This window comes from Shewanella sp. Shew256, from assembly GCF_002196695.1.
GTDB classification, from domain to species: domain Bacteria; phylum Pseudomonadota; class Gammaproteobacteria; order Enterobacterales; family Shewanellaceae; genus Shewanella; species Shewanella mangrovisoli.
In genome coordinates this window covers 230,687-346,029 of the sequence record NZ_NAJR01000006.1, presented here as the reverse complement: position 1 = coordinate 346,029, position 115,343 = coordinate 230,687, and the positions used below count along the sequence as shown (strand labels likewise).

Below are 115,343 nucleotides of genomic sequence, written 5' to 3'. Positions count from 1 at the left end.
TTAGAGTTAGGCGGCCATATTTCGAGTTTCGCGTCGAGCGCAACCATTTATGACGTGTGCTTCAACCACTTCTTCCGCGCGCCAAACGAGAAAGACGGCGGCGACTTAGTGTATTTCCAAGGCCATATCGCTCCAGGTATCTACGCCCGTTCATTCTTGGAAGGTCGTTTAACTGAAGACCAACTGGCTAACTTCCGTCAAGAAGTGGATGGCAAAGGTTTATCTTCTTATCCGCACCCTAAGTTGATGCCTGACTACTGGCAATTCCCAACTGTTTCTATGGGTCTGGGTCCAATCCAAGCGATTTACCAAGCTCGCTTTTTAAAATACCTGACTGACCGTGGTCTGAAAGATTGTTCTGATCAAACCGTTTACTGCTTCTTAGGTGACGGTGAGTGTGACGAGCCAGAAGCCTTAGGTGCTATCGGTTTAGCTGCCCGTGAAGAATTAGACAATTTAGTCTTCATCATCAACTGTAACCTGCAACGTCTGGACGGCCCAGTACGCGGCAACGGTAAGATCATCCAAGAACTGGAAGGCGAATTCCGCGGCGCTGGCTGGGAAGTGGTGAAAGTGATTTGGGGTCGTTACTGGGATCCATTATTAGCCCGCGATACCAGCGGTAAGTTACTGCAGTTAATGGAAGAAACCGTTGACGGTGAATACCAAAACTGTAAAGCCAAAGGTGGCGCTTATACTCGCGAACACTTCTTCGGCAAATACCCAGAAACCGCCGAAATGGTGGCGAACATGTCAGATGATGACATTTGGCGCTTAAACCGTGGTGGTCATGACCCAGTTAAAGTGTACGCGGCATTAGACCATGCGCGTAAGACTAAAGGTCGTCCAACTGTGATCCTAGCGAAAACCGTTAAAGGTTACGGCCTAGGTGATGCGGGTGAAGGTAAGAACATTGCCCACAACGTGAAGAAAATGGGTATCGAGTCTATCCGTTACTTCCGCGATCGTTTCAATATCCCAATTCCAGACGATCAATTAGAAGATCTGCCGTTCTACCACCCAGGTCCGGATTCGGAAGAAGTGAAGTACATGATGAGCCGTCGTGCCGAGCTGCATGGCAGCGTGCCACAACGTCGCGAGAAGTTCAGCGAAGAGCTGGAAGTGCCATCACTGAAGATTTTCGACTCGATTCTGCAGGGTTCTAACGGCCGTGAAATTTCGTCAACGATGGCGTTTGTTCGCGTACTGACAGCACTGTTAAAAGACAAGAAGATTGGCAAAAACATCGTGCCAATTATTCCTGACGAAGCGCGTACCTTCGGTATGGAAGGTCTGTTCCGTCAAGTGGGTATTTATGCTCACGAAGGCCAAAAATACGTTCCGCAAGATTCTGACCAAGTGGCTTACTACCGTGAAGATAAGTCAGGCCAAGTACTGCAGGAAGGTATTAACGAATTAGGTGCTATGTCATCTTGGGTATCGGCTGCAACCAGCTACTCAGTAAACGATGTGCCAATGATCCCATTCTACATCTACTACTCAATGTTCGGTTTCCAACGTATTGGTGACATGGCTTGGGCTGCGGGTGATATGCGTGCTCGTGGCTTCTTAGTCGGTGGTACTTCTGGCCGTACAACCCTGAACGGTGAAGGTCTACAGCATCAGGACGGTCACAGCCACGTACTGGCTAACACTATTCCTAACTGTATTACCTACGATCCAACTTACGGTTATGAAATTGCCGTTGTGGTACAAGATGGTATTCGTCGTATGTACGGCGAGAATCAAGAAGATATCTTCTACTACCTGACCACAATGAACGAAAACTACGAGCAACCAGCCATGCCAGAAGGCGCGGAAGTTGGCATCGTTAAAGGTATCTACAAGTTAGAAACCGTTGCCGGCTCGGGTAAAGGCAAAGTTCAATTAATGAGCTGTGGCACCATTCTTGAGCAAACCCGCAAAGCGGCTCAAGCACTGGCAAAAGACTTCGGTATCACTGCCGACGTATTCAGCGTAACCAGCTTCAACGAACTGACTCGCGATGGTCAAGCGGTTGAGCGTTGGAACATGCTGCACCCAACTGAAACGCCAAAACAAGCGTATATCAGCCAAGTGATCTCCAGTGATGCGCCTGCAATCGCAGCGACTGACTACATGAAGATCTACGGCGAGCAGTTACGTGCTTACATGCCAACCGATTACAAAGTGTTAGGTACTGACGGTTTCGGTCGTTCAGACAGCCGTGACAACCTGCGTCACCACTTCGAAGTGGACGCTAAGTTCATCGTTATCGCGGCACTGAAGTCACTGGTTGATCGTAAAGAGCTGCCTGTTGATGTGTTAGCGAATGCCATCAAGGAATACGGCATCGACGCTGACAAGATCAATCCACAGTACGCGTAAGAGGCAATGAAAATGGCTGAATTAAAAGAAGTTTTTGTTCCTGATATCGGCGGCGATGAAGTACAGGTTATCGAAATCTGTGCTTCTGTGGGCGATACCTTAGCAGCGGAAGAGTCGATTCTGACCGTTGAAAGCGACAAGGCGACCATGGACATTCCTGCGCCGTTCGCGGGTGTGTTAGCCGAATTGAAAGTGGCCGTCGGTGACAAAGTAAGCGAAGGTACCTTAATTGCGATGATGCAAGCAGCGGGCACGGCTAATGTTCAAGCTGCGCCAGTTGCTCAAGCTGCCGCTCCTGCGCCAGCAGCACCTGCTCCAGTACAAGCGGCTCCAGCCCCTGTGGCTGCTGCGCCTGCGACGGGCGCAACCCAAGTGGTTGAAGTCACTGTGCCGGATATCGGTGGTGACACCGATGTGTCTGTTATCGAAGTCTTAGTCGCCGCTGGCGATAAGATTGAGATTGACGCTGGCCTTATCACGCTAGAAACCGACAAAGCGACCATGGACGTACCATCGCCATTCGCGGGTGTGGTGAAAGAAGTGAAAGTGGCTGTGGGTGACAAGGTTTCTCAAGGCTCATTAGTGATCATGCTCGAAGTGGGCGGCGCGGCACCTGCCGCAGCGCCACAAGCGAGCGCACCAGCAGCCTCTGCACCAGTTGCTCAAGCGGCATCTTCCGTCACACAAGCAGCAGCGCCAGTTGCTCCAGTCGCCGCTGCGGCACCAGTGGTTGCGGTTAAAGAAATCCAAGTGCCAGATATTGGTGATGCGAGCAATGTCGATGTGATCGAAGTGCTCGTGTCTGTGGGAGATGACATCACTGTTGATCAAGGCTTGATTACCCTTGAAACCGACAAAGCGACCATGGAAGTACCAGCGCCATTCGCCGGTAAACTGTTGTCGTTAACCGTTAAAGTGGGTGACAAGGTTTCTCAAGGTAGCGTGATCGCGACGATTGAGACTACTTCCGTTGCAACAGCAAGTGCAGGTGCAGCTCCTGCACCTCAAGCAGCAGCGCCAGCGCCTGCACCAGTTGCCCAAGAAGCGGCACCAGCACCTGTTGCTGCCGCTCCTAGCCGTCCACCAGTTCCACATCACCCAAGTGCGGGTGCGCCAGTGGCAACTGGTGTGGTGCATGCGTCTCCTGCGGTTCGCCGTTTGGCCCGTGAATTTGGTGTGGATCTCACTCAAGTGACGGGTTCTGGCCGTAAAGGTCGCATCATGAAGGAAGACGTACAGGCGTATGTGAAGTACGAACTGTCTCGTCCTAAGGCGACAGCAGCAACCTCAGTTGCAGCGGGTAACGGTGGTGGTCTGCAAGTGATTGCTGCACCAAAAGTGGATTTCAGCAAGTTTGGTGAAGTGGAAGAAATTCCATTAAGCCGTATCCAGAAGATCTCTGGTCCAAACCTGCACCGTAACTGGGTAACCATTCCTCACGTGACTCAGTTCGATGAGGCTGATATCACCGAGATGGAAGAGTTCCGTAAGCAGCAGAACGACGCGGCAGCGAAGAAGAAAGCCGATTATAAGATCACTCCGCTGGTCTTTATGATGAAAGCTGTGGCGAAAACGCTGCAACAGTTCCCAGTGTTCAACTCAAGCTTAAGCAGCGACGGTGAATCACTGATCCAGAAGAAGTACTACCACATCGGTGTGGCGGTTGATACGCCAAACGGTCTAGTGGTACCTGTGGTACGTGATGTGGATAAGAAAGGCATTATCGAGTTATCTCGTGAGCTAGCCGATATTTCTATCCGTGCCCGTGACGGTAAGCTGAAGTCTGCCGATATGCAGGGTAGCTGCTTCACTATTTCAAGCCTAGGTGGCATTGGTGGTACTGCATTTACCCCAATCGTTAACTACCCAGACGTGGCGATTTTAGGTGTGTCTAAATCTGAAATTAAGCCTAAGTGGAATGGTAAAGAATTCGAGCCTAAATTGATGCTTCCGCTGTCGCTATCATACGATCACCGCGTGATCGATGGTGCTATGGCTGCACGCTTTAGCGTGACCCTGTCAGGAATTCTGTCCGATATTCGTACTTTGATTCTGTAAACAAATAAGGCTGCTCATCTTGAGTGGCCTTTTGTTTATTGTGATCAGTATCAAACACAGGTTAAAATGCGCCCACCTTACGCGCTGGCGCATTTTCGGTTGGCAGGATTACTCTCCTCCAACGGATTGAATGAGAATTAGAGGAAAACATGAGTAACGAAATCAAAACTCAGGTAGTGGTATTAGGTGCAGGTCCTGCTGGATATTCTGCGGCCTTCCGTGCGGCTGACTTAGGTCTGGAAACCGTTATCGTTGAACGTTTTAGCACTTTAGGTGGCGTGTGTCTGAACGTGGGTTGTATCCCATCTAAAGCCCTGTTACACGTTGCTAAAGTCATCGAAGAAGCCAAAGCCGTTGCTGCACACGGTGTAGTGTTCGGCGAGCCAACAATCGATTTAGACAAGTTACGCAGCTTCAAGCAAAAAGTGATCAGCCAGTTGACTGGTGGCTTAGGCGGCATGTCTAAAATGCGTAAAGTAAACGTTGTTAATGGCTTCGGTAAATTTACTGGCCCTAACAGCTTAGAAGTGACCGCTGAAGACGGTACTGTGACCGTTGTTAAGTTTGACCAAGCGATCATCGCTGCGGGTTCTCGCCCAATCAAACTGCCATTCATTCCCCATGAAGACCCACGTATTTGGGATTCGACCGACGCATTAGAACTGAAAGAAGTGCCTGGCAAACTGCTGGTTATGGGCGGCGGTATCATCGGTTTAGAAATGGGTACGGTTTACTCTTCTCTGGGCAGTGAAATCGACGTGGTTGAAATGTTCGACCAAGTGATCCCTGCGGCTGACAAAGACGTTGTTCGCGTATTCACTAAGCAAATCAAGAAGAAATTCAACCTGATCCTCGAAACCAAAGTGACTGCGGTTGAAGCCCGTGAAGACGGTATCTACGTTTCGATGGAAGGTAAGAGCGCGCCAACTGAGCCAGTACGTTACGATGCAGTGTTAGTGGCTATCGGCCGTACGCCAAATGGCAAGCTGATCGACGCTGAAAAAGCAGGCGTTAAGATCGATGAGCGTGGTTTCATCAACGTAGACAAGCAATTACGTACTAACGTACCGCACATCTACGCTATCGGTGACATCGTTGGTCAACCAATGTTGGCTCACAAAGGCGTGCATGAAGGCCACGTAGCGGCCGAAGTGATCGCGGGTATGAAGCACTACTTCGATCCAAAAGTGATCCCATCAATCGCTTACACAGACCCTGAAGTGGCCTGGGTTGGTCTAACTGAGAAAGAAGCGAAAGAGCAAGGTATTGCTTACGAAACAGCGACTTTCCCATGGGCTGCCTCTGGCCGTGCAATCGCTTCTGATTGCAGCGAAGGTATGACTAAGCTGATTTTCGATAAAGACACTCACCGTGTAATCGGTGGTGCTATCGTGGGTGTTAACGGTGGCGAACTGTTAGGCGAAATCGGCCTAGCAATCGAAATGGGTTGTGATGCTGAAGATTTAGCATTAACTATCCACGCTCACCCAACGCTGCACGAGTCAGTGGGTCTAGCGGCTGAAATCTACGAAGGTTCTATTACTGACCTGCCAAACCCAAAGGCAAAGAAAAAGTAAGCTGATACCTTTCTTAAAAAAGCGTCCAATAGGGCGCTTTTTTATTGCATTGATAAAATTGTAACTTTAATGTGAACAAGCGGGTGAATTGAGGCTTTTGAACTGCTACAGTACAACTATGGTATGAAGTAAGTCATCAAATGCAAACAAGAATAACTAAAACACTTCTGGCATGTTTCATCCTTTTTATCTCTGGTCTGAACATGGTTTGGGCTGGTGGATTTGTGCAACGTGTATTCACCGATAGAGATGGATTAGCCGCCACCAGTATCCGCGGCTTGACCTTAGATGACCATGGTTTTGTCTGGGCGGCGACCGAGCAGGGCTTATATCGTGTGAGCAATTCTAAGGTCAGACGTATCGATAAAACGGGTACTGAGTCGCGCATTGCTGATGATTTCCTCAACTCAGTAGTCAATGTTGGGCAAGATAAGCTGTTGGTGAGCACTAACGCAGCACTGTATCTCTACGATATCAGTCATAACCAATTTATTCTGTTTGGCTCCCCCGATTTATTTCCACACTTTCCCGGTGGTGCTCTCGTCTCTGCGGCGCGGATGAACGCACAAAACTGGTTATTACTGATCGATAATGGCCAGATTTATCAATACTCGCCTGTTAAAGCTGAACTCACTCTAGTCACTCAACTGCCGGTGAATCGTGATCTGCCTTGGCGCAAGCTGCTGGCCCTGCCTAATGGACAGATGCTGTTGGCAGGACAGTTTGAGTTACAGCTGCTCGATAATGCGGGCAAGACAGTGCATCGATACACTTGGACTGAGTCTATGGGCAGTATTCTCGATATGCTTGAGGATTCTAAAAATCGAGTTTGGCTAGCGACGAGTCGCGGGGTGTATCGACTCGACACTAACTCGCAGCAACTTGAGCCCGTGCCTGAATTGCCCGATTGGAGCACAGTGATCGTCGAAGGTCCTAAGGGCGCACTGTGGTTTGCCAGTCGTTTTGGCTTATTAAAATGGACGCCAGAGACACACCAGATAGAAAACTATCAAGAAGAGCTGAAAAAACAGGCCAATATGGAAATCCTCAAGGCCATGCTTTTCGATGAGTCAGGTCTGATGTGGGTGGGCGGCTCGGGTGATGGTTTGGCGTTGCTGGCATCCCAGCCCGATTTTATCTTAGAGACCTATACCGCAGACAAACCCTACGCACTAAGCGATGCCATGATTTGGTCTGTGCTTGCCACACCGGAGGGGTTATGGCTTGGTTCTTCGAGTGTGATGTTTATTGCCAAGGACACCCAGCAAGCCATAGATATCCAGATTGAAGGCTTGTTATCGCACGAGAGCATTTACGATATCAGTGAGTTTGCCGATCATTCATTACTGGTTTCAAGCACCAGTGGTTTGTTTGTGGTCGATAGGCAAACACTAAAAGGCGAAAGTTTTGCAAAGTGGATCAATGGCCAAGATGAATTTAAAAACAAATTGGTTTACCGCACCTATGCCGATCCTCAATTGAAGGGGCGAGTGTGGATAGCGAGTTCTACAGGGCTGTATTTCTGGGAGCCGGGGTTATTAACGCCGCAAGCCTTTAATATCGATAAGCCCGTGAAAGGGGATGCAGAGCCTAAGCGCCCAGCGATTAGAACCTTGTATCGTGCCTCCGATGGTAAGCTGTGGGTCGGTGGCAAGCGGGTCTTCGGCTATATCGACGAGGCGAATGAGTTCCATGATCAACGAAACTTATTCAATGGCCTAAGTGCCATGCCGACAGTGAGCCATATTGAAGAAATGTCACCCGGGGTGATGTGGTTTGGCTCCTACGAAAAGGGATTATTCGAGTATCACCTGAATAGCAGTGAGCTGGTCTCGCTCACAGCCCTGTGGCAAGTGAATTGCAGCTCAGTGTTTTTTATCCAAAAGACGCCTAAAGCTAATCTAGTCGCCTGCGCCGATTCATTGATCCGCCAAGATATCGCGACTGGCCACATCGCTATGTTCGATCAGCTCGATGGCTTGATTTCCAATGAGTTGAACGAGGGGGCTTACTTTTATTCGCCCGAGTTTGGTTTGTATCTCGGCACCCCGGAAGGGGTGATGCACCTCGATGTGGACAAGTTAGTCAACCGTATTACCGACGATCATGTGATGCTCGAGTCTGTGTCTGTCTATTACGATAACAGCACGGAAGTTTCGCTACTGCCAAAACCTATGATGGTCGTCAAACCCGATGCCAATATGGTGAGTTTGCAGATCACTAACCTCGATTATCTCGATGATTCGCCGATCCAATTTAAATACCGACTGCGTTACCAAGGGGAAGAGGATAACTATGTGCTGCTGCAAGGCGAGTCGCAGATAAACCTCGCAGGACTGGCGGCGGGCGAGTATGAGTTGGAAATCTTAAGCCAAGTGAATGGCATCTGGTCGGATAAACCCTTCGCTTATCCCTTCTATGTTGAGCAGCATTGGTGGCTGACTCAGGGTTTTAAAGGCGTATTACTGCTAACGTTTTCGATCATCGCCTTGAGCCTCGCTTGGTATCGTCAGCGCCAGGTGCGGACTTTTATGACGATGAACCAAGCACTGACCGAGAGTGATGACCGTTTGCGCCAGTCGCTGCGTGGCAGTGATTCCGATCTTTGGGAGTGGCATAGAGATACCCAAAGCTTTTACCTCGATAACCGAGGCGCGGTGCTGGGCACTCATGCCAATGAGATAGTCGTTTCCCTCGAGACACTCCCCGTTCACCCAGAGGATAGGGATAAGGCCCTCGCGCAGTGGAACAGTATGTTGGCTGGCGAGATTGACAGATTTGAGGCCGAGTATCGCTATCAACGTCGAGACGGTAACTGGGGCTGGCTAAGGGTGAGAGGTCGCCCAGTGTCGCGCAATCGCCATACCCAAGTGATTGAGCGGGTGGCGGGGATCTACAGTGATATTACCCTGCAGCGTCAGCTAGAGGATGAAATCAATCTCCTCGCCCAAGCCTTTGAGAATACCTCAGAGGGCGTGCTGATCTTAGATGTGGATGAAAACATTCGAGTCGCAAACCATGCGGCGCAGCAGATTATTGGTTCAGAGCAGCATGATCTCGTCGGGCAATCTTTCTCCCAATTTGTGCAAATGAAGGATGGTCTCTCGACCGAAGTGCATCAGTTGCTCGGCCAAGACAGTTCGTGGACGGGTGAGCGCGAGTTAGTGGGGCAGAATGGACTGATTTGCCCCGTGTGGCTTAACGTCTCTGTGATGCAATCGGCTAACGATAGCTCACTGCATTATGTGATTGTCTTTTCGGATATCACCGAGCGGAAGCGTACCGAGGCGGACCTGAGGCGACTGGCGAATTATGATGTGCTAACTGGGCTGCCAAACCGCTCGCTGTTTTCCAGCCGTTTATTGCAATCGATTCAGACTGCGCAGCAGAGTGGCGAAAAGCTGGCGCTGTTATTCCTCGACCTCGACCGCTTTAAGCATGTAAACGACTCCTATGGCCACAGCATGGGTGATGCCTTGCTGGTGGAAGCCTCCAACCGCTTGCAGTCTTGTATTGGTAGTGAGCATTTGCTCTGTCGTTTCGGTGGCGATGAATTTGTGATCCTGCTAAGAAACGCCAATAACTTAAACGAGATAAACCACATTGCCGAGCGGTTACTGGCACAAATTGTGGCGCCATTTAAGTTGTTTGGTCGGGAGTTTTATATCTCTACCAGTATCGGGATCAGTATTTGGCCCGACGATGCGGTGCAGCCTGAAGCCTTTATTAAAAATGCCGACCTTGCCATGTACCACGCCAAGGAAGAGGGGCGCGGCAACTTTAAATATTATTCGTCGGAACGTAATGCCCAAGCGCTTTATCATTTACGCTTGGAGGCGGATTTACGTAAGGCCATCGAGCGCGAAGAGTTTGAGCTTTATTATCAGCCGCAGATCGATATCTTGCGGGGCGATAAGTTTATTGGGATGGAGGCCTTAATCCGTTGGCGCCATCCGAAGGAAGGTTATATCCGTCCCGATATTTTTATTAAGGTCGCCGAAGCCTGTGGTTTAGTGGTTGAAATCGACCGCTGGGTATTCCGCCGCGCCTGTTTGGATGGTGCTAAGTGGGTAAAACGTTGTGCGGCCCCCTTTAAATTGTCGGTGAATATTTCGGCGGTGCATTTCCGCCAGCCGGATTTTGTCGAAGGCTTGAAAAAAATCTTAGCCGATACCCAAATGCCGACCTCATCCCTCGGGTTAGAAATTACCGAAGGCGTGTTGATGAAGGAAGTGCAAGCGGCGAAAAGCCATCTGACTCAGCTTAAAGAATTGGGAATCGAAGTGGCTATTGACGACTTCGGCACTGGCTATTCTTCTTTGGCTTACTTACGTCATTTTGATGTGAATACCTTGAAGATTGATCGCTCCTTCTTAATCGATATCGCGACTAACTCTGCGGATCAGGCGATTGTTAGCAGTATTATCGAGCTGGCCCGCAACTTGAAATTAACCGTGGTGGCCGAAGGGGTCGAAACGGTCGAACAGTTGGAACAGGTCTTTAGCCGCGGCTGTTATATAGTGCAGGGCTATTATTTTGCTAAGCCTATGTCGGTGACAGAGTTCGAACGATATTTACTGCAAAAAACGACTCTTGGATCTTAAGTTTAGGGTTATTTCCAAGTCATGCTGATGCGGGTTACTTGTGAAATATTGGTCGTTATTTTGAGCGTTTGTCTATTGCATTCACTTCGCTATTTCGTTGCGGAATAGCGAACTGTGTTTATCTTGTATTGCTTAATCACTCATCGGTTCAGATAAAATATCGCTGACGGTTAAATCAATAAATTTGTTAAGATAAGTTGAATTTTTTATCCAATAAAAAGTAGCCCATTATGATGCGTCGAATACTCGCTTCTGTCTTTTTATGTTTTTTGCTAACGCCCTTGTATGCGGCGGAACGACCTAAGGTTGGGCTGGTACTCAGTGGTGGCGGCGCTAAAGGTGCTGCGCACGTGGGCGTGCTTAAAATCCTAGAAGAACATCATATTCCCGTGGACTACATCGCAGGTACCAGTATCGGTGCCTATGTTGCTGGCATGTACTCTTTGGGCTACAGCGCGAGTGAAGTCGAAGCCATTATGATGGGGGTCGATTGGGACAGCGGTTATTCGGATACCATTCCGCGTAACGTCTTGAGTTATCGAGATAAGCAGTTACGTGATCGTTACAATATTCCGCTCAACATAGGTTACAACGAAGGAGAGGTTAGGGCTCCTAGCGGCTTGTTGCGTGGGCAAACCATGTCGCAGCTATTACGCCAATCAACCGATCTGGTACAGCAATTTGGCGATTTTGATGCCTTAGCGATTCCCTATCGTGCGGTCGCGACGGATTTAGAAACCAGTTTACCCGTCGTCATCGACCGCGGCAGTTTAGTCAAAGCCATGCAGGCATCTGCGACTGTGCCGGGTGCACTGCAACCGACTCAGATCGATGGCAAGTTGTTAGTCGATGGTGGGATTGCCAACAATATGCCCGTCGATGTGGTTAAGGCTATGGGCGCGGATATCATCATTGCCGTGGATATCGGCTCGCCGCTGGTGAAAAAAGACAAACTGGATAGCACGATTGCGGTGCTCGACCAGTTATCTAACTTCCTGACCAATGCCAGTACCGAAAAGCAAAAACAATTACTAACAGATAAAGACGTATTGATCCGTCCCGCTATCGATGCCTTAAGCACCACAGACTTTACCATCATGCCTTTGGCCCTGACGTTAGGGAAAGAAGCTGCTAATGGTCAACTGGATAAATTGCAGGGCATGAGTGTCAGCACCGAAGAATATGCCGCCTATGTGGATGCGAAGAAAACCAAGGGCAAGTTATTAATGGCGGATGTGGCGCATCCCATTAAAGAAATCGTATTTGATAACCAGTCTAAGGTTAGTCTGAACCTATTGAAGGAAACCTTAGATCTGAAAGCCGGCCAAGCCGTGACTAAAGATGAGCTAAACGAGGCGTTAAAACGGATTTATGCCTTAAACAAATTTGAGCGTGTGGATGCTGAGTTTGTGGAAGGCGAAGAAGGCCGAGTGCTGACTGTGACTACCCGTGCGAAATCCTGGGGGCCAAATTACTTCCAACTCGGCTTTAACTGGGAAGATGACTTTAGTACCGATTCGGCCATCAGTTTCGACATGGCTTATACCATGACCGACTTAACATTTAACGGCGGCGAGTGGCGTAACGAAGTCAAATTAGGCTTTGAAAAACTATTTGCGACTGAGTTTTATCAACCCTTGGACAGGGACCAAGAGTTTTATAGTCGAGCCCGTTATCAATACGATATCCATAATTGGGACTTGTACGATAACAACAACCGCGCCCTTATCTTCGACAAGAAGACCCACACCGTTGAACTGGGTATTGGCTATAACTATGTTTTACAAGGGTTTATTGAGTTTGGCCTAGTGGCGGAAAAGGGCGTTATCGTCAACGATGCCTGGCTGATTAAGGATTTCGATTTTAAATCCTACGGCGCCTACTTAAGAGCGGGTTATGACAGCTTAGACAGTATCAGCTTCCCAACATCGGGTAACCGAATCACCTTAAATGTGTATGTGCGCAATGAGGATTTTGACGATCTCGTCGACAACAATGAGAACGAATATAGCGTGCAGGTTGAGGCCGATTGGAAAGGGGCGCTGAGTGTTGGCAATCATGCCTTTGTGGGTAAAGCCTCGATAGCGACCAACAATAACGATGGGCTCAATACCTTGCACTTGTCGGATTTAGGTGGTTTCTTAAATCTTTCTGGTTATCACAAGGACTCGTTAACAGGCGCCCATAAGCTCTTCGGTGCCTTTGTCTATCAGTATGATTTAGGTCGCGATGCCCTCGGAATGACGGATTATCCGCTCTATTTAGGCTTAAGTTTAGAGGCGGGTAACGTATGGTTTGAACGGGATGAAGTCTCACTCTCAGATCTTATCTATGCTTCTAGCCTTTACATAGGTACAGATACTTCCATGGGGCCGGCTGCACTTGGCTTTGGTGTGACCGATATGGGTGATAAATCCCTGTATTTATTCGTCGGTAAAGCCTTCTAAATTGAGCGAAGGGCATAACTGAGGTTGTGCCCTTCGTCTTTTTATCGGCACATTATTCCCGCATGACCTGAAAATCCTGTTTATACTCGTTTGCGCAAATATCACTAAGTGTCATAACCTTTTACAAAATCTTGCTACAGCCAAACTAGGCAAAATGCTAAGGTTTTGCAGGAAAAAATAACAACACTCTCAACGGAAGCTGGGGAAAACAATGAAGAAGATTAGCACACTGGCGCTGGGGATTGCCCTGAGCCTAGGTTTAGCCGCTTGCAGCAGCGAGCCTAAAACTGAAGTCGCCGCGGTTTCTGGCATTGAATTACAAAACTTTGATGCCTCAGTTCGCCATCAAGACGATTTTTATTACAGCGTGAACGGTAAATGGTTAGCGAATACGCCTATCCCTGCCGACAAGTCTAACTACGGTGCATTCTCTGTGCTGTACGATCAAAGCCAGGATGCGTTGAAAAAAATCATCGATGCCGCCGCAGCGCAAAAAGATGCTGCTCCTGGCTCTAATAATCAAAAAATCGGTGACTTTAACGCCAGCTTTATGAATACCGATTTGCTCGAAACCTTAGGCGTGACCCCGCTTAATCCTCTGCTTGCGGATATCGCGGCGGTGAAAACCCACGGCGAATTACCCGCTGTGATGGGCAAATTACTGACCAGCGGCTCAGGCATTCCCTTTGGTTTCTACGTCAATAACGACGCGAAAAACTCTACCCAATATGCTGTGTATATCAGTCAGTCGGGCTTAACCCTGCCAGACCGTGATTACTATCTGAAAGATGATGCTAAGTTTGCCGCAACCCGCGAAGCGATGGCGAAATATGTGACCGATATTTTGACCGAAGCTGGCTACAAGAATGCCAAACGCGCAGCGAAAAACGTGGCCGACATCGAGATGATGATCGCGAAGAGCCAGTGGAGCCGTGTTGAATCTCGCGATGCTAACAAGTCTTACAACAAGCTGAGCCGTGCTGAGCTGCAAAAGCTGACCGGCAAGTTTGACATCAATGCCTTTGCGGCTAGCGCAGGCCTTGGTGATAAAGTGACTGAAGTCATCGTGCGTCAGCCATCATACTTAGAAAAGTTAGGCGCTAATTTTGATGCCTTCCCCGTTTCTGCTTGGCAGGATTATCTGACTTTCCACTTAGTGGATAGCTATGCTGAGCTGTTAAGCAAAAACTTCGTTGACCTTAACTTTGCCTTCAAAGGTAAAACCTTAATGGGTATTGAAGAGCAACAACCACGTTGGAAAAAGGCTGTAGATGGCGCCGATCAAGTGATTGGTGAGTTAGTGGGTGAGGAGTATGTGAAGCAATACTTCAAGCCAGAAGCGAAAGCCCGCATGGAAACCATGATCAAAAACCTGATCAAGGGCTTCGAAGTCAGCATCAATGAACTCGAGTGGATGACGCCAGAAACGAAAGTCGCTGCTCAAGAAAAACTGTCTAAGTTTACCTACAAGATTGGTTATCCAGACAAGTGGAAAGACTACACAGCGTTAGAGATCAAGCCTGATGAGTTGGTGGGTAACTATATGCGTTACGCCAACTTCGAATATCAAGACATGATCAACAAGTTAGGTAAGCCAATCGATCGTACCGAGTGGCATATGACACCACAAACGGTCAACGCTTATTACAGCCCTGTAGGCAATGAAATCGTATTCCCAGCAGCGATTCTGCAACCGCCATTCTTCAATATGGAAGCCGATGATGCGGTCAACTACGGTGGTATCGGTGCGGTAATTGGCCACGAAATCAGCCATGGTTTCGACGACCAAGGTGCTAAATACGATGGCGACGGCAACCTGCGTGACTGGTGGTCGGATAAAGACCGTGAAGAGTTCCAAAAACGCGGTAAGCAACTGTCGGCGCAGTATTCTGGCTATGAAGCCTTGCCCGGTAAGTTTGTGAACGGTGATTTAACACTAGGCGAAAACATCGGTGACTTAGGTGGTTTAACTGTGGCTGCGCGTGCCTATGCGATGAGCTTAAACGGTAAACCTGCACCAGTGCTCGATGGCTTAACGGGCGAGCAGCGTTTCTTCGTCGGTTGGTCACAGGTATGGCGCCGTAACTACCGTGATGAAGAGTTGGGTCGTCGTTTGCTGACGGATCCACATTCACCTAGCCACTACCGTGCTATGGGTACGCCTCGCAATATCGAAGCCTTCTACAAAGCCTTCGAGATGAAAGAGAGCGACAAGATGTACTTAAAACCTGAAGAGCGCGTGAAAATCTGGTAATCCATAGGATGAAAATGAAAAAGCCAGACGGATGTCTGGCTTTTTGCTTTTCGCAATTTGGTGCTGTGATTAGCCCAAGATCGCCGGTAAATCTAACAGGCTGTCGGCTTGGTGGTGGGCGACAATCCATTTCGCCTCACCGCGTTGCTCTGGTGCGGGAATGGCAACGGTTTGCATATTGGCGGCGCGGGCGGCGATCAGACCATTAAAAGAGTCTTCAATCGCGAGGCAATAACGCGGGTCGACTCCTAAGGCGGCCGCACAATTTAAGTAAACCTCGGGATGCGGCTTGCCATAGGTGAGTCCTTCGGCGGATTGTACCGCCATAAACTTATCGCTGAGGCCGAGTTTACTGAGTACGGCTTCGATAATGGTGTAAAAAGAGGAGGTCGCTAAGCCTATCTTTAAGCCTTTGGCTTGGCAGTATTCCATCGCCTGCTGAACCCCTTGCATGGCTTCGCCCGTTATCAGGATCTCCTCTGCGACTTTATTGACGATGGCTTTGCTGACCTTAGCATTGTCGTAATTGGCCCAAGGGGCTTTGTGATACCAATAGTCGACACATTGGTCGATGCGTAAACCCGTGGTTTGTTGAATCGTTTCGATAGTAACAGGCACGCCAAGCGCCGATAACACTTCATATTCAACCCGCTGCCAAAGGGGTTCTGAATCGATTAACACACCATCCATATCAAAAATAACAGCTTGAATACTAAGGGATGTCATTACTACTCCAAGGGATGGGAAGGATTACTAAGCGCTATGCTCTGGGAACTTGAGTGTATGTTTAAGCTTGGCATCTTCAAAGCCTAAAAAGACATAGTTTAAAAATATTTACGCTTACCTGACGGTTGTGAGCAAAAAAATAATCGTTCGATTTTAAATTGATTAACTTATGTTAACTATTTGTCGCTTATGGTTTTTTGTCTGTTTTCAAACTATTGTCTAATTTCCCTTGTTTTATTCTTGCCGTAAGTTGAGCTGCACCTCCGGATTTAGCCCTTATTTCGTCTTTCGCCGAGTGTGACCTGATTCATACTTTTGCAAAGCTGTAGTATACTGCTGGCCGGAAATACGGGTCGATCATGTCGGACTGTCAGCTTCAATTGAGAAGACGTGCAGTTTCGTTGTTAGAGCGCCAAACAAAGAGGAATGTTGCCGTGCTAGAAGCATATCGTAAACACGTCGCAGAACGTGCTGCAGAGGGCGTAGTCCCTAAGCCATTAGATGCACATCAAGTGGCTGAACTGGTTAAATTGGTTCAAAATCCCCCCGCTGGTGAAGAAGCCGTTATTCTTGACCTGCTAGAAAATCGAATTCCCCCAGGTGTTGACGAAGCCGCTTACGTAAAAGCCGCTTTCTTAGATGCGGTAGCTAAAGGCACTGCAACTTCACCTATCCTGTCTGCCGAACGTGCGACTGAGTTGTTAGGCACTATGCAAGGTGGCTATAACATCGAGCCGCTGATCGCTCAGCTAGATAACCCAGCTCTGGCGCCTTTAGCCGCTAAAGCCTTGTCTCACACTCTGCTGATGTTTGATTCTTTCCACGATGTGGTTGAGAAAATGGAAGCGGGTAATGCCTATGCTAAACAAGTGGTTGAAGCTTGGGCAAATGCAGACTGGTACTTAAGCCGTCCAAAGTTAGCGGACAAAGTCACCCTGACCGTATTCAAAGTCTCTGGTGAAACCAACACCGACGACCTGTCACCAGCGCCTGATGCTTGGTCACGTCCAGATATCCCATTGCACGCCTTAGCTATGCTGAAAAACGCGCGTGATGGTATCGAGCCTGATGTACCTGGCAGCGTGGGTCCAATCAAGAAATTAGAAGAACTGAAAACCCAAGGTTTCCCATTAGTTTACGTGGGTGACGTTGTTGGTACTGGTTCATCACGTAAGTCAGCGACTAACTCAGTACTGTGGTTCATGGGCGATGATATCCCATTCGTTCCTAACAAACGTGCTGGTGGTTTCTGCTTAGGTGGCAAAATTGCCCCGATTTTCTTCAACACTATGGAAGATGCGGGCGCACTGCCAATCGAACTTGACGTTAGCAAAATGGAAATGGGCGATGTGATCGACATTTACCCATACGCTGGTGTTGTTAAGCGTCATGGCACTGAGGAAGTGATTTCTGAGTTCAGCCTGAAAACCGACGTACTGTTAGACGAAGTGCGTGCGGGTGGTCGTATTCCATTGATCATCGGCCGTGGTTTAACTGACAAAGCACGTTCAGTTTTAGGTTTACCAGCATCTGACGTATTCGTACGTCCTCAAGACGTTGCAGATTCTGGCAAAGGTTACACCCTTGCTCAGAAGATGGTAGGTAAAGCATGTGGCGTTGCTGGTGTGCGTCCAGGCCAATACTGCGAGCCTAAGATGACCTCTGTGGGTTCTCAGGACACTACCGGCCCTATGACCCGTGATGAGCTGAAAGACTTAGCTTGTTTAGGCTTCAGTGCTGACCTGACTATGCAGTCATTCTGCCACACTGCCGCTTATCCAAAACCCGTTGACGTGAACACTCACCACACGCTGCCAGACTTCATCATGAACCGTGGCGGTGTATCTTTACGTCCAGGTGACGGTGTTATCCACTCTTGGTTAAACCGTATGTTATTACCTGACACCGTTGGTACTGGTGGTGACTCACATACGCGTTTCCCAATCGGTATTTCATTCCCAGCAGGTTCTGGTTTAGTTGCTTTCGCTGCGGCGACCGGTGTGATGCCTCTGGACATGCCAGAATCAGTATTAGTGCGCTTCAAGGGCAAGATGCAACCTGGCATCACCCTACGTGACCTAGTACATGCAATCCCATTAAAAGCGATTGAAATGGGTCTGCTGACCGTTGAGAAGAAAGGTAAGATCAACATCTTCTCTGGTCGCGTACTGGAAATCGAAGGCTTAGAAACCCTGAAAGTAGAACAGGCTTTCGAACTGTCTGACGCTTCTGCAGAACGCTCTGCAGCAGGTTGTACTATCAAGTTGGACAAAGAGCCAATCATCGAGTACTTGAACTCGAACATCACTATGCTGAAGTGGATGATCGCTGAAGGTTACGGTGACCGTCGCACTATCGAACGTCGTATCAAAGGCATGGAAGAGTGGTTAGCGAATCCTGAGTTGATGAGCGCCGATAAAGATGCTGAGTACGCTGCAGTGATCGAAATCGATCTGAACGAGATCAAAGAGCCAATCCTGTGTGCTCCTAATGATCCTGACGATGCTGTATTACTGTCTTCTGTTGCGCAAACGCAAATCGACGAAGTATTCGTTGGTTCTTGTATGACTAACATCGGTCACTTCCGTGCGACCGGTAAGATGTTAGACAAGTTCGCTAAGACGCTGCCAACTCGTCTGTGGATTGCTCCACCGACTAAGATGGATAAAGACCAGCTGACCGAAGAAGGTTACTACGGTATTTTCGGTCGCGTTGGTGCGCGTATCGAGATCCCAGGCTGTTCACTGTGTATGGGTAACCAAGCACGTGTGGCCGAAGGTGCAACTGTAGTATCAACTTCTACCCGTAACTTCCCGAACCGTTTAGGTACAGGCGCTAACGTTTACTTAGCCTCTGCGGAGTTAGCGGCAGTTGCAGCCCTGTTAGGTCGTCTGCCAACGGTTGAAGAATACCAAGAATACGCGAAAGAGTTAGATGCAACAGCAGCTGACACTTACCGTTACTTGAACTTCGATCAAATCGATTCTTACACTAAGAAAGCATCACAAGTGATCTTTCAATCAGCTGTATAATCGATTGATATAACAATGAAAAAGCCAGCGAAAGCTGGCTTTTTTGTTTGTGGATGCTATTGCTAAGTACTTGGTTAAGAGGCTATTGCCAATCTCAAACATTTATTAAAGATGGCGACTTGCCCAAGCGACGAGTAATCATGCGACTCGCGGCGCATAACGGTTAGCACTAATTAGGCTTGCTGGGCGTGCTCTGAATACTGGTTATGTAACACTTCGAGCAATTTATCTTCTAACTCGAAACGGGTTTCCATGGTGTGGGCCAGTTCGGAGAGATCCTTATCGAGCTGGTATAACACTTGATCATCCTGCGCTTCGGCGTACTTATCATTAAAATCTAATGCCGCATTGGTGGTAGGGGTGATCTTCGGCAGTACTTGCTGGGCTAAGGTTTTGCTCGAGGCGCCAAATTTTTCACAGGCATTGACCACTTGGTCATAGACTTCGAAATGGCCTTCGGAGACGTAATCGACTAATAAATCACAAAAGGATTTTACATGGTCGAAGGAAGGAAGGGATTTTTCGGCTTTCCCATAGGGAGGAAGGCCCGCTATCTGGCAGTAATGCACCAAGAGTTTACGACGATTTTCTAGCCATTGATCTATAAGCTTATTTGAACCGCCCCACTTTTGTTCTGCTTTTTCGAGTTCTCTCAGCATGATGCATTCCATTTAAGTGCCAGGACATGACTCTAATGTAGGGGAGAAATAGCTCTTGGATCAACCCTTTTTGTTGGGATTTGCGAGAATTGGCAGATGGACAAACCAGCTGTTTTGTATAAAAAAATGCGGAAATAAAAAGCCCAACGATAGAAACCTATCGTTGGGCGAGTAATGTATATAGCAGGCTCGATGCGACGAGCTTCTTGATTGTTCTTGCTAGCGCAAACTTTTTATACCAAAGGCAGGAAACCAGCGCAACTTTTTTCTGTCTTAGTGTGACTTTGGGTTCGATTAATAAACAGTATGTTATCTGGCTAGCATTTTGACGATAAGTGCTTAAATGGACAGCAATGATGGGGATTAGCTCACATAAATTAGCTCATATTGGTTACATTATTCGCGTAAATGCTAAACTACCGACCCAGCGGATCTCAATAAGTCTAGGAATCAAGCCAAATGGCAGAATTAAAGAATGATCGTTATTTACGCGCCCTACTAAAACAGCCTGTTGATATGACTCCAGTGTGGATGATGCGTCAAGCAGGTCGTTATCTTCCTGAATACAAAGCGACTCGCGCTCAAGCGGGTGACTTCATGTCTTTATGCAAAAACCATGAATTGGCCTGTGAAGTAACGCTACAACCGCTGCGTCGTTACGAGCTGGATGCGGCGATTCTGTTTTCCGATATTCTGACAGTTCCCGATGCTATGGGTTTAGGTCTGTATTTTGAGGCGGGCGAAGGCCCACGTTTTGAGCGCCCAACAGACACTATCGATGCCATCAAAAAGTTAGCCGTTCCCGATCCAGAAGATGATCTGGGTTATGTGATGAAAGCGGTTAGCACTATTCGCCGTGAACTGAACGGCCAAGTGCCATTGATTGGTTTCTCTGGTTCGCCTTGGACACTCGCGACTTACATGGTTGAAGGCGGTTCGAGCAAAACCTTCGAAAAAATTAAAAAGATGGCCTACGCAGAGCCAGCGGCGCTGCATATGTTACTCGACAAGTTAGCCGATTCAGTGACTCTGTACCTGAATGCGCAGGTTGCTAACGGCGCGCAATCGCTGATGATTTTCGACTCATGGGGCGGCGCGTTATCGCACACGGCTTACCGTGAATTCTCACTGCGTTATATGCAGAAGATAGTCGATGGCCTGACTCGCTTTGCCGATGGCCGCCAAGTGCCAGTGACCTTATTCACTAAGGGCGGTGGTTTATGGTTAGAAGCCATGGCTGAAACAGGCTGTGACGCCTTAGGGTTAGATTGGACTGTCGACATTGCCGATGCCCGTCGCCGTGTAGGCCATAAAGTGGCACTGCAAGGCAACATGGACCCATCTATGCTGTACGCACCAATTCCACGTATCGAAGAAGAAGTGGCTCAAATTCTGGCGGGCTACGGTGAAGGTACAGGCCATGTGTTTAACTTAGGCCATGGTATTCACCAGCACGTTGACCCAGAGCATGCGGGTGCCTTAATCAAGGCGGTTCATGCTCAATCTAAGCAGTACCATAAGTAATCGATACTGAAGAAGAAACGGACCCTAGGGTCCGTTTTTTATTGCTGTGTTTCCTTCGCTGAGCTGGATTGATTAAGCACGAAGTACACTGCCTGATAACGCGCAGTTCAATCAAAATAATATAGGAAACAAAGTATTTACAAACGGATTTAGAACATAGGATCTTGATTAACATCTAACTTTTAGAAACTTATTTATCGAATAGCTGTGCTAAATCAAAGGTGTTTTAAACAATTAAATGCATGCTATTGCTTACTTTAGCAACGGATAAAGCAAAGTGATATTTAATCCTATTTGCAAATAAGCTATGTTGCATGGCGCTATAAGGGACTATGTAAAGCCGTTAATCAATTTAATTACGAAAGCCGTGGTAGAAGATGCGCATAGGCAACAAAATATTGGTATTTATTGCGGGGTTTTGTTTGCCTGCGGTTGTGCTTGTGTCCTATTGCCTCGGTTATTGGTTCGACCATAGGGTCGAGCAGTTGCGCCAAGACAATGTGCAGCATGAGCTGACCAATGTTCAACAACAGTTTCATATCGATCTCGACCGCTTAAGTTTCCTGACTAATATCTACGCTTCGCCTCTGTCTCGGGTCGATGGCGATCTGCTAGAGTCAATCGAATCATCATGGCGTGAGAGTGCCATATCCGCCAATTTGCATTGGTTTATTCTGCAAGGCGGACAGCTGCACAGTGTCCTCGCCAATACCTCCAGCATTGCCTTGCCAACCCAACAGGAAATAGCCCGCGCGGTACTTGCCGCCGATAAACCTCAGCTTGCAGGAGCTTATCTTGCTGGGGATGTTGGGCTTGTTGTTACCGCGGTTGCGGTGGCCCCCGAAGAATATGTGCTCTTGGTGCGCCAGTTATCGGCACAAGACTTACTAGAATATGCCCAAGTGCCATTAGTCACTCAGGTACAAATGAGCAGCAGCAATCTGGCAACAGCAAAGGATTATGTCGGGTTCGTCCCAATCCCGAGTTTGCTGAATAACACTCCCTTGTATCTGCAGGTGCAGTTTTCAACCGAACCTTTCCAAGAGGTAAAGCTCGATCTCGATTGGGTTTCGGTGGGGATTATTCTACTCGGCGTGTTGATTGTGGCGCTGGGTTACATTTGGCTGCGCGCAGGCCTGTTAAAGCCCTTTAAGAGCATGATGAAGCAGTTGGCATTGGTCGACCCGACGGCTAGCGTGTATCGCCCTGTGAGCGGCGAAGGCAACGCCGAGTTAGAAGTGTTGGCCAGCCGAGTGAACAGCTTACTTGCCCGCATATACCAGCAGAAAGAACGTGGTAAAACGACTTTGGAGTCGATTGCCGAGGCGGTGATCCTGACCGATATCGATGCCAAGGTGATCTACATGAATCCCAAGGCCGAGTCCTTACTCGATGTCGCCAGTTGTTACGCCGTGGGTCAGAGTTTAGCGTCGTTATTAAAAGCGGGGGAGCAGTTAAATCAAGCCGTATTCCACTGTATGCGCTTAGGGGAGACCACGCCGCAAGTCGCCAAGATCAAGCTTTTAACCGCCACGCCACGGATTATTGAGCGCAGCATCAGTAACGTGTTGAATCATGATAAAGAAATTACTGGTACTGTGGTGGTGCTGCGGGATATCACCCAAGAAGAATTGCTTAAACGTCAGCTGCAAAAACGCGCAAATTTCGATGGCATTACTGGCTTATTGAATCGCCAAGCCTTCGAAGAGCAGTTACCGCAGTTTGCCTGTCAGGCTAAGCGCATCGCGGTATGTTATCTGGATTTAGAACAGTTTAAGTTGATTAACGATAGTTGTGGGCATACAGCCGGTGATCGCATGTTGGTCTTAGTAGCGCGGGCGATTCAGTCTTGTCTCGGGCCACAGACCTTGTTAGCCCGCCTCGGGGGCGATGAATTTGGCTTAGTGATCTGCGATAGCACTGCTTTATCTGTGGCGCAGCAGTTAAAACAGATCATTGCTCAGGTTTCGCTGCAGGTGTTGCACGATAAAAACTGTAACTATAAGGTCGGCTTGAGTATCGGGGTTGCCTTTGGCCGTGCGCCTTATATCAATGCCTTGGAGCTGCTCAAGGATGCGGATATTGCCTGTATCGCTGCCAAAGCTAAGGGCACAAACCAAATCCATTTTTACGATGATAAAGATAAAGAGCTGACCTATCAGCGTAACGCGCCTAAATGGGCGGTGCGTATCGCGCAAGCGATTGAGGAAAACGAACTGCTGCTCTACTACCAACCGATCCGCGGTTTAGGGGCGAGTTCCAAACGGCAACGGATGGAAATCCTGCTGAGGATCCAAGAGCCCTGTGGTCGTATTCTAGCGCCAGCGCAGTTTATTGCGGCGGCGGAGCGCTTTAAGTTGATGCCAGAAATCGATAAAGAGGTGATACGTAAAGCCTTTTTGTGGCTGTCGTTAAATCCACAGCTGTGGCCGGATCACTGTATTTCAATCAACCTTTCTGGCAATAGTCTAGGCGCCGAAGGCATGGTGGAATACATAGCTCAGCAGCAACATATTTTTGATATCCCAAGCCAATGTGTCTGCTTTGAAATCACCGAAACTACGGCGATTCAAAACCGTCAGCGTGGCATGGAAATGCTCAGGCAGCTGCGTAAACTCGGGTTTTCCTTCGCACTGGATGATTTTGGCAGTGGCTTTGCGTCCTACGGTTATCTGCGTGAACTGCCGGTGGACTATGTTAAAATCGACGGCTGCTTCGTGAAGAACCTCGCGGTCAATGCCAAGGATTACGCTATCGTTAAATCTATTCAAGATGTTTGCCGAGTGATGGGGATTGAGACGGTTGCCGAGTTTGTCGAAAACCAAGAGATTATCGATAGATTACAAGTGATTGGTATTAACTACGCTCAAGGCTATGCAATCGGACGACCGCAACCTTTGGCCAGTTATTGCCAGCAGTTTGATATGCAGGCGGCACAACGCGCCTAGGGGATTGCGCTTTTAAGATGATTATGCCAATTTACCTCGGAGCATAATTAACACATTGGTAACAAGGGAATAGTTATGGATGGACTGACGGGGAAAGTAGTCATTATTACGGGCGCTTCGGAAGGTATTGGCCGCGCGCTGGCGATCGCTATGGCACGGGTGGGTTGCCAACTGGTGCTCAGTGCCCGCAATGAAACACGTTTAGCCTCCCTTGCCCTCGAAATCGCGAACTATGGTCCGACTCCCTTTGTGTTTGCCGCTGATGTCAGTAGCGCCTCCCAATGTGAAGCCTTAATTCAAGCCACTATTACTCATTATGGTCGCCTCGATATTCTCGTGAATAACGCGGGCTTGACCATGTGGTCACGTTTTGATGAGCTCAATCAGTTGTCTGTGCTCGAAGATATCATGCGAGTCAACTATTTAGGTCCTGCGTATTTAACTCACGCCGCTTTACCCTATTTAAAGTCGAGCCAAGGTCAGGTGGTGGTGGTGGCCTCGGTAGCAGGGTTAACGGGCGTGCCGACACGCAGTGGCTATGCCGCCTCTAAACACGCGGTTATCGGCTTTTTTGATTCACTGCGGATTGAGCTGGCGGATGATAATGTCGCCGTGACTGTGATTTGTCCCGATTTTGTCGTATCACAGATTCATAAGCGTGCCCTCGATGGCGAGGGTAAGCCCCTTGGTAAATCCCCGATGCAGGAAGCCAAAATTATCACCGCCGAGCAATGTGCGAACATGATGCTCCCAGTGATCGCTACCCGAGGTCGACAGCTTATTACGTCGCTGCGTGGTCGACTCGGGCGCTGGCTAAAGCTGATTGCACCGGGTTTAATCGATAAAATTGCCCGCAAGGCGATTGCGTCGGGCCATTAACACTTATTTGCCGCGGTTGAGGTGCTTCACAATGGCTTGCTCGGCCTCGCTTTGGGTCGCTTTATCGCCATCGGCCTGAATATGGGCGGTGGCTTTGTGACCGGTCAGATCCTCTGCGATATGTAACCAGTCGGGGTGCCAATAAAAATTCTGTCCCGATAGCGTTTGCCAATTGTGCACGCCAGACTTTTCCCCTTGATAAATAATGTCTTTGATCGAATATCCCATAAATACCCCCTGATATTTTTGTTGGGTCTAGATAGTGCGCCCGCCAAAGGGGGACTTGTGTGCGTTAGCTCACGCTTTAGGGCAAAAATAAACCCCGCATAGGCGAGGTTTATTGGTGATTGGGCTTAGGTGTCAGGCTATCGACATCTATTACTCTTAAGGCTTAGCACATTGGCTAGGTGAGCCTGTGCCCTTCCACAATGTGCTGCCATCGCTAAGTGACAGCGGGATAAAGTTTAAACCTTGGCTCATATTTGCCGGCGGTAAATCGGTTTCGAGCTCATACATGCCCATAGGCACCGTACCTTGGCTGGCGTTTGCCATCACCTGCGCCGCGGCGAGGCTTGAGTAACGCAGACCCAAGATATCAAAGTGGCTGCGCCAATCTTTGCCTGTGAGTTTACTCAGTGATACCAGCATAAAGTCATTGCCTGGAATATCTCTCACCGTTTTGCCACCGTAAACGCTATGGCCTTCGTATGGGAACAAGTCAAAACCGAGTTTGCTACGGTTAGCCTCCCAGTCGCTGGCATTATTGGCGTATTTACCAAAGATGCGGCTGTGCTGGTACAGCAGGGTGAAGATATTGAAACCATTGCTTAGGCTGGTGCCGTCGCTGAGTGTCATGCCATGGGCTTTTAGCGCCATTTGGATGTAAAACGCCATGCGATAGCCATTGTGTACCGCGTAGGCATTGCTGGCCCAAGGGGCGGTGTATCTGTCTTCGCCCGCATCGAGCACTTTGCAGTTGGCGCCGAAGACCACGCGTTTGCCACTGGTATCCGTGGTGCCAGCGGCATCGGACATAAACACATAGAAGAGATCTTTGTGATTCATATGACCATCGGTGATGCTGCTCGTATTGCCGTCACGCAAGTAATGGGTCTTCCATAGCACCACATAGGGGAAGATATTGTTGGAGTTTTCCCCCGCGCGGCTGCCATAGCCTGTCCAATTGTCGCTATTGGCGGCAGTGGCATATTGCACATTGAGGCGGTTGGTTTGCAGATTGTGGCCGAGTTCGTGGTTATCTCCCCAACCCGTGGGTGAAATATTCCAAGCCGCATCCCATGGATTACCGCTACAACCTGAGCCACAGTGGGCGTTTTGGTCATAGTTAGCGTGTTGGATGATGCTGCGGGTATGCAAACTGGCATCGGTGCAATCGGCGCCAAACAGTGCCTGACAGCTTGCAAGCACATCCGAGGGGAGAGATTCACTTAAGCTCTTACCTTGGATCTTCAGCCCGGCGAGGGTATACACACTGTTGATATGATCCTCGACAATGCTCTTCAGCAGCGCATTGACATCCGGGATCTTACCGCCAATCGCATTCATAAAACGGTCGCGGCGCAAATGTTGCTCGGCGCCATCGGTACGAAGATCCACATGGGGGAGCTCAGTGTTTTGGATCTTGTCATTGAAGGCCGTGATTTCCGCTGGATTGGAAAAATCCATAATGCTGGGGTGCTTAGCCACATTCTTGGCTTGCACATCGACACTGAGCGCACCTTCGCCACCACTGATATAGAGGTAAATCGGGCCGCCATAGGGGGTTGAAAACTCAATGCTTTGCCCTTTGGCAAGCTTAAGGCGCTGCTGGGCGAGTTCCAATGGTGCGCGATAAACCTTTTGTTCATAGGCGCGGTTAGTGTTGCGTCTATGATAATTCAGCTTAATTTCGACATTGGCATTTGTGTTATCTAAGCGGCTGAGGGTGATGGTCTGTCCGGGTAAGGCGTACCAGCCCGTGGTTGTCCACTGGCCGGAGTAAGGCACTGTGATGCTTTTACGTTCCGTCACTGTGGCAGGATAAGCGTAATGGGCATTGTTGCCCTTGCTTAGATTGGCTCTGTCGGTGACATACTCGCCTAAGTCAGGTTGGGCGAGGTTGTGGGCGCGGGCGTAGCTGACAGTCCAATCGGCAAACAGGGCTTGCTGCCACTGGACGGATTCGGTGTAGGCGATGGGGTAATCGATTTCACTGCGATACTTGTCGGCGAGCAGTAACCCCGCTTTCATCAAGCTGAAATTAGGGCTGTTAAAAGCATCTATATCATTGTTATCTAAGGTTTCGGCATTGCTGCGATACCAATCCGCGCCCGCCTTAAAGGCCTCGACAAAGGCGCTGTTGTTACAGCTTAAATAGTTGCCGCTGCAGTCATTGAGGACTTGCGTATCGAAGCGTTGTTCCCGCAGATTGGCAAGTAGTTTTTCTACATCTGTTAGTGCTTTATCTTCCGCCAGAATAGTGCTCACACTCAGATTATCGGCATTGAGTTTGGACCAATAGTTTCCCGCGGTAGAGAGCCCCATCTCAAGATAGAGTGGCGAGAGCATAGGGCTTTGATTACGCCAGTAGTTTGAGACCAACAGTGGAATTCCTGCGGCCTTGGCTTTAGCAATGGCAGCTTGAATGCCCGCATACCCTAGGCCATCTCGATCAATATCGCTGATAACAATTAAGTCCGGCTTTAAGGTATCGATACAGTTGGCGAGGGCGCTGTAATCACAGCTATTGGCGGCATTGATACTGTGAGCATCGGGATAATACTTGCTTAGCCAAGTGCGGATCCCTTCGTTATGGGGGAAATACCAGCTGTCGGCACGGCTCGGCATTTGTGCCGTGACTATGCTAAGGCCATCCTGTTGATCGCCGCCTTTGGTTAGCCATCCGATAAGGTTTTTCAGCAGCTTATCGCTCTGATCCGAATTATTAACCGCAAACAGGTTGCCACCCATGGCGGCATAACGCTGGCCCTGTTGTTCGCCCGCCATCACTAAACCGCGTACGGCGCTGGCGCCACTGCCATCCACATTCGATGGCAGTAAGGTAAAAGTGTTTTCCGGCATAAAGCTCGAAAAGGTGATGGAATCGTGGGTCGGATGCCAACTGATGCTGTTACCCACACCTTGATAGAGCTCGGTGATTTGCGCCTTGCGGGCAGCATCTACTTTGGCAAGTTCGGCTGTGCTGAAATCAATCAGCTCATGGGCGCTGGCAAGGGTATGGTCTTGATGGCGAATGGCATTTTCAGCATTGCTGATAAAGCTTGGGGTGATAGCACAATCGGCACTCATCGCCGCAGTGGTGTAGGTCAGTTCTGTTAGCGTACCGCCACAGCCGCTAATGCTATCCAGCACAAAGCCATTATCGGCTTGAACACTAAAGCTGGCACTTTTACCCGCATCGACCTTTTGACTGGTGGGAGCGAGTTTGCCACCTAAGACCGAACTTGTACTCGCCGTATATTGAGTCACAGCTGGAGGTTGGACTGGCGGCTCTGTCGGTGGTGTTGTGCTACCCGAGTCCTCTGAGCCACCGCCACAACCAGCGAGTATTAAGGCGATGGTGGCAGAAATGAGTCTAATCTCCATGGAGAGTCCTTAGCATTTGTAGGTAATTAACATTTGCGTAGCATTGTATAGGAATAATCTGGGTAAAAGTAGATGTATATTGATTAAATTCCATATAAATCATTATCTTAAAATTGACGATCGTCAATTTTAAGGCATAAAAAAACCGGCTGACAGCCGGTTTTTTTGAATGATTTAGCCTTTAGCCCTGTTGTTCACGGGCAATGGCGCGATAACCAATATCGGTACGGAAATACACATCATCCCAGTGGATTTCATCAACCAGCAGATAAGCGGCTTTTTGTGCTTCGGTCACTGTGTGTCCTAGGGCTGTCGCACATAACACGCGGCCGCCGTTGGTGACCACGTGGCCGTCTTTCATCTCTGTGCCCGCGTGGAAGACCTTAGCATCCTGATTACCCAGGCTTAAACCCTGGATCACATCGCCTTTGCGGTAGTCGTCTGGGTAACCGCCTGCGGCTAACACGACACCGACTGCGGCGCGAGCATCGTACTCGGCGGTGACTTTATCCAGCTCGCGACGGGTGGCGGCTAAACACAGCTCAACCAGATCAGACTTTAAGCGCATCATAATAGGTTGGGTTTCTGGATCGCCAAAGCGGCAGTTGTATTCCAGCACTTTGGCGCTGCCGTCTGGTGCGATCATCAGACCCGCATACAGGAAGCCAGTGTACACATTGCCTTCAGCCGCCATGCCATCCACCGTTGGGCGGATAACGTTGGCAATTGTCCAATCGTGTACGTTTTGAGTCACAACGGGCGCTGGTGAGTAAGCGCCCATGCCGCCAGTGTTTGGACCGTGGTCGGCGTTATCACGGGCTTTATGGTCTTGGCTGGTCGCCATCGCGAGGATATTTTTACCATCGACCATAACGATAAAGCTGGCTTCTTCGCCTTTTAAGAATTCTTCGATAACCACGCGAGAACCTGCATCACCAAACTTATTACCTGCGAGCATATCTTCAATTGCGGCATCCGCTTCGGCTTGGTCTTGGGCGATGATCACGCCTTTACCTGCGGCTAAACCGTCAGCTTTGATTACGACTGGGTAACCCGTCTTGCCCGTCAGTTCACGCACGAAGGCTTTAGCGTCTTGGATTTCGGTACAGTTTTTATAACCCGCGGTTGGGATATTGTGGCGAGCCAAAAAGTCCTTAGTGAAGGCTTTAGAACCTTCTAACTGCGCAGCCGCTTTGGTTGGGCCAAAAATGGGCAGACCTGCAGCGTTAAAGGCATCAACCACACCTAATACCAGCGGCGCTTCCGGGCCAACGATAGTGAGTTCGATCTGATTGGTTTGAGCAAAATCGAGCAGGGCAGGAATGTCAGTTGCACTGATATTTAAGTTTTCAAGCTTTGGCTCGAGAGCCGTGCCCGCGTTACCCGGCGCCACATAAACCAGCTCTACCTGAGGTGATTGTGCCGCTTTCCAAGCTAGGGCATGTTCGCGGCCGCCGCCACCAATAACTAATACTTTCATGTTAAGTCATCCCTTTGAGTTTTAAATTCTTGTGGTTAGATACTTATGTTCACTGAGTGCGATAAACGAAACAGCCAGCACTTGGCGTGCTGGCTGTAGGTGGCATTAGTGACGGAAGTGGCGCATGCCAGTCATCACCATGGCCATGCCGTGCTCATCGGCTGCGGCGATGATTTCAGCATCGCGCATTGAGCCACCTGGCTGGATGATGCAGCTGATGCCCGCCGCCGCTGCGGCATCGATACCGTCGCGGAATGGGAAGAAGGCATCGGACGCCATCACAGAGTTAACCACTTCTAAGCCTTCATCGGCGGCCTTGATACCGGCAATCTTAGCGCTGTAGACGCGGCTCATTTGGCCAGCGCCGACACCGATTGTCATGCCGTCTTTAGCATAAACAATCGCGTTAGATTTAACGAACTTAGCCACTTTCCAGCAGAACATTAAGTCCTTCAGCTCGCTCTCGGTCGGTTGACGTTTAGTCACAACTTTAATGTCATCTAAACCAACCATGCCTTGGTCGCGGTCTTGCACCAGCAGGCCACCGTTCACGCGTTTATAGTCTAAGGTCTTGGTCTTAGCATCCCATTGACCACACTCTAACAGACGCACGTTAGTTTTCTTGGCCACTACATCGCGTGCGCCTTGGCTCACGACTGGCGCAATAATCACTTCAACGAATTGACGCTCAACGATAGCGCTAGCCGTTGCTGCATCTAACTCGCCGTTGAAGGCGATAATGCCGCCAAAGGCTGAAGTTGGGTCAGTTTGGTAGGCGCGGTTATAGGCATCGAGCAGGTCTTTACCCAGTGCAACACCACATGGGTTAGCGTGTTTAACGATAACGCAGGCTGGCTCGCTGAACTCTTTTACGCACTCAATGGCGGCATCGGTATCGGCGATGTTGTTGTAAGACAGTGCCTTACCTTGCAGTTGAACGGCGGTTGCGACTGAGGCTTCGTCGATCTTAGTGTCAACATAGAAGGCTGCAGTTTGGTGGCTGTTTTCACCGTAACGCAAATCTTGCTTCTTCACTAATTGGGTGTTGAAGGTGCGTGGGAATTTAGAATCTTCGAAACACTCGTCAGTGCTGTGTGCAGGCACCATAGTGCCGAAATAGTTGGCGATCATGCCATCGTAACCTGCAGTGTGTTCGAAGGCGGCAATCGCTAAATCGAAACGGGTCGCGTGAGTCGTGCTGCCATTGTTGGCGGCCATTTCGGCTAATACGCGGTTATAGTCGGCCGCATTTACCACGATAGTCACATCTTTATGGTTTTTCGCCGCAGCGCGCACCATAGTCGGGCCACCGATGTCGATGTTTTCAATCGCATCTTCTAGGGTGCAACCAGCTTTAGCAACGGTATCGGCAAAGGGGTAGAGGTTAACTGCAACCAGATCGATTGCATTGATGTTGTTGGCTGCCATGACATTTTCATCAAGACCGCGACGCGCCAAAATGCCACCATGCACTTTAGGGTGCAGGGTCTTAACGCGACCATCCATGATCTCAGGGTGTCCTGTATAGTCAGATACTTCGATAACAGGCACGCCGTTATCCGCTAACAAGCGAGCGGTGCCGCCCGTTGACAGCAGTTCAACGCCTTGGGCGTGTAATGCTTTGGCGAATTCGAGAATTCCGGTTTTATCTGAAACGCTTAACAGCGCGCGACGAATGGGTCTGGCATTATTTGCAACAGTCATTTGGGTACAGGGTCCAGTTATTTTAGTTTCAAGGATCTTTCGGAAAACAGAACAACTTCTATCGGATTCTGCTTTCCAAAAGCCCCTTGGTCCTACTTATATTTTTTGTCCCAGCGTCAGGCGCGCGTATTCTACCGTAAAACTGGATTTACGGGTGTTTTTTCTGCGCGATTTCACAATATTGATATCAGAACAAAGTGGAATGATTTTTGGGCGAGGTGTAAATTTCAAAATAGCCCTTGACCTTGGAGTAGACTCTAAGGTTTATACTCGCTTCATCATATTGCTTGTCAGTGTTGCTTGAGATGATTCGAGTAAAACTGCAAAGGATTAACTATGTACCGAATTGGTGAGTTAGCCGATTTATGCGAGGTTAAGGCCGACACCCTCAGATTCTATGAGAAACACGGCCTGCTTTCGCCTTCGAGCCGTACCGACTCTGGCTATCGGGTCTATACCGATGCGGACGCGGCGCGGCTGCGTTTTATTCTGCGGGCGAAGGCGGTGGGTTTTACCTTAAGTGAAATCAGTGAGCTGTTGTCTATCGACCTCGACAAATCCAACTGGGCCTGTGCCGATGTTAAGGGCATGGTCGACCTCAAGTTGGCGCAGGTGCAAGCCAAAATTGCCGAGTTATTGCATTTTCAAACCAGCTTACAGAGTCTGTCGGATGCCTGCTGCGGTGGACCGCGTAGCGCCGAACATTGCTCGATTTTAGAAGCGCTAGAGTCGAGTACCGAACGAGTACGCGTTGAGCATGACCATGGCGCTACAGATTGCACCACAACCCTAGATAAGTCAGGGAATTAATTATGTTATTGAAGAATTTTATCGATCTGTTTTTAGATTCCGCCCCTTGGCTACTGCTCGGCTTGATTCTGGCGGGCTTACTCAAAGTGTTTGTGCCTATGGCGTGGATGCAAAAGCAGCTCGGCGGACATGGCTTTAAAACCGTGGTTAAGGCGGCGTTATTGGGCGCGCCTTTACCTCTGTGTTCCTGCGGTGTGATCCCCGCGGCCGTTGGGCTGCGCCGATCTGGTGCATCGAAAGCGGCAACCACTTCCTTTTTAGTCTCGACACCTGAGACAGGGGTCGACTCTGTGACCGTTTCCTATGTTTTACTCGGCCCGTTTATGGCGATAGTGCGGCCGATTGCGGCGATCACTAGCGCTATTGTCGCGGGTCTTTTAGTCGGGCGTGATGATGACGATGGCAAGCCTGCGGCTAAGGCCGAGGCTCAGTCAGACAAGGCATTAGCTAGCGCTGCTCCTGTTGCTTCATGCTGTGCTTCAAAATCTTCGTCGGCGGAGACAGTGGTAAAAGCCGAAGCGGTAAAAAGCTGCTGCGCATCGACTAAGGCGCCTGCAATTACGCCAGTTAAGTCTTCCTGCTGCAGCAGTGATGATGCGAAAGCACCAGCAACTGAGCCCAAAATCAAAATGACACCTATGGCGGCGCCAAGCTTAATGGCGGCTGGAGGCCCAAGCATGGGTACTGTCAGTATGGTTAATGTCGCTAAGGGTGATGGAGCTAAGGCTAAGCCTGTTAAGGTCGAAAGTGCAGGTTCATGTTGTGGTACTCAAACCGTTGCGCCAGAAAAAATCGTGGTAGTGAAGAAAGGTGCCTGTTGTGGCACTAGCTCGAAGGCGGCTGATGGGCATAAAGCCGAAGGTGAAAGCTGCTGCGCGTCCACGCAGGATATGGCGACTGAGCTTAAGTCAGAATCTGTGATTGCGCGTATCGGACTTGGGCTTAAATATGCGGCGACGGATCTGGTGCGCGATACGACCCTCTGGCTGCTGGTGGGTTTATTCTTCGCAGCCATAGTACAAACCTATGTTCCTGCTGACTTTTTAGCTAAGTGGGGCGATGGATTGCTGGCCATGCTGGTGATGGTGTTAGTATCTGTGCCTATGTATATCTGCGCCACGGCTTCGACGCCGATTGCGGCGGGCTTGTTGCTCGCTGGCGTATCTCCCGGCGCCGTGCTGGTGTTTATGATGGCAGGCCCTGCGACCAATATTGCCACCTTAGGCGTAGTGACTAAGGAGCTGGGTAAGCGTGCGCTCTACGGTTATCTTGGCGGCGTGTTAGGTGTTGCCTTAGTTGCTGGTGCCTTAGTGAACTATCTAGTGGCCAACTTTGGTTTTGAGGTGATGCCACAGATTGGTGAGCAACATCAAATGTTGCCCGAGTGGTTAGTCGCTGCCTCTGGCATAGTGCTCGCTTTGCTGATGGCGAAAGTGGTGTTCGAGAAAATCCCCCGCAGTTGGCTGCGCCGCAGCGACTGCTGCTCATAGCAATAGCGATAAATAAAAATCCCCAGCAATGATTGGGGATTTTTATGGTAACGTCCTAGTGGCAAATAGCTTACTAGCGATGCTTAGTCGTTTATTAGTTCGACTTTTTAGCATCGATAAACGGGAGGGTGCCTGTTGGCAGGACTGTGGTTGGCAGTTTGCCGTCCCATTTCTCGGCCTTGGTCAGTTCGACTAGGTTTTGGTTTTGTGCCAGTGCCTCGGCGCGGCTCTTAATGGCAGAGGCTTCTGCATCCCCTTTGATGCGGATACTTTCAGCCTCGGCCTTAGCGCGCGCCAGTTGCGAGTCGGCTTCCGCCTGAGCTTGGGTCACGGCGATTTGGGCACTGACTCTTTCTTTCTCAAGGTTTTGCAGTTGGGTCTGTACCTCAACCTCGGCGCGCATTCTGTCTTCAACAGACTTTTCATAGGCGTTAGAGAAGTCGATATTTTCAATCTGCACCGAAGTGATTTCGATTGGGCCTTTGACCGAGTTGGTGATGGCGCTGGTGACATCGATACCGAATTTGATCCGCTCCTGCACGACCGAAATCGCAGTGTATTTACCAAAAATGTTTTCGACTTGCGTCGGTACTTGGCGGTCGAGCAGGCGCGCTACCATGGCATCGATACTCTTAAAGTTGGCATAGACTTCTTCGACGCGATCCGGCGGCACGTTAAAGGTTACCGATGCATTAAGGGTCGCGGGTTGCTGATCGCGGCTATAGGCCTGCAATGAGCTGTAGCTGGTGGTGTGGGTTTGGGTCGAGATTTTTACGACTGTATCAAACAGCGGCAGCTTAAAGCCCAGTCCTGGCTCGGCGGTGCCGATGATCTTACCGTTGCGCAGGATTACCCCACGTTCACCTTGGTCGACCGTATACCAACTACCAAATAATGAGATAAACAGGATCAATAAAATCACCACAGGGATGATTTTAGAGAGGCCGATGGAGCTCGGCAGATTGAGTTCACTTTTAATCATGTAGCTTCCTTTGCTGACGTGTTGCGATAGGTGGAATTTAAACTTATCGGGGTAGAATACGGTTTGTTTTTTAATCATTTAGATTACATTTTGCCGCAAAATGTAACTTAATGGTTAATGCATAGCAATCATCCCTAAGCAAAGTCGTTGTCAGGTGACTCTGATCCTATTCTCCATACTTACAGTGTAAATCTTATTGCGAACTGTTCTCATCAAAGCTAGAGTCCCGCAAATTTACTCAGTTTTTCTATGGCTTTCATTGTGTTATTTGGCATAGGTCGCAGGGTGTGACCAAGAAACATGACAGCTAATACGCTAACACTTTGTGGTGAGAGGATACGATCCCGTGTTGCAACTCGTCTTTTTATTGTCGACGCTTGTAGCCTGCTTGTTATTTTATTTGACTAACAAGCAGCAAAAACTCTTGGCAAGCTCCCTTCCTAAGCGGCCTTGGCGTTTACTCGCCTACGGCATGGCTGTCGCTAGCCTTATTGGTTGGCTCAGTCTATTTACCCTTAGCGCCGCAATTTTTATTTGGTTAGCCCTGTTGATGCTGTTGACTGGGCTAGTGCCTTTTATCTCACTTATCGGGCGGAAATAAGCCATGGCGCGTTTAGCTGAGCATGACAAATTACAGCCAGACTGGTGGACTAAGTCACTGGCAGGGTTGATTTTAGGCTTCACCTTAGCCTTGGGCCTAGTGGGATTGTTTGCTTGGTTTGGTCCGGGCGGAATCGATGCCGACACTAAGGTGCAGTTCAATATGTGGTTGATTACGCCCATTTGGTTACTGATCTTAAGTTTTAGCTATTTGTTTAAAACTGGACTCAGGGCCATCGGTTATTTAGGCCTGTTTAACATTTTGACTTATATAGTGTTATATACCTTTAGGTGATAAGGGATGAAAGTTCGCAGTGATGTGTTACGGGTGTATCAGTCTATCCATATTTGGACTGGGATCATCGCCGGAATCGTATTGTTTATCGGCTTTTATGCTGGTTCGCTCACTATGTTTAAGGGGGCGATTGACGCTTGGTCAATGCCGCCTTCTGTGACTTTACCGCAAGTCTCAAGCGATAGGTTCGATGATTTGGTGTCGCAGGCGTTAGCGCGGGACGATAAGGCGAAAAACGGCTTTAGTTTGCACTTGAATGATGAGCATCAGTCGCCGATGACCTGGTATCAGCAGGGCTCGGAGCGTGAACTCAGCATGAGTAATCAGCTTTGGCATGCCAGCCTCGACGAGCAGGGGCAATTAGTCACCCAACTCAGCACGCCAAGCGAGTTGGCTGAGCTGATTGACCAATTACACCGTACTGCGGGGATTGCCGGTGAGATCGGCCACGATCAGGCGGGTGTCTATGTGTTGGGTGTTGCCGCCTTCCTATACTTCTTGGCGCTCGTTTCTGGGGTGATTTTCTTATTGCCCACCTTAACTAAGAGCTTTTTTGCGCTGCGTAAAGATAAGGGCGAGAGCCGTTTCTGGCTAGATGCCCATAACTTAGTCGGTATTACCAGTCTGCCATTTCACTTAGTGATCAGTCTGAGTGTGATAGTGTTTGCCTTCCATGATCAGCTTTACGATGGGCTTAAGCATATGGTTTATGGTGAAAAACCATTATTTGCCCAGCCTGCGCCCGACAGAACGCCTTACACCCTCGCCGATTTACCTAAGATCACAACCGTTCTAGCAAAGGTGCAGGAGTTGGCACCCGAGTATCAAGTGCATGAAATGACCTTTATGAACTTGAATAATCCCCGTGCGACCTTGCGTTTAGGCTTATATAACCCCAATGGTTTTATGCGTGGGCCAGTCACCGACTACTTATACATGCACCCTTATAGTCTTAAAGTGTCGAATAGCACGATTGATGAGAGTGAAAATGGCATTTGGGCCAGATCGGTCGCGGTATTCTTTGGGCTGCACTTTGGCAGTTATGGGGGCGATCTCGGGCGTTGGGTATATTTCTTCTTAGGCTTGAGCGGCGCCTTCTTATTTTATAGTGGTAATTTGCTGTGGTTGGAAAAGCGACGCAAAAAACAGGCGAGTGAGCAGACCCGTGCCAGTCGGTTAATGGCGAGCGCCACCGTGGGGATTTGCTTGGGTTCGGTTGCTGCTCTGGCGGTGAGCATGTTGCTGGGCAAGTGGTTTTACGTGCATGTGAGTAATATTAATCACCTCTACCTGTGGCTGTATTATCTGGTGTTCGCTGCTTTAGTGGTTTATGCCTTCTGGCGCGGCGCGGCGAGGGCGGCACTGTTGATTTTACCCCTGTGCGCCTTAGCAACTTTGGCCATACCTATTACTTCTGTGATTGGGCTGTTAGTGCCAAGTTTAGGCTTATGGGCGCCCCATTCTGCGGCAACGCTTGGAGTCGATCTAGTGGCGCTCGGCTTTAGCTGTGTGTTCTATTATGGATATCGACTCACGCGCCAGCGCGTGTTCAATGGTCCGCAGGACAGTGTCTGGGCGATTCCTAGCGCAGAGCCTGTAGCAGCGTTAACGCAACAAACTTCCTAACAAAATGGGCGCCCTTATCGGCGCCCATTTTTATTCACTCGGTCAACCAGTACTATGCTTTTGCCGTCGGTAAGCGGGGTTTGCTCCGTAGCAGTAAGTGCGCGCCAAGATAACCAAAGGTCAGCACAAAGCTTGCGGCTAAGTAGAGTAGCAAGCCATGTTCGATATGATTAAAGCGACTGGCGGCAACCGGGCCGATGACCGAACCCACGGAATAACTGAGCAACATAATCTGGGTTGCAGAGACAATTTGGCTGCTGGGCAGATGATCGCAGGCCAGACTGATGGCGATAGGGTAGAGGGCAAAGGCGCAGGCGCCCAGCAACACAAAGCCTAACCAGAGTCCAACAAGGGATTTTTGTGTCAGTAAAAAGAGTGCCGCTGCGCCAATTAAGCAGAAGGCGGCCATTAAGGCACTCTTCTGGAAGCGTGGGGATAAATAGCTCACTAAGGGCTGAACTATCATGCCGCCCATAATGATTAACGCCATAAATTGCCCCGTCTGCTGGGCAAATCCCATGTCCTGCGACACATACACAGGCAATAAGCCGTAAATGGGGCCGAGTAATAATCCCGAGACTAAACAACCGACCACGGCGGGTTTACTCAGGTTTTTAAGATCTGACAGGGCAATCGAGTGTTGCTCGCTCGATTGCGGCTGACCCCGTTTGACTAATAACGCGGGCAAACTGGCGGCGGCCAGTAAACCTATCACCACTAAATAGGGAAGGTTGCCCGTGGTACCTAAATAATCGACCGCGAGTTGTCCTATCGCCGTGCCGCCGTAGAGGGCGGTCATATAAAGTCCTAAGCGTTTTGCCCGCTGTTTTTGGGTATCGGCCATTAGCAACCAAGACTCGACAACCACAAAAATCCCCGCCACGGCGAGGCCTGCGATCAAACGGGCGGCTAACCAAACGCTGCTCTGTGGTAGCAAAACCATCACCACAACGCTGCACAATAAGACATTCAAAAACAGAATAAAGGCTTTACTGTGGCCGATGCGTGCCACTATGGGGGCGATACAAGGTGCGCCCAATAATAAGCCTAAGTAGAAAATACTCGCGAGCCACGGCGCGAGATCGAGACTGAGCTCAAAATAACTGAGTGAGAGCGGGATCAAACTCATCAAATAGCCCGAGGCGAGGGCAAATAGGCTTAAGCCTGCTACAGGCACAAACAGCCCAGGCTTTTGAGTCGATGGCGTCAACGCGATATTTTCCACTGGCGGTACCAAAACAGGTAAAAAATAAACAGAAGGCGAGATTACGGGCGCGACTTTAGGCCGAATGTTGTGCAGGGTAAAGTGAGTTAGATTGACTGAGATGGTGAATAATATTTGTGTTTATTATTCATAGAGATAATGAGTTTTAATTGTTGCCAACTTGCAGTTTTATTGTGCGTTTTTTCTGCAGAGGATTTATAACGTCCCTGTTATTTACCTTTATGCCTGTGCACTGTTAAACATGAGCACGCGATTTCTGCCAGCGAGTTTGGCTTGGTAGAGCGCCTTATCCGAGCGCCTCAGCAAGGATTCTGGGGTGTTGTCATGAATGTGCATTGCGGTAAACCCAATGCTCACGCTCACACTGATAGGTATGCCATCGTAATCCATCGCGGCAAGGGCGATCGCTTCCCTGATATCGTTAAAAAACCGCAAGGGCTCATACTCGCTTTGCTCGGGGAAGATAATTGCAAACTCCTCGCCGCCAATGCGAAAGAATTTCCCCGGGCTAGTCATCATAGTTTCGGAAATAGCGACGATACGCTGCAACACATAGTCGCCTGCACTATGACCAAATTGGTCATTCAACATCTTAAAATGGTCAATATCCATCAAGCCAAAGAAAAACGATTGGCCATTTTCATGGAACTCGGTCATGGCTTGGCGGATTTTTTGGGTAAACACTCGTCGATTGGCGGCGCCAGTCAGGTGATCGGTCGAGGCAAGGTATTCGAGTTCTTTCAGCTGTAGACGCAGGCTAATGTTAAGCCCAATCCAATTGGCTAAGCATTGCAACTCTATGGCATGTAACTCACTGTAATAGGATGATTTCTTATGGGCGACATTGAGCGTGCCTAGGCAGACATCGCCATAAAGCAGCGGTGCATCCATACAGGTTTGCATGCCGTGTTGCGCCAGCATGATGCAGTCCAGTTCGGTGGATTTATCTAATTCATCGCAGATGAGTACCGTCTTTTCCGTGAAGGCGCGACCCACAAGGGTATTGGTGATAGGTACCCTGAAATCGAGCGGGATCGCTTTGTTACCCCGGATGGAATAGATTTTGAGAAAGTCGGCGTCGTCCCTCAAGGTAATGCTGGCCCTTTCAGCATCAAACAGTTGGTAGAGCCATTGGGAAACGGTATCGAGTACTTCTTGAAGTGAATTCGCCACTGCGAGCGCTTGCACAAACTCGACGGGAAGGCAGATCTGATGTCCCTGAGCGTTATCAGATAAGTCTAAAGGGTTGAATCTTCTTTCCATACTTATGCCCCTTAAAGCCTTTGGCTATTTAAAGCGATATTTTAAATACCCAATTGAGGTTCTAGCTGAAATATAAGTGGAGTTGGCAACCTCTGCAATCTTTGTTGGATTTTGGTTAAATCTCAACCAACTGTTATGCGCTGTGTGCAAGCCTGAGTTGAATATTGCTATGGGTGATTTACTCACCATAGTTTTGTTGCAAAGTGATTAGTGGCGACCCGAACAAATGCACGACAAACGATACATGTTGTTTAAATGTAATTAAGTCGAGAGTGGTGCTGTTAATGGTTTGTCGATATGTTTATCTGTAACTTCGTTATTACGGTCGGTATTGTGGTTTTAACTACTGTTATTAAGGTTAAATTCAGTCTTTATCACTTGGTGTAAAACTGAAGTTTGACGTGGGTCACAGTTTTAAACATTTATTCAGTTACAGCTTTATCTGTCTTTTGCTTAAATTTTATTCGTTTGAAAATTATGTACATAAGTTCAGATCAAAAACAGGTGATTTTTGTCTCGAAAATGGCGTTTGTGCGACTTTTGTCAGCAGTATTTGTGGTTGCTGGGTAGCAAAACAACAAAATAAACTACTTTGCCTAGTGTGACCTATGCCCTAAATTTGCCTAAAAAAATAATGGTATGAAGGTTGTCACCATGTCCTTAGAGCAATCAAAGTCTGTTCCCCCCAATCATTCGTCCGCGAATGTCGGGCTTGAAAAGAAAAAAATGCTGATCTTAGTCGCGGATATTTTACTGCTATTCGCGCTGTATTACGGTTTACCCTTTGACCAAGGGGTCAATACGGGTCTGGCTATCTTAGTGTTCGCCGCTATCTTGTGGTTAACCGAAGCGATTCACATCAGTATCACGGCGATTTTAGTGCCTATTTTGGCGGTATTCTTTGGGGTGTTTGAAACCAAAGAAGCCATGAGTAACTTTGCCAATCCGATTATCTATTTGTTTTTCGGTGGCTTTGTACTTGCGGCGGCGCTGCACCATCAAAAGATCGATACTTTGATCGCGCAAAAACTCCTGCTGGCCTCCAAAGGTAAACTCAGCATTGCCTGTTTAATGCTATTTGGGGTAACGGCGCTGTTGTCTATGTGGATCAGTAACACTGCCACCACGGCGATGATGTTGCCGCTCGCGCTGGGGATTTTGCAGCAACTCGATCGTAAGCTCTACCACAGCACTTATGTGTTCCTGTTATTGGGTATTGCCTATTCCGCCAACATCGGCGGCATTGGTACCTTAGTCGGCAGCCCGCCAAACGCGATTGCGGCGGCACAGGTGGGGCTGAGCTTTAGCGATTGGCTGAAGTTTGGGATCCCAACCGTGATCTTAATGTTGCCTATGATGCTGCTGGCGCTCTATTGGTACTTTAAGCCGGATTTATCGGCTAAGTGCGAGTTGGCGGTTGAAGATCAAAAGCTGACCTTCCAAGGCAAACTGACGTTGGTTATCTTCCTCGCGACCGTTTGCTGCTGGATTTTCAGTGTGCCACTGGCAAAAGCGCTCGGCGGAATTACGCAATTTGATACCGTCGTTGCACTCGGTGCGGTCGTGCTGCTGGCGGGTTTAGGACTGGTGGGTTGGAAGAAGATTGAATCGACTACAGATTGGGGCGTGTTGATCCTTTTCGGTGGCGGTTTAACCTTGAGTGCTGTACTTAAAAGTACTGGTACCAGCGTGTTCCTCGCGCACTGGATGACGGATATTTTTGGCAGCACCCATATGTCGCTGTTTGTGTTTGCGGTGATCGCTTTCGTGGTGATGCTGACCGAGTTTGCCAGTAATACCGCGAGTGCTGCGCTGTTAGTGCCGGTATTTGCGGCGATTGCCGAAGCATTAGGAGTATCGCCTGTGATGCTATCCGTGCTGATTGGTATTGCGGCTTCCTGCGCCTTTATGTTGCCAGTGGCAACGCCGCCTAATGCCATTGTTTATGGCTCTGGCCATATCAAGCAGTCGGAAATGGTGCGAGTGGGCATGATAATTAACTTCCTCAGCATGATAGTGCTGGGCATTATTGCCCACACCTTCTGGGAAGTGTAATCGCCTCTGAACCATCCAAATAAAATACCCAGCTAAGCTGGGTATTTTTATGGGCGAAACTACAGGCGCTAACAATAACTCTGCAGCCATTGGTCGAGCGCCGACTTGGGTAAGGCGCCCGCTTGCTGGGCGATAAGATGCCCCTGTTTAAAAATCATCAGCGTAGGGATAGAGCGGATCCCAAATTGCGCCGCCAACGCCTGTTGCTCTTCGGTATTAATCTTGCCGAAGCGAAATTGTGGTTCCCACGCTTTTGCTGCCGCCGAAAAGGTGGGCGCAAAGCTTTTACAGGGGCCGCACCAGCTGGCCCAAAAATCGACAACGAGTGGCAACTCTGACTTGTTTGCATGATTGATAAAATTGGCGCTCGTGAGCTCAATGGGCGCCGCCGCAAACAGATTTTGTTTACATTTGCCGCAGGTTGGCTGCTCAGTTAACCGCTCTTGGGGCACGCGGTTTAAGGTGTCACAGTGGGGGCAGGCAATAATCATGGAATGGCTCCTTAGCTCAATGCATGCTGTAGATATGGGGGCGCTGCGGCAAATTTAAAGGGAGGTAAAGGCATATCTAAACCTGCGCCACAAAATGATGAGCCGCACCGACAAGCTCGGCTGGCGATGTTAGAATAGGCGCTTTGATAAATCACTTGAATCTAAGTGACGGCGAAGAGATTAATTAAATGACTGAATTAGAAGTTGTCGATCTGGTTATCGGCGAAGGAAAAGAAGCCGTAAAAGGCGCGTTGATTACCACTCAATACCGCGGTTTTTTGCAGGATGGTACTCAGTTCGATTCCTCCTATGACCGTGGTCAGGCATTTCAATGCGTGATCGGTACTGGCAGGGTGATTAAGGGTTGGGATCAAGGACTGATGGGTATGAAGGTTGGCGGTAAACGTAAGTTATTCGTTCCCGCGCATTTAGCCTATGGCGAGCGCCAAATTGGTGCCCATATCAAGCCAAATTCAGACCTCACCTTTGAGATTGAATTGCTTGAAGTGCTAACCCGCGATTAAGCGTAACGCGTTGAAGATGGGGTCAGCATTTGGTTGACTCCTTTTGCTCAGCTTGCACTCTCCCTTTTGCTATGTCCCTTTGGCTTTATCCTTTTTACTATGTCCCTTCGGCTTTAACTGTTTTACACTGGACGAAAATCCCCCAACCTAACAACAGAGACTTTTCGTGGTAGCGGATTCTGCAGCACAAATAAAGCAACTTCAGGCCGAAATCGCCGAGCTTAAACGTGAAAATGCGCGGTTAACGGCGCTCAATAATCGCGCCGAAGAAAAACTCTTTGCCGCCCTCGATGGCAATGGCTTGTGTTTGTGGGAGCAGCATGTGCCCAGTGGCAATCTCACTCTGTTCAATGTGAAGTGGGGCGAACTGCTCGGCTTTAGCCGCGAGGAGCTTCGTGCCCATGTCGACAGTTGGAAAAGCAAACTTCATCCAGAGGATAAAGACTGGGTAATCAAAGCCTTTGAAGATCATGTGAATGGCAAGGCCGATTATTATCAGGTCGTACATCGCATGCTGCACAAAGATGGCAGCATCACTTGGGTGTCGGATCGTGGCCGCATTGTTGAGCGTCTACCCGATGGCACGCCGCTGCGGATGATGGGCAGCCATATCGATATCACTCAAGAAAAGCGCTACGAGCTGGATTTAGCTCGGTTAGCCCATAGCGATCCTCTCACCAACCTGATGAACCGCCAAGCCATCACCACGGCCTTCGATGAGTTATTGCAACCCGGCCAGCGCGGGGCGTTATTCTTTATCGATCTTGATGGCTTTAAAGCCTTAAATGATCACCATGGCCACAAGTTTGGCGATAACTTATTGGTGCATGTGGCGCATTCCTTAGTGGAGCATTCGGGCGTGCAGGCGAAGATCGCGCGGCTCGGCGGGGACGAGTTTGTGATTGTCCTGCCCACTTCGGATATCGAAGCCTTAAGTATGCTCGCACAATCCTTATTGGATGTTTATCGACAACGTTTCTTACTCGATGGTTGCGAGGTGGCGATTAGCCTGAGTATTGGTATCGATATTTTTGAGTACGGTGATCGTTTTGCTCAAAGCTGCGATCGCGCCGATGCCGCTATGTATCGTATTAAACACCAAGGGAAAAACGGCTACAGCTTCTCTCGGAATGAGAGCGCTATTGACCGTTAATCGGTAGCAGATGCGCCTAGCTTACGCGCCTTCATAAAGCGATATTTCACAGCTGACAGCCCCACACCTCAACGGCGGCATCGTGTGTGTTCGGTGGACCAATCCAATGACTCATGGCTTGGCACTGCGTCTCCCCCGAAGCCTGAGTGAAGCACAGCTCAAAATCCCCCGCCTCGGGTGTGCGCCCTAGGCGTAATCTCGGCAGCACGGGCAACTTAGGTTGATAATGCCAACTGCCATTGCTAAACACCGCATCATCGGGGATTTCCATTCCCGCCCCCGTGCCTTTGACTCTGGCCTCAGTGAGGCGTAATCCTTGAGTGGTGACTCGATAGTCTTCTTCCCAGCGGATTTTTTCTATGCTGTGGTTCCACGCGAGGGTGAATTGCTCTGTGGGCACTTGCGCCCACAGAGTGCCGGCTAGGCCTAAACATAGACCTAGCATCTTATTGCCTTACTTTTGCATACACTCAAACCTTACCCCTGCTCGGCAAGACGTTTCAGTTTGCGCGCTCTTAGGCTGTGCTGCACGATAAAGAGTAGCGCCAGACCAAAGCCGATTTCATCACTGAGCGGTGTCGCAAGGATTAAACTGGCTCCGGCGAGGAAGCCGATAACCCGTTCCCACCAATAGAGTTTTTGCAGTAAGAAACCGGTGAAGATCACGCCCCAGATGCCTATGCCCACGGTGGCTTTTAACATCACAAAGCCGATGGCAAGCCAGCTATCGCTTTGTAGCATAAGCGCCGGATCGTAAACCGCCATAAAGGGGATCACAAAGCCAGCGATAGCGATGCGAATCGCCCATAGACTGATCTTCAGCCCCGATTCTTTTGCGATTGGCGCGGCGGCAAAGCAAGCCAAGGCGACGGGAGGCGTGAGGTCGGCCATAATCCCAAAATAAAACACAAACATATGGGAGACGATCAGCGGCACACCTAAGTCCAGCAGGGCAGGTGCGGCAATCGAGCTGGTAATAATGTAGTTAGGGATACTCGGGATTCCCATGCCCAACACCATGCAGGTGAGCATAGTTAACACCAGCGAGAGGAAGAGGTTATCTTGACCCACGGCGAGGATGTAACTGGCGAAGGTTGAGGCAATCCCCGTCAGCGAGACGATACCGATAATCACCCCAACTAGGGCGCAGGCAATCCCCACGGGCACCGCATGGCGAGCGCCATCGACTAAGGCGTGCAGGCAGATGGTCAGGGTATCTTTGCCCCCTTTGATAAACCAGCAGACGGCGACGAGTAAGGCGATGACCCCAAAGACGACGGCGATTCCCATCTGGAAGAAGCCAGCACACAACACCCCAAGGGCAATCCAAAAGGCAAAGCGCATCGCATTAGAAGGTAGGCGCAGCACAATCGCAGAGCCTAAGATCACAATCGAAGTCAGAGCTAAACCGACCATGCCGGAGAACAGCGGCGTGCGTCCCGAAAACAGCAAGTAAATCAAAATAAACAGTGGGATCAGCAGATACCAGCGCTCCTTCACTGCCGCCCAAGGATCGGGACATTGATCCTTAGGCAAACCACAGAGATTGGCGCGTTTGGCCTCCAGATGCACCATCCAGAACACTGAGCTGAAATACAACAGAGCGGGGATTAACGCCGCTTTGGCGATTTCAATAAACGGTACGTTAATAGTTTCGGCCATGATAAAGGCCACCGCGCCCATGATGGGCGGCATAATTTGGCTGCCCATACTGGAAGTGGCTTCTACACCGCCGGCAAAGGCGGGGCGGTAGCCGAAGCGTTTCATCAAGGGAATGGTAAATTGCCCCGTGGTCACCACGTTGGCAACGCCCGAGCCCGTAATTGTGCCCATCATCGCCGAAGAAACTACGGCCACTTTCGCCGGGCCGCCGAGTTTATGGCCGAATAATCCCATGGCAAAATCGGTAAACAGACGGATCATCCCCGCCTGCTCTAAAAAGGCACCAAAGAGAATAAATAGGAAGATATAGGTAGCCGACACATAGGTTGGTGTGCCGTAGAGCCCTTCGGTACCGAAGGATAACTGATTGATAATTTGGTCAACACCGTAGCCACGGTGCATTAAGTCACCGGGGAGATATTGGCCGAATAAGCCGTAGGCCAAGAAAATACAGCAGATAATCGGCAGTGCCCAGCCCATCACCCGCCGCGCGGCTTCAAACACTAAGATAATCAACACTACGCCAATTACCATATCGGCATCGGTGAGTTCACCGGAACGCTGGATCAAGTCGGCCTCAAAAAACCATTGATAGGCGGCCGTTGCCATGCCCGCAAGGCCAAGCACCCAGGCTAAGGGTTGCCAAGGGCGAGACTTGCCCACCGCCGGATAGCTTAAAAATACGATTAACAGTAAAAAGCCTACGTGAGTTGCCCGCAAAACTTGGGTCGATACGGGATGAAAGGCGGCGGTAATGATTTGAAAAATAGAGAAAAGTAGCGCGGTGTAAAACAGCGCCTTGGGCCAGTCACTGGTCTTAGCGCCTAGTCCTTGTTCGGAATCGCTCATATTTATGCCTCACAGCATTAGACTACAGAGGGCGACGCAGCACTTGAGTGACGCTATCACTCAAGTGCTTAGGTCAAAAACGGGTCGCACAGATTGAGGTTACACCCTTAGAGTGCGCCAACTTCTTTGAAATAACGCTCAGCACCTGGGTGCAGTGGCGCAGGCAGGTTTTTGGTTGCCTTGTCTAATTGAATGGCTTTCGCCGCTGAGTGGGCGTTGCCTAGGCGGTCTAAATGCTCAAACATCAGTTTAGTCATCTGATAGGCTAAATCGTCAGACACACCGGCTTGAGTCACAAAGAGGTTTTGAATCGCAACCGTAGAGACATCGGCGGTTTGGCCTTCGTAGGTGGCTGCTGGGATCACCCCATGTTGATAGGCTGGGTTATTGATTTTGCCGATCACATCTTCGGGAATTTCCACAAAGTTGATTGGCATAGTCGCGGCTAAATCGCGGATAGCTGCCATACCTAAGCCCGAAGATTGTAAGGTCGCATCTAACTGACGGTTTTTAATCAGCTCGACCGATTCGGCATAGGGTAAAAACTCCACTTTGCCCATGTCTTCGTAGCTTAAACCCGCGGCTTTAAAAATGGCGCGCGCGTTGAGTTCAGTACCCGACTTAGGCGCACCGACAGAAATACGTTTACCTTTCAAATCGGCTAAGGTTTTGATGCCAGATTCCTTATTGGCCACAATTTGAATGTAGTTAGGGTAAGCGGCTGCGAGTACGCGTACCTTATCTAATGGCTTTTTAAAGCCTGCATCGGCATCGCCTTGATAGGCTGCTGCCACAGAATCGCCTAAGGCTAAGGCCAATTCACCACGGCCCGCTTGTAGCAAGTTGAGGTTTTCAACCGAGGCTTTAGTGGCTTGCACTGAGGTTTTGGCGCCTTCAATGCCTGAGCCATAGAGCTGCGACAGTGCCACACCAATGGGGTAATACACGCCACTGGTGCCGCCAGTTAAGATATTGATAAAGGCAGGTGCGGCCGCCATTGAGGCTGCGCTGAGTGAGAGCGTTAATGCTGCGCCAACGGCGATAAAACGTTTGTTGATTTTCATGCTGAAATATCCTTATTTTTTATTGTGTTATATAGGGTAAGGTAAATCGGACTGTTTGATTGCTACTTTAGTATCACTACTTATATACCCAAATCTGCTCAAAATACAGGCTTTGTCACGAGTTTATATGCAGTCTAAATCGTGATTTATTAGGCGTATAGCCAATATTCCAATAGGGCTAGCGAGCGTCGGGTGCTGTGATGGCTAAAATGGAATAAGCTGATAAATCGGTAACTTAGCTGCGATTGTGGTTCTGGGTGATCTAGGTAAATAAAACCTTAGCAAAAGACTCAAGCAATGTGCATGTTGCTTTAGTCTAGGTGACATTTTCAGTTAAGGGCTTAGGCTAATTAAATCATCACCTTATTGATAACTTAATCTGCGTTGTTTGCGGGATAAATAACCAAAAACCGAGAGCGAGCCAATAAAAAGGGCTAACCGCAGTTAACCCTTAATTGTCGATATTGGAGGCGCACCCTAAAGTGCAACAATATTATTTAACGTTATCGAGGAGACCTTTAGACGCGTTTTTGGCGTGTTTTGCGGCACGTTTTTCCTTCATCGTCATTAACGGCTTTTTCTTGGCCTCTTTGCGATTTTTTTGCTCTTTACTCATAGTTAACTCCATGTACTTTCAGTGGTTGTTCATCAGGCTAATCATGTAAGCCATTTGCGTAAAACCCGTTCCATGATGTCCTGATTAAAGCGAAACGATTAAACTCGAATTACACCATTTTTAAATCACAACTATTTAAAACTATTGGTAAATTACTTGAATTTATTTGCCTCTCTGAGCGGTACTCGCAAAATAATCTTATCACCTAAATCCTAACTAAGATCCACTCACTACTTAGAATAATTCACGCTAATGGTAGTGCCAATGTGTATATAAAATATGCGGTTTGGCGCACGGTTTTAGCCCTGCGCCATTACCTGCGGGTCGACTTGCCGAGTATGCCGCCGAGTAATCCGCGCAATATTTGTTTGCCGAGTTGATTACCCACGGTTCGCGCCGCTTGTTTGGAGAGGGTTTCGGCCAATCCTTGGCGGCGTTTATTGCCAAAGATCAGTTCGCTAAACCAGCCTTGATCCGCTTCTTGGGCGGCGGGCGTATTCGCGGTTTTGGTGCTAGCGGCGCCATTGGCCGCTTCGGCGTGCCGCTGATTGAGTCGCTCGTAGGCGGACTCTCGGTTGATTAAAGTGTCGTACTTGCCGCCAATGGGACTCTTGGCACGAATGACATTTAACTCCTCCGCACTTGCGGGCCCCATGCGACAGCGGGGCGGTGCAATCAGAGCACGTTCCACCATAGTGGGCACGCCTTTCTCGGCGAGTGTCGAGACTAAAGCTTCGCCCACGGCGAGTTGTGAAATCACCTCGCTGACCACCAATTTGGGGTTGGGCACAAAGGTCTCCGCCGCGGTTTTAACGGCTTTTTGATCCCTTGGGGTATACGCCCTGAGGGCATGCTGAATCCGATTACCGAGCTGACCTAAGATCTCATTGGGAAGATCGTCAGGAAACTGCGAGCAAAAATACACCCCGACGCCCTTGGAGCGGATAAGCCGCATAATCTGCTCTATGCGTTTAAGCAAACTGGCTGGGCAGCCTTCAAACAATAAATGCGCCTCATCGATAAAGAAGACTAACTTGGGTTTATCGAGATCACCGACTTCGGGCAGGTTTTCAAAGAGTTCTGATAGCAGCCAGAGTAAGAAACTGGAATAGAGGTTAGGGGTCAGGATTAACTTATTAGCGGCTAACAGATTGATAATGCCGCGCCCTTGCAAGTTAGTGCGCATCAAGTCTTCGAGTTGAAGCGCTGGCTCGCCGAAAAAGTCTTTGCCGCCATCGCGCTCTAAGCCGAGGACCGAACGTTGAATGGCGGCGAGGGACTGGGCGCTGATAAGCCCATACTTGGCGGAGATATCTTTGCGCTCATCGGCGACTAAGTTCAGCATGGCGCGAAGATCGTCGAGATCGAGTAACAATAAACCTTGGTCATCAGCCAGTTGAAACACTATGTCTAAAATACTGCTTTGGGTGTCATTGAGTTCGAGAATGCGCCCGAGCAGGGTTGGCCCCATCTCGCTCACGGTTGTGCGTAAGGGGTGCCCTTGCTCTCCTGCCAAATCCCAGAAAACCACAGGATTAGCCTCGGTTTGATATTCCTCAATCCCGATTTGGGCGGCCCGCTGGAAGAGTTTGTCGTTTGGTGTGCCCGCGACGCCAAGCCCAGAAATATCACCTTTAATGTCGGTGATAAATACCGGCACACCTTGGCGGGAGAAGCCTTCGGCGAGGGTCATCAGCGAAACGGTTTTCCCCGTCCCAGTGGCGCCTGCGATCAGTCCGTGGCGGTTGGCATATTTAAGATTTAAGTGAACCTGTTGCTCACCTTTACCTAAGAGTAGAGTATTCAAGCGCAGTCCTTGTCTTAATTAGCCCCGTAATGAACCAATGGGGCGTCGGTCATGGGTGGATAAAAAAACATCACTCAGTGTTTGCCTTTCGTGGATCTGTGTCAATATCGTTGAGCACATAATCGATACAGCTCAAGTAAAGCTTGCCAATGTTAGCTTGGTTAAGTGTAGCTATTTTGTTGAGGAGCCGAAGATGAAAACCCCTTTGATTATGTTAGTCTTGTCCGCATCACTGTTAACCTCCGCCTGCGCCGAGTTAGCCTGTTCTGCTAGGACGGATGTCGACCCCTATGAGCCCATGCTAGATAAACAGCGCTGCGTGGCCGAGGCGGATAAACAGTTGGCAGCCCACGAGAAAGCCAAAAAGGCTGCTGAGGAACAACAGCTTAAAGAAGCTGTCGACAAAGCGATTCAACAACGTCAATAGAAAGGATTGGTATGAAGGGAGCGGGAGGAACACAGGGCGGTATTGGCCAATTTTTTATTGGGCTTGCCATGATGTGTGCAGGATTTTATCTGTTATTCAATGCGATACAGGTAAGTTCCAGTTTTGGACTGGGCTATGGACTCTACCGCATGAATACCTTTGGACAGGGATTCTCTATCACCACAGGTATGGTGATGCTGCCGTTTATCCTCGGGATAGTGATGGTGTTTTTTGATGCCAAGACTAAGCTCGGTTGGCTGCTTACCTTAGGCTCCTTAGTCGCCTTAATTGTCGGCGTGATAAGCTCGATTCAGTTTCACTTTAGGGCCATGTCGGCCTTCGATTTGATCGTGATTTTAGTGTTAGCCTTTGGTGGGCTAGGGCTGTTTTTGCGCTCGTTAAAAGCGGCGCCCGCAGAGCAGAATGATCCCAAATAACGGCTACACTGAAATCTAGCTCCCATACCCATAGCCTAGGAAATCCAATGCGTTGGCGTGACAGTGACCGCAGCTCCAATATCGAAGACAGACGTGACCAGCAGATGGCGTCCGCGGGCGTGCCCAGCGCGCTCCTGCTGCGCTTGCTGCCTTTTCTACTTCGCACCAAAATCGGCCGAGTGATATTGCTGTTGGGCGGATTGTATTTTGCGTTTCAATATTTTACCGGCGGATTATCCCTAGACCCGAGCAATCAAGCGGGGTTTAGCCAGTCACAATCGGCCAGCAATACTGCGACTCAAGATGAAAATGCCCAGTTTGTGGCGGCGATCCTCGGCACCACCGAAACCGTCTGGAATCAATTGCTGCAGGGGCGATATGTCGAGCCCAAACTGGTACTCTATCGCAACATGACCTCAACGGGATGCGGTATGGGACAGGCGCAATCTGGGCCTTTCTATTGCCCCGCTGATAGCAAAGTTTATATCGACTTGAGTTTTCTCGAGGAGCTGAAAAAACTCGGGGCGCCCGGGGATTTTGCCTTCGCCTATGTGATTGCCCACGAGGTGGGTCACCATGTGCAGAACCTACTCGGGACCAGCACTAAAGTGCGTCAGGCGCAGCAAGCCGCTGACAAGGCGCAGGCCAATCAACTGAGTGTTGCCCTCGAATTGCAAGCCGACTGTTACGCTGGCGTGTGGGGGCATTATGTCGACAGGCAGCTCAATCTGCTCGAAGCCGGAGATGTAGAAGAGGGCATCGCTGCGGCGAGTGCTGTGGGGGACGATCGCTTGCAAAAAATGGCTGGCCGAGCCGTTCAACCCGAAGCTTTTACCCATGGCAGTTCGGCTGACAGGGTAAAATGGTTTAAGACGGGTTTTGCCTCAGGCAAGCTTGCCAGCTGCAATACCTTTAATGGCAAATAGCGAACCAGTAATCGCGCCAACGTAGGATGGGTCGATGGCATTTGAAGATAGATTTCGGCTCAGTAGCCATGGAGTGATCACTAACGATGCGGGCCAAGTGTTACTCCTTAAGGCAAATTACGGCAATTGCGCCTGGGGCTTACCCGGCGGCGCCTTAGAGCCCGGCGAAACGATTCACGAAGCGCTGCTGCGTGAATGCCAAGAGGAACTGGGGCTAGCGGTGAACGTCCACTACCTAAGCGGCGTGTATTATCACAGCGCCTATCAATCCCAAGCCTTTATCTTTCGTTGTGAGTTTGCATCTGCCGATGCGGTGATTCGCTTGAGTCATGAACACTCAGAGTTTGCCTTCCATGATATCGACACCCTTAGCGCGGTCCAGCAGCAAAGAGTTAAAGATTGTCTTAATTTCAACGGGGTTGTCGTGAGTGCAAAGTTTTAAGGCTTTGCCAGTAAGATTGGGCAGCTAATCGGCTTAAGTTTGCGCGATTAGATTTTTAAGCAATGTACCTTTGAAGCCTAGATTTTCATCCATGTAAAACCATTCAGTTAGGCAGTATCTGTCTCTTTCTTTTTATTAATAAAATCAAATGGTTTGATTTTCGCTTGCCCTGCAAAATTTAACAACGGGTGTTTTAATAAACTCACTGCTTTTAAAAGAAAAATCAAAGTCGTGGGGCTTCACCCCACACCCGACCAAGGAGGACTGCTCGTCCTATCCTCCTTGGATGCTCCAAGACGCCCCTAGCGAAGTTACATGCATTGGTTAGTGGCTTCGTGCTTATTCGAAAATCACTAACGCTTCCGATGGCACATCCTGTACCCCGAAAGCTAGCGAGGCATCCATGCCTCGCTCACACGATTTTCTTCAACGCCCTTCAGCAACTTCGCGGGGGAAGGTGAACTTCTGAAGTTTTTACGTTGTTTGTTAGTATTTAAAAAGGGACTAACACTCCATCTTTTTAAAATTTAAGAGTGAGTATATTAATGAACCTTTTTGATATGTGTTTATGAATTTTTATAATACTCAAGGTTCTTCGAAACATCAGCTGGATTTAAATCATAGCCCGTCGCACATTTACCTGACCAATTTACACCTACATTAAATTTGTCTTTTGTAAGACCAGCTAGCCAGCGCTCTTTGAACACCGTTAGTTTGATTTCGACGGGTTGAAAATCCTTGTAGGCAGGAACATTCTTGATAATTTCTAGAACACGATTTTTTGATGACCAAAATGGCATAGTACGAATACCGCTTTCACCGAGCGGAGCTGGAAAACCATTTTCATCTTTAATTGTCCAAACTACGCCTTTTTCAGATACTTCCTTAAAAAATGCTGTTGCTTGCGCTGCTGATTGGCTCACTTAGTTCTCCATTTATATATAACGCAAGCCAAGCATTTTGCGTCATTTTCTGAGGGCTTTAAGCACCACCTACTTCCTAACTTAACAAAAGCAATCTTGATAATTTTGATAAAGATGATCAAATTAGTGGCTAGGAGTGCGGTCTTAGATAACGGTTATCCGTAAATATCTATTACGTGCTTTGGCTGAAACCATACTTCCATACCAGATCTTATTTCTTCCGTGCAGTATGGGTCATTATCAAGTTGCCCTCTATAAATGTTATCGATGCGGCCTTTAACGATGACCCACATACGTTCTACATTTATCTCTTCCACGCCAGCGTCATCTTCAGTAACTATCTGGAAGATGAGTTTAACCAATTGTCCTGTTTCAAGGTTGTTCCTTGCCTCAAAGGAAGGAATCCAGAAAGTGTCTGAATACTGATGATGAATGGCCTCCCCATCATTGAGTTCCCATCCATCAATTTCTATGCGGGCAAATTTATCTTTCATAGTGCCTCAGTAATCTAACGTTTAAAGCAAACGCACGGTGCGAGTTTATTAGGGTCTTATGCCAGTCTATATATAACACTGTCCCCTAAATTGTTTTAGTTTTATCGCCGAAGGCTGCTATAGATGGGAAGACTCATGCAATTGATTAATTCTCCCCGCGGCAACTCCTCTGTTTCATCCTATTCAGTCTTTGCGTAGCATCATTTAATATTGGAGGTCTCGTTAAATTCGCAGTGTTTTTATACGATTTAAAATCTAATTGATTGATATTTATCTGGTTTAATTGTTTTGGGGGCTCGCAGAGATACGCAAAAGTTAATTAGATTAAGCACTGTCATGGAAGTGACCGTCCGTGACAGGGATGTCACGGTCGAGCACACAGGGATGTGCTTGCTGCGTGTCACTGGAATGACAGTGCTTAATCTTTATTGGAAGTGATGAAGAATCTTGCTTTGAAATTAATTAGGCTTGAAATCATTCAGGGTTCTGGCGCTTAAAAAATTAAATCAGCCCATATAGCCTGATTTCTAGTGGTTCGATAGGCAATTGCGGTCTTCGCTAGACTTCATGGTTTTTAGAATAAAAAATGCCGGACTACGGAAGAACATAGCCCGACAAAGGGAAGATAGCGTTAGCTATAGGGCGGCAGGGGTTAACTCGACTAACCAAAGCGATTGGTTATTGCTGGTATCGGTTAAGCTCACTAAGGCGCGTTGATTGCCTTGGCAAGATTTGCCTAACAAGGGGCTGATGGTCATCGTCTGACTGCCACTAAAGGCAAAGTGCAGTGTGCCAGCGGTCGTCATATAAAAATCACTGTTCACTTGGGCATTGCTGGTGACTTCGTTTAGGCTGATTTCACCAATCACATCCCCCATATCATTCTCGGACACATTCTGCACCAGCATGTTGTAACGTGCGCCGCATTGGCCATTGGCGAACTCAGTGGTGCAGCGGTTTTGTGTGTCCGTGGCAAAGGTTAAGTCGAATTGCAGCAGGCGATTGACGGTGGCGTCGTAGCTAAAGCCTTCGATATCCCGTACCGAGGTGATGCGTCCAAGGCTGGTACCTGCGGCGGATGAAGGCTTATCGACCAACTCAGTCACAAAACTGCCGACCTTATCTAAGGTGAAAGTACCGCCGTCTGAGCCATTTTCAGTCGCCATCATCTCGCCCCATTGGCTGGTGCTGATGGATGAAAACTGATGGGCGTCGGCTGACTGGGCATCATAGAGACCATTAGGGCCGTCGGACTCGACACTGGCGGTAAACTTATAGCCACTGGCATCTTTGACGTAATGACCAAATTCTCCCGATTGTGCTTGGGGGGATTGTCCCTCATAGCTGTCGGAGTTGGCGGTATGCACAATGGCATAGGCTTGATTGGGCAGGAAAGTCACAAAGCTGTCGTTCTCGGTTTCGGGATCGTACACATGCCAAGTGCCGATTAACGCATCGCTAGCATCTTCGATACGAGTGAGCGTGATATTGCTGGCGCCATTATCCGTGAGGGTCAGCTTGAGGGTGGTTAAACTGACCTCTGCCTTATTGACGACACTGCTGCCATCGTACAGGCCGCCGGAGCCGTCAGATTGACCGATAAGGCTGACACTGAAGCTGCCTGTCACACTGTCCCAAGTGTAATTGCCGTATTCGACCGAGGCCGCTGCTTGGCCACCATCGCCAGAACTTTCGTGGATCAATAGGTAACGGCTATGGTCGATAAAGGTCAGAATATTGCTTTGGCCTGCTCCCTCCGACAGCAGCCAGCTACCCAGCAGCAGATTACGATTCGAATTATCAAAATGGCTGAGGGCCTGGGCCTCACCGATAAGACTCAAGCCCGAGCCGAGGCTGGCAAAGGCGGTGTTGAGTTGGGAATCAAAATCGGTACTGCTGATATCCAGTACGGTATTGGCGAGCAGATCATGGTGTGAGCTTTTGATCTGAATGCCATTTTCAACATCGCAATCCTGATCTAGGGTTTGCAGCAATTGCAGGATATTTACCTTTGTGACCTCATTGCCCGCTGCAATTTCGGTGGGAGTGACGAGTGCGCTGGCAGCTGTGCTGGGAAACTGAATCGCGCCGACCGAAAAGGTGACTTGTTCCCCCTGTAAGTATTGAAACTCACCAATATCGCTGGTGGTGCCATCGGTTTGGCTGTCGGTTTGATAATGGATCCCGGCTACTGGGCTGTCCCTAAAGATCCCGGTTAATTCGGCATTAGCATTGGTTTCACAGCTGACGAGGGCGGTTTCGGCATTGCTTTGGCTTAAGGTGCCGCTGCCATTGGTGACTGTACAGGTTTGTGCCGTTGGCTGCGTATTAACGGTAATGGCAAAGCTAACGCCTTCATTCTGCATATTCGAAAATGCAAAGGCCTTATCTGTGCCATCACTTTGAACCGAAAGTGTTTCTACTGTCTGGCCATTGGTTTGTAGGGTGAGTTTTAGGGTGTTGGTCAGCCCTTTTACTGTCCCTTTAATGGCAAACTGCTGGGATTCAATGGGGCTAGGATCTTCATCGTCATCATCACTGCCGCCACAGGCGCCGAGCGTGAGACCTAAGAGAATGGGGACCGTAAGTCGATAGATTGGCTTCATTATGTAAATTCCTTTTAGGCTACTGAGCAAATATCAGCAACAACTCGCTATCCCACATAGCGGGATGGTCGTTAGTCATCATTGGGGCACGGGCGATAGCGATCGGCAGAAGGGTTCAGGTGCTGAACCCTGAACAAGATATAAATCCTCGGGAGGGATTTTGTCTTTGAAACTTATTGAATGTTTTTGAAAATGAATAATATCAATAGATTGAAGTAAAATTTGCTGAGGTTGAGCGTGGCTTTACTCCACGCCTTCGTCGGCATAACGGATGAGTGGCATCAAGTGTTGATATAAGTCTTCGGCTTCGACGGCGATGTCCTGCGCGCCATGTTCCCGGGCTTTTTGCCTTAGTGCCTCGGAGGGCATGATGGTGTAGAGGTAAATGGGCGTGCTGATGCCACGCTCGCGGATTGCCTGCATCAGTTTCAGACCGGCGAGGGGATCCGTGCCCCGGCCCATGTCGGTAATAATGGCATCGTAGCTATACAAACTCAGCAGTGTGAGTGCATCGCTGCTGGTTTTGGTGGTGTAAACCCCAATCTTTTTTTGCTCTAAAAACTGGCGCTCGGCCTGATTATTTTCCGGGTGATCATCGACCCACAATATGCGTGCTTTTACGTTTTGCGGCTCGGCCAACACTAATTGGCCGTTGCGTTCGGCTTGATTGTGATAGAGCAGGGCAAGCACAGCGCTCGACAAGATACCAATCAAGACTAATCCCGGCAGGGTGAAATAGGGCTTTTTTTGCGCGGGTTGAAGTGTATTCGAGTTGGCTGCGCTGGTGGCGTTATCTGTTATTGCGAGTGAGTGGTCTTGAGCGGCAAAACTGTTAGCGACGGCATCGGAGCGAATAATGGCGGCGATATCGGGGGAGAGCCGATACCCTCGGCCATGCAAGGTTTGAATTATGGGCACCTTGAGGCCCGCTGCCTCGAATAATTTGCGGGTATCAGAGATTAATCTTGCGACGGACCAACTACTCACCACAGTATTGGGCCAAATATGTTCGAGCAAGCAGGCCTGATCGCAATGGGCGGGATAGGCGTCGATTAGCTTTGCGAGTAACAGGATAACGCGCTCGTCACAGTGGAGCCTTTGGTTGTTGCAGAACAAGGTTCGGTTCTGGGTATCCAACACAAAAGCGTTAAAACAATAATGCATTCAGGTCCCTTGGCATCGAGTCATACTTTAGTTGTTAATAAATTGTATCAATCAATTCAAGCCAAACTTGGCCCTCGAGTCAAATGAATTGTCTGTGATTGAGCTCAAACTCGTGGCATGCCTTGGGCGCTTCTTCTGTTATACTGCCCCCTCGATTTTTTGGAGGCGAGAATGGACGTATCTTCTTTACTAGACGGCCTGAATGATAAACAGCGCGAGGCTGTCGCGGCACCGCAATCCAGCATGTTAGTGCTTGCGGGCGCAGGCAGTGGCAAAACGCGAGTATTAACCCACCGTATCGCGTGGTTAATGCAGGTCGAACAGCAGAGCCCTTACTCAATTTTAGCCGTGACGTTTACCAATAAAGCCGCAGCCGAGATGCGTGAGCGGGTGGAGAAGGTCGCTGGCACCAATATGGGGCGGATGTGGATTGGTACCTTCCACGGGTTAGCGCATCGTCTGTTACGCACTCACTTCCAAGATGCGGGACTACCGCAAAGCTTCCAAATTCTCGATTCGGACGATCAGGTGCGCTTGCTGAAACGCATCCTTAAAAGTTTGAATCTGGATGAAAAACAATATCCTCCCCGTCAGGCGCAGGCCTATATCAATGGCAAGAAAGACCAAGGATTACGGCCCAAGCATATCGATGCGGGTGGCTTTCCGATTGAGCAAAACCTGCTGAAGATTTATCAGGTTTATCAAGAGTCTTGCGACCGCGCAGGTTTAGTCGACTTTGCCGAAATCCTGCTGCGTGCCCACGAGTTATGGCTCAATAAACCGCATTTACTGGCGCATTATCAGGAGCGTTTTAAGCATATTCTGGTGGACGAGTTCCAGGATACCAACGCTATTCAATATGCGTGGATCCGTGTGTTGGCCGGCCAAACGGCCAACGTGATGATAGTGGGTGACGACGACCAATCCATTTACGGTTGGCGCGGCGCTCAGGTTGAAAACCTGCACCGCTTCCTGCGGGATTTTCCGACGGCGACTACGATTCGCCTCGAGCAAAATTATCGCTCCAAGGGCAATATTTTGAAGGCGTCGAACGCCCTTATCGCCAATAACCCCGAGCGTTTAGGTAAAGAGTTGTGGACCGACGAAGCCGATGGTGAGCCGATTTCCCTCTACTGCGCCTTTAACGAAATGGACGAGGCGCGCTTTATTGTCGGCCGTATCAATGATTGGTACGAAAAAGGCGGCAATTTAAGTGACTGCGCGATTTTATATCGCTCAAACGCTCAGTCGCGTGTGCTCGAAGAAGCCTTATTACACAAAGGTTTAGCCTATCGTATTTACGGTGGCCTGCGCTTCTTCGAACGCCAAGAGATTAAAGATGCTATGGGTTATATGCGTCTTATCAGCAATAAAAATGACGATGCCGCCTTCGAGCGCGTGGTCAATACACCGCCCCGTGGCATTGGCGATCGCACCTTAGATATTCTGCGTTCGACCGCCCGTCAGCAGGAACTCACCCTGTGGCAGGCCTGTTTACGTTTGCTGGATGAAAAGGTGCTCGCTGGCCGCGCCGCCTCGGCGGTGCGTGGTTTTATGGATCTTATCGTCACCCTGCAGGAAGAAACTCAGGATATGGCGCTGTACCGGATGACGGACACAGTGATCCAAGCCTCTGGACTTAAGGCCATGTACGAGGCGGAGAAAGGCGAAAAGGCCCACGCCCGTATCGAAAACTTAGAGGAACTCGTTACCGCGGCGCGCACCTTCGAAATGCCAGAGGAGCTTGAGGATATGGGCGAGCTTAACGCCTTCCTATCCCACGCTGCTTTAGAGGCGGGCGAAGGTCAGGCCGATGCCTTTACCGATGCCGTACAGTTAATGACACTGCACTCGGCCAAGGGGCTTGAGTTTACTATGGTGTTTATGGCGGGCGTCGAGGAGGGGATTTTCCCGAGTAAAATGGCGCTCGAAGAGGGCGACAGACTCGATGAGGAACGCCGCCTTTGTTACGTGGGCATGACCCGTGCGATGGAAAAACTCTATATCACCTATGCCGAATCCCGCCGTATTTATGGCCGTGAAGATTATGCCCGTCCATCGCGTTTTATTAAGGAAATTCCGCCGCAATATGTGGACGAAATTCGCTTAAAGGCGCAGGTGTCAACGCCGATGGCGAATAATCGCTTCAGTGCGCAAAAGTCGGCGGTCGCCAACGATACTGGCTTTAGCGTCGGCCAAAGGGTGCATCATCCAAAATTTGGTGACGGCAAAGTGACTAACTTTGAGGGCAGTGGCGCGCAGGCGCGAGTGCAGGTGAATTTTAGTGATTTTGGCAGTAAGTGGCTGGTGGTCGCCTACGCGCGTTTAGAGGCGCGTTGATTGACGCCAATGTCATGATTTTGTGACAGCTCGAGTCTGCACAAATTCGCTTAAAAGGTGGCTAGGGTATATGATGCTTAGCCTAGCAACCGAGATAAAAAATTAGGTTTGGGAGTAGCTAGTTAATGAATCTAAAGCAGAAGTGGGACGTGTATTCCCGCCTGACTCGACTCGACCGTCCTATCGGCACTTTGTTATTGCTCTGGCCCTGTTTAATGGCGCTGGTGTTAGCTGCGGGTGGAATGCCCGATATTAAAGTGTTGATTATCTTTATTATCGGTGTGGTGATCATGCGCGCCTGTGGCTGCATTATTAACGACTATGCCGACCGTGACCTCGACTCCCACGTAGAACGCACTAAATCCCGTCCCCTCGCCAGTGGCGAAATCAGTACCAAAGAAGCGCTATTGCTGTTTGTGATCTTAGGTCTAGCCGCCTTTGGTTTAGTCTTATTACTCAACGGTTTAGTGGTTAAGCTCTCTGTTGTCGGCATTATCCTCACCATTATCTACCCCTTTACTAAGCGGGTAACGAACATGCCGCAGATGTTTTTGGGCGTGGTGTGGAGTTGGTCGATTCCCATGGCCTATGCGGCGCAAACCGGTGAAGTGCCCATCGAAGCCTGGTGGTTATTTGCCGCCAATTGGTTTTGGACTGTGGCCTACGACACCATGTACGCCATGGTCGATAGGGATGATGATTTAAAGGTCGGTATCAAATCGACTGCCATTCTGTTTGGTAAATACGACCGCCAAATCATTGGATTATTTCAACTTGCCGCGCTGCTGTGTTTTATCGCCGCCGGTTGGAGCGCTGACCGTGGCTTGGTTTATGGTTTGGGATTACTCACCTTCGTTGGCTTTAGCACTTACCAGCAAATGCTGATTTTTGGCCGCGAAAGAGCACCTTGCTTTAAAGCCTTCCTCAACAATAACTGGGCGGGATTGGCATTGTTTGTCAGCTTAGGCGCCGATTACCTGTTTTAAGTTTTCCTCTCCGTTTGTATGAGTGCTATCAGGCATGTCGCCTGATAGCCGCTCAAAACTCATAAAAAAACTGCTCAACACTCAACTTATTGACTCGATGCGGTCTTTATCTTCGACGGCAAACTTGTCGAATCTAGAGCTTCAGAGGCTTTATCCTCAGAAGCTTGGGCCTCAGAAGCATGAGTCTCAGCACATTGGTAAGCATTGCCCATCATGGTCACTGAGCCTAAAAACTTAAGCGGTTGATAGAGATAAACCGTATCGGCGCCGAGTGCATGGCCTTTGATGCGCAGCTCGTTGAGAGTGCCCCACACCATATCCCTATCACTGTGAAGCCAATAGTCATAGAAATGTCCCTGTGAGCCAATGACTGTGCCTTTATAGGTACAGTTTTCGATGGCGACAGAGTTTTCCCATAATATTTTGACCTGTGCCGACTCCTCGGTTGGAAAAGTCACACATGCGGTCAAATTTATACCGAGTAATAACAATAATATTGCACGAAAATTCATTGATATATTGCTCAATTCCAATATTGAATAAAGATGGAATAATTAAATAGGTAAGTCTTACTTACGACCTAATACTTTAATACCCGCTTTACTGCGGTCGGAATTACCATACACTTCAATCTTTTTAACACAGCGACGGGCACCGAGGGATTTCCATTCGCTGTGCTCATCCTTACCTAGCTCAGTATCAAAGCGGACGGTGCGAGTTTTATCATCCCCATAGGTGACGACAACACGATCTATGCTCACATCTCTTTCTGCTTTGATTCTAATGTGTTTGGCTTGGCGACAGATGATAAGTGGGATGATTGCTGGGTGGTCACCAATTCCGAGTAATAGGGTGCGGCCTAAGGTGATCTCATCGTCCTTATCATCATTTTTTGCATAGGCAACTGACGTGGTAAACATCAGTAGTAAACAGATAATAAGTTGGTTGATTATTCTTGTCGAAAATAGACGGGTTTTTAATAACATATAGCCTCCAAAAAATGGGGCCGGATCATAAGTGATTTAAATATGCTGAAATAGTTTTTTAATTAGCTAATGCGGCGAATATCACGGGATTTTTTATAAATAGTCGGTAAGTGTTTTTTATCTTGATACAAATGTAATTTCAATTTTGACGATATTATTTTTGTTTTTAATTAGGCTGAAATATCCATTAAATGATGACATTTTATCATCTGCTTAACACTGCCAAGTTTTGCTGCTTGGCTAAATGCTGTAATTGGGATGCATTTTTCTGGTAGATTGTAACAACTCGCACTCGGCTCGGTCGCTTATCGCCGCATTAGCTGTAAGCAAAACAAGCACGAGTCGCTACAGGATTTATTCAATGGAGGTGAAGTATGCCGTGCCGACTAACACTATTGTTTGGGATCCAGTTTCCGATTATTCAAGCGCCGATGGCGGGCGTGCAGGGCAGTGCACTGGCGATTGAAGTATCGCAGGCGGGCGGATTGGGCTCCTTGCCCTGCGCTATGTTATCCCTCGAGGCACTAGAAGCTGAGTTAACCGAAATCCGAGCCAACACCACTAAACCTATCAATGTGAATTTCTTTTGCCATAGCGAGCCTTTACCGCAAGCGGCCAAGCAAGCGGCTTGGCTCGAACAGTTAGCACCCTATTTTGCGGAATTTAATCTCGACCCAAATGCGCAGCCTGCTGGTGCCCAGCGCACACCCTACAGCAAGGCGCAGGCTGAGGTGTTAGCCAAATTTAAGCCCGAGGTGGTGAGTTTTCATTTTGGGCTACCCGATGAAGAGTTGCTGCTGGAAATCAAATCCTGGGGCTCAAAAGTTATCTCTACGGCGACCACAGTCGAGGAGGCGCTCTGGCTCGAGGCTCGTGGCGCCGATGCGATTATTGCCCAAGGCTTGGAGGCGGGTGGGCATAGAGGGCACTTTTTATCCGAGGATTTAACCGAGCAGCAGGGGACCTTTAGTTTATTACCGCAGGTGATTGCGGCTGTGGATATTCCGGTGATTGCCGCAGGTGGCATTGTCGATGCCACCACAGTACGTGCCGCCATGGCAATGGGGGCTTCGGCGGTGCAGGTGGGGACGGCCTATTTACTCTGCCCCGAGTGCAATACCAGCAGCATTCATCGTGAGGCGCTGCAAAGCGACGCTGCACAGCATACGGCGCTGACGAATTTATTTTCTGGTCGACCCGCCCGCGGCATAGTGAATCGTTTTATGGCCGAGATGGGGCCGATAAATGAGGCTGTGCCAGATTTCCCCTTGGCATCCTCGGCGGTTGCAGGCTTAAGAGCGGCGGCGGAGCGACAAGGATTTGGAGATTTTAGCCCGCTATGGTGTGGACAAAATGCCAGTGGTTGCCAAAGCATTCCCGCAGCCGAGCTGACGCGGCAGTTAGCTTTAGGCTTGATGGGGTCATTATCTGGCTGATTATTTTTAATTCAACCTTGTCTCCATGGCCGTCGCTCCCCATATCACCACTAAGCCAATTGAGGAGTTTGGTGTTCATTATCATGGGGATGAGGGTTATCGAGTCACATCCCTAAGTTGAATATGCTCGTTGATAGGGATGTTAAATGCTAAAAATCCGACTTAGACGCCAAGTTAAATACCGCATTGCCTTTCTGGTGCTGATGATTGCGGTATATGTCCTAGGCTTTCATTTGCTGCCTGAGCAGCTTACAAACACGCGTGAAGCCTTATCCTTATCCTTAGCCGTAGTAACGGCGCTCTATTTTGTGTTGTTGCCAGTGCTTTATTGGTATTGGATTATCAAAATAGGTGCGCAAAAGCCCTGGAAGATGTTGGTTGTGTTAAGTTTGAGTAGCCTGATGGCGAGGCTTAGCTATCCGCATGAAGTGGCTGAGTATTTCGAGTTTATCGCTTGGCTACGTTACCCCATTATTGCGGTGTTACTCCTTATCGAGCTGTACTTGATGGTGAGCATTATTAAGGGGTTATGGCAGGCGAGAAAGGCATTGGGGGATCCAAGATTAACTATCGTTGAGCAGTTTGCTGCAATGGCGCAGCCAGAGCCTAGTGCTGAAACGGTAAAAAGAGAGTCAATTAATCCCAACAAGCCGTCAGAGTCGGACTTGCCGCCCATACCCGATGAGAAGAGGCTAACATTGGGTTTGATCCTCGCCACTGAGCCCGCCAGTTGGTATTACGCCATTCCCTACTTTTCCCGTCGTCACCCAGAGGCCATTGGCTCACTCAACTTGCTCAGCGCTAAGCTTTGGCATGCCTTAGTTGTCATCGTGGGGTTAATGGCTGCTTCTGCGGTGAGCTACAGTTTACTCGATGGGATAAGCCATATAGCGGCACTATTTGTTTCGGGCTTGCTTTTGTATTCCATCTTATTAACGGCGGCGAATTATCGGATCAGTCGTTATTACTCGCTCTACCAAAGGGTAGATAAGCTCATCATTAATAACGGTATGTGGGGCTTTATGGCCGTTGATTTCACGCAGATTAGTGAACTGAAATTAGGACTCTTTAACTGTCAGGTGTCGCAGGATGACACTACGCCTAGTGACGCGCCTGAAATATTAACCCTAGGTCGTGGTGAGGCGAATGCGCAGCTGATATTTAAGCAGCCTCAAGTTTATTACGGCGCTATGGGGCAATTACCTGAGTCATTGACTGTAGTGAACTTAGTCGTCGAGGATCCTCAAGCGTTAGCCGATACCTTAACCTCAAGCGTTGTGTTAGATAAGGCGTCGTAGCGAGAAGAATATAAGTTCGCTATCTCAGTGCAATCAGTGAGTCGATTCTGCTTAAATAGGCTTATATTTTACATGGCTAAAATATAAGCCTATTCATTTATACTGGCGGCCGGGCGGCTCAGTCTTTCAATGCCGCTCTGTTTCACTCGGTATTTGTTTTCAGTAATTGCTTATGTCACTGGCTGAATATCACGACCAACCCCTGTGGTTGCGAGCGATCTCTACCTGAAAGGATAACGCTAATGTTGTTACGTCGAATCATAGTTACCTGTCTCGCCCTTATCAGTTTTTCTACTTTTGCTGCCGATAAAAGCTATCAAGATATAGTGCTAAAAACCTATCCAGATCAACAGCAAACCTCCTTAAAAAACATCGCTGGCGATAAACCGATTTACCTTAAGTTTTGGGCTACCTGGTGTCAGCCCTGCATGGAGCAGATGCCGCATTTTGAGGAATTGCAGAAAAAGTATCAGGACAAGGTCAATATCCTCGCCCTGAATATCAATATCAACGAAGAACAACCTAAGATTGCCGAAGTGATCTCCCGTTTCGGTCTGACCATGCCTGTCTGGCTGGATAACGAGGGCGAATTGGGTGTGGCTTTAGGCTTGGTCGGGACGCCCTATAGCGTGTTAATCAATCGCGCAGGCGAGGTGGTTTACACTAGCCATGAGTCGGATGCGAACCTCGATAAATTTATCGATATGTTGGCCAATGGCCAAGAGCTCAGCGCACAAACCACTGATGCGCCAAGCCCTGAACAAGCGGCTAAGTTGCTGAAACCTTGGGAGCAAGGTGAGCATCTACTGTTTTTTACCGCCACTTGGTGTGATTGGTATTTGGCAGAGAGCCGTCCTGAAATGTCTAAGGCCTGTGTTGCCGCCCAGAAAGATTTAGACAAGCTAGCGCAACAGCTGCCGAACAAAGCCTGGCATGGGGTGGTGAATCATCTGTGGACCGACGATAAAGCCCTCGCCGATTTTAAACAGCTCTATCCTTCACGCGTCGATTTCAGTATCGATGAATTAGGCGTGCTATTTAATCATTTTAGTATCCGCAATATCCCGACATTGCTTTGGGTGAAAGACGGTAAAGTCATTGAGCGTATTACCGATTTTAGCCAGCCAGAGAAAATTGTCGCTAGGCTCAAGGCCGCGCCATAGGGATTTTCAGCCATTTGGCCTTCGAGACATTCGAAGGCCTTTGGGGATGCAAGCAGCACTGATACACTACTCACGCTTTAGTTAAATGTCGTTGCCCATGGAAAGCACTGCGCAATAAACTGGCTCACAGAATGGGGAACGCCCAAAGGCTGGTTGTTGCTTGGCACTCTGCCGAGTTTTCCACCTTGTTGTTGGATTCTATTGTGGGAGTATGTGGATGGCACAGATTATCAGTAATGCTGCGGTGGGTCGTACCCTATTGATTTTATTGCTGTGTGCTGGCGTTTTCTTTTTTATCGATTTTTTAGTTCCTGCCTTGGCCGCCCTGATCGTCTGCTTCTCCAGTTGGCCGTTGTACCAAAAATTAATGGCTAAATGCGGTGGTCGCTCGGCGTTGTCTGCCACAATCGCGTTGGTCTTGATTATTGTTGGGCTTATCACGCCGCTGATTTTTGTATTTTCCTATGCATTACAAGAGATTCGAGCCTGGGTTGAGTGGCTGGTGTATGCCAACCAGCATGGCGCTCCCGTGCCGCTGTGGATTAAGGATTTACCTTGGATTGGCGAGTGGCTTACCCTGCAATGGCAGCAGTTTATCGGTGAACCCCATGAACTGGGCAAGATAGTCAGTGCCATTAGCGGTCAGAATCTGAGTGGTATTTCCCGCTGGGTACTGCAATTGGGCTGGAATACCTTGGGTCTGTTGTTAACCCTGCTGTTTATGCTGATCACCTTGTTTTTCTTATATAAAGATGGCGAATCGGTGGCTAAACAGCTGGATATTGTCGGTGAGCGCATTCTTCCCGCCCGCTGGCATCGGTTCTCCCGCGTGGTGCCTGCGACTGTGAGTTCAACCGTTATCGGCATGACGCTTATCGCCATCGGCGAGGGAATAGTGTTGGGGATTGCTTACTGGATTGCCGGTGTGCCTTCGGCCGTGGCCTTTGGAGTGTTGACTGCGTTTATGGCCTTAGTGCCCGGCGGCGCGCCAACCATGTTCACTTTGATCTCACTGTATTTAGTCGGCACCGGCGATATGACGGCGGGAGTGGGCTTATTCCTCTGGGGCAGTATCGAGCTGTTTATTGTTGATAAAACCCTAAGACCTAATCTGGTTGGCGGGCCAATCAAATTACCTTTCCTGCCGACCTTCTTCGGACTGATTGGCGGGGTGAAAACCATGGGGTTTGTTGGCCTGTTTGTCGGCCCGGTATTGATGGCGTTGCTGATTGCTATCTGGCGCGAGTGGTTAAGGGATGAGCCTGATAATACGCTGGTAACCGAACCCCTTGAATCCCCAAGGGAGCAAGGTCAGTCTAGCTAGAGCTGAGTGAGCGCTTGTTTACGTTCCTCGGTATAAAACCACCAAGGTTTAGGATCGTCACCCGCCATAAAGCGGGTGACAGATATAAACACATCCAGCATGCAGGGATCGTGGATTTTCCCAGTTAATCTATTGATACGTGAGTACATTTCGTAGGGATCTTGCCCTAACAGTTGTTCTGGGCTCTCGATGCCGAGTAATCGTAAATCTGCTGCGCAGGCCTTACCAATATTGGGTAAATCCGTTAATCGCTTTACCTCGTTGCGCACTACTTTTGCTGGATTCATCTATTAGCCCCATCTCTAGCCCCTATGACTATGAGTCTACCTCTTGCTCCCACTTTAGTCAGGCATTCAAGCGACAACACTGGTTGTTTTGGGTTCTGCGAAGCGTTGCTGTACTTCTAGTACCTGCGCTTTGCACTCGATAAAGGCGCGAGTGAGTTTAGGATCAAACTGAGTGCCAGCATTTTCTTCAATATAATCAAATGCCTTTTGTATACTCCACGCCACTTTATAGGGACGGTCTGAGGTGAGTGCATCGAAGACATCGGCGATGGCGGCAATGCGGGCACTTAATGGAATTTGCTCGCCAGCGAGCCTGTGGGGATAACCTGTTCCGTCCCAACGTTCGTGATGATAGAGTGCGATCTCCTTGGCGAGGGATAACAGCGGATCATCGTCATAACCGAGGATCTGCGCGCCAAAGGAGGCGTGTTGCTGCATTTGGCGTCGCTCATCATCGGTTAATTTTCCCGGCTTAGACAGAATCGAATCTGGGATGCCGATTTTGCCAATATCGTGCATCGGGAGCGCGGTAAAATACATCTCACACCAAGCTTGGGAATCACACACATATTGAGCCAAAATGCGGCCGTAGTGGCTCATCCTAGTAATATGTAGGCCTGTTTCGTTATCGCGATACTCCGCCGCCAGTCCCAGTTTTTGGATAATTTTATGGCGAGTCAATTCCAACTCTTGCGTCCGTTGCTGTACTAGGGCTTCGAGCTGCCGCGCCTGATTACTCAAGGCTAAATGGGTTTGAGTGCGTACCTTGAGTACCGCAGGGCTAATGGGTTTGGAAATATAGTCCACTGCGCCGAGTTCAAAGCCTGTTTGCTCGTCTATGGTATCGGTTTTGGCAGTCACAAAGATCACAGGGATCTTGCTGGTGATGGGGTCTCGCTTAAGCCTACGACAGGTCTCGAAGCCATCCATCTCAGGCATCATCACATCGAGTAAGATAAGCTCTGGGAGGGGATGGGTGCTGGCCAGTTTAAGCGCCTTTTCACCTGAGATCGCGGCGCGGATCGTGTATTGATCTGACAAGATCCCGTGAATAATCTGGATATTATCGGGTGTATCATCCACCACTAATAATATGGGTTTAGTGACAAGTGAAGTCATGGTTTCGCCTCTACTGAGTCGGTTTGTTTCCCGTATTAATCCGGTGGCGAGACTGAGAAAACCCCAATTCGTCCCCGTTAATGCCAGTGCCAAAATAGGCGGGTAGTGCTGCTTAATTCCATGAAAATGTTTTATAACAATATGAAAATAATCATAAAATTATGATGGCTATGTTTTCATCGTTTAGGTTATATGATGGCGGTAGCTATAAGCTTGACGGAAAATAAGATAGCGGATTTAACAGCTGGTTAAATCTTGTTCTGGCCAGATAATAACCCAAAAAAATGTATCATGTTGTATCTTTTGGTCTGTTTTGTTCACACTTTTAGGGATTAATGCTTTTTAGTGTGAGTGGTTTTTTCTACAATTACTGCCTGTTTTATGAGCTAAGGTGCCATTGGCCTCATGGATCAAATGGCCAAGCCTGTTCCATCCATTACCTCGGGTTCAATTGAATCCACAGTGTTTTAGCTGTTCGCATTTCGTCTGTTCTCATTCTTAAGTACACCATTCATACCAGCGGGACGGTAAGAAACTTAACCTAAGAGGAAAAGTTATGGCCGTTTTTGGCATTCTTTCGGGTCGTTTAGATAAGGCCATTCGACACATCTTTACGGCCATTGGCGGCCAGCGTCAAAGCGTAAAACCTAGCGTGCGCGTTATCTCCTCGCTGGGGTATTTTGCCTGTCTCTTGAGCCTGTCGGCGTCTTTACTGTGCTTATGGCCGAATACGGTTGTGGCCAATGAGATGTCACTGCAAGAGCATCGTCAGGCTTTATCCCAACTGACGCCGGCGCAAAAACTCGCCCATAGCCATAGGGTGAGTATGATTTTGGAGGCGGATAGACCCTTTTGGAATCAAGTCGCTAAGTTTGCCAAGATTGCCGCCATGGATCTTAATATCCAGCTCGACATCGTCTACGGCGATGGCACGCCGGAAACCTTACTCGCTCTGGGGCGTGAGGCGATAGATAACGCCGTTGCTGGGATTATTTTTGTCCCAATCTTGGGTATGGGGCAGGACCTCTTAGTGGAGGCCAAACGCAACAATATCCCCGTCGTGACCATTAACTCCGAATTTGCCCAAAGCTCATTGGCCTTAAGAACCCAAAATCCTAACTGGGTTGGTAAGGTGACGATGAATAGCAGCAATCTGGGGCAAAACCTGCTCGAAAAAATGTTTGAGGAGGAAGCCAGCTCCGAGCAGATGAACCTGTTACTACTCGCGGGAAGTAAAGACAATCTCGATGTGCAAAAGCGTACCGCTGAACTCAAAAATGCCGTGAGCAAGCAATTTGCCAATGCCAAATTCAAGGTCGTTAATACCGATTGGAGCGCCTCGGCGGCGCGTGCCGCTTACCTTAAGGCGATACAGCAAGATCCAAATATTAATACCGTGATTGCAATGAACACCACTATGGCCATGGCGGTGACCCATGAGGCCGAAGCCGATACTTCGCGCCCTATGCCCCATATTGGTTCGCTAAGTTGGAATCATCAATTGGCACAAGGGATCCAAAAGGGCACTGTCGCCGCGGGTGTCGGCGGGGTGGAATTTCAAGGCGCCTTTGGCCTTGTGCTGTTATTTGATTATTTAAATGGGGTGGATACTCGCGCTAAGGGCTTCGAGTTTCAGGTATTGCCTTTGATCATCAGCCCCAATAACTATAACGATTACTATGAGTTACTCGATTTTGACTCACTGCAACCTGACTTTTCTCGGGTGTCTCTTGCGCTAAATACGAATCTGTTTTTGGTGGATTTTCGCTTAGGCAGCTTGATCCCTAATATGGATGTTCACCGCTTTATGACTCAGCTAAGCGTGGAGGAAAGGGCCTTTATCAACAACAATCCTATCGTCAAGGTTGGGATTGATCCTCATTCCGCTCCCATTGATTTTATTGATGAAAACGGCATCCACCGTGGCATGATGGCGGATTATCTCGCCGAGATCAGCCGCGTCGTACCGCTGATCTTCCAGACCTATAACGAAGGTTCTTGGCAGCAAGCCATCGATGAATTTAAGCGGCACGATGTGGATATGTTATCGCTGGCCTCGGCCAATGCTGGCCGTGAACAATGGATGTTATTTACCGATGCCATCAATCAATATCCGCCTGTGATAGTCACCCATGTCGATGGAGAACATCCCAGCAGTTTAGAGCAGCTTAAGGGCAAGTCAGTCAGTGTGGTTTCGGGCGATGTGACACAAACGCAACTGCTTGAAGATTATCCTGAAATCGTCCTTATCCCCTTTGAAAATCTTGAGCAAGCGTTAATGGCGGTGAAGCAACACCAAGTCGATGCTGCCTTTGTGAATTTCCCGAGTACAGCTTACTTATTGCAATCGCCACAGTTTAATCGACTGCAAATTGTGTCCGCCAGTGATTACCGCTTTGGTATCTCTATGGGGGTGCGTAAGGATTGGCCTGAGCTACAGAGCATTTTAAATAAGGCTCTGGCTCAAATCCCTCAGGATAAAGTACGTGAAATTCAGCACCGCTGGGTAAACGTGCAATATGAACTGGGGCTCAAGAAGCAGCAAGTATTTGACTGGGCGGTGCGAATTGCCGTGGCCGTCGTGCTTGTTCTGCTGATGTTTAGCTTGCGAAACAGAAGGTTAAATAAAGATATCGCACAGCGGATCCACACCGAGGAGCAGCTCAGCCTGAGTATGAATAAGTTCCAAGCCTTATTCGACTCGGCGGTCGATGCCTGTGTGATTACCGATAGGCAAGGGGTGATTATTGAATGTAACTCAGCCCTGTTATCACTACTTAAATATCAGCACAAACATCAGCTTATTGGTCGGCGTACCCTAGTTTATTATCCACCACAACTGGGCGAAACCCACAGCGAGACCCTGTTCGAGCAACGTCTACAGACTGTGCTGGACCAGGGGCAGTTGCGATTCGAAGCCGATTTTGTGACCTCAATGGCGGAAATCGTCAATGTCGAGGTCACGCTTAAGCGCATCGAGCTCAATGGCTCCCTGTTTGTATTGGGCACCTATCACGATCTGTCGGAACGAAAGCTGATGAATGCCTTGCTCGAACGTGAGCGGGATCTGCTCAAACACGTGTTAGGTAGAAGCCCGATTGGCGTTTGGATCTGCATCGAAGGCGTCTGCCGCTATGTGAACGAGCAAATTACCGAGATGACGGGGCTACAAGTGGGCCAATCCGTTTACCCGATTTTTGCGCAGCCCGATGATTACCGTTGCCATATAAGTGAATTGGATTTAAGCCAAGACAGTACCGTCTTTGAAACTCAACTATTTGATTGCAAAGGGCAACGCCGTGATGTGTTGTTAACTGCATACCACACAGTGCAGGATGGCCAGAATGCTAACCTCTGTTGGGCCTTGGATATTACCGACACTAAGTCGATTCAGGATGAGCTGGCCATCGCTAAGGACGCCGCTGAAGCGGCAAACCGTGCTAAGTCTGACTTTTTAGCGAATATGTCCCATGAGATCCGCACGCCAATGAATGCGATCCTAGGGATGTCGTATTTGGTGTTGCAGACAGAATTAAGCAGTAAACAGCGGGATTATGTGGGCAAAGTACATCAGGCGGCGGGCTCGCTGCTGGGTATTCTCAACGATATTTTGGATTTTTCCAAAATCGAGGCCGAGAAGATGGATATCGAATGCACTGTATTCGATCTCGATGATGTGCTGTCTAACTTGGCCAATGTGGTGAGTTATAAGGTCGAAGAGAAAAACATGGCGTTTATCTTCGATCTGCCGCCCGAATTGCCCCGCTACTACCATGGGGATGGCCTGCGCTTGGGGCAGATCCTGATCAACCACTGCAATAATGCGGTTAAATTCTCCCATAACGACAGTAATGTGGTATTGAGCTGCGAGAGTAAAGTGCATGGTGAGCAGGTTGAGCTGACCTTCTGTGTGGAAGATTTTGGCATTGGTATTCCGGAGCAAAAACAAGGGGTTCTTTTTGGCTCCTTCGAGCAGGTGGATGCCTCTACTTCCCGGGAATATGGCGGCACAGGCTTAGGTTTAGCTATCTGTAAGCGCCTCGCTCATCTGATGGGCGGCGAGGTCTGGTGTGAGAGCGAATTAGGCGTCGGCAGTCGTTTTTATGTCAGACTCACTCTCGATTGTGCCGATACTTATGATCCTAATGCTTTGTTTGATCCCTTAGCGGGAGAAACCGCTAAGCTTATCGGTTTGCACCCTAGGTTAGATAAACTGCTGACCATACATGGTGTTTCGGCAAATATGCAGGTCGAGAGTGCCGATGTGGACACAGTGATCGCCCAGCTTAAACAGTCGCCCACAAGGCAATTGCTGATCTGCGATTACAGTGCATTTGTGCCTGAATTGTTGGAAGCGTTGGCGGTTAACCAAGCATCGCGAATGTTACTGATTGGCCAGCTAAGCGATCAGGATTCTCTTAGACAACTCATTGAAAATAATGACAGAGTCATCTCGCAGACTAAACCGCTTACCCCGATTGCCATAGGCAATGCGCTGTTATCCCTGCTGGGACATCAAAGCGAGGATGGCAGACAAGTACAGCAGGATCATTCGCTGCATGCCCTTAAGACTCAACTGGCGGGCGCAGAGGTGTTGTTAGTGGAGGATAACCAGCTCAATCAAGAGCTGGCGGTGGAGCTATTACGCCAGGCGGGCATCAATGTCACTGTGGCAAATCATGGGCTTGAGGCCATTGAGAGGGTTGAGCAGCAGTACTTCGATTGCGTATTAATGGATTGCCAGATGCCCATACTCGATGGTTACGAGGCGACGCGTCGCATCCGTGAATTGCACCAATTTGCCAACTTACCGATTTTGGCTATGACGGCCAATGCCATGTCCGGCGATATTGAAAAAGCGCTGGCGGTGGGGATGAATGATCAGATCACTAAGCCTGTGCATGTGAAGGATCTCTACACTGTGATGGCGCGCTGGATCACGCCAAAACAGCGAAAATCAGTGCCCTTAGTATTGAAACGCTCGACCCATGCGCAGGATTTACCGCAGCTCGAGGGATTAAGTATTCAAAATGGTTTGTCGCACTGTGATCACAACGAATCACTCTATAGCCATCTGTTGGGCTTATTTATTAACACCAGTAAGACCTTATTGGGGCAACAACAGCGCGCCTGGCAGGAGGAAAACGCCGATGAGCTGCGCTTAAGTTTGCACACCTTAAAGGGCGTTGCCGCCAACGTCGGGGCGATGGAGATCAGCCGCCAGGCTGGTGAACTCGAGCTGCAATGCCTGACTGCGAAGCGGAGTTTTACGGTGGAGCTGCATGAGCAGTTATTGGCGTTACAAACCGAGTTACAGTGTTTAGTCAGTGGCTTAGAGATCTGGCATCAGCAGAACAATAGCATCAAGCCGGAAGCCTCGTTCAGCGATGAAGCGCTCGCGGCCATGTGGCCGCAGTTAGAGCAAAGCCTGCTGGAATACAACACCAATGCCTTGGAGTGGGTGAATAAGCTGACCCATGCGCCGCAGTTACAGGGGGAGTCTGGCCTGCTCAAACAGTTAAAAATGGACGTTGAACTGTTTGATTTTGAACAGGCAATAGTGCGACTACAAACCCTTAAACAGGCGCAACAGGCGAGGGCGGCGACATGCAGTTAACTCAAATGCAGTGCTTGATAGTCGAGGATATGGATGCCCTGCGTAAAATTATGGCCGAGCAGCTGCGCCAACTCGGATTCGGTCAAGTGTTACAGGCCGACTGTGGTCGCCAAGCCTTGGATATGTTGCAGCGAATGCATATCGATCTCCTGTTATTGGATTGGAGTATGCCGGACGGCCATGGGCAAGAGTTACTCGAGAGCCTGCGTCAGCAGGATAAATGGCAAGATTTGCCCATTATTCTAGTGACGGCCAACGCCCATCGCAGTTTAGTGGAAGTGGCGATGAAGTATGGGGTGTCGGATATTATCGCCAAACCCTTTAACTCTAAGACCTTGCAGGCCAGAGTGTTACAGGCACTTACGCGTCGCCATAAGCGCACTCAAGTTGCGCCATCTTCAGCGATGGCGGCCAAAATAGACGCGACGGCGGCAACGGAAACCGCGCCCGCCTTGAATGTGGTGCTGGTGGTCGATGATATGCCGGATAATCTGGCCTTTATGGCGGGGCTGTTAAACGACGATTATAAAGTGCTGTTTGCCAAGGACGGTAAGGCGGCGCTAAAAATTTGCCAGTCGGCGACACCGCCCGATGTGGTGTTGTTAGATGTGATGATGCCCGAAATGGACGGGCATCAAGTGTTGCAAGCCTTAAGAACTGAGCCGCGATCGGCCGAGATCCCGGTGATCTTTGTCAGTGCCCTCGGTGAAGTTGAGCATCATCTGCAGGGGCTAAGAGGCGGCGCAATCGACTATCTCACTAAGCCCGTGCAGCCGGAGATCTTAAAGCTCAAACTGTCGAATGTGCTGGCGCAAGTGCAGCGTCAACGGGCATTACAGCAAGAGTGCGACGAGCTGTTGCGTCTGGCACAACTTAAAGACAATGCCGATAGCATCATAAGCCACGATCTTAAAAATCCGCTGGCAACGATAAGCGCCTTGGCGCAAAAACTCGCGCAGGATAAAAGCTTCCCTAAGGAGTGGCTGCCCAAGATCAATTTAGTCGATGAGTTGGCACTACAGTCGATAAATACCGTGAATTTAACTTCGGATATTCTGCGTATCGAGGCGGGGCAATATGCCTTGGATGCCGAGTGGTTTTCGGTGCATGAGATGCTAAAGCAGTTGCTACAGGCGGCGCAGGTCAACTTTCACAGCAAACAATTAGTGGCTTACTTGTCTCCGGATGAAGATCCCTGCAGTAGCTTCGATGTGATGGGCGATCCTAAATTGTGTCACCCTATGTTATTCAACCTGATTAAAAATGCCTTCGAGGCAGCAAGAGCCAAGACTAAGGTGGCAATTTCGCTATCGCGCCACGAAGGTGATGTTCTGATCGCTATCGAAAACACGGGCGCCGTGCCCGCCGATATCCGTGAGCAGTTTTGGGAAAAATATGTCACGCAAGGCAAGGCTGAAGGGGTAGGCATTGGCACCTATGCGGCGCGCTTATTTGCTCGGGCGCAACAGGGCGAGACCAATCTCGTGGTGGATGATGCTAAGTTACTGACTCGAATTGAGATCCGCTTACCTGCGGCGATCGATGCCGTGGTCGCAGAGTGATAAAGACACAACAAAAAGGGCAAGCTTTAGCTTGCCCTTAGCGCGTTAGAGTTTACTGATATCGACGTTCAGGCTGTCTAAGTGTTTTAGAATGTCGGGGTTCACATTCGTATCGACACGCCCGCCTAAATGCTCTGCAAAAAACTGTTCGGTGGCGACAATCGATGCCAGCTTGTTGGCACGTTTACTGAAGCCATGTCCTTCGTCTTTGGCCAGTACGTACTTAACCGGTAAAGACTTTTGGTACATCTTCTTGGCGATATTATCCGATTCAATTTGGGTGACGCGTGGATCGTTCGCCCCTTGGATCAGCATCAATGGCGCCTTGATATTATCGACATAGTTAATTGGCGAGCGCTTTTCCATATCTTGCTTCTGCTCGGCAATTTGCGGATCGCCCACCGACTCAAACCATTGGCCTAAGTAGGGGCGCCAGTAGTCGGGGAAGGAATTCATCAGCGTTACTAAGCTCGATGGTCCCACGTAAGCGATCACCGCTTGGTACAAGTCGGGTGTGAAGGTCGCACCTGACAGCGCCGCATAACCACCGTAGGAGGCGCCGAAGATCCCTAAACGCTGTTTATCGGCAATGCCTTGTTCGACTAAGTAATTGGCCCCGTCGGTGAGATCGTGCTGCATGCTGCCAATCCCCCAGTTATTGTTACCTAGGTTTAAGAACTTCTTACCGAAACCCGTCGAGGCGCGGAAGTTAGGTTGCAGCACCGCATAACCACGGTTGGCATAGAACTGGGCAATCGCGTGGAAATAGCCCGAGTCGAGCGTCCAAAAATCCCGTGCCCAAGGGCCGCCATGGGGCAGGATAATGGTCGGTAACTGAGTCTGTTTTCCTTTCGGTAGCGTTAAATAGGCTTGGATTTTCACCCCGTCCCGCGCGGTATACACAATCGATTGGCGTGGCGAGAGTTGATCCGCCGGAATGCTCGCCGGAATGTCCACTAACAGATGGATATCCCCTGTGGCGGCATTGTATTGATAGTCCGCGCCTGCGGCTCTGTCGCTGGCGACATGGATTTGCCACAGATTGGTTTTCTCGTTCATCTCGCCAATTGTGATTTCAACATCTTGATTAAAATGACGATTAATCACATCCCAATGGCGAGCAAACTCGGCATCTAAGGGATAAACCCGTAAACGTCCACCGTAGTAACCAACTGCCAAGGGCTCACCCGCATCGCTAAACTGTACCGCAAATACGTCGGCCTCGTTGTCGGGATCCTTGTGAATGGTTTCATATTTACCCGTCATCAGATCGACTTTCAGCAATTCCTGTTTATCGCGATCGCCGATATTGGCGCTGATATAGGCGAGCTTCTTATCATCGTTCACTTTTAGAATATCGATGCTCTCGCCCTTGGCACTTTGAATGATCTTGCGCCAGTTGCCGTCGATCAGCACATATAAGGCATTGGTGTTATCGAGATTACTGCTGCTGGCAATCACAGGTTGCCCCTGCTTATTAAATTTCACCTGAGTAAAGCTCAGCTCGTTCTTCAGGATTGGGGTTAACTTGCCATCGTTGATATTGAGCAGATAAATATCCATGCGGCTCGAATCGTCGTGGTTTGCTTGAACAACCAGCAAATCAGGATTGTCTTTTACCTGCTCGAGCACGCTGTATTGCACGTCGTCCTTATGGGTTAAGCGCTGCTCTTTGGCGGTGATCTTGCCCGCGTGTTCTTCAAAGCTCAGCTTGTAAATCTGGGTGTTCTCATTACCGCCTTTGTCCTTCATAAAGAATAAGTCATTGCCCTTGGCGGACCATTCGAAGGCGCGGATGGGTTCTACCGATGTGGTCAGTGGCGTGGCGCTAGCGAGGTCGCTCTTATCCGCCATCAGATAGATATTGCTGGCCCCTTGGTATTCCTTTACAAAGGCGAGCCATTTGCCATCGTCGGACATTTTTAGATGGCGAATGCTTTGCTCGTTAAAGAAGTTTTCGATGGGAATGAGCGGCGCCTCGGTTTGCTGCGTCGCGGCAACTTGAGGCTGTTCGTTGCGAACATCTGCCGTAGTGCAACCCGTCAGTAGCAGTGCGGCGGCAATGGCAGCACTGCATAACTGACTCGTAAATGGAAATTTTTGCATTGTCGTAACCTTAGTTTAGGAAAATTGACATTATGCTAATACGAAAATTAATTATCGTAAAACAATAAAATTATATTTCTTTGTAATATTTTTTGTCGAAGGATTATACTGGTGCTCGTTCGCTATGAACGGCTTGGGATGATGTTTGGGTGAGTGGATGAATCAAAATTTTGAAAAATTAATAAAAATCAGTGGTTTTTGTCGCTGGCTGGTGCTGTTATCTGCGGTGGCGATTATCGCCCATCTACTTTATAGCTATTGGGCCTATGATGAGATCCGCTTCAATACCAGTAATTCCCAGTTCCTCGAACTGTGGAACTTGCCGAACGCTAGCCGAAACCTGTTACTCGCCATGCTAACCCCTTTATTTATCTCATTTTTAGTCGGTGTTTATTGGCTGCAACGGCTGTTATCCTGCTATCAGCGTGGGTTGTTTTTCAGTGATGAGAGCATGAAATGTTACTTGTGGCTCGTATGGCTGAAAGCCGCCGCCTTAGTGTTTGAAATGCTACAAAACCTAGGCGTAGGTTACTATCATCAGTCATTTTTTGAGGATGGTCGCATCGAATTAGTGCTCGATTTTGGCAATATCACCACGATTTTATTGATGTTGCTGATCGTGTATTTGCTTAAAGCCGCCCGCGATTACGAGGCGGAAAACCAAGAGTTTGTTTGATTTTGAATATTATCGTTAATTTAGACGTCATGATGGCGATGCGAAAGGTGAGTTCTAAGGAGCTGGCCAAAGCGGTGGGCATTACCGAGGCTAACTTGTCCTTGCTTAAGCGGGGCAAAGTCAAAGGGGTGCGTTTTGATACCTTGGCGAGTATCTGTGAATACTTAGCCTGTCAGCCGGGGGACATTTTGGAATACCGCAAGGATGCCGAGCAAGACACGTCGGACTAAGGAAGAGGCCTAGTCTGCATGCTGTGCAGCCTAGGCTTGCGGTGTTACGCTTTTACTAACTGAGTCAAATCCGCAGGGCGGTAGTAAACTGACTTTAATACCTTGCCTTGGCGCACGACTTTACCCGCCATTTCCACATCCTTAGCGCATTTGGCGATGATAAACTCGCCCTTTTTGCTGCCAACGATTTCAACGCCTTGCTCGGCATAGAAGGCGATAGTCTCTGTCAGTTCCTGCTCATTGCGGCAAACTTTGCTCATGTTGCTCGAATGCACTTCATCCCAGCAGGCGATAAAGTCGATTTCACGGTTTTTAGCCACACACAGCAGCAAGTCGATTAGGTAGCTGATCTCTAGGCGATCATTCATTTGGGCCGCGCCTAAATGCACTAAGCGCCCCATCAATACATACACTGAATCGACAATGGCATCGGCCTGCTCGATACGGCTATCGGCTTCGGCAAGTTCGGTTAATTCTTCAATAATCAGCGAAGTATGTAGCGTGTCGGCCTTTTCATCCAAGGAACTAGCCTCGTTAACGGCGAGGTCGAAGGTGCTGCGAAACTCACTGATATCACGGTATAAGTGGTCATAAATGGGTTGAGTTAAACAAGTGAGTTTCATCGGGAAGCCTTAGATTTTATCAATGGGATTTACGAATAGATTTGCAAAATCGATTCATGGATAACAGCGGCAATTCTAAAGAAAGGTGGCGCAGAATACAAAGCGCGCTGGCGATAAGCTAAAAATACCCGCTGCCAAATCGGGGGCAGCGGGCTTCGGCAAAGATTTAGGGTGGGGTACCGAACGGAGATTTGATTCAAGCATTGGCTAAGTCAAAACCAACTTAGCCCTTTAGCGCAGTGCTAATGAGTGCCCAGCGAAATCATTGGGCATATTTGGCAATAAGTTTATCTAAATAGGGCGCGACGTCTTTGTCTGTCCAATCGAGATAGCCACGGACAAAGCCGACAAGATTACCTTTCGCATCAAAAGCATAGGTCGCAGGAACTACGTTGGCAGGGATGATCTGTTCGATATTTTTATCAGGATCGAGCCAAGTGCTGTAGTTGCTAAAGCCATGCTGATTAAGAAAAGGCCGCACCTCTGTTACTTCTTCATCAATCGAGATGGGCACAATAGCGATATTCTTATCGGCATATTGCTGCTGAAGTTTTTGCAGCTCAGGGATTTCCCGTAAGCAGGGCGTGCACCAAGTTGCCCAAAGGTTTACTAAGGTCAATTTACCTTGGTATTGCTTTAGGGTGTGTGTTTGCCCGGCTTCATCGACAAACGGGACTTCAGGCACGCCGCGGGCATGCTGCATCTCGATAAAGCCTGTCATGACTCTGGGTTTAGGAATGGGCTCACCTGTTTCATAGAGTTTGTTTTGCAGTGAATGGGCCTGAACGGTGCAGCTCAGCAGCCATGCGGCGCAAAGGAGAGTGAGCTTGGCGATGTAAGGTTTCATGGAGTTATCCTTCTATTCAAACTGAGTAATCGGGACTGTGGTCTAAGGGCTATGGCCTGCGTTTTATTAGCGTCAGCCCTAAGCCGAATCCAACAACCAGCAGCACGAGCGGGCCGAGCCAGAGTGCCAGTGTGGCGGGCTTAAATTCGGGCTGATAACGGATTTTCTCGCCATAGCGCTGCACCATAAAATCGAGGATCTCGTCCCGCTTATAGCCTTGTTCCAACAGTGAAAAGATTTGCCCTTTAAGCTCATGGGAAATCGGTGCTTGCGACTCAAACAGGGTTTGATTGGTCGCCATAGGGCAGCGCAACACTTTACTGATCTCTATGGCTTGCTGTTGATAGGAAGCGCCAAGGTTGGCGACCTCCTGCGCCGTGGCGAGAAACGTCGCGCTACCAAAGCAGAGACTCAACGACAGCAACCAAAACAATAGGCTCAAATAGGGCGAGCGAAACAGCGGGTTCATAACGTCATTGTCTCCCTTGGTGAATTGGTTACATTCAATGCCTTTGTTTGTGCGACTCTATGGGGTTGTTTGATTGGCCAAGCGGCAATAGCACCGGCGAGCATCATCAATAAGGCTCCCAGCCAGATCCATGTGGCTAAGGGCTTATAACTAATGCGGATCAGGTATTCTGTGTCGCTCAGTTGTAGCCCCATAGAGACATAGAGATCCCGCCAAAAACCGTGGTCTATGCCCGCATGGGACACTTCCATGCCATTGCTATTAAAGGTTTGTCGCTGTGGATGGAGATAACCCAGCACGACATCATCCTGCTTGGCATCGCGGATACTGATATTGGCCTGAATCGCTGTAAAACTTGGGGTTTCTACTGGTTCTGTGCTTTCGTACACCAGCACATAATCGGCAAGCGGTTTACCTTGCCCTGGCCCCATACGCAGCAGGGCTTCTTGCTCAAAAAATGATACTGCTGTCGCGCCGATAATGGTGACCGCCACGCCCAAATGACCGACTAGCATGGCTAATTTTGCGCGTTTTGACGCTGAAGGCTTGGCGGGCTTGGGAGGCGTCAATGCTTGGGATTTCATACATACACTCATCCCGAGGCTGCAGAGCAAAAACAGCGCGCTGGTGCAGCCAAGGAATAGGAATAAGGCTCCATCGGCTTGGGTTCGAACCGTCATCAGTGTTGCAATAATCACAATGGCTACAGAGGGCAAGGCTAATACTTTGAGTGGCTTGCGAGTTGACGCCTTCCAAGCGATTAACGGCGCTATGCCCATCAAGATCACTGCGATAAAGGTCAATGGAACAAACATAGTATTGAAATAGGGGGCGCCGACCGACAACGTGCCTAAGCCAAGCAGCTCGTATAGCAGGGGATAAAAGGTGCCCAGCAGAACGGAAAAGGCTGCAGCCACTAATACAATGGCTCCAAGGAGTAACAGTGTTTCTTTGCTCAATAGGTTATGGCTGACTTCTCGTTTCAACGCTGGCGCTTTGAGTGCAAAGATTAATAGTGCAGCACCGACAAAAAGCACCAATAAACAGAGGATTGACATGCCTCTGGTGGGATCTGCCGCGAAGGCATGTACCGATTGCACTATGCCGGAGCGCACCAAAAAGCTGCCGAGTAAGCTCAGTGAAAATGCCAAGATGCACAAAAATAGCGTGGTCAGGGCAAAGCCTTGGGTCTTTCTCGTCAGCACTAAGGAATGCACCAGAGCTGTGGCGACTAGCCAAGGAATAAAAGAAGCGTTTTCAACGGGATCCCAAAACCACCAACCGCCCCAGCCCAGCTCGTTATAGGCCCACCAGGAGCCAAAGGCATTACCCCCGGTGAGGAAAATCCACGCCAGCAATACCCAAGGCCGCAAGTATTCGAGGTGCCGATGCACTAATGCGCCTCCCTGCAGGGATGCTAGCGCCGCGGCAAAGCAAACCGTTAGCCCGACATAACCTAAAAACAGCATAGGTGGATGCAGTATTAAACCAATATCTTGCAATATGGGGTTGAGGTCGCGCCCCTCGATCGGAATATTGGGCAGTAATCGGGCAAAGGGATTGGAGGTAAAGAGTAAAAACAGATTAAAGCCAAGGATAACTAAGGCGAGAATCGCCAGTAGCCGTGCAAAGTAGGCTTTATCTGTCTGCATATCGGCGTTATCTAAACCGACGAGTTTACCCGCTTGGCGGCAATTGATAATGGCACCCCATAACGCGATGGCGAAAACCCAAAATAGCATCGAGCCTTCATGGCTGCCCCACACAGCGGCAATTTTATAGCCGAGGGCAAGCTGGCTATTGGAATGGTTCGCCACATAGGCAACCGAAAAGTCATCGCTAATAAAGCTGTAAATAAGGCATAAGAGTGCGCCCAATAAGCTTATAAACATGGCGTTAAATAATTTATTGCCGAACTCGATTAAATAAAGTTGTGACTGATGAATGCCAACAAAATGAATAGTGGCAGAGAGTAATGACAACACAGTGCTGATGATTAGCAATATATGTCCTATTTCTGGAGTCATATTTATCATTACTCATTCCTGTGTTGCATGGTTAATTTATTTATGGCGTGTATTGGTGTGAGATTATTTTTAATTCACTTAAAGCCTATTTAGATTGTCTCGTCTGCATTTGTATTGTTTTTTGAGTGTCTTTGAACAAATCGCGCATTTCACCTATCTAGGATTGACTGGCAGGGTAGCGGAGTTTTTCTGGTAGGAATGTGATCTGTCTCGGCATTGAAATCGTCACTTTTCCCTTTGGCTATTTTTGAAAAATAAAACCATTTTTTAGCTCTTTTTAGATCTCAAAAAACACGGTTTATTTCTAAAATATTTTCACTTATTTTTAGCTAAATTATTGGTTTTATTTTATTTGTGTCTTTTTATTTCTATTGATTTTTGAATCAAAATTTAATGTGCACTAGCGCAGGTTTTTAGGCGTTTAGCTGCTTCATCATGCCGCCACTGGTCAATTGTTTATGTCGTTCAGTGAACAGTTAGGTTCAGTGGAAAATATAAAACTAATGATAAATTAGGAGTGAATGATGAAGCGATGGAAATCCAAAGTAGCATTAAGCGTGCTATTTTGTTTAGGTTCTGCCGTAAGCGTTACCACAGTCGCCTCCGATGCTAAGTCGGAGGGTAAAGTGGTGCCTGGCGTGGGTAATAAACAACAATCCCACTATACTCAAGATATTCTGGCTAACCCCAATTTAAATGAAAATTTAATGGAGAAATCCCGCGGTGTGAAAACATTGCAGGATTATATTGTTCAAGAGCAAGAATTGTTTGATTTTCTATTTGAAAATCACCCAGTTTTTAAATACGACGCTGAAGGTCGATTAAAGGGCACTTATAAAGTCAGTGACCGTGGTGAAGAATATTTGCACGGTGGTGACAGTGTTGCTTACAGCAAACACAGTAAAGAAGTGAACCCCACTGATGGCACCGCAGTGCGTTACAGCTCCTATAACGATGGCCAGCGTCCTAAGGCATTGCAATATCGTTTAGGGGCTAAATCGATTTTAGATTTCCCGAACAAGTTTGTCGGCCCAGAAAAATGCGGTGAGTGTCATGGTCCGCAATACGAGAAGTGGAGACGGTCACGCCACTCTAAGACGATTCGCTTCCCTGGCGAGCACCCAGAGGTCGATAACGACCTGAAGAAAACCATGTATGGTACTAAGGATACCTCGATTCTGCCATCGGGTATTACCGCAGATGCCATCTACGCGACTGTGGGTACGCCACGGACTAAATATGGCTTTATCGATGCCTACCTAGTGCGCGGTACTTACCACGTGAAAGACGGTCTGTTGAAGGATGGCACTGGGACTATGGTCGCCGGTGGTAACCAGTTCTCCCGTGGTTGGGCTGAGTGGTTAACCCCTGAAATGGCAGCCAAAATCAACAAAGCTATCCCAAGCTTCCCCGTCAAAATGGAAGACTTCGGTACCAGCGGTTCACACCAATGGGGCATGAGTTCTTACGGTGCTAAGTACGAGAAGGAATTCCTATTCCAACCGGCTAGCTCCTATTGCGAAATGTGCCACACCTTTAAGTTTGACTTCCAAACCAAAGATGAATTTTTCGCGGCCTTAGGTAACCCGAAAGAGCTGCAAAAGCACACTATCGCTAAAGGGATTACCTGTGAAGAGTGTCACGGCGCGGGCGGCCACTTAGACGGTGGTATCGGTGGCGGCATGCCATCTAACTGTGAACGTTGCCACCAACGCTTTAACTTTGTTGAAGAGTTAGCCGACACGCCACAGGGTAAAGAGAAGCTGGAATATGCCTTCAACGTGAAGATGAAGTCTTCTTGCCCATCCTGTGGTACTGAAGGTTCGCAAATGTTTGCCTCAGCGCACTATGACAAAGGCATGCGTTGTTCAACCTGTCACGATCCGCACGAAGTCACCGACGGTGATTGGACTACGGGTATGACTAAGCCAAAAATCATCAAAGAGTGTACTGACTGTCACACGGCTCAAGCCGAGATCGCCAAGAACACTAACACCCACAGCAATCAAACTTGCCAAAGCTGCCACATGCCAAACATGGGAAGTTGTGAAAACTTCACGGCGATCCAATTCCCAGATATGGCGGGCTTCGACAACGTGCGTAAGTCACACATGTGGAAGATTGATGTCGACCCACTGCGTAAGACCCTCAACCCACCTGAAGGCAAGTCTCGCGATGCGACCACTAAGGGTTGGACTGTGGCGAAAGACGAAAACGGCTACAACTACCTCGACCTGATGTGGACCTGTGCCCGTACATCGGCCTCAGATCATGATGTAGTGGATAACAAAGGTTGTCATAGCCAGTTCCAATCTGAGCTAGAAGTCGGCCTGCACTTCGAAGATCAGCTGGAAATCTACGGCGAAGTTCAGAAGTGGCAAAAACCCGTTAAGGATACTTTTGCTCAAGTAGAACAAGCCCTTGCCCGTATCGACAAGCTATTAGAAGTCACCAAGCTGTCGGTAGAAGACAAGACTCAAGTGTTGATGTTGACCGACAAAGCCCAAGACGTTGTCCGCCTGATCAAGGCTGACGGCTCATGGGGTGTCCATGGTCCACGTTACTCACTGAAACGTCTCGACGCTGCCTTGACCTATGTTACTCAAGCCCAAGCCATTATCGATGGTAACGGCCTGAGCGCACAGAAAATGTAGTTCGACTCGAGTCTAACTTGTCCCCGGCACGCAAGTGTCGGGGGCTATACGAGGCCAAATGATGAATAAAGTGATTCGACACAGCCTATTAGGCGGCTTACTGGCACTGGGCCTAGGGGGGATGAGTTTACCCGTCGTGGCTGGTGGTGGCTCTGAGATCTCCGAGGCGCCCTATAACGAAATTCAGTTGAATCCGATTTCCATGCGGGAAGCCGAAACCTTAGTCGGCAAGCCAGGAGTGTATTTTTTCGATGTAAACACGCTGGAAATTTGGGCGGAAGGTTTTATCCCCGGAGCGGTGTTTTTCAATGTGCAGAATTGGCGAGAGCTACTGCCAAAGAATAAAGACGCTGTGATGGTGTTCTATTGTGCCAACCGTCTTTGTACCGCCAGCAACATGGCCGCACGGGAAACCATGAAGCTAGGTTACACAGGTGTGCGCCACATGGCCGATGGCATTTTCGGCTGGCGTATGTCAGGCAGAACAACAGAAAAACCATAGTAATCAAATAAATATTTTAATCGATTATGGGGTTACCCATACGTTTTCGGCTAAAGCACTAAAGCCCAAGGGCTAAATTGTAGAGAACATAAAATGAAAATATCTATGCCAACTTCTTTTATCCCAAAAAACCTCACAGTGGCGACCTGCGCTGCATTGTTTGTCTCAATGGCGAGCTTTGCTGCCCCAACCCTTAAAACCGATGCGGATAAAGCGTCTTACAGCATCGGCGCCTCTGTGGGTAACTACATTTCTGGCCAGATTTATAACCAAGTCGAACTGGGCGCCGAAGTGAATGTGGACTTAGTGGTGCAGGGGTTTGTGGATGCGCTGAAAAAGCAGCAGCAATTAACCGATGAAGAAGTGCTGACCTATCTTAACCAACGCGCCGAACAATTAAACGAGGTACGTAAGGCTAACGCCGAGAAACTCGCCGCTGAAAATGCCACGGCGGGAGCTGCCTATCTTGCTGAAAATAAGAAGAAATCAGGCGTTAAAGTCACAGACTCTGGCCTGCAATACGAAGTGTTAACTCAAGGTACTGGCAATAAGCCCAACCCAGAAGATGTGGTCACTGTCGAGTACGTTGGCAAGCTTATCGATGGCACCGAGTTTGAAAACACCATTGGCCGTGAGGAACCCACACGTTTCGCCCTGATGACAGTTATCCCAGGTTGGGAAGAGGGCTTAAGACTCATGCCAATGGGCTCGAAATACCGTTTTGTTATCCCGGCAGAGCTGGCCTATGGCAATGAGTTTGTAGGTGAAATCCCGCCGCAATCCACCTTAATTTTTGAAATCGAACTGAAAAATATCGAAAAGCCCAGCGAGAAAAAAGAAGCCCGCATGATGGGTATGATGCCAGCCCACTAAGGGCTAAACATTGGCTTAGGTTCAGTGAGTGATGAACTTGGATAGGCGAGCGTCGAGGTAAGGCATGGCAAGTTTAGGATTCAGCATAGCACTGCTGTTAAGCGGATTTGTGGCTTGGATTTTCTGGCAACACGCGCGTTTAAACCTGCTGCAATCGGTGGAGAGGCTCCCTCAAGTCTCCTACCTTGTGCCCGCATTGAGCAGTGGTTTGCTGTTATTGCTCACGCTCGCCATCTATAGCCAAACGGGGCGTTATCAGGATTGGGATACAGGCAAGCTCAATGAAAACATTGACTATTTAGTGGCTGCCGACATCACCAAAGCTCTGCGCCTCGTGGATGAACAACCGCAAAACCCGTTGGCATTACAGGCGCTTGCCGAGGCTTACAGCGCGGGAGGCTTGTATGCCGATGCGGTGCAGACCCTAGACAAACAGCTTGCGTTAGTGGGGGAGGATGCAGAGGTGCTCGGCGCTAAGGCCAATGCCCTCTATTACCGCGATGGTCGGCAAATGACCGCAGAGACCCAAGCACTGATTGCACAGACGCTTGCGCTCGCGCCCTTTGAGCCGCAGACGCGGATGCTGCAGGCTAACGATGCCTATCTCCATGGGCGCTACCAGGAGGCGATAGACCATTGGCAAGCATTACTGGCGCAGCCAAGGGCAGAGATTAATCGTGAGGCCCTGTTAAACGCCATCGGCAAGGCCCAAAGCAAATTGAATGAAAGTGGATATTAATCAAGTCGCTAGCCATTTTCAGGCATGTTGGAACGATAACGATATAAATAAAAACGTCGGTATAAAACCGATAGATGGAGGATGTTGTGAGTGAAAATATAGAGAGACGGAGGTTCCTTAAAAGCGCTGGCATGTGCTCTTTGCTGTTAACGCCTTTAGCCGGGTGTTCGGTCAAAGAAGAGTCCGACGGCGCCCATAAGCCCCATTACGTCATGGTCTTTGACCAAAACAAGTGTGTCGGCTGTGGCGACTGTAAAACCGCCTGTAATCAAGCCAACCAGTTGCCCGAAGGCAAGTCACGGGTGTTGCTCGAGCAGCAGAGTGGTCGTGTCGAAGGTCAACCTTGTCCACATTGCGGCAAGATGAGTTGTGACTGTGAACGTAAGTTTGTGCGGGTTTCCTGCCAGCAGTGCAAGAACGCCCCCTGTGTGACCGTTTGCCCTACGGGCGCGGCGCACCGCGACGCGAAAACTGGCATTGTGACTATGGACGCGAGCAAATGCGCCGGCTGTAAATACTGCATTGGGGCTTGTCCTTACAACGCCCGCTACATCAACAGCGATACGGATGTGGCCGATAACTGCGATTTCTGTTTGAACAGCAAGTTAGCCAAGGGCGAATTACCCGCCTGTGTGCAGAGCTGTAAATACGATGCGCTGATCTTCGGTGATGCCAACGATCCTCAATCCTACGTAAGCAAACTCTTAGCGGTAAAAGACTCAGTGCGGATTAAGCCGCAGTTTGGCACCGAGCCGAGCTTACGTTACATACCAATCGTCAAACTGGGAGTGTAAATATGGATACCAGTATGGAATTTACCTTAGGCCTCTCCCAAGGCGTCGCTTGGCCTTGGCCGATTGCGGTGTATTTGTTCTTCGCGGGCATCTCGGGCGGGGCGTTAACTATTGCGCTGGCGCTGCGGTTTTACTTAGGTCAGGTTGAGAATACCGCCTTTTTAAAAGCGGCGACCCTGCTGTCGTTTGTCACTATCAGTTTAGGGATGTTGTGTCTGGTGCTCGACTTGACTAACCCCTTATTCTTCTGGCGAATTTTGGTGTTCTACAACTTAAATTCTGTGATGTCGATTGGTGTGATTGCCCTATCGGTGTATATCCCGTTAGTGGCTGTGGTTGCGCTATTTGCCCTCGAAAAAGAGCTGATGGCCATCCCCCAATTGCAGTTCCTCGGCCCCATCATCACTAAGTTGAAGGGCTTTAGACGCCCGATGGAAGCACTGGTGTTATTACTGGCGTTATCCGTCTGTGCTTACACTGGCTTCTTAATCTCCGCCTTGATCCGCTTCCCGCTGATCAACACCTCGGTATTGCCTGCGTTGTTTATTGCCTCGGGGCTTTCAGCGGGCGGCGCCTCGGCCAAAATGCTGGCGGTGTGGTTGTTTAAAGAACCTTTGCACAGCGGCGAGATGAAGATCCTACACGGCGCCGAGTGGCCGATTATGTTCGCCGAAGCCCTGTTTATTTTTATGATCGCCACCGCGCTGTTAACCGGTAATGCCGGAGGCCAGTTTGCCTTTGCCGCCTTCCAAGAAGGGATCTGGGCAAGCGTATTTTGGATTGGTGTGGTCGGTATCGGCTTTGGTGCACCGCTGCTCCTTAACTTCGCCACAGGTAAGCATTTTAGCCATTCGGCCAAAGCGTTTTATATGTCGGGCATGTGTGCGGTAGTGGGCATGATGTGCCTGCGACTCTTCATCCTGTTGGCGGGGCAAAACTACGCGATTTAATCCAGAGCTAAGGCCAAAGGCCTGAAGCTGAGAACCATTTTTGTATCAACCCTCGTCGCAAGAGGTCTGTCCCTGCAAGGTGCCTTGGCGAGGCGTTGATATTTTTCAAGGAATAATGGGATGAAAAAGTACTTAAGTTTGCTACTAGTCGCTCCTTTGTTATTAGGCTGCAATAAGAGTGAAGCCACTGATCATCAACATAAAGCCGAGATGATCCACGAGCATGACCGTTGCCATCTCTGCGGCATGGTGATCACTAAATACCCTGGACCTAAGGGGCAAGTGCATTTGAAGGCCGAGAAGATGGTGCCTAAGTTTTGCTCCAGTCGCGATATGTTTAACTTTGCCCTACAGCCTGAAAACAAAAGACAAATTGATTACATGATGGTGCATGATGCCGCATCAACCGACTGGGAACAGCCAGACGATGGCGCCTTTATCGATGCCGCCAGTGCGTTTTATGTCTACGGCACCAGTAAAAAAGCCGTGATGGGGCCTGCTGTAGCACCTTTTAGCACCAAAGCCGCTGCCGAGGCCTTTGCTCAAGAATACGGTGGCCGCGTGCTTCGTTTCGATGAGATCACCCTCGAATTACTGGCCGGCGATAAGTAGGCGATTGTTATGTGGCGCTGCTTGTTCCTCGGTTGGCTCTGTAGCTTATCCCTTGTTGGGTTGGCGCAGGAGTTTAGGGTCACAGATACTGCGGCTTTAACCCAGGCCCTCGCGCGGGCGCAGGATGGCGACACTATTGTGCTCGCCACCGCCGTTTACGAAGGCAATTTTAGTGTCAGTCGTGCGATTCATCTTAAGGGCGAAGCGGGGGCAACCCTAGATGCTTTGCGTCAAGGTAGCGCCTTAACCATTGCAGCGCCCAAGGTGATTGTCGAAGGGCTGAATATCCGTCACTGGGGGCGGGATCTTTATTACCAGAATGCGGGGATCTTGCTGCAACCCGGGGCTGACGAAGTGCTTATTAAGGGCAATCGGCTGGTGGGGGATGGCTTTGGTATCTATGGCGAGCAGCTCAGTGCGCCCCGCATTATGGAAAACAGCATCAGCGGTAATGGCGCCATTTATGTGTTGGATCGGGGCGATGGCGTCTTCCTCAAGCATGTGAGCGCGCCGCAGGTGCAAGATAATCATTTTATCTTTGTCCGCGATGGTGTGTATATCGAGTCGGTGACAGACAGCCAAGTTCACCATAATCAATTCGCTAAGTTGCAATACGGCATCCATTACATGTACACCCGAGGCGATGAAGCCTCAAACAATCAAGCCATTAGCGTCGATGGCGGTTATGCCTTGATGAACTCGCAGCATATCTTTTTACACCACAACAGGGTCAGCCAAGCACGGGACTTTGGCATTCTGCTCAATATCACAAACGATGCCCATATTCAGGCGAATATCGCGACAGAGGTGGTCAATCCTCAAGGCTCTGTGGAGCTTGGCAACGAGGGCAAGGGTATTTTTATCTACGCCGCGCAGAATAATCGCATCGAGGCGAATGAGTTTAGCCATAGCGATACTGGGATCAGCATGGCCATGGGCGGCGAAGCAAATCGCCTTTGGCATAATCGTATTTTAGCCAATCAAGCCCAAGTCAAATACGTTGGCGAGGCACAACTCGAGTGGAGTTATCAGGGGCAGGGCAATTACTGGTCCGAATATCAGGGTTGGGACACTAATGGCGATGGCGTCGGGGATATCGCCCATCGGCCCAACGACAGCTTAGACAAACTCTTTTGGCTCTATCCCGAAGCGAAACTGCTGATGGAAAGCCCTGTGGTCTTACTGCTGCGTTGGGTGGAGCGGCAGTTTCAGCCAACGGGTGCGAGCGGCGTGAGTGACAGCTTTCCCTTAATGGGATGGAAAACCGAGGAGATGGGCAATGAGCCATTTCAGCAATGATGCACAGCATAAACAGGCGCTGACCTTGATGAAAAACGAGGCTTCATCCCAAGGACAAGTGGCGATTAAGGCCATTGGGCTTTGCAAGCGTTATGCGAAGTTTGAGGCACTCACGGATCTTCATTTTGAACTGCAAGCAGGCCAAACTTTAGCGCTACTCGGCCACAATGGTGCGGGTAAATCGACCCTGATTAAAATGATCCTAGGGCTTGTCTCCCCAAGCCTGGGCGAGCTATTTGTGCAGGGACAACCTCTGCATACCAAGCGAGCCAATGCCAATCTGTTATTAGGCTATTTGCCTGAAAATGTGAGCTTTTATGACAATATGACGGCGCAGGAGATCTTAAGCTATTTTGCCAAACTTAAGGGGGTCGCCCCCAAGCGAGTATCCATTTTGCTGGAAGAATTTGGCCTGATGGCAGCCAAGGATAAACGCCTAAGCACCTTTTCCAAGGGGATGCGCCAACGCTTGGGATTAGCTCAGGCGGTATTAGCCGATCCTAAGGTGCTATTGCTTGATGAACCGACTGTGGGCTTAGACCCCCTCGCATCGGCATTTTTATATCAGAAAATGGCGCAACTGAAGGCGCAGGGTTGCGCCATCATTATCAGTACCCACGAGTTAGGATTAGTGCAAGATCAAATGGATAGTGCGCTGATCTTAGGCCAAGGTCGGCTGCTCGCCGCAGGTGATTTATCGCAGCTTAGGGCAATCAGCGCGCTGCCAAGTCAACTTGAGTTACACCGCGTTTCGCCGCTGCAATATCAGCAGTTAATGGCTCTGCCACTGTTCGCCTCACTGCGGAACCACTCAAGCGCAAACAGAGTATGCTTTAGTGTGCCCGATGCGCTTAAGGCCAAGGTTATCGAGCAATTACATCTCCTTAAAATCCATGAGTTTTCCATTGCGCCTCCGAGCTTGCAGGATATTTTCCATCACTTTATGGCAGGGCTGCATCGCTCTACTTCGTCAACCGCGTGCTCGGCGGTTGAAGACGAGCAAGATCAAAGGGAGTTAGTGGCATGAGTCAGATAAGTATCGAGCAAGGCTGTGCCCAATATTGCCCTCCACGGGCGCTAACACTGATTCAAGCCGTTGCCGTGAAAGAATTTAAGGACAATTTACGCAACCGCTGGCTAGGCTTGATGGCGGGTATCTTGTTGATTTTGTCCCTGTGCGTGAGCTTTATGGGCAGCGCCGTGTCGGGCACTGTAGTGCTGCTCGAGAGCGCACAAATCTTCTCGGGCTTAGTCACACTGGCGGTGTTTATCTTGCCCTTGGGCGCGATTTTGCTCAGCTACGACAGCTTTGTTGGTGAGCGCGAGTCGGGCACGCTATTGCTGCTACTCACCTATCCCTTGGCCCGTTGGCACTTGGTGTGTGGCAAGTTGCTCGGCCATGCCTATGTGATGATGACTGCCTGTGTGATGGGGTTTGGCGCGACGGCATTGTTACTAGTGGCCTTTGTTGAAAATCAATCTAGACACGCCTTAATTATCGGTTTTATCCATTTGATTAGCAGCGGTATTTTGCTGTCGCTGGTGTTTGTGCTTTTGGGCTATTGCGTGAGTCTGTGTGTTCGCGAAAAGGCCAAAGCCCTAGGCATATTACTGCTGCTGTGGTTTGTGCTGGTCTTGGTTTATGACTTAGTGCTGCTCACGGCGCTGGTGAGTCTGGCGGAAGTCTTCAATCGCCAGCTATTTAACCTATTGATTTTAATTAATCCTACCGATCTTTTCCGTGCCTTGAACCTGCTTGCCAATCCCGCCGATACCCTGTCGGCTAAGAGTAGTCTCGCCCTGATTGCCCAAACGGGAATGGGGCCTGTGCCGATGTACGCCATGCTGGCGACTTGGATAGGGCTGTTAGGATTACTAGCCTGCTGGATTTTTGCGAGGCAAGAGGTTTAGTTTTTTCTGCATTAGTTTAAATTTATGCTTTATAAAACAATGGGTAAACTGAGTATAGAGTCACAGTATTTTATGTTGTTAAGAAGTAAAATAAACCCTCTTGATTTGGTAGCTAGGAATCACGGTTGCTCTCGGGTGAGACTGAGTTTCACTGTGTTTGCCCGTTGTTAGCGCAATCATAGTCTATTGTGTTGGCTTAGTTTGGGCGCTTAACATGCATAAAATCACTTCATACCTAATGTTAGATGAACAGGCCAAAGAGCTTGTTGACCATGTTCATGGAACCCAGATCGGCCTGACTTTTTCAGAAACCGCCGTACTTGTATTGCTGTTATCTGCCCCGAACGCGATTTTTACCAAGGAAGAATTGCTGCAAGTCGGCTGGCCAGAACGTGTGGTCGCGCCTACCTCATTAACTCAGTGCATCAGTACCTTACGTAAAAAATTAGAGCCTTATACCGAAGTGCAGCTCAAAACGGTGGCGCGTCGCGGTTATCAGTTGCATGTGTCCGAACAGTCTCATGTGAAGATGTTGGCGATTAACGATGCCGATGCGATTCGCGATGCCATTGTCGGTGTCTCGGCGTGGACGAAACTGGCGGGCATCGTCATGCTGGGCTTAATCCTTATCTCTGTGTGGTATTGGAGCGATCACCATGCCGTGGTCAAACAGGTCGCTAAATGGAACGCCGATAAATATATCAGCCTTAATATTGGCGGTACCTTGGGCACGGCACAGGTGCTGTATATCGACGATGAAGAACACTTACATCCCTCGTGGTGGCAAAAGCATCTAGCGCCAGAAGGTAACCATATCAGTGACTTGCCTTATTTCAGCGCCTTTGCCGCAACGGATGGTAAAAACTATTCGATGGCTATTTGCCCCTCGCTCGATGCTAAGGATTGTAACGGCAAGGGCATCATCAATATCACCTCGATTGATGCAACGCCGGCGGGCCTTAACATGGCCGAGTTTATCCCGCTGAGTAAGACGATGGAGGAGCGTATTCGCTACAACCGCATCGTGCTGCCGATTGATGACAAGGGTGCGGGGGAGCTGCTGGAGCATAACTACCACGCGGATATCTATTTCCCAGTGGCGGGCGAGCTGCTGGTGCGTACGGATCTCAGCATGTCGCTGGTGTACGAAGGGGAGAATCGGGGTAAGTTTTACTCCACCTCCTGCATTACCGATCAGGACTGTTTAACCACGCCGATTAAGTACACTATCCGTGGTGAGTTTGAGCAGTATCAAACGCAAATTGATGATCTGAATGTGGATGTATTCCATGTCAAAGTATCGCAAAAGGAGCTCACCAAACCCGATGAGGTGAGTGGCTCAGCCATGCAGTTTTACCGCGCAATCCGTAAGCACGATATTCGCGATGAAGATCTGTTTTACTATCGGGTTTATCAAAATAAGGGCACGGCGGTGTGGATAGTCCCACAAATGGGGCAACTGCTGGCGTGGACTCAGTACACTCAAGTCAAACTCTAACCTAGTGTGTTATTCAAACAGCCGATAGCCATCGGCTGTTTGGCTTTTTGCTAGATGCACTTATTTGCCCAGAGATAGAGTGTATTAAAGACTTTGCATTAACTTTCTATCATAAAGCGTGAGTTTCTTTTACATCTCACCATATCGCCAGTTACACTGCCTCGCCATGCTGGAAAGCATTCGAATAGCCAAAATACCAAAAATACAAGAATAACAACGGAAGGAGTCTCATATGTCGGACCGCCTGATCCCCGCCATATTACTGTCGACGACAGTACTGACAGGGTTAACTGCCTGTGGTGATAACACCAAGGAAACCGCCGCTGTCGCCAGCGACAATGCAGCAAAAGTACAAACCAGCGCAGCGCCTGCTGCCAGCCAAGCCGCTACGCCAATCGGCATTAACCTTGCGGCCATGTCGCCTAAGGTTAAACCCGGCGATGATTTTTATACCTACGCCAATGGCGAGTGGATGAAAACCACAGAGATCCCCGCCGATCGCTCAAGCACGGGTGCATTTCTAGTGGCTTTCCAAGAGACGGAAAAGCATAAAACCAGCCTGATCGCCGACTTAGTCAAGGCCGAACACGCCGCTGGCAGCGATGATGCACGCATTGCCGATTTCTACAAGGCGTACACTAACACTGCGGCAATCGATGCGGCGGGCATGAAGCCAATGGAAGCCGATTTAGCCAGCTATCAAGCCATTGCGGATAAACACGCCCTATCTGCGGCGCTCGGTGCTAACCTGCGTGCCGATGTGGATCCTCTCAATGCCACCGACTTTTTCACCGAAAACCTCTTCGGTATTTTCGTGACTCAAGGTCTGGCGACGCCGGGTGAAGTGCTGCCTTATATTCTGCAAGGCGGTTTAGGGTTACCCGAGCGCGAATATTATCTGTCGGACGACCCTAAAATGGTCGAGATCCGCACCGCTTACCGTGCCTATATCGAGACCCTGCTGACCGATGCGGGCATCAGTGATGCTGCGGCCCGTGCCGATCGCATTTTTGCCCTCGAACACAAAATTGCTAGCGCCCACGCCAGCCGTGAAGACAGTGAAGATTTCACTAAGGCATCGGGTGTGTGGAGCCGTACCGACTTCGACGCTAAAGCCCCGGGTATCGACTGGACTGCCTTTTTAGATGCCGCCCAGCTTGGCAAGCAAGACAGATTTGCCGCCTATCACGCCAGTGCTATTACCAATCTCTCGGCGCTGGTGGCCTCTGAGCCGCTGGATGCGTGGAAAGACTGGTTGGTGTTCCACCATATCAACAGCCACGCCGATGTATTGCCATCGGCTATCGATAACGCCTCTTTTGCCTTTAACGGCACTAAGCTGTCAGGCACCCCTGAGCAGCGCAGCCGTGATAAACGCGCCTTGAGTGCCTTGGATGAATACCTAGGTGATGCCGTAGGCCGCGCCTACGCCGAGCATTATTTCCCGGCTTCGGCCAAGGCCGAAGTCAGCACTATGGTGGATAACATCGTTAGTGCCTTTGGTAAGCGAGTCGAAAAACTTGAGTGGATGGACCCTTCCACCAAGCAGGAAGCCCTAGCTAAGGTTGCGACCATCGCCGTGGGCGTGGGTTACCCCGATAAATGGCGCAATTACGATGCCTATGCGGTATCGCCAACCAATGCCTATGCCAATGCTATCAATGGTGAAAAGGTGGAATATGCCCATCAACTCGCCAAAATCGGTAAACCTATGGATAAGGGCGAGTGGTGGATGACGCCGCAAGTGGTTAACGCGGTTAACCTGCCAGTGCAAAACGCGCTTAACTTCCCTGCGGGGATTTTGCAGCCACCATTCTTCGATGCTAAGGCCGATGCAGCCTATAACTATGGCGCGATTGGCGCTGTGATTGGCCATGAGATCAGCCATAGCTTCGATAACAATGGTGCGGCGTTCGACTCAACTGGCGCTATGCGTAACTGGTGGACGCCAGCGGACTTTGCACAGTTTGCTAAGCAGGGTGAGGCATTGGCGAAGCAGTTTGATAGCTATGCACCATTCCCGGATCTGCATGTCAACGGCAAGCTGACCTTAGGTGAAAACATTGCCGACGTGGCGGGCTTAGCGGCCGCGCTCGATGCCTACCATGCCTCGCTTAACGGTAAACCTGCGCCAGTTATCGATGGCTTTAGTGGCGACCAACGCTTCTTTATCGGCTTTGCGCAAACGTGGGCGACTAAGATGCGTGACGAAGCTTTGCGTGCCCGCGTGGCGACCGATGGCCATGCCCCTGGCATGTACCGCGCGCTGACCGTGCGTAACTTAGACGCTTGGTACACAGCCTTTGATGTGAAGCCCGGCGATAAGCTGTACTTAGCCCCAGAGGATCGCGTGAAGATCTGGTAAGCGTAAGTTGATAAAAAGGGAACCCTAGGGTTCCCTTTTTTGTTAGCGATTTTGCAGTCGATTGTAGTCCAGCCAACCGCTCTCAATCGGATGACTGTCGAAAAAGGCTTGGTTGAGTTTGTCACTAAAGGCCCAGAAACGCGGATCGGTACGGCGCACCGCCGCTAAATCCAATAACGCCTCGTAGTCCTTTTCGGTTTGCATGCCTTCGACCTTAGCCACAACTTTGGCTAAGTCTTGCTCCTTAATATGCCAGAAGGCTTCGGGATAACTGCCCAAAAGCCCGCGCACTAGCGTGACATCATCCTTGGCGGGATCGCGGTTGCTTTCCTCATTGAATAGGCTCGAAATATTTCGATGGGCACTGTTACGTACTAAGGTAAAGATTTCCGCTTTGCCCGTTTTTTCAGGCTCAACCATAATCATCGTCAGCTCGGGTAAAAGGGTCGCTTGCGTGCCTTTAACTCTGCCTAGCGCCTGCAACAATGCCTTGCTGTTGGGTTGCAACTGACTGAGTGCGATTTGATAGCGTTGGGGCTGAACCTCGCCGACCTTAGCGGCCAATTTTTGGTAGAGTTCGGCCTTAAGATCGTCTGTGTAGTAGAGCACACCTGTGGGTTGATTGAAGGTATTGATATCCCCCGCAATAAAGGCGGTTAGCTGGGTGCCCGCATCCTGATACCAATCCTTAAACTGCTTACGGCGCTCCTCTTGGGGTAATAAGGTCAAGAAGTTAGACTCGCCCTCCATGCGTAAAAAATCCATATACAGGCGGGTGAGTAGTTGGTGGCCGTAATTGCCATACACATCGAAACCCGCGACTAGGAGGTAGTGAATCCGCTCCAGCAGGGCATAATCGATCACCCAAGCCGTCTTGGGGGAATCACCCACTAACCCTTTGACCACAGTGGCATTATCGAAATGCCTAAATACCGTCAGGCTAGCATTATCATTATTGCCGTCGCCATCCCATAGGCCATCGATCGTGAGGTGGCGACCATTTTTAAACTTATGATTTAAAAACTGATTTCGTGCCCGCATATACTCGCCCTGTTTGGCGGCGTATTTCACCCAGGTCACGGCAAGGGCGGTGCTTTCTTCCTCGGCGGGCATGCGTAGGTTCTCGATTTGACCCTGATAGAAGTCAGTAAAGTCGCTGTCGTCCATATATTCTGGGGTGACAAAGTAAACCCAGAATCTATCGTTGATCACATTGAGTGCGACCTGACCACGGCAAACCGGCCCCTTGATAAAGCCCATAATAGTGTCTTGGGCGCGGGTAAGCATAAAGCGATAACGCGAGCCTGCGGGCAGTTGAATAAAGGCCTCGAAGGGATTGGCTGCCACGCTCGGCGCATAGCTTGGCAGCGAGCTGACTTGGTACTTGGCATCGATAAACCACTGCTGCCAGTTTTGCAGCACAGTGTTATTCAAGGCGTAGGGAATATGGGTCTTATCGACGATCGTGGCGTGATAGGGTTTAAAGCGGTAATACACCCGCGACACTTGCGGATCGTCGAAGGGGCGACGACTGGCAATCAGATCAATCGGTTTGCCCGGCGGCGTGCGTGAGCGCACTAACTCGAAGTAAGCCGCGGGAGCATCGGCCGCGGTTAACGACTCAAAATACAGGTGAAAGGCAAATAAGTGCTCGTAAATATAACGGGCGCTCAGTTGCGCCTTGAGGTTGTCGGCATTTAAGAACTGCTCCCAGCGGGCGATTTCTTGATTAAACTCGGCGCTGAGGGCTGGTGGCGTCGGCAACACTGCACCCTGTTCGAGCCATTGCATCAATACCTTATGTTCCTGCTGATTGAGCGCAGGCAAGCCGTAGGGCATGCCCGCAAGCGGTTGGTATTGCTCGTATTTGTCCATTTCCTCAATGCTGGCGCATTGCTGAACCCGATCGAGGCTAAAGTCGAAACTTTTATCGAGCAGTTTAGTGTCCGGTAGGGGATGGGCCTGTTTTAGCGTTAGCATCCGCGCCAGCACTGAGGCCTGAGTATTGGCCTGTGGGGTCTGGGCGCGCTCATTGAGCACGGGATAAAAACCGCGTTCGCGCCAAGCTTCAGGCGTGTGGGCATCGACAAATAACCGATTTGGTGTTGCCGCCATCAAGCGGGTGCCCTGATAGACTTTTTCCTTGTTCGCGCCCCGTTCAATCCCCTCACTGGAAGTCATTTTAAGTTGGCAGGGCGCATCGTAACAGGCATGGCAAACCACGCAGCGACCGTTGATGATAGGTTCAACAGCCGAATGATAAGTCTTTGTTTGTGCTGTGAGTTCACTCTGGATTGGCTGATAATCGGCCCGCGTCTGCGGCGAGCTTTTACCGTAAAGACTATCAAAATCCACTTGGGCGACGCTGGCACAACCCGTGACCGCTAACACTAGGGCCAATAGCCAACGTTTCCAGACTGCATTTATCGGATTCATATCCACTCCTTTGCCCGACTGATGAGCTTTATCCATGCCTAATCTGCAACACTCTAGCAGAATAGTCTGAACAAGTTGAATTTACTGTTTATTTGGGGTGTTTATTCGACCTGTTCACGGGTTAAGATGAATGACATGCGTGAATGCTAAGCTTTATTGGGCACAAATCGATAAGGGAAGAAGATGACTACAGAACGCTATTTTTACGAGCCGAGCAAGGGACATGGACTATCGCACGACCCCTTAAATGCGATTGTCGCCCCTAGACCCATAGGCTGGATCTCCTCGCGCAGTGCTCAGGGGCAACGCAATCTCGCGCCCTATAGTTTTTTCAATTGTTTCAACTACAAACCACCGATCATTGGCTTTGCCAGCACGGGCTGGAAGGACAGTGTCGCCAATATCGTCGACACCGGCGAGTTCGTCTGGAACCTCACCACCCGCAGCCTTGCCGAGAAAATGAATCAAACTTCCGCCATGTTACCCCGCGGGGAGGATGAGTTTGCCTTTGCCGGACTCACCCCCAAGGCCGGCACTATCGTCCAAGCCGAGCTGGTGACCGAAAGCCCGGTAAACTTTGAATGTAAGCTTTCTCAATGTATTCAATTAACTGCCGCCAATGGGGACAAGATTGATACTTGGCTCGTCTTAGGTGAGGTCGTTGCCGTGCATATCGCCAAGCATTTACTCAATAGTGAAGGTGTGTATCAAACCGCCCTCGCCGAACCCGTGCTGCGCGCCGGCGGCCCATCCGCCTACTATGGGATCTCGGAAGATCTGCGTTTCGATCTACATAGACCACAAGTGTAGGTGTTGGTACTCAAACTTCGTTTGAGTTTTTGACTTATTAGTTTTGGTATCTCATGGCAGAGCAATCTAAAGCTTAAGTTTTTATTCTTTTAAAGAAAAATCAACGTCGTGGGGCTTCACCCCACACCCGACCAAGGAGGACTGCTCGTCCTATCCTCCTTGGATGCTCCATGACGCCCCTAGCGAAGTTACATGCATTGGTTAGTGGCTTCGTGCTTATTCGAAAATCGCTAACGCTTCCGATGGGGCGTCCTTTCCCCCCGAAAGCTACGCAGACTTCCTGTCTGCGTTACGCGATTTTCTTCAACGCCCTTCAGCAACTTCGCAGGGGAGGTGAACTTCTGTAGACTCGGTGTATTGTTCATTCCCAAAGAGTTATGCAAATCCTATTTTTTTTCTGTTAGATCCTCTTGCCCCATCCAATCCAGAGGGGATGCCAACTCGACAAAGTCTTTATATTCATCCATACCGATATCTTCGAACTGATTTTTAATATAGAGAAAATTAGCCCACAAAAGAGCAGAGGCTTGGAATGGGTTAATACCTTTAGAGTTAAATTGATGATGTTTTTCGATAAGAGCCTTGCAAGTTTTCTCTAAATCTGTGTCCACTCTTTTCTGACGTTGGTGTGTGTCACTTAGAAACGCAAAGGTAGAACGCATTGTTTTGGAACCAAAGTGAGAAGAGAAAATTTCTTTCAGATATTTAAGTAACTCAAAACAATATGAGCCTGATGTGTAAGGTATGCCCATCGGGTCATAATATGGACCGTATGTAAACTGATGATCCGCATATTGCTGTGGGTCGAAGTTCATTTCAATAAGGCGGTTATGAGAACTTGTTGGTATGTAACTTTCTATTCACTCAGCTAAATAGATAGTTTTAGTACTATCACCTTTCTGGATAACTCGTTCAAACTTGCCATTTACGATTTCTTCAAAAAGTTCATTGTCCTTTTCTTTAATACAAAGCAAAGTCGACAACATTAATATATCGAGCTTGGAACCTCTGGGCATATTGGAAATGGTCGCCAGTATTCTATCGGTGATTTGAATAGCAGTACGCGCAGAGACCTTAAAGGCCTCAAGAACAATTGATATATTTTTAAGTGTTATTTTAGCATCACTATTTGGAGGGAATACTTCAATGTTGACTCTCTTTAAATAATCCTCTGAAAGCTTGTTGGCATCGCTGTGTACGTCTAAAAAATTTTCTAAATTAGGTGACTTGAGGCTATAACGACTATTGAAGAAGCGCCCGAGGTAAATTTTAGCGTCAAAACCCTCGCCGTATACCGCTTTAACGGCATGCTGCAGCTGCTCTGTGTCAGTTGCAATCACAAATACAACCCCATCAATATCAAAAATATGTTTAATAGTTTCTAGCATTTCAACAGCATAGCTAGGCCTACAGCGGTCTAATTCGTCAATAAAAATGAAAGCGGGATAGCCATTTTGTTTATGGCCTACAACAGCTTCAACCCATTCAGATACACTTTTTTTAGGCTATCAATCGCTTTGGATTTTGCATCATGTTCATCAATAAGATACTTAACTGCTTCTGAAGCGGCAAAGCTCATATCAATAGGGTTGCCATTTTTATCTAATAGATCTTGGCCATCTTCCCCCTTGATCTGACCAATATTTTCATTGTCGTCATCTGCATTCATAATTTCGACAGGATCTATGCCTACATATCGCTTAAATAATCCTCGACCAATACCAGGGGCCGCAGCCTTTAATAAGCCGATCAACGTACGAGGAGCTTTGAATACTGGAGAATCTTTATCTTTTCCTGCTTGCTTTCTTAATTGGTCAATGATGGATGAAATAACTGTCATTAAAGGGTCATCTGAGTAGTCCTTTTTCCATGCATCTACATATACTACAGGATAATACTCTTTTAGGTCTTCGGACCAGCGCTTGAGAAAGTAAGTTTTGCCAGCTCCCCACTCAGCATTGAGATTAAGCACATAATTCCGTTTTTTGTCATCATCAGTTCTCTGGTCATCATAACCTTGAGATGCTAGCAGTTTAGTTAGAAAAGTAGCGTACTTTTCTCTTCCTAGCTTATCTTCTGGAAAGAATTCATCATCAATATTTTTTCCTTGAGACCAATCCAAGATAACTTGCTTAACCATTTAATTATCCGAACGTTATTATTTAATAAGTTCGGAGTTTATGACTATTTATGACAGGCTGCAAAATATATTTTTTGGTAGTTGATTGATACTCTTTGATATTAAATTTCGCGCATATATTAAAATGGTTTCGTTCAAAGAAAGATCGGACTGGCAGAATCTGTTTGAGTAACAAATTACGGATTTGCTACAGAAGTTCACCAACCCCTCGGAGTTGCCGCAGGGCGAATAGACAAATTGCGTGAGTCTCGCCATGGATGGCGAGCTAGCTTTCGCAGGTGCAGGGACGCATCCTTCGGAAGCGATAGCAAATTTGGCAATGAGCACAAGGGGCTTTCAACTCCGTTGGGGCGTCATGGAGCATCCAAGGAGGATAGGACGAGCAGTCCTCCTTGGTCGGGTGTGGGGTGAAGCCCCACGACTTTAATCCAAACGAAGTTTGGGTAAACTCAATTGACTGCCATCTGCAAGATAGAAAAACAAAACCCCAGTAAAAACTGGGGTTTATTGTTTTGAACCTAGGTTGGCAAAGGTTGGCCAGCCAAGCTTACAAATTAACGCGTTATTTGATAAACGCGAAGGCATCGCCGTAGAGATGGGCTTCATCTACACCCATTTCACGGAAGATTTCGCGAGCGGCGCCAACCATATCGAAACGACCTGCGATATAGATGTCGTAGCCGTTTAGGCTGATAAAATCTTGCTTGATTTGCGCGAGCAGGTTAGCGGTTTTACCCTGCCAGTTAGCTGGAGCTTCTTCCACCACAGGCACAAAGTGTAACCAAGGGTGAGCGTCGTGCCATTGGCGGGCGATGCTTTCGTAGTACATCGCATCTTGGGTGCGGCAACCCCAGTAGAGGGTGGTTTCGACCTGTTGGCCGAGGGCGATTTGTTGCTCGACAATACTCTTGATGTAAGAGAAGCCTGTGCCACCTGCGATCAATAAACGTGGGCGCTGGCTGTCGTGGCGTAAGTGGGCTTCGCCGCCGGGAGCTTCGATGTCGATATGCGTGCTATTACGCAATTTTTCAACCACTTGCATTGGATAGCTTTCGCTGACGGCCGCGCCAATATGAAGCTCAATCACTTCGGCATTAGGGGCGGACGCGATAGAGAAGGGACGTTTATCTTTTTCACCCATCACAACACACAGGTATTGTCCCGCTTGAAACTCCAAGGGGGTGTCGGGCTTTAACCACACCTGATATACGGCGTCGTTAAAGGGGGTTACTTTCTCTATCTTACAACGTATGGTTTTCATCAAACTTCCTTTGCACCTTTCATCATTTGTTGTCGTTAGGTGTCACATTAAGGCCGCTGGCGGCCTATTCTCTTGGCTTAAGTGGGTGCGAGAGTCGTGCTTAAGCTGAATTATAGGGTTGGGCTGTCGTCTATGCCTAACTCATCCCAGATTGAGTCGATCTTTTGCTTAACCTTAGGATCCATCACAATCGGCGTGCCCCATTCGCGGTTGGTTTCGCCTTCCCACTTATTGGTGGCATCGAGGCCCATTTTGGAGCCGAGGCCTGCCACGGGGGAGGCAAAGTCGAGGTAATCGATAGGCGTGTTATCGATCATCACGGTATCGCGCTTAGGATCCATACGGGTGGTAATGGCCCAAATCACATCGTTCCAGTCGCGGCAATTCACATCGTCGTCGACCACCACAATAAATTTGGTATACATAAATTGGCGCAGGAAGGACCAAGCGCCCATCATCACCCGTTTCGCATGGCCAGGGTATTGTTTACGAATCGAGATCACCGCCATCCGATAGGAGCAACCTTCGGGCGGCAGGTAAAAATCAATAATTTCAGGATATTGCTTACGCAAAATCGGCACAAACACTTCGTTGAGTGCCACACCTAACATGGCGGGTTCATCCGGTGGACGGCCTGTGTAGGTGCTGTGGTAAATCGGATCCTTACGGTGGGTAATATGGGTCACGGTAAAGACTGGGAATTTATCCGTCTCGTTGTAGTAACCCGTGTGGTCGCCGTAGGGGCCTTCTTCGGCCATTTCGTCGGGATCGATATAGCCTTCGAGGATGATCTCGCTGCTGGCAGGCACTTCTAAATCACAGCTTAATGCCTTGCAGACTTCGGTGCGCTCGCCGCGCAGCAATCCTGCAAAGGCGTATTCGCTCATGGCATCGGGCACTGGGGTGACCGCGCCTAAAATGGTCACAGGATCAGAGCCTAAGGCTACCACCACAGGGTAACGCTCGCCGGGGAATTGCTCTTTAAAATCGGCAAAGTCGAGGGCGCCACCACGGTGGGACAGCCAGCGCATAATGAGTTTATTCTTGCCGAGCAACTGCTGACGGTAGATCCCAAGGTTTTGGCGACTCTTACGCGGACCTTTGGTAATGGTTAAGCCCCAAGTGACCAAAGGTGCGACATCGCCCGGCCAGCAATGCTGAATCGGCAGCTGAGTTAAATCAACCTCATCGCCCGTTTTTACCACTTGCTGACAGGCGGGATTACGCACCGTCTTAGGCGGCATATTCAAGGCTTGCTTGAACATGGGGATTTTTGAAATCGCGTCTTTAAAGCCGCGTGGTGGCTCGGGTTCTTTTAAAAACGCCAGCAGCTCACCTACATCGCGCAGCGCGAGCGGGTCTTCTTTGCCCAGCGCCATGGCGACGCGTTTTGGGGTACCAAAGAGGTTGGCCAGCACTGGCATTGAATGATTCGTTGGATTTTCGAATAGGAGTGCAGGGCCTTTGGCGCGTAGAACGCGATCGGCGATCTCTGTCATTTCTAAATGAGGATCAACGGGGTAGCTAATGCGTTTGAGTTCGCCATTGGCTTCCAGATGATCAATAAAGCTGCGTAAATCCTTAAAACTCATGTGGAAATAGCCTCTGCAGTGGAAATCCGTGTGGCGCGCACTATAGCATTTTTCTGTTTTAGGGTTAACCTATTCAGTGATCTTCCAGCTTTGGAAGCGTAAAATGCTTGTCCTAGGTCGATGTTTATTTGACCAGAGCCCGGTATTTCGAGGTTTATATGACACTCTTTCCATGCCTTGTTAAAGATAAATATCTTCAACTTCAATCAGTTTGCTTACCTAAGTCGGCTGAGCCTTGGCATAAAACAGGCTTTAGCTTGTCCTTACTGGGCGCCTTACTGATTTGCAGTTTAGCCGTGCCGAATCTGGCGGCAGCGCGCGATCGCGGCAATGATCGCCATAGCGAGAGTCACGGTCGCCACGACAATCACTACAATAATCACCATAAACATGGGGATAGCCATCGCCATTATCGTCCCTATTATCCTTGGGGATTGGGCCTAGGTGTTGGCTTAGCGACGGGCTGGGGCACGGGTTGGAATCTCGGCTATGGTTGGAACAATAACGGTTGGAACGATTGGGGCTGGAATAGCTCGCGTTATTGGAATTCACCCTATTCGGGCATAGGCTTGTCTATTCCCATGGCCTATGATGATACGCCAGTGGCGGTTTCGCCACCAGTGCGAGTCACAACGAGTATGCAATATTCGCCGAGTGAAGGCCGTATGGTGTCGAATATGCCAACGAATAGTGCGACTGTGATATCACAGACAGGTGTATCGACGGCTAGGGCATCCACAGCCTCGGCGGAGCAAATTGCCAATGTGCCCAGGGCGCGGGCGGCGCGCAGTGTGTCGAGCCTGCCGAGCAATGCCAGAATAGTGCAACAGGATGGCCGTACCTTATATGAGTGGCAAGGTACGCTTTACGCCTTCGATTGGAATAGCCAAACCTATCAAGAACAGTTAGTGAAGTAATGTTGTTTTAGGCCTTATCGACGGGAGCCCCGAGTGGGCTCCTATTTTTTTCTTAGCCAGTTGTCGTTTTATAGAATCGCGGAGAAATCGTTTGCAAGCAGTTCAACCCCAGACTCAGGCTCAAAGCAGCGCGCTTTGGGTGTTACTCGCCTTGGCATTAGGCACCTTTGCCCTAGGCACCACAGAATTTGCCGCCATGACCTTAGTGCCTTATATCGCCAGTGATTTAAGTGTCGATGTCGCCCATGTGAGTTATGCCATCAGCGCCTATGCCCTTGGAGTAGTGGTGGGCTCGCCCATCATTATGGTGCTGGGGGTGAGGATTAAGCGGCGCACGCTGTTAATCGCCTTGGCCGCCATGATGGCGGTTGCCAATGGCTTAAGCGCCCTGGCACCCAGCTTGAATTGGTTAGTCTTTTTCCGCTTTTTAAGCGGATTGCCCCATGGGGCTTACTTTGGGGTGGCTATGTTACTGGCGGCGTCCTTAGTGCCTCCCGAGATGAAGGCTCGAGCGGTTTCTCGGGTGATTATCGGTTTAACCTTAGCCACTATCGTTGGCGTGCCCTTCGCGACTTGGATGGGGCAAACCGTCGGTTGGCGCTCTGGTATCGGCATAGTGGCGATTATTGCCGCCGTGACTGCTGTTATGCTGTATTTTCTCGCGCCAAATGTCGCTGTACCGCAAAATGCCAGCCCGAAAAAAGAGCTGCAAACCCTGAAGAACCGTGAAGTTTGGCTCACGCTCGGCATTGCGGCTATCGGTTTTGGCGGGATTTTCTGTGTGTATACCTATCTGGCCGAAACGCTGATCCAAGTCACCCAAGTCGAGCCCTTTAAAATCCCGGTGATGATGGCGGTCTTTGGGATTGGCGCTACTTTGGGCACCTTAGTCTGTGGCTGGGCGGCGGATAAGTCGGCGCTGGCTGCGGCATTTTGGTCGCTGGTGTTAAGCACTTTAGTGTTGGCGCTGTATCCGAGTTTGACGGGCTCTTATTGGGCATTAATGCCGATCGTATTCTTTGTGGGTTCGGGGATTGGTCTAGCAACCATAGTACAGGCGCGATTAATGGATGTGGCCCCCGATGGGCAGGCCATGACCGGCGCCTTAGTACAATGTGCCTTTAACCTTGCCAATGCGATTGGCCCTTGGGTTGGCAGCTTAGTGATCTTATCAGGCCAAGGCATCGCCGCGACTGGTTATGCCGCAGCGCTGTTATCCCTCGGTGGTTTAGTCATGTGGTGGTTAACCCACAGGGAGAGCCGCCGCGCTGATAATCTTTGCACTGCAAACTGCATTGATTAAGCTGACCATGACGGCGCAGATCTATATCTGCGCCGCTTTTAAGTAAACTTCTTAACCTCTTTGTATGGTGATATCGGCGATATAACCATGTTCAGTGGCGAGCAGTGCTTGTTTTAGCATGCCTGCGGCCTCATCGGCGGACATAAAGCTTGAGGTATCTAGACTCTTACCACTACTCGGCCAAAAGCCGGTATCCATACCGCCGGGATAAACCGCAATCAACTTCATCTGACTCTGTTTGAGCTCCAAACGTACCGATTCGATAAAGCCCCTTACCGCCCATTTGGCGGCGCAGTAGGTCGATTCACCCGCTTTGGCGGCGAGGGCGGCGGTGGACATAACGATCACAACCTTAACTGCTTGCTGTTTATAGCGTTTCACCAATTCACGTACCAGCAGAATCGTTGAAGTGACATTGTTATTCAGCAGCGCCTGGATCTCACTCGCGCCTTGGGTTTCCAGTGCGCCAAAGTAACCACTGCCAGCGCAGTGGATAACCGTGTTGGGAGTATCGGTGAGGCCATCGAATAGCGCTTCGACACTCGCTTCGTCCGCTAAATCGGCACTGATGGCGCTGATGCTTTGGGTCGAAAATGGGCTGAGGGCATTGGCCACGGTATGCAGGCGATTGGCATCGCGCCCCGTCAGTGTAAGTGCTTGGTTATCCTTGGCATACAGGACGGCTAATGCCGCGCCTAAGCCACTGCTTGCGCCAGTAATCAGTATCATCTTTACCTCTTAGTGTTCTCTGGACGTTTAGGCTTAGATCAGGGTAAATAGCGGCTGATCGAAGGCGACATCGTCCCCATCTTTCACCCAAATGGCGCCGACTATGCCGTCACGCTCGGCCTCGATAGGATTTTGCATTCGCATGGCTTCGATGATGCAAAGCGTGTCGCCGCGCGCCACCCTTTGACCTATGCACACCAATGGCGCTTCGGTTTGGCCTTGCGACGCATGGAAGGTGCCGACCATGGGCGATAGCTGCACAAAACCTTCAATCACAGGCAGGGCGTCACGGGCTTTGGCAGGCTTTGGCGTCAGTGCTGAAGAGGGCGCAGGATGATGCGCGCCTTCAGGTGCGCTTGCGGTGTGCGGGCTGTAGCGGGTGATGCGAATGGACTCTTCCCCTTCGGTAATTGCCAGTTCTGCAATCCCAGATTCCTGCACTAATTCAATCAGTTTTTTGATCTTTCGAAGGTCAACCGCCATAGCTTGTAACTCCCTGTACTCACGCTAATCGCGTTTATGCCTTCAATCTCTTAATCGCCGCCGCGAGGGCAAACTCATAGCCTTGGGCGCCGAAACCACAAATCACTCCAATGGCCTTATCGGACAAATAGGAGTGGTGGCGGAAGGGCTCGCGGGCATGAACATTGGATAAATGCACTTCAAAGAAGGGGATGTCCACCCCAAGCAGTGCGTCACGCAGGGCCACACTGGTGTGGGTAAAGGCGGCGGGATTGATAATAATCATCTGCGCATCGGTGGCATGGATAGCGTTGATCAGCTCAAATTCGGCATTCGATTGAATATGCTCAAGTTCAACACCTGCTGCTTGAGCTTGTTTACTCAAAATGGCAACGATATCGGCTAAGGTTTGATGACCGTAAACACTGGGCTCACGGCGACCAAGGAGGTTTAAATTGGGGCCATTGATGAGCAGAACTTTATGATTCATTACGCTTTCCTTTTACGACATGCCTTAACGGGTTGAATGCCATTAACTTAACCTGTTCGGGCGGATTTTGCATTATGAATGTCACCGCGTTGTCGGCGGGGTTAATCAAACTTAATCTGTCGCATGGCCTTAGTCGCGCCGCGTTGTTTTTTCGCATCTAAGCGTTTGGTTTGGCTGCTTTTGGTCGCGCGGGTTGGAATACGTTTTTTGGGCACTTCGGCCACGCTGGCAACTAGGGCGATAAATTGCTCCAAGGCGGTTTGCCGATTCGCCTCTTGGCTACGGCTCGCCTGACATTTGATAATGATTTTGCCACTGGCGGTAATGCGATGATCGGCTTTTTGCAGCAGGCGCTGCTGATAAAACTCGGGTAATGACGAGTTTCTGATATCAAAAATCAATTGGGCGGCGGTGGAGACTTTATTGACATTCTGCCCGCCAGCGCCGCTGGAGCGGATAAATTGCCACTCGATTTCATTTTCCGGAAGTTCCACACGGTTTGAGATTTTTATCATGGCAGACTTAGGGTTTTGTCCAATTGCTTTGAGAAGCGATCAATAACTGCTTATGGCTTTTCAATAGATTTGTTATCATCGGCGCATTCTTGCTGGGCAGGCGTGTTTGCCCGTTTGCAAAATAGTGTTCTCGTTTCGGAGTGCCTTTATGTTATGCCAAATCCCCGATATTGCTAAGGGTGTTATCAGTCTTTTCGCCAGTGGTCGACTCTCATCAACCGATTATCGTACCCGTTTACAGCCGGCCATTAAGAGTTACCGCAAGGATTGGGGACAAGTTTGCCTATATATCGAGGCGGACGTCTTACTCGAAGGCTGGGAATTTGAGTCGCTAACGGGCAGCGGCGAAGTCCAACTCCCTAATTTTGAAGCCTTAGTATTTGTTGGTGGCCCAGATTGGGTGGGTAACGCTGTGCGTTTACTCGGCCCCTTTATGCAAGGCGAAGTGGCTTGGTTCCCTTTAGAACAAAAAGCCAAAGCTATCGACTGGATTGCGAAACGTTCAACTTTTTAACGGCCCATGGTGGGTATTACTTATAAGGAATTAACTATGTCTTTGTTGAAAACTATGACTGCCAAACCGACCGCTAAATTAGGCGCTATCGCCTTAGTATTGGCCTTTACCGCAGGCTTAAGTGCCTGTGCGCCAGAGGTCGGTAGTGATGCTTGGTGTAAGCAAATGAAGGATAAACCTTCAGGTGATTGGACGGCGAACGAAGCTGCCGATTACGCTAAACACTGTGTGTTTAAGTAAGCTTTTCAAGCGAATAGTGTCACAGCTTGGCTGATTTTTAGTTGCAAGCTGTGAACTTATGCTTAAAATCCCTGTCTGAAGTTTGCACAAGCTATTGCTTAACAACCTACTGAATCGTCCAAAGGTGATATTTGATTTCGACCGCCAAGCCATTCTTTAGCCGAATGGTGACCCTACTGATAGCCATTATCGTGCTGCAATTTGCGGGAGCGAATTTGGGTGCGCATCAGTTACATGCGGGTAATGGCGCCGAAGAAGCCGAAAATCATCCCCATCTCCAATTTAGTGCTCCCGTGACCATCTTAGCCCAATGTGTGGATTGTGTGTGTGCCAATGAGCAGACTCCCGGATTCAGCGCCGAGCAGTTTGGCGAAGCCGCATTCAAGGCGGGCGTATCGACTGCCAGTGCTAGTGGCCACTCACATTTAGTGCAAACCACTGAAATTCAAAATTTTGATCTTTGCCTCGATTGCCAATGTCATGGCGGTCATGTGGCGCTGCTATCCCATTCCTACAGCCAAACGTCTATCGCGTTTGAAACGGCTTATGTACCAACGGATTTAGCCTATTTCCCTCCCGATCAATTACCTAAGTACCGCCCTCCCATCGCTTAACCTTCAATATCTGCTTATCGCTTCGTTATTGTGCGCAGCCATAAGCCCTTAATTTATCCCCACAGCATCGATAACTGGTCTACACGGCCTTGGCTCGCGCTAGCGCTTTGAGCTTATTCGACATTTTACGCTTTTGGGGAGCTTTCGATTGGTATTCACACGTCTCTTGCGTGGGGCCAGTCCTATTTAGATATTGTTAGGAATTGCGATGAAGAAAACCATTATCGCCCAGACCTTGTTTGGCCTGTTTAGCACACTCGTGCTCGTTGGCGGACAGGTTCACTCTGCTGTTGCAGCAACCTCAAGCCTTGAGGTGAACGAGCTAAATGCCGAAGGCACTTTATTAGCGCAAGGCGAGCTATTAACCGAAGAAACTCAAGCTTCCCTCAAGCAGTGGTTGCCTGAGTTACTCAAGCAAATTAATCAGTTACCCGAAGTGCAGGCGCAAATTGCTCGGCAGCAACAGGCTGAGCTCGCCATTGCGGCGGCGGATCGCGCCATCTATAACCCAGAGCTTGGACTCAATTATCAAAACGCCGACACAGATACCTACAGCCTAGGGCTGAGCCAAACCCTAGATTGGGGCGATAAGCGCGGCGTGGCGACTCGCCTTGCCCAGCTCGAGGCGCAAATCCTGTTAGCGGATATACAGCTAGAGCGCAGTCAGATGTTGGCCGAGCGGCTATTGGCACTGGCCGAGCAAGCACAAAGCAATAAGGCGCTGAACTTCGCCGAGCAGCAATTAAGGTTTACACAGGCACAGCTCAATATTGCCGAGCAGCGCTTTGCTGCGGGGGATTTATCCGATGTTGAGTTGCAACTGCTAAAGCTCGAATTGGCGAGTAACACCGCCGATTATGCGCTGGCCGAGCAAGCGGCGTTAGTGGCCGATGGCAAAGTCATCGAATTACTCGGAGTCGATAAGCTGGGATTTAGGGAGTTTATCCCCGAAATTGGTCAATGGGTGACGCAATTGACCCCGAAAGTGAATTTACCCGCATTGACCAGTGCCCATCAACAGGTGCTGCTGGCCAAGGCCAATGCCATGAAGGTTAAGGCGGACACGGCGGCCGATCCCACCATCAACCTCGGTGTTGAAAAGGAAGGCGATGACAACAAGTTTGGCGTCGGCGTGGCCATCCCTTTGCAGGTGCGGAATAACTACAGTGAGTTACAGGCGGTTGCCGACAAGGGGATCGCTATCGCGGAGCAGAACTACTTAGCCCGTGAGCGAGTACTTACGGCCAAACAGGCACAATTTACCAATGCTTTACCCCGTTTACTGGCGCGCTACCAAGATTGGCGTGAGCGAGTCGCAGCCTCGGGGAGTAAAGCCGCTAAATCCTTAAGTGAGCTGTGGCGTTCGGGGGATGTGAGTACTAGCGAGTATTTGCAGAGTCGGCGCCAGCTCGCGACCAGTTATTTGGTCGGTTTAAACCTCGAAACGGCAATTTATCAGAGTTGGTTAACTTGGATGGGGGACAGCGGTCAGCTGCTGCCCGTGGTTGACACCTTAGCCGACAAATCCGTCGACAAATCAAGTTCCACTTCTTCCACAAATGCCGTGCCAGCAAAGTAATCGTGAGGTAACACTATGAATTCATTTACTCAAAAATCGTCTTTCCAAACGTTGGGCACAGTTTCTGCTGAAGGCTTAAGGTCGTTATTTACTCCTTCTCGTTTAGCCTTGGCCTTGATGCTTGCCTCCTTAACCCTGACGGCGCCAACCTTCGCGGGCGAAGGCCATGATCACGACGCTGAAAAGGTCACCAATAAGGCAGAAAAAAGCGCTTCCGCGACGGAAGATGACCATGGTGAGCAGGCACTTACTTTTACGCCTGCGCAGCTGGAACTTGCCGGCGTGCGCCTGTTGCCCCTGAGCAGCGATAGCTTAAGTTTTAGCAATCTCAACCTCGATACTATTGCGACCGCCACTCTAGTGGTTGACCGTGATAGAACCGCGACCTTAGCACCGCAGCTGGATGTGCGGGTGCAGGCGCGCCATGTGGTGCCCGGCCAAGAGGTGAAAAAAGGTGAGCCCTTACTGACCTTAGGCGGTGCAGAAGTCGCCAAGGCGCAGGCGGAATATATCAATGCCGCCGCCGAGTGGAGTCGAGTGCGCCGTATGAGTGAGGGCGCTGTGAGTGTGAGCCGCAGAATGCAGGCGCAGGTCGATGCCGAACTGAAGCGAGCGATTTTAGAGGCGATCAAAATGACCCCTGAACAAATTCGTACCTTAGAGTCGACCCCAGAAGCTATCGGCAGCTATCAACTTTTAGCGCCTATCGATGGCCGTGTGCAGCAGGATATCGCCATGCTAGGCCAAGTGTTCACAGCTGGCACACCATTAATGCAATTGACCGATGAATCGCACCTTTGGGTCGAAGCGCAATTAACTCCGGCGCAGGCGGCCAATGTGAATGTCGGTGGTCCGGCGTTGGTGCAAGTTGGGGACAAAACGCTGGCGGGCAAGATTATTGGCCGCTCCCATGAGCTGGATAGTGTGACTCGCACCGAGCAGATTTTAGTCAGCATGCCAAACCCTGAGCATGTGCTGCACGCGGGGCAATTTGCCGAGCTGTATTTTGCCGATGCGCCTAAAGGTAGCGACCTATCATCAGGCTTCTCTTCTGGAATCGTCTTGCCCGATGCGGCGCTAACCCGCAGTGGTGACGGCGATTGGCAGATCTTTATTCAAGACGAAGATGGTTTCGAAGCCATTGAGGTGGAACTAGTGCAGCGTCAGCGCGGCTTAAGCCTAGTGCGCGGCGACAAGTTGGATAAGGCGCGACAGGCACAACTAAAAGTGGTGGTGGGAGGCGCATTTTTCTTGGCGTCGGAGCAGGCCAAAGCTGGCTTTGATATTCATGCCCACTAATGCCGATGAGTCGAACCTTCTCAAGCCCTTTTTTACGCCTTTTTAAAGGCTTAGGGCGAATGCGCGAGGAATTTTTATGTTGCAAAAAGCAATCGAAGCCGCGATTAAAAATCGGCTATTAGTAGTGCTGGCACTGCTTGCTGTGGTGGCCGCTAGTGTGGCCATGTTGCCCAAACTGAATCTGGATGCCTTTCCCGATGTCACCAACGTACAGGTGACTATCAATACCGCGGCCGAGGGCTTGGCCGCCGAAGAGGTGGAAAAGCTTATCAGTTATCCGGTCGAATCGGCCATGTATGCCTTGCCGGCGGTGACCGAGGTGCGCTCGTTATCCCGTACTGGCTTGTCCATCGTGACCGTGGTATTTGCCGAGGGCACGGATATTTACTTTGCTCGCCAGCAAGTGTTTGAGCAGTTACAGGCGGCGCGGGAGATGATCCCAAGCGGAGTGGGCGTGCCAGAAATTGGCCCTAACACTTCAGGTTTGGGGCAGATTTATCAGTACATTCTGCGGGCTGACCCTAGCTCGGGTATTAATGCCGCCGAGCTGCGAAGCCTTAACGATTACCTCGTTAAACTGATCATGATGCCCGTGGGCGGCGTGACCGATGTTTTATCCTTTGGCGGCGAGGTACGTCAGTATCAAGTACAGGTCGACCCTAATAAGTTGCGAGCCTATGGTTTGTCGATGGCTCAGGTGAGCGAGGCGCTTGAGAGCAATAACCGCAACGCCGGTGGTTGGTTTATGGACCAAGGCCAAGAGCAATTGGTGGTGCGGGGTTATGGCATGTTACCCGCGGGTGAAGCAGGGCTTGCCGCAATCGCCCAAATTCCGCTGACCGAAGTGCGTGGCACGCCTGTGCGAGTGGGTGATATTGCTCAGGTCGATTTTGGCAGTGAGATCCGTGTAGGGGCCGTGACTATGACGCGCCGCGATGAGGCGGGTCAGGCGCAAAACTTGGGGGAAGTAGTGGCGGGCGTGGTGCTTAAGCGCATGGGCGCCAACACTAAGGCGACGATTGATGATATCGATGCGCGGATTAATCTGATTGAGCAGGCGCTACCTAAGGGCGTGTCCTTCGAGGTGTTTTACGACCAAGCGGACTTAGTAGATAAAGCCGTTACCACAGTGCGCGATGCGTTGCTGATGGCCTTTGTGTTTATCGTGGTGATCTTGGCGCTGTTCCTTGTGAATATCCGCGCCACCCTGTTGGTGCTGCTGTCTATCCCCGTATCCATTGGTTTGGCGCTGATGGTGATGTCTTACTATGGCTTGTCTGCCAATCTGATGTCCCTCGGCGGGTTAGCGGTGGCCATTGGTATGTTGGTCGATGGTTCTGTGGTGATGGTTGA

The 115,343-nt window shown here is 49.4% G+C and carries 91 protein-coding genes (2 of these 91 running past the window's edge); 53 read left to right on the top strand and 38 right to left on the bottom strand.

The window, feature by feature from the left end; translation table 11 throughout:
• From aceE to B5P39_RS13740, 6 genes are all read left to right on the top strand, one after another.
• A protein-coding gene (gene aceE / locus B5P39_RS13765; RefSeq protein WP_088211906.1) for a pyruvate dehydrogenase (acetyl-transferring), homodimeric type crosses the window boundary here: on the top strand, positions 1–2,367 show its 3' portion. The gene continues 300 nt to the left of window position 1, outside the view; only the last 2,367 of its 2,667 coding nucleotides appear in the window; the start codon falls outside the window, past its left edge; the stop codon is at positions 2,365–2,367.
• Positions 2,368–2,379: 12 nt separating this feature from the next.
• On the top strand, positions 2,380–4,425 hold the full coding sequence (aceF, locus tag B5P39_RS13760) for a dihydrolipoyllysine-residue acetyltransferase (protein WP_088211905.1): 2,046 nt from the start codon (positions 2,380–2,382) through the stop codon (positions 4,423–4,425).
• Between the two features lie 149 nt (positions 4,426–4,574).
• Complete coding sequence (lpdA, locus tag B5P39_RS13755) at positions 4,575–6,002, top strand: dihydrolipoyl dehydrogenase (protein WP_011715641.1); 1,428 nt, start codon at positions 4,575–4,577, stop codon at positions 6,000–6,002.
• 140 nt (positions 6,003–6,142) lie between these two features.
• Positions 6,143–10,606, top strand: a complete 4,464-nt coding sequence (locus B5P39_RS13750) for an EAL domain-containing protein (protein WP_088211904.1) — start codon at positions 6,143–6,145, stop codon at positions 10,604–10,606.
• 230 nt (positions 10,607–10,836) lie between these two features.
• Positions 10,837–13,053 (top strand): patatin-like phospholipase family protein, encoded by a 2,217-nt coding sequence (locus B5P39_RS13745; protein WP_176399938.1) that lies wholly within the window; start codon positions 10,837–10,839, stop codon positions 13,051–13,053.
• A 211-nt stretch (positions 13,054–13,264) separates the two neighbouring features.
• Positions 13,265–15,307 (top strand): M13 family metallopeptidase, encoded by a 2,043-nt coding sequence (locus B5P39_RS13740; RefSeq protein WP_088211903.1) that lies wholly within the window; start codon positions 13,265–13,267, stop codon positions 15,305–15,307.
• A 69-nt stretch (positions 15,308–15,376) separates the two neighbouring features.
• On the opposite strand, the gene hxpB is transcribed toward B5P39_RS13740, so the two are convergent.
• Entirely contained in the window at positions 15,377–16,033 is a 657-nt protein-coding gene (gene hxpB, locus B5P39_RS13735) for a hexitol phosphatase HxpB (protein ID WP_088211902.1), read from the bottom strand.
• A gap of 434 nt (positions 16,034–16,467) precedes the next feature.
• Here hxpB and acnB point away from each other — a divergent pair, with 434 nt between their 5' ends.
• Entirely contained in the window at positions 16,468–19,065 is a 2,598-nt protein-coding gene (acnB, locus tag B5P39_RS13730) for a bifunctional aconitate hydratase 2/2-methylisocitrate dehydratase (protein WP_088211901.1), read from the top strand.
• A gap of 173 nt (positions 19,066–19,238) precedes the next feature.
• Here the strand turns inward: acnB and rsd are convergent, their stop codons facing one another.
• Entirely contained in the window at positions 19,239–19,724 is a 486-nt protein-coding gene (rsd, locus tag B5P39_RS13725; RefSeq protein WP_086017236.1) for a sigma D regulator, read from the bottom strand.
• Positions 19,725–20,183: 459 nt separating this feature from the next.
• Here rsd and hemE point away from each other — a divergent pair, with 459 nt between their 5' ends.
• From hemE to B5P39_RS13705, 3 genes are all read left to right on the top strand, one after another.
• Positions 20,184–21,248: a uroporphyrinogen decarboxylase gene (gene hemE / locus B5P39_RS13715; protein ID WP_088211900.1), complete on the top strand. Its 1,065-nt coding sequence runs from the start codon at positions 20,184–20,186 to the stop codon at positions 21,246–21,248.
• Between the two features lie 377 nt (positions 21,249–21,625).
• Positions 21,626–24,196 (top strand): putative bifunctional diguanylate cyclase/phosphodiesterase, encoded by a 2,571-nt coding sequence (locus tag B5P39_RS13710; protein ID WP_088211899.1) that lies wholly within the window; start codon positions 21,626–21,628, stop codon positions 24,194–24,196.
• Between the two features lie 75 nt (positions 24,197–24,271).
• Entirely contained in the window at positions 24,272–25,075 is an 804-nt protein-coding gene (locus B5P39_RS13705; RefSeq protein ID WP_088211898.1) for an SDR family oxidoreductase, read from the top strand.
• 3 nt (positions 25,076–25,078) lie between these two features.
• Here B5P39_RS13705 and B5P39_RS13700 read toward each other — a convergent pair whose 3' ends face one another.
• From B5P39_RS13700 to purH, 4 genes are all read right to left on the bottom strand, one after another.
• Complete coding sequence (locus tag B5P39_RS13700) at positions 25,079–25,303, bottom strand: hypothetical protein (RefSeq protein ID WP_088211897.1); 225 nt, start codon at positions 25,301–25,303, stop codon at positions 25,079–25,081.
• Between the two features lie 156 nt (positions 25,304–25,459).
• Complete coding sequence (locus tag B5P39_RS13695) at positions 25,460–28,681, bottom strand: ImpA family metalloprotease (protein WP_088211896.1); 3,222 nt, start codon at positions 28,679–28,681, stop codon at positions 25,460–25,462.
• A 181-nt stretch (positions 28,682–28,862) separates the two neighbouring features.
• Positions 28,863–30,161 (bottom strand): phosphoribosylamine--glycine ligase, encoded by a 1,299-nt coding sequence (purD, locus tag B5P39_RS13690; RefSeq protein WP_088211895.1) that lies wholly within the window; start codon positions 30,159–30,161, stop codon positions 28,863–28,865.
• A gap of 105 nt (positions 30,162–30,266) precedes the next feature.
• A complete protein-coding gene (purH, locus tag B5P39_RS13685; protein WP_088211894.1) occupies positions 30,267–31,865 on the bottom strand; it encodes a bifunctional phosphoribosylaminoimidazolecarboxamide formyltransferase/IMP cyclohydrolase in 1,599 nt (532 codons plus the stop codon).
• 336 nt (positions 31,866–32,201) lie between these two features.
• Between purH and zntR the strand changes: the two genes are divergently transcribed.
• A complete protein-coding gene (zntR, locus tag B5P39_RS13680; protein WP_023268922.1) occupies positions 32,202–32,675 on the top strand; it encodes a Zn(2+)-responsive transcriptional regulator in 474 nt (157 codons plus the stop codon).
• A gap of 2 nt (positions 32,676–32,677) precedes the next feature.
• On the top strand, positions 32,678–34,165 hold the full coding sequence (locus B5P39_RS13675) for a permease (RefSeq protein ID WP_176399936.1): 1,488 nt from the start codon (positions 32,678–32,680) through the stop codon (positions 34,163–34,165).
• Between the two features lie 94 nt (positions 34,166–34,259).
• On the opposite strand, the gene B5P39_RS13670 is transcribed toward B5P39_RS13675, so the two are convergent.
• Positions 34,260–35,147 carry an SPFH domain-containing protein gene (locus B5P39_RS13670; RefSeq protein ID WP_088211892.1) on the bottom strand — a complete coding sequence of 296 codons (888 nt, stop codon included), beginning with the start codon at positions 35,145–35,147 and terminating at the stop codon, positions 34,260–34,262.
• Positions 35,148–35,493: 346 nt separating this feature from the next.
• Between B5P39_RS13670 and B5P39_RS13665 the strand changes: the two genes are divergently transcribed.
• The 3 genes from B5P39_RS13665 to B5P39_RS13655 are packed head-to-tail and all read left to right on the top strand — an operon-like array spanning position 35,494 to position 37,668.
• A complete protein-coding gene (locus B5P39_RS13665; protein ID WP_088211891.1) occupies positions 35,494–35,748 on the top strand; it encodes a hypothetical protein in 255 nt (84 codons plus the stop codon).
• Positions 35,749–35,751: 3 nt separating this feature from the next.
• Positions 35,752–36,042: a hypothetical protein gene (locus tag B5P39_RS13660; RefSeq protein ID WP_011715658.1), complete on the top strand. Its 291-nt coding sequence runs from the start codon at positions 35,752–35,754 to the stop codon at positions 36,040–36,042.
• A gap of 6 nt (positions 36,043–36,048) precedes the next feature.
• Entirely contained in the window at positions 36,049–37,668 is a 1,620-nt protein-coding gene (locus tag B5P39_RS13655) for a PepSY-associated TM helix domain-containing protein (RefSeq protein ID WP_088211890.1), read from the top strand.
• Between the two features lie 52 nt (positions 37,669–37,720).
• Here B5P39_RS13655 and B5P39_RS13650 read toward each other — a convergent pair whose 3' ends face one another.
• A complete protein-coding gene (locus tag B5P39_RS13650) occupies positions 37,721–38,893 on the bottom strand; it encodes an MFS transporter (RefSeq protein ID WP_011715660.1) in 1,173 nt (390 codons plus the stop codon).
• Between the two features lie 219 nt (positions 38,894–39,112).
• A complete protein-coding gene (locus B5P39_RS13645; protein ID WP_088211889.1) occupies positions 39,113–40,156 on the bottom strand; it encodes a sensor domain-containing diguanylate cyclase in 1,044 nt (347 codons plus the stop codon).
• Positions 40,157–40,810: 654 nt separating this feature from the next.
• On the opposite strand from B5P39_RS13645, the gene B5P39_RS13635 reads away from it, so the two are divergent.
• Positions 40,811–42,211, top strand: coding sequence for a DASS family sodium-coupled anion symporter (locus B5P39_RS13635; protein WP_088211888.1), 1,401 nt, complete (start codon positions 40,811–40,813; stop codon positions 42,209–42,211).
• Positions 42,212–42,279: 68 nt separating this feature from the next.
• On the opposite strand, the gene trxC is transcribed toward B5P39_RS13635, so the two are convergent.
• The gene (gene trxC, locus B5P39_RS13630) at positions 42,280–42,702 is read right to left on the bottom strand and encodes a thioredoxin TrxC (protein ID WP_088211887.1); all 423 of its coding nucleotides are present in this window, start codon (positions 42,700–42,702) and stop codon (positions 42,280–42,282) included.
• 188 nt (positions 42,703–42,890) lie between these two features.
• Here trxC and B5P39_RS13625 point away from each other — a divergent pair, with 188 nt between their 5' ends.
• Together B5P39_RS13625 and B5P39_RS13620 are read left to right on the top strand one after the other, a co-directional pair.
• Positions 42,891–43,226, top strand: coding sequence for an FKBP-type peptidyl-prolyl cis-trans isomerase (locus tag B5P39_RS13625; protein ID WP_011621259.1), 336 nt, complete (start codon positions 42,891–42,893; stop codon positions 43,224–43,226).
• 166 nt (positions 43,227–43,392) lie between these two features.
• Positions 43,393–44,379 (top strand): sensor domain-containing diguanylate cyclase, encoded by a 987-nt coding sequence (locus B5P39_RS13620; RefSeq protein ID WP_088211886.1) that lies wholly within the window; start codon positions 43,393–43,395, stop codon positions 44,377–44,379.
• A gap of 46 nt (positions 44,380–44,425) precedes the next feature.
• Here the strand turns inward: B5P39_RS13620 and B5P39_RS13615 are convergent, their stop codons facing one another.
• The 5 genes from B5P39_RS13615 to B5P39_RS13595 all read right to left on the bottom strand — a co-directional run bounded on the left by B5P39_RS13615 (position 44,426) and on the right by B5P39_RS13595 (position 50,377).
• Complete coding sequence (locus B5P39_RS13615) at positions 44,426–44,824, bottom strand: DUF1850 domain-containing protein (protein WP_088211885.1); 399 nt, start codon at positions 44,822–44,824, stop codon at positions 44,426–44,428.
• Between the two features lie 32 nt (positions 44,825–44,856).
• Complete coding sequence (locus B5P39_RS13610) at positions 44,857–46,890, bottom strand: TRAP transporter permease (protein ID WP_088211884.1); 2,034 nt, start codon at positions 46,888–46,890, stop codon at positions 44,857–44,859.
• Positions 46,891–46,997: 107 nt separating this feature from the next.
• Entirely contained in the window at positions 46,998–47,954 is a 957-nt protein-coding gene (locus B5P39_RS13605) for a TAXI family TRAP transporter solute-binding subunit (protein ID WP_011627359.1), read from the bottom strand.
• A gap of 493 nt (positions 47,955–48,447) precedes the next feature.
• The gene (locus B5P39_RS24990; protein ID WP_039978852.1) at positions 48,448–48,570 is read right to left on the bottom strand and encodes a hypothetical protein; all 123 of its coding nucleotides are present in this window, start codon (positions 48,568–48,570) and stop codon (positions 48,448–48,450) included.
• 313 nt (positions 48,571–48,883) lie between these two features.
• Complete coding sequence (locus B5P39_RS13595) at positions 48,884–50,377, bottom strand: helicase HerA-like domain-containing protein (RefSeq protein WP_088211883.1); 1,494 nt, start codon at positions 50,375–50,377, stop codon at positions 48,884–48,886.
• A 193-nt stretch (positions 50,378–50,570) separates the two neighbouring features.
• On the opposite strand from B5P39_RS13595, the gene B5P39_RS13590 reads away from it, so the two are divergent.
• The 4 genes from B5P39_RS13590 to B5P39_RS13575 are packed head-to-tail and all read left to right on the top strand — an operon-like array spanning position 50,571 to position 52,609.
• On the top strand, positions 50,571–50,804 hold the full coding sequence (locus tag B5P39_RS13590) for a hypothetical protein (RefSeq protein ID WP_088211882.1): 234 nt from the start codon (positions 50,571–50,573) through the stop codon (positions 50,802–50,804).
• 11 nt (positions 50,805–50,815) lie between these two features.
• Positions 50,816–51,241 carry a hypothetical protein gene (locus B5P39_RS13585; RefSeq protein ID WP_088211881.1) on the top strand — a complete coding sequence of 142 codons (426 nt, stop codon included), beginning with the start codon at positions 50,816–50,818 and terminating at the stop codon, positions 51,239–51,241.
• Between the two features lie 47 nt (positions 51,242–51,288).
• Entirely contained in the window at positions 51,289–52,167 is an 879-nt protein-coding gene (ypfJ, locus tag B5P39_RS13580; RefSeq protein ID WP_088211880.1) for a KPN_02809 family neutral zinc metallopeptidase, read from the top strand.
• A gap of 34 nt (positions 52,168–52,201) precedes the next feature.
• Positions 52,202–52,609: an NUDIX hydrolase gene (locus tag B5P39_RS13575; protein WP_086903816.1), complete on the top strand. Its 408-nt coding sequence runs from the start codon at positions 52,202–52,204 to the stop codon at positions 52,607–52,609.
• A 566-nt stretch (positions 52,610–53,175) separates the two neighbouring features.
• On the opposite strand, the gene B5P39_RS13570 is transcribed toward B5P39_RS13575, so the two are convergent.
• From B5P39_RS13570 to B5P39_RS13555, 4 genes are all read right to left on the bottom strand, one after another.
• Entirely contained in the window at positions 53,176–53,532 is a 357-nt protein-coding gene (locus B5P39_RS13570) for a DUF2750 domain-containing protein (RefSeq protein ID WP_088211879.1), read from the bottom strand.
• A 155-nt stretch (positions 53,533–53,687) separates the two neighbouring features.
• The gene (locus B5P39_RS13565) at positions 53,688–54,026 is read right to left on the bottom strand and encodes a DUF2314 domain-containing protein (protein ID WP_088211878.1); all 339 of its coding nucleotides are present in this window, start codon (positions 54,024–54,026) and stop codon (positions 53,688–53,690) included.
• A 635-nt stretch (positions 54,027–54,661) separates the two neighbouring features.
• Positions 54,662–56,632: a hypothetical protein gene (locus B5P39_RS13560; RefSeq protein WP_088211877.1), complete on the bottom strand. Its 1,971-nt coding sequence runs from the start codon at positions 56,630–56,632 to the stop codon at positions 54,662–54,664.
• A 243-nt stretch (positions 56,633–56,875) separates the two neighbouring features.
• Positions 56,876–57,796, bottom strand: coding sequence for a response regulator (locus tag B5P39_RS13555; RefSeq protein WP_088211876.1), 921 nt, complete (start codon positions 57,794–57,796; stop codon positions 56,876–56,878).
• A 171-nt stretch (positions 57,797–57,967) separates the two neighbouring features.
• On the opposite strand from B5P39_RS13555, the gene uvrD reads away from it, so the two are divergent.
• Together uvrD and ubiA are read left to right on the top strand one after the other, a co-directional pair.
• Positions 57,968–60,136 carry a DNA helicase II gene (uvrD, locus tag B5P39_RS13550; protein WP_011715677.1) on the top strand — a complete coding sequence of 723 codons (2,169 nt, stop codon included), beginning with the start codon at positions 57,968–57,970 and terminating at the stop codon, positions 60,134–60,136.
• Between the two features lie 125 nt (positions 60,137–60,261).
• On the top strand, positions 60,262–61,122 hold the full coding sequence (ubiA, locus tag B5P39_RS13545; RefSeq protein ID WP_088211875.1) for a 4-hydroxybenzoate octaprenyltransferase: 861 nt from the start codon (positions 60,262–60,264) through the stop codon (positions 61,120–61,122).
• 86 nt (positions 61,123–61,208) lie between these two features.
• On the opposite strand, the gene B5P39_RS13540 is transcribed toward ubiA, so the two are convergent.
• Positions 61,209–61,580 carry a DUF4156 domain-containing protein gene (locus B5P39_RS13540; RefSeq protein ID WP_254915788.1) on the bottom strand — a complete coding sequence of 124 codons (372 nt, stop codon included), beginning with the start codon at positions 61,578–61,580 and terminating at the stop codon, positions 61,209–61,211.
• Positions 61,581–61,691: 111 nt separating this feature from the next.
• The gene (locus B5P39_RS13535; protein ID WP_088211873.1) at positions 61,692–62,108 is read right to left on the bottom strand and encodes a DUF2541 family protein; all 417 of its coding nucleotides are present in this window, start codon (positions 62,106–62,108) and stop codon (positions 61,692–61,694) included.
• Positions 62,109–62,482: 374 nt separating this feature from the next.
• Between B5P39_RS13535 and B5P39_RS13530 the strand changes: the two genes are divergently transcribed.
• The 4 genes from B5P39_RS13530 to B5P39_RS13515 all read left to right on the top strand — a co-directional run bounded on the left by B5P39_RS13530 (position 62,483) and on the right by B5P39_RS13515 (position 67,329).
• On the top strand, positions 62,483–63,544 hold the full coding sequence (locus tag B5P39_RS13530) for an NAD(P)H-dependent flavin oxidoreductase (RefSeq protein ID WP_088211872.1): 1,062 nt from the start codon (positions 62,483–62,485) through the stop codon (positions 63,542–63,544).
• Positions 63,545–63,690: 146 nt separating this feature from the next.
• A complete protein-coding gene (locus tag B5P39_RS13525; protein ID WP_088211871.1) occupies positions 63,691–64,842 on the top strand; it encodes a hypothetical protein in 1,152 nt (383 codons plus the stop codon).
• 242 nt (positions 64,843–65,084) lie between these two features.
• Positions 65,085–66,005: a TlpA family protein disulfide reductase gene (locus tag B5P39_RS13520; RefSeq protein WP_088211870.1), complete on the top strand. Its 921-nt coding sequence runs from the start codon at positions 65,085–65,087 to the stop codon at positions 66,003–66,005.
• A 217-nt stretch (positions 66,006–66,222) separates the two neighbouring features.
• Entirely contained in the window at positions 66,223–67,329 is a 1,107-nt protein-coding gene (locus B5P39_RS13515) for an AI-2E family transporter (protein WP_088211869.1), read from the top strand.
• On the opposite strand, the gene B5P39_RS13510 is transcribed toward B5P39_RS13515, so the two are convergent.
• Together B5P39_RS13510 and B5P39_RS13505 are read right to left on the bottom strand one after the other, a co-directional pair.
• Positions 67,326–67,616, bottom strand: a complete 291-nt coding sequence (locus B5P39_RS13510; RefSeq protein WP_088211868.1) for a helix-hairpin-helix domain-containing protein — start codon at positions 67,614–67,616, stop codon at positions 67,326–67,328. The two genes, B5P39_RS13515 and B5P39_RS13510, sit on opposite strands and share 4 nt — an antisense overlap.
• A gap of 66 nt (positions 67,617–67,682) precedes the next feature.
• Positions 67,683–68,735 (bottom strand): HD-GYP domain-containing protein, encoded by a 1,053-nt coding sequence (locus B5P39_RS13505; protein WP_088211867.1) that lies wholly within the window; start codon positions 68,733–68,735, stop codon positions 67,683–67,685.
• Between the two features lie 556 nt (positions 68,736–69,291).
• Here B5P39_RS13505 and B5P39_RS13500 point away from each other — a divergent pair.
• Both B5P39_RS13500 and B5P39_RS13495 read left to right on the top strand, forming a co-directional pair.
• Entirely contained in the window at positions 69,292–74,352 is a 5,061-nt protein-coding gene (locus B5P39_RS13500) for a response regulator (RefSeq protein WP_088211866.1), read from the top strand.
• Positions 74,343–75,914 carry a response regulator gene (locus B5P39_RS13495; protein ID WP_088211865.1) on the top strand — a complete coding sequence of 524 codons (1,572 nt, stop codon included), beginning with the start codon at positions 74,343–74,345 and terminating at the stop codon, positions 75,912–75,914. The genes B5P39_RS13500 and B5P39_RS13495 overlap by 10 nt, the downstream gene beginning before the upstream one ends.
• 45 nt (positions 75,915–75,959) lie before the next feature.
• On the opposite strand, the gene B5P39_RS13490 is transcribed toward B5P39_RS13495, so the two are convergent.
• Positions 75,960–78,020 (bottom strand): S9 family peptidase, encoded by a 2,061-nt coding sequence (locus tag B5P39_RS13490; protein WP_088211864.1) that lies wholly within the window; start codon positions 78,018–78,020, stop codon positions 75,960–75,962.
• A 157-nt stretch (positions 78,021–78,177) separates the two neighbouring features.
• On the opposite strand from B5P39_RS13490, the gene B5P39_RS13485 reads away from it, so the two are divergent.
• Both B5P39_RS13485 and B5P39_RS13480 read left to right on the top strand, forming a co-directional pair.
• Positions 78,178–78,696, top strand: a complete 519-nt coding sequence (locus B5P39_RS13485; protein WP_011715691.1) for a DUF2975 domain-containing protein — start codon at positions 78,178–78,180, stop codon at positions 78,694–78,696.
• 2 nt (positions 78,697–78,698) lie between these two features.
• Positions 78,699–78,926, top strand: a complete 228-nt coding sequence (locus tag B5P39_RS13480) for a helix-turn-helix domain-containing protein (RefSeq protein WP_039978987.1) — start codon at positions 78,699–78,701, stop codon at positions 78,924–78,926.
• Positions 78,927–78,970: 44 nt separating this feature from the next.
• On the opposite strand, the gene B5P39_RS13475 is transcribed toward B5P39_RS13480, so the two are convergent.
• The 4 genes from B5P39_RS13475 to B5P39_RS13460 form a co-directional block, all read right to left on the bottom strand.
• Positions 78,971–79,549: a nucleoside triphosphate pyrophosphohydrolase family protein gene (locus B5P39_RS13475; protein ID WP_011715693.1), complete on the bottom strand. Its 579-nt coding sequence runs from the start codon at positions 79,547–79,549 to the stop codon at positions 78,971–78,973.
• Between the two features lie 262 nt (positions 79,550–79,811).
• On the bottom strand, positions 79,812–80,396 hold the full coding sequence (locus tag B5P39_RS13470; RefSeq protein WP_088211863.1) for a TlpA family protein disulfide reductase: 585 nt from the start codon (positions 80,394–80,396) through the stop codon (positions 79,812–79,814).
• 49 nt (positions 80,397–80,445) lie between these two features.
• Positions 80,446–80,865 carry a cytochrome c-type biogenesis protein gene (locus tag B5P39_RS13465; RefSeq protein WP_088211862.1) on the bottom strand — a complete coding sequence of 140 codons (420 nt, stop codon included), beginning with the start codon at positions 80,863–80,865 and terminating at the stop codon, positions 80,446–80,448.
• Complete coding sequence (locus B5P39_RS13460; RefSeq protein WP_088211861.1) at positions 80,862–82,901, bottom strand: heme lyase CcmF/NrfE family subunit; 2,040 nt, start codon at positions 82,899–82,901, stop codon at positions 80,862–80,864. Before B5P39_RS13460 ends, B5P39_RS13465 begins: the two co-directional genes overlap by 4 nt.
• A gap of 515 nt (positions 82,902–83,416) precedes the next feature.
• Between B5P39_RS13460 and sirA the strand changes: the two genes are divergently transcribed.
• From sirA to B5P39_RS13400, 12 genes are all read left to right on the top strand, one after another.
• Positions 83,417–85,546 (top strand): dissimilatory sulfite reductase SirA, encoded by a 2,130-nt coding sequence (gene sirA, locus B5P39_RS13455; protein ID WP_088211860.1) that lies wholly within the window; start codon positions 83,417–83,419, stop codon positions 85,544–85,546.
• A gap of 61 nt (positions 85,547–85,607) precedes the next feature.
• On the top strand, positions 85,608–86,048 hold the full coding sequence (locus B5P39_RS13450) for a rhodanese-like domain-containing protein (protein ID WP_088211947.1): 441 nt from the start codon (positions 85,608–85,610) through the stop codon (positions 86,046–86,048).
• Between the two features lie 93 nt (positions 86,049–86,141).
• Positions 86,142–86,921, top strand: coding sequence for an FKBP-type peptidyl-prolyl cis-trans isomerase (locus tag B5P39_RS13445; protein ID WP_088211859.1), 780 nt, complete (start codon positions 86,142–86,144; stop codon positions 86,919–86,921).
• 64 nt (positions 86,922–86,985) lie between these two features.
• Complete coding sequence (locus B5P39_RS13440) at positions 86,986–87,660, top strand: nitrite reductase (protein ID WP_088211858.1); 675 nt, start codon at positions 86,986–86,988, stop codon at positions 87,658–87,660.
• Between the two features lie 86 nt (positions 87,661–87,746).
• Positions 87,747–88,454: a 4Fe-4S dicluster domain-containing protein gene (locus B5P39_RS13435; protein WP_088211857.1), complete on the top strand. Its 708-nt coding sequence runs from the start codon at positions 87,747–87,749 to the stop codon at positions 88,452–88,454.
• Between the two features lie 2 nt (positions 88,455–88,456).
• Positions 88,457–89,404 carry an NrfD/PsrC family molybdoenzyme membrane anchor subunit gene (nrfD, locus tag B5P39_RS13430; protein WP_011621295.1) on the top strand — a complete coding sequence of 316 codons (948 nt, stop codon included), beginning with the start codon at positions 88,457–88,459 and terminating at the stop codon, positions 89,402–89,404.
• A 120-nt stretch (positions 89,405–89,524) separates the two neighbouring features.
• Positions 89,525–90,016, top strand: a complete 492-nt coding sequence (locus B5P39_RS13425) for a nitrous oxide reductase accessory protein NosL (protein ID WP_088211856.1) — start codon at positions 89,525–89,527, stop codon at positions 90,014–90,016.
• Positions 90,017–90,025: 9 nt separating this feature from the next.
• Positions 90,026–91,315 (top strand): nitrous oxide reductase family maturation protein NosD, encoded by a 1,290-nt coding sequence (gene nosD, locus B5P39_RS13420; protein ID WP_088211855.1) that lies wholly within the window; start codon positions 90,026–90,028, stop codon positions 91,313–91,315.
• Complete coding sequence (locus B5P39_RS13415) at positions 91,296–92,342, top strand: ABC transporter ATP-binding protein (protein ID WP_088211854.1); 1,047 nt, start codon at positions 91,296–91,298, stop codon at positions 92,340–92,342. Before nosD ends, B5P39_RS13415 begins: the two co-directional genes overlap by 20 nt.
• Complete coding sequence (locus B5P39_RS13410) at positions 92,339–93,226, top strand: ABC transporter permease (protein ID WP_088211853.1); 888 nt, start codon at positions 92,339–92,341, stop codon at positions 93,224–93,226. Before B5P39_RS13415 ends, B5P39_RS13410 begins: the two co-directional genes overlap by 4 nt.
• Positions 93,227–93,440: 214 nt before the next feature.
• Positions 93,441–94,724, top strand: a complete 1,284-nt coding sequence (locus B5P39_RS13405) for a winged helix-turn-helix domain-containing protein (RefSeq protein ID WP_088211852.1) — start codon at positions 93,441–93,443, stop codon at positions 94,722–94,724.
• 232 nt (positions 94,725–94,956) lie between these two features.
• Complete coding sequence (locus B5P39_RS13400) at positions 94,957–97,089, top strand: M13 family metallopeptidase (protein ID WP_088211851.1); 2,133 nt, start codon at positions 94,957–94,959, stop codon at positions 97,087–97,089.
• A 42-nt stretch (positions 97,090–97,131) separates the two neighbouring features.
• Here the strand turns inward: B5P39_RS13400 and B5P39_RS13395 are convergent, their stop codons facing one another.
• Entirely contained in the window at positions 97,132–99,525 is a 2,394-nt protein-coding gene (locus B5P39_RS13395; RefSeq protein WP_088211850.1) for a fatty acid cis/trans isomerase, read from the bottom strand.
• A 183-nt stretch (positions 99,526–99,708) separates the two neighbouring features.
• Here B5P39_RS13395 and B5P39_RS13390 point away from each other — a divergent pair, with 183 nt between their 5' ends.
• Positions 99,709–100,335 (top strand): flavin reductase family protein, encoded by a 627-nt coding sequence (locus B5P39_RS13390; RefSeq protein ID WP_088211849.1) that lies wholly within the window; start codon positions 99,709–99,711, stop codon positions 100,333–100,335.
• Between the two features lie 386 nt (positions 100,336–100,721).
• On the opposite strand, the gene B5P39_RS24985 is transcribed toward B5P39_RS13390, so the two are convergent.
• From B5P39_RS24985 to ubiD, 5 genes are all read right to left on the bottom strand, one after another.
• A complete protein-coding gene (locus B5P39_RS24985) occupies positions 100,722–101,150 on the bottom strand; it encodes a hypothetical protein (protein ID WP_254915787.1) in 429 nt (142 codons plus the stop codon).
• A 45-nt stretch (positions 101,151–101,195) separates the two neighbouring features.
• Complete coding sequence (locus B5P39_RS24980; RefSeq protein ID WP_369596979.1) at positions 101,196–101,765, bottom strand: P-loop NTPase fold protein; 570 nt, start codon at positions 101,763–101,765, stop codon at positions 101,196–101,198.
• Between the two features lie 35 nt (positions 101,766–101,800).
• Positions 101,801–102,475: a P-loop NTPase fold protein gene (locus B5P39_RS24975; RefSeq protein WP_254915785.1), complete on the bottom strand. Its 675-nt coding sequence runs from the start codon at positions 102,473–102,475 to the stop codon at positions 101,801–101,803.
• A 562-nt stretch (positions 102,476–103,037) separates the two neighbouring features.
• Positions 103,038–103,736 (bottom strand): NAD(P)H-flavin reductase, encoded by a 699-nt coding sequence (gene fre, locus B5P39_RS13380; RefSeq protein WP_088211848.1) that lies wholly within the window; start codon positions 103,734–103,736, stop codon positions 103,038–103,040.
• Positions 103,737–103,846: 110 nt separating this feature from the next.
• On the bottom strand, positions 103,847–105,328 hold the full coding sequence (gene ubiD, locus B5P39_RS13375) for a 4-hydroxy-3-polyprenylbenzoate decarboxylase (protein WP_011627318.1): 1,482 nt from the start codon (positions 105,326–105,328) through the stop codon (positions 103,847–103,849).
• A 158-nt stretch (positions 105,329–105,486) separates the two neighbouring features.
• Here ubiD and B5P39_RS13370 point away from each other — a divergent pair, with 158 nt between their 5' ends.
• Together B5P39_RS13370 and B5P39_RS13365 are read left to right on the top strand one after the other, a co-directional pair.
• Positions 105,487–106,245: a hypothetical protein gene (locus tag B5P39_RS13370; RefSeq protein WP_088211847.1), complete on the top strand. Its 759-nt coding sequence runs from the start codon at positions 105,487–105,489 to the stop codon at positions 106,243–106,245.
• A gap of 91 nt (positions 106,246–106,336) precedes the next feature.
• Positions 106,337–107,548, top strand: a complete 1,212-nt coding sequence (locus tag B5P39_RS13365) for an MFS transporter (RefSeq protein WP_240520042.1) — start codon at positions 106,337–106,339, stop codon at positions 107,546–107,548.
• 51 nt (positions 107,549–107,599) lie between these two features.
• On the opposite strand, the gene B5P39_RS13360 is transcribed toward B5P39_RS13365, so the two are convergent.
• The 4 genes from B5P39_RS13360 to arfB all read right to left on the bottom strand — a co-directional run bounded on the left by B5P39_RS13360 (position 107,600) and on the right by arfB (position 109,744).
• Positions 107,600–108,277: an SDR family NAD(P)-dependent oxidoreductase gene (locus B5P39_RS13360; protein ID WP_088211845.1), complete on the bottom strand. Its 678-nt coding sequence runs from the start codon at positions 108,275–108,277 to the stop codon at positions 107,600–107,602.
• A 33-nt stretch (positions 108,278–108,310) separates the two neighbouring features.
• A complete protein-coding gene (gene accB, locus B5P39_RS13355) occupies positions 108,311–108,760 on the bottom strand; it encodes an acetyl-CoA carboxylase biotin carboxyl carrier protein (protein WP_088211844.1) in 450 nt (149 codons plus the stop codon).
• A gap of 34 nt (positions 108,761–108,794) precedes the next feature.
• The gene (gene aroQ / locus B5P39_RS13350) at positions 108,795–109,229 is read right to left on the bottom strand and encodes a type II 3-dehydroquinate dehydratase (RefSeq protein ID WP_088211843.1); all 435 of its coding nucleotides are present in this window, start codon (positions 109,227–109,229) and stop codon (positions 108,795–108,797) included.
• Between the two features lie 101 nt (positions 109,230–109,330).
• Entirely contained in the window at positions 109,331–109,744 is a 414-nt protein-coding gene (arfB, locus tag B5P39_RS13345) for an alternative ribosome rescue aminoacyl-tRNA hydrolase ArfB (protein ID WP_011621314.1), read from the bottom strand.
• A gap of 148 nt (positions 109,745–109,892) precedes the next feature.
• On the opposite strand from arfB, the gene B5P39_RS13340 reads away from it, so the two are divergent.
• From B5P39_RS13340 to B5P39_RS13315, 6 genes are all read left to right on the top strand, one after another.
• Complete coding sequence (locus tag B5P39_RS13340; protein ID WP_011621315.1) at positions 109,893–110,258, top strand: STAS/SEC14 domain-containing protein; 366 nt, start codon at positions 109,893–109,895, stop codon at positions 110,256–110,258.
• Between the two features lie 36 nt (positions 110,259–110,294).
• The gene (locus tag B5P39_RS13335) at positions 110,295–110,498 is read left to right on the top strand and encodes a DUF3012 domain-containing protein (protein ID WP_011715717.1); all 204 of its coding nucleotides are present in this window, start codon (positions 110,295–110,297) and stop codon (positions 110,496–110,498) included.
• 164 nt (positions 110,499–110,662) lie between these two features.
• On the top strand, positions 110,663–111,112 hold the full coding sequence (locus B5P39_RS13330) for a hypothetical protein (protein WP_176399941.1): 450 nt from the start codon (positions 110,663–110,665) through the stop codon (positions 111,110–111,112).
• Between the two features lie 208 nt (positions 111,113–111,320).
• Positions 111,321–112,691, top strand: a complete 1,371-nt coding sequence (locus B5P39_RS13325) for a TolC family protein (protein ID WP_088211841.1) — start codon at positions 111,321–111,323, stop codon at positions 112,689–112,691.
• 15 nt (positions 112,692–112,706) lie between these two features.
• Complete coding sequence (locus B5P39_RS13320) at positions 112,707–113,990, top strand: efflux RND transporter periplasmic adaptor subunit (protein WP_088211840.1); 1,284 nt, start codon at positions 112,707–112,709, stop codon at positions 113,988–113,990.
• Positions 113,991–114,066: 76 nt separating this feature from the next.
• Positions 114,067–115,343, top strand: the 5' portion of a protein-coding gene (locus B5P39_RS13315) for an efflux RND transporter permease subunit (RefSeq protein WP_088211839.1). The gene runs 1,936 nt beyond the window's last position; only the first 1,277 of its 3,213 coding nucleotides appear in the window; it begins with the start codon at positions 114,067–114,069; the stop codon falls past the right edge of the window.

Coding starts and splice junctions, on each gene's coding strand:
- aceF (WP_088211905.1), top strand. CDS start 2,380: ATGGCTGAATTAAAAGAAGTTTTTGTTCCTGATATCGGCGGCGATGAA.
- lpdA (WP_011715641.1), top strand. CDS start 4,575: ATGAGTAACGAAATCAAAACTCAGGTAGTGGTATTAGGTGCAGGTCCT.
- B5P39_RS13750 (WP_088211904.1), top strand. CDS start 6,143: ATGCAAACAAGAATAACTAAAACACTTCTGGCATGTTTCATCCTTTTT.
- B5P39_RS13745 (WP_176399938.1), top strand. CDS start 10,837: ATGATGCGTCGAATACTCGCTTCTGTCTTTTTATGTTTTTTGCTAACG.
- B5P39_RS13740 (WP_088211903.1), top strand. CDS start 13,265: ATGAAGAAGATTAGCACACTGGCGCTGGGGATTGCCCTGAGCCTAGGT.
- hxpB (WP_088211902.1), bottom strand. CDS start 16,033: ATGACATCCCTTAGTATTCAAGCTGTTATTTTTGATATGGATGGTGTG.
- rsd (WP_086017236.1), bottom strand. CDS start 19,724: ATGCTGAGAGAACTCGAAAAAGCAGAACAAAAGTGGGGCGGTTCAAAT.
- hemE (WP_088211900.1), top strand. CDS start 20,184: ATGGCAGAATTAAAGAATGATCGTTATTTACGCGCCCTACTAAAACAG.
- B5P39_RS13710 (WP_088211899.1), top strand. CDS start 21,626: ATGCGCATAGGCAACAAAATATTGGTATTTATTGCGGGGTTTTGTTTG.
- B5P39_RS13705 (WP_088211898.1), top strand. CDS start 24,272: ATGGATGGACTGACGGGGAAAGTAGTCATTATTACGGGCGCTTCGGAA.
- B5P39_RS13700 (WP_088211897.1), bottom strand. CDS start 25,303: ATGGGATATTCGATCAAAGACATTATTTATCAAGGGGAAAAGTCTGGC.
- B5P39_RS13695 (WP_088211896.1), bottom strand. CDS start 28,681: ATGGAGATTAGACTCATTTCTGCCACCATCGCCTTAATACTCGCTGGT.
- purD (WP_088211895.1), bottom strand. CDS start 30,161: ATGAAAGTATTAGTTATTGGTGGCGGCGGCCGCGAACATGCCCTAGCT.
- purH (WP_088211894.1), bottom strand. CDS start 31,865: ATGACTGTTGCAAATAATGCCAGACCCATTCGTCGCGCGCTGTTAAGC.
- zntR (WP_023268922.1), top strand. CDS start 32,202: ATGTACCGAATTGGTGAGTTAGCCGATTTATGCGAGGTTAAGGCCGAC.
- B5P39_RS13675 (WP_176399936.1), top strand. CDS start 32,678: ATGTTATTGAAGAATTTTATCGATCTGTTTTTAGATTCCGCCCCTTGG.
- B5P39_RS13670 (WP_088211892.1), bottom strand. CDS start 35,147: ATGATTAAAAGTGAACTCAATCTGCCGAGCTCCATCGGCCTCTCTAAA.
- B5P39_RS13660 (WP_011715658.1), top strand. CDS start 35,752: ATGGCGCGTTTAGCTGAGCATGACAAATTACAGCCAGACTGGTGGACT.
- B5P39_RS13655 (WP_088211890.1), top strand. CDS start 36,049: ATGAAAGTTCGCAGTGATGTGTTACGGGTGTATCAGTCTATCCATATT.
- B5P39_RS13645 (WP_088211889.1), bottom strand. CDS start 40,156: ATGGAAAGAAGATTCAACCCTTTAGACTTATCTGATAACGCTCAGGGA.
- B5P39_RS13635 (WP_088211888.1), top strand. CDS start 40,811: ATGTCCTTAGAGCAATCAAAGTCTGTTCCCCCCAATCATTCGTCCGCG.
- trxC (WP_088211887.1), bottom strand. CDS start 42,702: ATGATTATTGCCTGCCCCCACTGTGACACCTTAAACCGCGTGCCCCAA.
- B5P39_RS13625 (WP_011621259.1), top strand. CDS start 42,891: ATGACTGAATTAGAAGTTGTCGATCTGGTTATCGGCGAAGGAAAAGAA.
- B5P39_RS13615 (WP_088211885.1), bottom strand. CDS start 44,824: ATGCTAGGTCTATGTTTAGGCCTAGCCGGCACTCTGTGGGCGCAAGTG.
- B5P39_RS13610 (WP_088211884.1), bottom strand. CDS start 46,890: ATGAGCGATTCCGAACAAGGACTAGGCGCTAAGACCAGTGACTGGCCC.
- B5P39_RS13605 (WP_011627359.1), bottom strand. CDS start 47,954: ATGAAAATCAACAAACGTTTTATCGCCGTTGGCGCAGCATTAACGCTC.
- B5P39_RS24990 (WP_039978852.1), bottom strand. CDS start 48,570: ATGAGTAAAGAGCAAAAAAATCGCAAAGAGGCCAAGAAAAAGCCGTTA.
- B5P39_RS13590 (WP_088211882.1), top strand. CDS start 50,571: ATGAAAACCCCTTTGATTATGTTAGTCTTGTCCGCATCACTGTTAACC.
- B5P39_RS13585 (WP_088211881.1), top strand. CDS start 50,816: ATGAAGGGAGCGGGAGGAACACAGGGCGGTATTGGCCAATTTTTTATT.
- ypfJ (WP_088211880.1), top strand. CDS start 51,289: ATGCGTTGGCGTGACAGTGACCGCAGCTCCAATATCGAAGACAGACGT.
- B5P39_RS13575 (WP_086903816.1), top strand. CDS start 52,202: ATGGCATTTGAAGATAGATTTCGGCTCAGTAGCCATGGAGTGATCACT.
- B5P39_RS13565 (WP_088211878.1), bottom strand. CDS start 54,026: ATGAAAGATAAATTTGCCCGCATAGAAATTGATGGATGGGAACTCAAT.
- B5P39_RS13560 (WP_088211877.1), bottom strand. CDS start 56,632: ATGAAGCCAATCTATCGACTTACGGTCCCCATTCTCTTAGGTCTCACG.
- B5P39_RS13555 (WP_088211876.1), bottom strand. CDS start 57,796: ATGCATTATTGTTTTAACGCTTTTGTGTTGGATACCCAGAACCGAACC.
- uvrD (WP_011715677.1), top strand. CDS start 57,968: ATGGACGTATCTTCTTTACTAGACGGCCTGAATGATAAACAGCGCGAG.
- ubiA (WP_088211875.1), top strand. CDS start 60,262: ATGAATCTAAAGCAGAAGTGGGACGTGTATTCCCGCCTGACTCGACTC.
- B5P39_RS13535 (WP_088211873.1), bottom strand. CDS start 62,108: ATGTTATTAAAAACCCGTCTATTTTCGACAAGAATAATCAACCAACTT.
- B5P39_RS13530 (WP_088211872.1), top strand. CDS start 62,483: ATGCCGTGCCGACTAACACTATTGTTTGGGATCCAGTTTCCGATTATT.
- B5P39_RS13525 (WP_088211871.1), top strand. CDS start 63,691: ATGCTAAAAATCCGACTTAGACGCCAAGTTAAATACCGCATTGCCTTT.
- B5P39_RS13520 (WP_088211870.1), top strand. CDS start 65,085: ATGTTGTTACGTCGAATCATAGTTACCTGTCTCGCCCTTATCAGTTTT.
- B5P39_RS13515 (WP_088211869.1), top strand. CDS start 66,223: ATGGCACAGATTATCAGTAATGCTGCGGTGGGTCGTACCCTATTGATT.
- B5P39_RS13510 (WP_088211868.1), bottom strand. CDS start 67,616: ATGAATCCAGCAAAAGTAGTGCGCAACGAGGTAAAGCGATTAACGGAT.
- B5P39_RS13505 (WP_088211867.1), bottom strand. CDS start 68,735: ATGACTTCACTTGTCACTAAACCCATATTATTAGTGGTGGATGATACA.
- B5P39_RS13500 (WP_088211866.1), top strand. CDS start 69,292: ATGGCCGTTTTTGGCATTCTTTCGGGTCGTTTAGATAAGGCCATTCGA.
- B5P39_RS13495 (WP_088211865.1), top strand. CDS start 74,343: ATGCAGTTAACTCAAATGCAGTGCTTGATAGTCGAGGATATGGATGCC.
- B5P39_RS13490 (WP_088211864.1), bottom strand. CDS start 78,020: ATGCAAAAATTTCCATTTACGAGTCAGTTATGCAGTGCTGCCATTGCC.
- B5P39_RS13485 (WP_011715691.1), top strand. CDS start 78,178: ATGAATCAAAATTTTGAAAAATTAATAAAAATCAGTGGTTTTTGTCGC.
- B5P39_RS13475 (WP_011715693.1), bottom strand. CDS start 79,549: ATGAAACTCACTTGTTTAACTCAACCCATTTATGACCACTTATACCGT.
- B5P39_RS13470 (WP_088211863.1), bottom strand. CDS start 80,396: ATGAAACCTTACATCGCCAAGCTCACTCTCCTTTGCGCCGCATGGCTG.
- B5P39_RS13465 (WP_088211862.1), bottom strand. CDS start 80,865: ATGAACCCGCTGTTTCGCTCGCCCTATTTGAGCCTATTGTTTTGGTTG.
- B5P39_RS13460 (WP_088211861.1), bottom strand. CDS start 82,901: ATGATAAATATGACTCCAGAAATAGGACATATATTGCTAATCATCAGC.
- sirA (WP_088211860.1), top strand. CDS start 83,417: ATGAAGCGATGGAAATCCAAAGTAGCATTAAGCGTGCTATTTTGTTTA.
- B5P39_RS13450 (WP_088211947.1), top strand. CDS start 85,608: ATGAATAAAGTGATTCGACACAGCCTATTAGGCGGCTTACTGGCACTG.
- B5P39_RS13445 (WP_088211859.1), top strand. CDS start 86,142: ATGAAAATATCTATGCCAACTTCTTTTATCCCAAAAAACCTCACAGTG.
- B5P39_RS13440 (WP_088211858.1), top strand. CDS start 86,986: ATGGCAAGTTTAGGATTCAGCATAGCACTGCTGTTAAGCGGATTTGTG.
- nrfD (WP_011621295.1), top strand. CDS start 88,457: ATGGATACCAGTATGGAATTTACCTTAGGCCTCTCCCAAGGCGTCGCT.
- B5P39_RS13425 (WP_088211856.1), top strand. CDS start 89,525: ATGAAAAAGTACTTAAGTTTGCTACTAGTCGCTCCTTTGTTATTAGGC.
- nosD (WP_088211855.1), top strand. CDS start 90,026: ATGTGGCGCTGCTTGTTCCTCGGTTGGCTCTGTAGCTTATCCCTTGTT.
- B5P39_RS13415 (WP_088211854.1), top strand. CDS start 91,296: ATGAGCCATTTCAGCAATGATGCACAGCATAAACAGGCGCTGACCTTG.
- B5P39_RS13410 (WP_088211853.1), top strand. CDS start 92,339: ATGAGTCAGATAAGTATCGAGCAAGGCTGTGCCCAATATTGCCCTCCA.
- B5P39_RS13405 (WP_088211852.1), top strand. CDS start 93,441: ATGCATAAAATCACTTCATACCTAATGTTAGATGAACAGGCCAAAGAG.
- B5P39_RS13400 (WP_088211851.1), top strand. CDS start 94,957: ATGTCGGACCGCCTGATCCCCGCCATATTACTGTCGACGACAGTACTG.
- B5P39_RS13395 (WP_088211850.1), bottom strand. CDS start 99,525: ATGAATCCGATAAATGCAGTCTGGAAACGTTGGCTATTGGCCCTAGTG.
- B5P39_RS13390 (WP_088211849.1), top strand. CDS start 99,709: ATGACTACAGAACGCTATTTTTACGAGCCGAGCAAGGGACATGGACTA.
- B5P39_RS24985 (WP_254915787.1), bottom strand. CDS start 101,150: ATGAACTTCGACCCACAGCAATATGCGGATCATCAGTTTACATACGGT.
- B5P39_RS24975 (WP_254915785.1), bottom strand. CDS start 102,475: ATGGTTAAGCAAGTTATCTTGGATTGGTCTCAAGGAAAAAATATTGAT.
- fre (WP_088211848.1), bottom strand. CDS start 103,736: ATGAAAACCATACGTTGTAAGATAGAGAAAGTAACCCCCTTTAACGAC.
- ubiD (WP_011627318.1), bottom strand. CDS start 105,328: ATGAGTTTTAAGGATTTACGCAGCTTTATTGATCATCTGGAAGCCAAT.
- B5P39_RS13370 (WP_088211847.1), top strand. CDS start 105,487: ATGACACTCTTTCCATGCCTTGTTAAAGATAAATATCTTCAACTTCAA.
- B5P39_RS13360 (WP_088211845.1), bottom strand. CDS start 108,277: ATGATACTGATTACTGGCGCAAGCAGTGGCTTAGGCGCGGCATTAGCC.
- accB (WP_088211844.1), bottom strand. CDS start 108,760: ATGGCGGTTGACCTTCGAAAGATCAAAAAACTGATTGAATTAGTGCAG.
- aroQ (WP_088211843.1), bottom strand. CDS start 109,229: ATGAATCATAAAGTTCTGCTCATCAATGGCCCCAATTTAAACCTCCTT.
- arfB (WP_011621314.1), bottom strand. CDS start 109,744: ATGATAAAAATCTCAAACCGTGTGGAACTTCCGGAAAATGAAATCGAG.
- B5P39_RS13340 (WP_011621315.1), top strand. CDS start 109,893: ATGTTATGCCAAATCCCCGATATTGCTAAGGGTGTTATCAGTCTTTTC.
- B5P39_RS13335 (WP_011715717.1), top strand. CDS start 110,295: ATGTCTTTGTTGAAAACTATGACTGCCAAACCGACCGCTAAATTAGGC.
- B5P39_RS13330 (WP_176399941.1), top strand. CDS start 110,663: ATGGTGACCCTACTGATAGCCATTATCGTGCTGCAATTTGCGGGAGCG.
- B5P39_RS13325 (WP_088211841.1), top strand. CDS start 111,321: ATGAAGAAAACCATTATCGCCCAGACCTTGTTTGGCCTGTTTAGCACA.
- B5P39_RS13320 (WP_088211840.1), top strand. CDS start 112,707: ATGAATTCATTTACTCAAAAATCGTCTTTCCAAACGTTGGGCACAGTT.